This is a genomic window from Microcoleus sp. T3_D1, assembly GCF_036700405.1.
In the GTDB taxonomy this organism is placed as follows: domain Bacteria; phylum Cyanobacteriota; class Cyanobacteriia; order Cyanobacteriales; family Microcoleaceae; genus Microcoleus.
The window spans coordinates 81359-189535 of sequence record NZ_JAUBOV010000002.1 but is presented as its reverse complement, the minus strand read 5'-3'; the positions used below and the strand labels follow the sequence as shown (position 1 = coordinate 189535).

At 45.9% G+C, this 108177-nt stretch carries 90 protein-coding genes and 1 riboswitch; of the genes, 30 read left to right on the top strand and 60 right to left on the bottom strand.

Translation table 11 applies throughout. The annotated features are described in order from the left end of the window. Nucleotides 1–277 precede the first annotated feature (277 nt). The 4 genes from QT992_RS33525 to QT992_RS02580 form a co-directional block, all read right to left on the bottom strand. Nucleotides 278–388 carry a helix-turn-helix domain-containing protein gene (locus QT992_RS33525; RefSeq protein ID WP_445251082.1) on the bottom strand — a complete coding sequence of 37 codons (111 nt, stop codon included), beginning with the start codon at nucleotides 386–388 and terminating at the stop codon, nucleotides 278–280. A gap of 184 nt (nucleotides 389–572) precedes the next feature. Continuing rightward, nucleotides 573–794: a hypothetical protein gene (locus QT992_RS02590; RefSeq protein ID WP_333338074.1), complete on the bottom strand. Its 222-nt coding sequence runs from the start codon at nucleotides 792–794 to the stop codon at nucleotides 573–575. Nucleotides 795–802: 8 nt separating this feature from the next. Beyond that, a complete protein-coding gene (locus tag QT992_RS02585; RefSeq protein WP_333338071.1) occupies nucleotides 803–1447 on the bottom strand; it encodes an IS607 family transposase in 645 nt (214 codons plus the stop codon). Nucleotides 1448–1512: 65 nt separating this feature from the next. Beyond that, complete coding sequence (locus QT992_RS02580) at nucleotides 1513–2091, bottom strand: hypothetical protein (RefSeq protein ID WP_333290287.1); 579 nt, start codon at nucleotides 2089–2091, stop codon at nucleotides 1513–1515. A gap of 565 nt (nucleotides 2092–2656) precedes the next feature. On the opposite strand from QT992_RS02580, the gene QT992_RS02575 reads away from it, so the two are divergent. Then, nucleotides 2657–3562 carry an alpha/beta hydrolase gene (locus tag QT992_RS02575; RefSeq protein ID WP_333313340.1) on the top strand — a complete coding sequence of 302 codons (906 nt, stop codon included), beginning with the start codon at nucleotides 2657–2659 and terminating at the stop codon, nucleotides 3560–3562. Nucleotides 3563–3736: 174 nt separating this feature from the next. Here QT992_RS02575 and QT992_RS02570 read toward each other — a convergent pair whose 3' ends face one another. Continuing rightward, entirely contained in the window at nucleotides 3737–4261 is a 525-nt protein-coding gene (locus QT992_RS02570; RefSeq protein WP_333313339.1) for a DUF4330 domain-containing protein, read from the bottom strand. Nucleotides 4262–4640: 379 nt separating this feature from the next. Between QT992_RS02570 and QT992_RS02565 the strand changes: the two genes are divergently transcribed. Beyond that, nucleotides 4641–5492 (top strand): M48 family metallopeptidase, encoded by an 852-nt coding sequence (locus QT992_RS02565; protein ID WP_333338064.1) that lies wholly within the window; start codon nucleotides 4641–4643, stop codon nucleotides 5490–5492. 318 nt (nucleotides 5493–5810) lie between these two features. Here the strand turns inward: QT992_RS02565 and QT992_RS02560 are convergent, their stop codons facing one another. The 5 genes from QT992_RS02560 to rfbF all read right to left on the bottom strand — a co-directional run bounded on the left by QT992_RS02560 (nucleotide 5811) and on the right by rfbF (nucleotide 10803). Next, nucleotides 5811–6581: a metallophosphoesterase family protein gene (locus QT992_RS02560; RefSeq protein ID WP_333338062.1), complete on the bottom strand. Its 771-nt coding sequence runs from the start codon at nucleotides 6579–6581 to the stop codon at nucleotides 5811–5813. Nucleotides 6582–6910: 329 nt separating this feature from the next. Then, nucleotides 6911–7657, bottom strand: coding sequence for a DUF1995 family protein (locus tag QT992_RS02555; RefSeq protein ID WP_333338060.1), 747 nt, complete (start codon nucleotides 7655–7657; stop codon nucleotides 6911–6913). Nucleotides 7658–7905: 248 nt separating this feature from the next. Next, on the bottom strand, nucleotides 7906–8637 hold the full coding sequence (locus QT992_RS02550; protein WP_333338057.1) for a cyclase family protein: 732 nt from the start codon (nucleotides 8635–8637) through the stop codon (nucleotides 7906–7908). Between the two features lie 139 nt (nucleotides 8638–8776). Beyond that, a complete protein-coding gene (locus QT992_RS02545) occupies nucleotides 8777–9841 on the bottom strand; it encodes an acyl-CoA dehydrogenase family protein (protein ID WP_333338054.1) in 1065 nt (354 codons plus the stop codon). Between the two features lie 185 nt (nucleotides 9842–10026). After that, entirely contained in the window at nucleotides 10027–10803 is a 777-nt protein-coding gene (gene rfbF, locus QT992_RS02540; RefSeq protein ID WP_333338051.1) for a glucose-1-phosphate cytidylyltransferase, read from the bottom strand. Between the two features lie 526 nt (nucleotides 10804–11329). Here rfbF and QT992_RS02535 point away from each other — a divergent pair. Next, the gene (locus tag QT992_RS02535) at nucleotides 11330–11869 is read left to right on the top strand and encodes an RNase A-like domain-containing protein (RefSeq protein WP_333338049.1); all 540 of its coding nucleotides are present in this window, start codon (nucleotides 11330–11332) and stop codon (nucleotides 11867–11869) included. Next, a complete protein-coding gene (locus QT992_RS02530) occupies nucleotides 11866–12165 on the top strand; it encodes a contact-dependent growth inhibition system immunity protein (protein ID WP_333313327.1) in 300 nt (99 codons plus the stop codon). The genes QT992_RS02535 and QT992_RS02530 overlap by 4 nt, the downstream gene beginning before the upstream one ends. Before the next feature lie 125 nt (nucleotides 12166–12290). On the opposite strand, the gene QT992_RS02525 is transcribed toward QT992_RS02530, so the two are convergent. The 3 genes from QT992_RS02525 to QT992_RS02515 all read right to left on the bottom strand — a co-directional run bounded on the left by QT992_RS02525 (nucleotide 12291) and on the right by QT992_RS02515 (nucleotide 19876). Further along, nucleotides 12291–13655 (bottom strand): GH39 family glycosyl hydrolase, encoded by a 1365-nt coding sequence (locus QT992_RS02525; RefSeq protein WP_333338045.1) that lies wholly within the window; start codon nucleotides 13653–13655, stop codon nucleotides 12291–12293. A gap of 36 nt (nucleotides 13656–13691) precedes the next feature. Next, on the bottom strand, nucleotides 13692–17198 hold the full coding sequence (locus QT992_RS02520) for a glycosyltransferase (protein WP_333376464.1): 3507 nt from the start codon (nucleotides 17196–17198) through the stop codon (nucleotides 13692–13694). Nucleotides 17199–17332: 134 nt separating this feature from the next. Next, nucleotides 17333–19876: a glycosyltransferase gene (locus QT992_RS02515; RefSeq protein WP_333376462.1), complete on the bottom strand. Its 2544-nt coding sequence runs from the start codon at nucleotides 19874–19876 to the stop codon at nucleotides 17333–17335. A 160-nt stretch (nucleotides 19877–20036) separates the two neighbouring features. Here QT992_RS02515 and QT992_RS02510 point away from each other — a divergent pair, with 160 nt between their 5' ends. The 3 genes from QT992_RS02510 (at nucleotide 20037) to QT992_RS02500 (ending at nucleotide 29437) form a co-directional block, all read left to right on the top strand. Beyond that, nucleotides 20037–22355 (top strand): tetratricopeptide repeat protein, encoded by a 2319-nt coding sequence (locus tag QT992_RS02510; protein ID WP_333376460.1) that lies wholly within the window; start codon nucleotides 20037–20039, stop codon nucleotides 22353–22355. 182 nt (nucleotides 22356–22537) lie between these two features. After that, nucleotides 22538–23830: an ATP-binding protein gene (locus tag QT992_RS02505; RefSeq protein ID WP_333313320.1), complete on the top strand. Its 1293-nt coding sequence runs from the start codon at nucleotides 22538–22540 to the stop codon at nucleotides 23828–23830. 411 nt (nucleotides 23831–24241) lie between these two features. Then, complete coding sequence (locus QT992_RS02500) at nucleotides 24242–29437, top strand: PAS domain S-box protein (RefSeq protein WP_333338034.1); 5196 nt, start codon at nucleotides 24242–24244, stop codon at nucleotides 29435–29437. A gap of 147 nt (nucleotides 29438–29584) precedes the next feature. Here the strand turns inward: QT992_RS02500 and QT992_RS02495 are convergent, their stop codons facing one another. After that, the gene (locus tag QT992_RS02495; protein ID WP_333376458.1) at nucleotides 29585–30148 is read right to left on the bottom strand and encodes a Uma2 family endonuclease; all 564 of its coding nucleotides are present in this window, start codon (nucleotides 30146–30148) and stop codon (nucleotides 29585–29587) included. A gap of 163 nt (nucleotides 30149–30311) precedes the next feature. On the opposite strand from QT992_RS02495, the gene QT992_RS02490 reads away from it, so the two are divergent. Further along, complete coding sequence (locus tag QT992_RS02490; RefSeq protein WP_333207674.1) at nucleotides 30312–31697, top strand: lipid-A-disaccharide synthase-related protein; 1386 nt, start codon at nucleotides 30312–30314, stop codon at nucleotides 31695–31697. Nucleotides 31698–32157: 460 nt separating this feature from the next. Here QT992_RS02490 and QT992_RS02485 read toward each other — a convergent pair whose 3' ends face one another. After that, nucleotides 32158–32949, bottom strand: coding sequence for a 2-phosphosulfolactate phosphatase family protein (locus QT992_RS02485; RefSeq protein WP_333055691.1), 792 nt, complete (start codon nucleotides 32947–32949; stop codon nucleotides 32158–32160). A gap of 89 nt (nucleotides 32950–33038) precedes the next feature. Between QT992_RS02485 and QT992_RS02480 the strand changes: the two genes are divergently transcribed. Next, nucleotides 33039–33932: an EI24 domain-containing protein gene (locus QT992_RS02480; RefSeq protein ID WP_333260707.1), complete on the top strand. Its 894-nt coding sequence runs from the start codon at nucleotides 33039–33041 to the stop codon at nucleotides 33930–33932. 3 nt (nucleotides 33933–33935) lie between these two features. Here QT992_RS02480 and QT992_RS02475 read toward each other — a convergent pair whose 3' ends face one another. Then, complete coding sequence (locus QT992_RS02475) at nucleotides 33936–34190, bottom strand: hypothetical protein (protein ID WP_333055693.1); 255 nt, start codon at nucleotides 34188–34190, stop codon at nucleotides 33936–33938. A 306-nt stretch (nucleotides 34191–34496) separates the two neighbouring features. Between QT992_RS02475 and QT992_RS02470 the strand changes: the two genes are divergently transcribed. The 3 genes from QT992_RS02470 (at nucleotide 34497) to QT992_RS02460 (ending at nucleotide 38097) form a co-directional block, all read left to right on the top strand. Then, nucleotides 34497–36002: an MBOAT family O-acyltransferase gene (locus tag QT992_RS02470; RefSeq protein WP_333376456.1), complete on the top strand. Its 1506-nt coding sequence runs from the start codon at nucleotides 34497–34499 to the stop codon at nucleotides 36000–36002. Nucleotides 36003–36012: 10 nt separating this feature from the next. Further along, the gene (locus tag QT992_RS02465; protein ID WP_333313307.1) at nucleotides 36013–36969 is read left to right on the top strand and encodes a hypothetical protein; all 957 of its coding nucleotides are present in this window, start codon (nucleotides 36013–36015) and stop codon (nucleotides 36967–36969) included. Nucleotides 36970–37167: 198 nt separating this feature from the next. Next, nucleotides 37168–38097, top strand: a complete 930-nt coding sequence (locus tag QT992_RS02460; protein WP_333313306.1) for a serine/threonine-protein kinase — start codon at nucleotides 37168–37170, stop codon at nucleotides 38095–38097. On the opposite strand, the gene QT992_RS02455 is transcribed toward QT992_RS02460, so the two are convergent. The 4 genes from QT992_RS02455 to QT992_RS02440 form a co-directional block, all read right to left on the bottom strand. Continuing rightward, nucleotides 38091–38717 (bottom strand): J domain-containing protein, encoded by a 627-nt coding sequence (locus tag QT992_RS02455; RefSeq protein WP_333313305.1) that lies wholly within the window; start codon nucleotides 38715–38717, stop codon nucleotides 38091–38093. The genes QT992_RS02460 and QT992_RS02455 overlap by 7 nt on opposite strands. A gap of 45 nt (nucleotides 38718–38762) precedes the next feature. Then, complete coding sequence (locus tag QT992_RS02450) at nucleotides 38763–40277, bottom strand: transposase (RefSeq protein WP_333376453.1); 1515 nt, start codon at nucleotides 40275–40277, stop codon at nucleotides 38763–38765. A 301-nt stretch (nucleotides 40278–40578) separates the two neighbouring features. Further along, complete coding sequence (locus QT992_RS02445) at nucleotides 40579–41172, bottom strand: ATP-dependent Clp protease proteolytic subunit (protein ID WP_333044307.1); 594 nt, start codon at nucleotides 41170–41172, stop codon at nucleotides 40579–40581. Between the two features lie 161 nt (nucleotides 41173–41333). Continuing rightward, nucleotides 41334–41993: an ATP-dependent Clp protease proteolytic subunit gene (locus QT992_RS02440; RefSeq protein ID WP_006632447.1), complete on the bottom strand. Its 660-nt coding sequence runs from the start codon at nucleotides 41991–41993 to the stop codon at nucleotides 41334–41336. Nucleotides 41994–42065: 72 nt separating this feature from the next. Between QT992_RS02440 and QT992_RS02435 the strand changes: the two genes are divergently transcribed. From QT992_RS02435 to thrB, 4 genes are all read left to right on the top strand, one after another. Beyond that, nucleotides 42066–43301 carry a VWA domain-containing protein gene (locus QT992_RS02435; RefSeq protein WP_333338025.1) on the top strand — a complete coding sequence of 412 codons (1236 nt, stop codon included), beginning with the start codon at nucleotides 42066–42068 and terminating at the stop codon, nucleotides 43299–43301. Nucleotides 43302–43523: 222 nt separating this feature from the next. Next, nucleotides 43524–44090, top strand: a complete 567-nt coding sequence (locus tag QT992_RS02430) for a Uma2 family endonuclease (protein ID WP_333338079.1) — start codon at nucleotides 43524–43526, stop codon at nucleotides 44088–44090. Between the two features lie 4 nt (nucleotides 44091–44094). Then, the gene (locus tag QT992_RS02425) at nucleotides 44095–44571 is read left to right on the top strand and encodes a tetratricopeptide repeat protein (RefSeq protein ID WP_333313300.1); all 477 of its coding nucleotides are present in this window, start codon (nucleotides 44095–44097) and stop codon (nucleotides 44569–44571) included. 89 nt (nucleotides 44572–44660) lie between these two features. Next, complete coding sequence (gene thrB, locus QT992_RS02420) at nucleotides 44661–45692, top strand: homoserine kinase (protein ID WP_333338022.1); 1032 nt, start codon at nucleotides 44661–44663, stop codon at nucleotides 45690–45692. A 313-nt stretch (nucleotides 45693–46005) separates the two neighbouring features. Here thrB and QT992_RS02415 read toward each other — a convergent pair whose 3' ends face one another. Next, the gene (locus tag QT992_RS02415) at nucleotides 46006–47277 is read right to left on the bottom strand and encodes an ATP-binding protein (RefSeq protein ID WP_333338019.1); all 1272 of its coding nucleotides are present in this window, start codon (nucleotides 47275–47277) and stop codon (nucleotides 46006–46008) included. A gap of 614 nt (nucleotides 47278–47891) precedes the next feature. Here QT992_RS02415 and QT992_RS02410 point away from each other — a divergent pair. Genes QT992_RS02410 through QT992_RS02400 form a run of 3 tightly spaced genes read left to right on the top strand, consistent with a single transcriptional unit; the run spans nucleotide 47892 to nucleotide 51442 of the window. Continuing rightward, entirely contained in the window at nucleotides 47892–50585 is a 2694-nt protein-coding gene (locus tag QT992_RS02410; protein ID WP_333338076.1) for an endonuclease MutS2, read from the top strand. Nucleotides 50586–50588: 3 nt separating this feature from the next. Then, nucleotides 50589–50819 carry a hypothetical protein gene (locus tag QT992_RS02405; protein ID WP_333338016.1) on the top strand — a complete coding sequence of 77 codons (231 nt, stop codon included), beginning with the start codon at nucleotides 50589–50591 and terminating at the stop codon, nucleotides 50817–50819. 17 nt (nucleotides 50820–50836) lie between these two features. Beyond that, complete coding sequence (locus tag QT992_RS02400; protein ID WP_333165329.1) at nucleotides 50837–51442, top strand: DUF3038 domain-containing protein; 606 nt, start codon at nucleotides 50837–50839, stop codon at nucleotides 51440–51442. A 72-nt stretch (nucleotides 51443–51514) separates the two neighbouring features. Here the strand turns inward: QT992_RS02400 and QT992_RS02395 are convergent, their stop codons facing one another. Next, a complete protein-coding gene (locus tag QT992_RS02395) occupies nucleotides 51515–51679 on the bottom strand; it encodes a hypothetical protein (RefSeq protein WP_333338082.1) in 165 nt (54 codons plus the stop codon). Here QT992_RS02395 and QT992_RS02390 point away from each other — a divergent pair. After that, on the top strand, nucleotides 51627–53222 hold the full coding sequence (locus QT992_RS02390) for a DUF4335 domain-containing protein (protein ID WP_333376451.1): 1596 nt from the start codon (nucleotides 51627–51629) through the stop codon (nucleotides 53220–53222). The two genes, QT992_RS02395 and QT992_RS02390, sit on opposite strands and share 53 nt — an antisense overlap. Before the next feature lie 375 nt (nucleotides 53223–53597). Here the strand turns inward: QT992_RS02390 and QT992_RS02385 are convergent, their stop codons facing one another. The 3 genes from QT992_RS02385 to QT992_RS02375 form a co-directional block, all read right to left on the bottom strand. Beyond that, the gene (locus QT992_RS02385) at nucleotides 53598–53981 is read right to left on the bottom strand and encodes a VanZ family protein (RefSeq protein ID WP_333335254.1); all 384 of its coding nucleotides are present in this window, start codon (nucleotides 53979–53981) and stop codon (nucleotides 53598–53600) included. 122 nt (nucleotides 53982–54103) lie between these two features. Then, entirely contained in the window at nucleotides 54104–55462 is a 1359-nt protein-coding gene (locus QT992_RS02380; protein WP_333335257.1) for a DUF3370 domain-containing protein, read from the bottom strand. A 135-nt stretch (nucleotides 55463–55597) separates the two neighbouring features. Next, nucleotides 55598–56521 (bottom strand): nucleoside hydrolase, encoded by a 924-nt coding sequence (locus tag QT992_RS02375; protein WP_333335260.1) that lies wholly within the window; start codon nucleotides 56519–56521, stop codon nucleotides 55598–55600. A gap of 79 nt (nucleotides 56522–56600) precedes the next feature. Between QT992_RS02375 and QT992_RS02370 the strand changes: the two genes are divergently transcribed. Together QT992_RS02370 and QT992_RS02365 are read left to right on the top strand one after the other, a co-directional pair. Continuing rightward, nucleotides 56601–58562, top strand: coding sequence for a S9 family peptidase (locus tag QT992_RS02370; RefSeq protein ID WP_333335263.1), 1962 nt, complete (start codon nucleotides 56601–56603; stop codon nucleotides 58560–58562). Between the two features lie 212 nt (nucleotides 58563–58774). Further along, nucleotides 58775–58993, top strand: coding sequence for a hypothetical protein (locus QT992_RS02365; protein WP_190741995.1), 219 nt, complete (start codon nucleotides 58775–58777; stop codon nucleotides 58991–58993). 336 nt (nucleotides 58994–59329) lie between these two features. Here QT992_RS02365 and QT992_RS02360 read toward each other — a convergent pair whose 3' ends face one another. The 4 genes from QT992_RS02360 to ntrB form a co-directional block, all read right to left on the bottom strand. Then, nucleotides 59330–60115: a universal stress protein gene (locus QT992_RS02360; RefSeq protein WP_333335266.1), complete on the bottom strand. Its 786-nt coding sequence runs from the start codon at nucleotides 60113–60115 to the stop codon at nucleotides 59330–59332. Nucleotides 60116–60161: 46 nt separating this feature from the next. Continuing rightward, nucleotides 60162–61001 carry a nitrate ABC transporter ATP-binding protein gene (locus QT992_RS02355; protein WP_333335269.1) on the bottom strand — a complete coding sequence of 280 codons (840 nt, stop codon included), beginning with the start codon at nucleotides 60999–61001 and terminating at the stop codon, nucleotides 60162–60164. Between the two features lie 282 nt (nucleotides 61002–61283). Then, nucleotides 61284–62714: an ABC transporter substrate-binding protein gene (locus QT992_RS02350; RefSeq protein WP_333335272.1), complete on the bottom strand. Its 1431-nt coding sequence runs from the start codon at nucleotides 62712–62714 to the stop codon at nucleotides 61284–61286. Between the two features lie 114 nt (nucleotides 62715–62828). Continuing rightward, complete coding sequence (ntrB, locus tag QT992_RS02345; RefSeq protein WP_333335275.1) at nucleotides 62829–63677, bottom strand: nitrate ABC transporter permease; 849 nt, start codon at nucleotides 63675–63677, stop codon at nucleotides 62829–62831. A gap of 99 nt (nucleotides 63678–63776) precedes the next feature. Beyond that, nucleotides 63777–63993, bottom strand: a riboswitch (cyclic di-AMP (ydaO/yuaA leader). A gap of 170 nt (nucleotides 63994–64163) precedes the next feature. On the opposite strand from ntrB, the gene QT992_RS02340 reads away from it, so the two are divergent. Then, nucleotides 64164–65354, top strand: coding sequence for a sensor histidine kinase (locus tag QT992_RS02340; RefSeq protein WP_333313279.1), 1191 nt, complete (start codon nucleotides 64164–64166; stop codon nucleotides 65352–65354). A gap of 121 nt (nucleotides 65355–65475) precedes the next feature. Here QT992_RS02340 and QT992_RS02335 read toward each other — a convergent pair whose 3' ends face one another. Then, nucleotides 65476–66813 (bottom strand): ArsB/NhaD family transporter, encoded by a 1338-nt coding sequence (locus QT992_RS02335; protein WP_333335278.1) that lies wholly within the window; start codon nucleotides 66811–66813, stop codon nucleotides 65476–65478. Nucleotides 66814–67094: 281 nt separating this feature from the next. Here QT992_RS02335 and QT992_RS02330 point away from each other — a divergent pair, with 281 nt between their 5' ends. Then, the gene (locus QT992_RS02330) at nucleotides 67095–68303 is read left to right on the top strand and encodes a HAMP domain-containing sensor histidine kinase (RefSeq protein ID WP_333335281.1); all 1209 of its coding nucleotides are present in this window, start codon (nucleotides 67095–67097) and stop codon (nucleotides 68301–68303) included. A 34-nt stretch (nucleotides 68304–68337) separates the two neighbouring features. Beyond that, nucleotides 68338–70452 carry a magnesium chelatase ATPase subunit D gene (bchD, locus tag QT992_RS02325; RefSeq protein WP_333335284.1) on the top strand — a complete coding sequence of 705 codons (2115 nt, stop codon included), beginning with the start codon at nucleotides 68338–68340 and terminating at the stop codon, nucleotides 70450–70452. A gap of 62 nt (nucleotides 70453–70514) precedes the next feature. Here bchD and QT992_RS02320 read toward each other — a convergent pair whose 3' ends face one another. After that, complete coding sequence (locus QT992_RS02320; protein ID WP_333313273.1) at nucleotides 70515–70838, bottom strand: PEP-CTERM sorting domain-containing protein; 324 nt, start codon at nucleotides 70836–70838, stop codon at nucleotides 70515–70517. Nucleotides 70839–71402: 564 nt separating this feature from the next. Between QT992_RS02320 and QT992_RS02315 the strand changes: the two genes are divergently transcribed. Beyond that, nucleotides 71403–72131 (top strand): Bax inhibitor-1 family protein, encoded by a 729-nt coding sequence (locus tag QT992_RS02315; RefSeq protein WP_333335288.1) that lies wholly within the window; start codon nucleotides 71403–71405, stop codon nucleotides 72129–72131. Nucleotides 72132–72375: 244 nt separating this feature from the next. Next, nucleotides 72376–73959, top strand: a complete 1584-nt coding sequence (locus tag QT992_RS02310; protein WP_333335291.1) for a tetratricopeptide repeat protein — start codon at nucleotides 72376–72378, stop codon at nucleotides 73957–73959. A gap of 268 nt (nucleotides 73960–74227) precedes the next feature. On the opposite strand, the gene QT992_RS02305 is transcribed toward QT992_RS02310, so the two are convergent. Then, a complete protein-coding gene (locus QT992_RS02305) occupies nucleotides 74228–74674 on the bottom strand; it encodes a hypothetical protein (RefSeq protein ID WP_333335294.1) in 447 nt (148 codons plus the stop codon). Further along, the gene (locus tag QT992_RS02300) at nucleotides 74668–74970 is read right to left on the bottom strand and encodes a Uma2 family endonuclease (protein WP_333335297.1); all 303 of its coding nucleotides are present in this window, start codon (nucleotides 74968–74970) and stop codon (nucleotides 74668–74670) included. The genes QT992_RS02305 and QT992_RS02300 overlap by 7 nt, the downstream gene beginning before the upstream one ends. A 260-nt stretch (nucleotides 74971–75230) precedes the next feature. Between QT992_RS02300 and QT992_RS02295 the strand changes: the two genes are divergently transcribed. After that, nucleotides 75231–76247: a PCRF domain-containing protein gene (locus tag QT992_RS02295; protein ID WP_333335451.1), complete on the top strand. Its 1017-nt coding sequence runs from the start codon at nucleotides 75231–75233 to the stop codon at nucleotides 76245–76247. Between the two features lie 148 nt (nucleotides 76248–76395). On the opposite strand, the gene QT992_RS02290 is transcribed toward QT992_RS02295, so the two are convergent. From QT992_RS02290 to QT992_RS02280, 3 genes are all read right to left on the bottom strand, one after another. Beyond that, nucleotides 76396–76950 (bottom strand): hypothetical protein, encoded by a 555-nt coding sequence (locus tag QT992_RS02290; protein WP_333335300.1) that lies wholly within the window; start codon nucleotides 76948–76950, stop codon nucleotides 76396–76398. Nucleotides 76951–77790: 840 nt separating this feature from the next. Continuing rightward, a complete protein-coding gene (locus QT992_RS02285) occupies nucleotides 77791–78735 on the bottom strand; it encodes a sigma-70 family RNA polymerase sigma factor (RefSeq protein WP_333313268.1) in 945 nt (314 codons plus the stop codon). 451 nt (nucleotides 78736–79186) lie between these two features. Beyond that, a complete protein-coding gene (locus QT992_RS02280) occupies nucleotides 79187–79324 on the bottom strand; it encodes a hypothetical protein (protein WP_333313266.1) in 138 nt (45 codons plus the stop codon). A gap of 138 nt (nucleotides 79325–79462) precedes the next feature. Here QT992_RS02280 and prfB point away from each other — a divergent pair. Both prfB and rpsU read left to right on the top strand, forming a co-directional pair. Continuing rightward, nucleotides 79463–80579, top strand: a protein-coding gene (gene prfB, locus QT992_RS02275) for a peptide chain release factor 2 (protein ID WP_333376449.1) whose coding sequence is annotated in 2 segments (ribosomal slippage) — nucleotides 79463–79534 and nucleotides 79536–80579 — 1116 coding nt in all. Because the reading frame shifts where the segments join, the coding sequence is not laid out codon by codon here. A gap of 194 nt (nucleotides 80580–80773) precedes the next feature. After that, entirely contained in the window at nucleotides 80774–80968 is a 195-nt protein-coding gene (rpsU, locus tag QT992_RS02270; protein ID WP_006632476.1) for a 30S ribosomal protein S21, read from the top strand. Nucleotides 80969–80979: 11 nt separating this feature from the next. Here the strand turns inward: rpsU and QT992_RS02265 are convergent, their stop codons facing one another. The 24 genes from QT992_RS02265 to QT992_RS02150 form a co-directional block, all read right to left on the bottom strand. Continuing rightward, complete coding sequence (locus QT992_RS02265) at nucleotides 80980–82443, bottom strand: AtzE family amidohydrolase (RefSeq protein ID WP_333313263.1); 1464 nt, start codon at nucleotides 82441–82443, stop codon at nucleotides 80980–80982. A 24-nt stretch (nucleotides 82444–82467) separates the two neighbouring features. Next, complete coding sequence (locus tag QT992_RS02260) at nucleotides 82468–82644, bottom strand: DUF4089 domain-containing protein (RefSeq protein WP_333313419.1); 177 nt, start codon at nucleotides 82642–82644, stop codon at nucleotides 82468–82470. Between the two features lie 119 nt (nucleotides 82645–82763). After that, nucleotides 82764–83225 carry a KGK domain-containing protein gene (locus QT992_RS02255; protein ID WP_333313261.1) on the bottom strand — a complete coding sequence of 154 codons (462 nt, stop codon included), beginning with the start codon at nucleotides 83223–83225 and terminating at the stop codon, nucleotides 82764–82766. A 97-nt stretch (nucleotides 83226–83322) separates the two neighbouring features. Further along, a complete protein-coding gene (locus tag QT992_RS02250; protein WP_333313259.1) occupies nucleotides 83323–83775 on the bottom strand; it encodes a hypothetical protein in 453 nt (150 codons plus the stop codon). A 173-nt stretch (nucleotides 83776–83948) separates the two neighbouring features. Next, complete coding sequence (locus QT992_RS02245; protein WP_333237027.1) at nucleotides 83949–84095, bottom strand: hypothetical protein; 147 nt, start codon at nucleotides 84093–84095, stop codon at nucleotides 83949–83951. Nucleotides 84096–84114: 19 nt separating this feature from the next. Beyond that, nucleotides 84115–84609: a KGK domain-containing protein gene (locus tag QT992_RS02240; RefSeq protein WP_333313257.1), complete on the bottom strand. Its 495-nt coding sequence runs from the start codon at nucleotides 84607–84609 to the stop codon at nucleotides 84115–84117. 89 nt (nucleotides 84610–84698) lie between these two features. Beyond that, complete coding sequence (codA, locus tag QT992_RS02235) at nucleotides 84699–85967, bottom strand: cytosine deaminase (RefSeq protein ID WP_333313255.1); 1269 nt, start codon at nucleotides 85965–85967, stop codon at nucleotides 84699–84701. Nucleotides 85968–86150: 183 nt separating this feature from the next. Then, nucleotides 86151–86642, bottom strand: a complete 492-nt coding sequence (locus tag QT992_RS02230) for an ureidoglycolate lyase (RefSeq protein ID WP_333313253.1) — start codon at nucleotides 86640–86642, stop codon at nucleotides 86151–86153. A gap of 105 nt (nucleotides 86643–86747) precedes the next feature. Beyond that, nucleotides 86748–88298, bottom strand: coding sequence for a cobyrinate a,c-diamide synthase (locus QT992_RS02225; protein WP_333335309.1), 1551 nt, complete (start codon nucleotides 88296–88298; stop codon nucleotides 86748–86750). 388 nt (nucleotides 88299–88686) lie between these two features. Beyond that, a complete protein-coding gene (opcA, locus tag QT992_RS02220; RefSeq protein WP_333335312.1) occupies nucleotides 88687–90051 on the bottom strand; it encodes a glucose-6-phosphate dehydrogenase assembly protein OpcA in 1365 nt (454 codons plus the stop codon). A 157-nt stretch (nucleotides 90052–90208) separates the two neighbouring features. After that, nucleotides 90209–91738, bottom strand: coding sequence for a glucose-6-phosphate dehydrogenase (zwf, locus tag QT992_RS02215; protein ID WP_333313247.1), 1530 nt, complete (start codon nucleotides 91736–91738; stop codon nucleotides 90209–90211). Then, the gene (locus tag QT992_RS02210) at nucleotides 91739–92545 is read right to left on the bottom strand and encodes a hypothetical protein (RefSeq protein ID WP_333313246.1); all 807 of its coding nucleotides are present in this window, start codon (nucleotides 92543–92545) and stop codon (nucleotides 91739–91741) included. It abuts the gene before it with no gap. A gap of 212 nt (nucleotides 92546–92757) precedes the next feature. Then, entirely contained in the window at nucleotides 92758–93912 is a 1155-nt protein-coding gene (gene tal, locus QT992_RS02205) for a transaldolase (RefSeq protein ID WP_333313244.1), read from the bottom strand. A gap of 207 nt (nucleotides 93913–94119) precedes the next feature. After that, nucleotides 94120–95193 (bottom strand): class 1 fructose-bisphosphatase, encoded by a 1074-nt coding sequence (gene fbp / locus QT992_RS02200; protein WP_333376447.1) that lies wholly within the window; start codon nucleotides 95191–95193, stop codon nucleotides 94120–94122. Between the two features lie 401 nt (nucleotides 95194–95594). Beyond that, nucleotides 95595–96452: a hypothetical protein gene (locus QT992_RS02195; RefSeq protein ID WP_333313241.1), complete on the bottom strand. Its 858-nt coding sequence runs from the start codon at nucleotides 96450–96452 to the stop codon at nucleotides 95595–95597. Between the two features lie 60 nt (nucleotides 96453–96512). Then, the gene (locus tag QT992_RS02190) at nucleotides 96513–97511 is read right to left on the bottom strand and encodes a hypothetical protein (protein WP_333313239.1); all 999 of its coding nucleotides are present in this window, start codon (nucleotides 97509–97511) and stop codon (nucleotides 96513–96515) included. An 88-nt stretch (nucleotides 97512–97599) separates the two neighbouring features. Next, nucleotides 97600–98058, bottom strand: coding sequence for a hypothetical protein (locus tag QT992_RS02185; RefSeq protein WP_333058582.1), 459 nt, complete (start codon nucleotides 98056–98058; stop codon nucleotides 97600–97602). A 23-nt stretch (nucleotides 98059–98081) separates the two neighbouring features. Then, the gene (locus tag QT992_RS02180; RefSeq protein WP_333313238.1) at nucleotides 98082–99302 is read right to left on the bottom strand and encodes a hypothetical protein; all 1221 of its coding nucleotides are present in this window, start codon (nucleotides 99300–99302) and stop codon (nucleotides 98082–98084) included. 528 nt (nucleotides 99303–99830) lie between these two features. Beyond that, on the bottom strand, nucleotides 99831–100454 hold the full coding sequence (locus tag QT992_RS02175) for a hypothetical protein (RefSeq protein ID WP_333313236.1): 624 nt from the start codon (nucleotides 100452–100454) through the stop codon (nucleotides 99831–99833). 77 nt (nucleotides 100455–100531) lie between these two features. After that, nucleotides 100532–101680 carry a hypothetical protein gene (locus QT992_RS02170; RefSeq protein WP_333313234.1) on the bottom strand — a complete coding sequence of 383 codons (1149 nt, stop codon included), beginning with the start codon at nucleotides 101678–101680 and terminating at the stop codon, nucleotides 100532–100534. Nucleotides 101681–102302: 622 nt separating this feature from the next. Further along, nucleotides 102303–102764, bottom strand: coding sequence for a hypothetical protein (locus QT992_RS02165; protein ID WP_333058544.1), 462 nt, complete (start codon nucleotides 102762–102764; stop codon nucleotides 102303–102305). A 150-nt stretch (nucleotides 102765–102914) separates the two neighbouring features. Next, entirely contained in the window at nucleotides 102915–103376 is a 462-nt protein-coding gene (locus tag QT992_RS02160) for a Coagulation factor 5/8 type-like protein (protein WP_333058543.1), read from the bottom strand. A gap of 40 nt (nucleotides 103377–103416) precedes the next feature. After that, the gene (locus QT992_RS02155; protein ID WP_333313233.1) at nucleotides 103417–105672 is read right to left on the bottom strand and encodes a hypothetical protein; all 2256 of its coding nucleotides are present in this window, start codon (nucleotides 105670–105672) and stop codon (nucleotides 103417–103419) included. A 309-nt stretch (nucleotides 105673–105981) separates the two neighbouring features. Further along, a partial coding sequence (locus tag QT992_RS02150; protein ID WP_333376444.1) for a S8 family serine peptidase occupies nucleotides 105982–108177 on the bottom strand: 2196 nt, incomplete at its 5' end.

The following is a 108177-nucleotide window of genomic DNA, read 5'->3' as shown; positions in this document are numbered from 1 at the left end:
TCGCTGCAACACATCTGAATCAATACGGCTGTACCACTCGTTTTCTTTTCTTAACTCAGTAGTTCTCTTACTTTGAATACCCCCAGCGCTATCCCAACACAGACCTAGCTTTTTACTGGTCTTGGTTAATGTTGCAGACATAACGCCATGCTTGACAACCGGACAACTAAGAGGACACACAGCACCAACTTCTAAACGGGTGTCTATTTCGCAATAAGACCCAAAAGCATAGCTCCGAGGCGTTTCAACATTTCTGTTGTTAGTCTCCCAGCCGCGCTCAGCGTTCTCTCAGACAATAATTACGGTGCTTACGCAGTGTTATAAGCCATTGGGCCATGAGCGCGGCTTGCTCTTTGTTCGGTTTTAACTTGTAGTTCCAGCGTTGCATTGTTTTTACCTCCTTGCTATATTGTACACATAAACTGAGTACACATCGTGGAAGTTATGGAAAAAGATAAGAGATTGCATATACGCATCAGTTCTCAAGAAGCTGAAATTCTTGCGCGTTACTGTACAAAGACAATGCGCTCTCAATCAGACGTACTGAGAGGGTTGATTAGGAAACTGGAAAATCAATAAAAAGCCGTCGTAGAACGACGGGGCTTCAGACCCAGTTTTTTGGTGAGAACTTTTTTGACTTCCTTGATCGCGTTCGAGTCCGAAAGCTTGCCCTCACTATAAATCAGGGTTCGCAAGAACCCGAAATTAAACACAACCTGCCTCCATGCTTCGTGTTTTGCCCTCACAGTCGCTTCGTTGTTATTCAATTTTAGCGATCGTTTGACGGCAAACATAGTTAAACTTACTTTGACTTTTTTACTTGATGAGGTATATGGGACTCTGAACAAGGATCTATATCCTCTACAATATTCTTAACTTTTGCTTGATATTTCCGTAATCCGTAGAGGCGGGAAGAAAAGCCGTCGATGATCGACAGTAAATCTTGAGTCAATTCTTCATGCGGTGAAAGGGTTTCGGCGTTGGCGACGATAATCGTTCCGCCATTCCACTGTAGAATTTGCTCGACCAATTCAAATCCAAATCGGCACAGTCGATCTTTGTGAGCCACGTATAGCATCTTGACTTCGCCCTGTATTGCCCATTGTATGATTTGCAGGAATTTGGGACGATTGAAGTTCAGTCCTCCCCCAATCTCTTGAATCGAGTCAGTGATGGACACACCTTGCGCCAAGCAAAATTGTTCCATAGCCTGTGTCTGGCGAAGTAACTCTGGTTTTTGTCCAGCGCATGAGACCCGGCAGTAGACGATAACTCGGTTTGGTGTTTTACCTGTTTTCAGATTTCGCGCGATACTAAGGTGACTGTCTGTATAAAGACGTTGGTTGCCTAGTGTCCTATTGGGGACTAACTTGCCTTCACTTTCCCAACGCCGCAAGGTAGAAGACGAAACTCCAACTAATTTTCCAAATTCTGCCACTTTCCACATAGAAATTCCTCTTAAGGATTAACTATGGATAAGTTTAGCGAACTATTGGGTGATTTAGTTCAAGTCTAAAATCCAAAAATCAAGTCATCGACTACTAGCTGACCGTCAAAAGCGTAAAAAGTAATTCGATGAATATTCGGAGCTTTTACGCGCAGGGGAGCCCTAGGGGCGATCGGAGAATTAGACCCGATCAGATTGGGCGCCGGCATTTCATCCTGAACAATTGGGTTGCCGTCAATATCACAAGCAGATAAAACAGTTCGTCGCGAACTGGTGACAAGTCCTGACACCCAGCGAACTGGATACTTAAAAATTACTTCTATCAGTCCGCTTTTGGGGGCTCCCATTAACACTGTTGCCCCTGAACCGGTGAAAAATGCTGGGTTTGAAGGTTGGATGGCGACGGCATTGCTAAAAGTCACCCCCCAATGTGCAAACTGGTGTTCTACTACTTCAAAGCATTTCAAGTCTTCTAAAGCTACGCGGACGATCGCAGGTACCGTGGCGCGCGATCGCACATCTGACCCTGCGCCCGATCGTTCTGGAGTAGCGACAAAAGACTTTTTGCCGTTTAAATCCATGCTTCGACAGGCTGTGTCAAATTCTGCCAACCCGTCCGATTGAAGACTTTTCGCATCAACCATAAAACCCTCGCGATCCCTTTTTCTGAGCAGTTGCATTTTAGTAGACCTCCCTGAGATTAGTTGTTTCTTGTGTTTTGGAATTGATAACGGCGAGGCCAGTGATTGCCAAACCTGCAATTAGGAATCGAAACCCCATCGCCCGCCCTCCAACAAAGACTTTCGACCTCAAAAGCCACTGCTCCGCAAAATATCGTGATTAATGATTCGTGATTGGCGAGCCTCCGCCAACCTGCCGCCTGCTTGAAAGCGAGTTCTAATACTCCTGCTTTCCGAGCGCCTGCTTTCGGGGTTGGCGAACAGACTCTATTTTGTTGAGGGGTCTTACCCATCATTTTGCTATTATCTCCGATCGGCGGTAGTTTGCAAGGGTAAGGATAACTACACAGCCGAATTGCCCAAATCGCAAAACTTACTTGCTGTCTGTAGTTTCACGCTTCACCTGTACTAAAATAGATTTAAATCATTACTCAATCTTTACAAAAACGCCACCAGCTTTGCAAGTTTTTTAAATAAAGACGGGGCGACGGAAAAGAATCTAAAATATAACAGCGATTAAGGTTAGTTTATGCTTGTACCCCTCGGCTTCGGTCAGCGATCGATAGTTACTTCTCTCGGCAGAATGGTCTACTACACTGCTGAAAAAATGCCTTGGATGGGGTTGCCGACCTCAACTTCGGAAAATAAGCCCAACTTAGTATTTTTTCACGGTTTTGGCGGCGGGTCGAGTGCCTACGAATGGTCGAAAGTTTATCCGGCTTTTGCGACAGAATATCGAATTTTAGCACCGGATTTAATCGGTTGGGGGCGATCGGAACATCCGGCAAGAAATTATCAGGTTGAAGATTATATCACAACTTCGATCGAATTTCTCGAAAAAACTTGCGGTAGTCCGACAGAGGTGATTGCTTCTTCGCTAACAGGGGCGATCGCGATTCGAGCTGCGATCGCACGGCCGGATCTCTTCAAATCCCTAATTTTGACGATACCCAGCGGTTTGTCGGACTTCGGACAAGATTACGGCAGCAGTTTCTTCGCTAAGCTAGTCAACACGCCGATTTTAGACAAATTGCTCTACAGTACCGGAATCGCCACAGACGGCGGCATCCGTAGCTTCCTAGAACAACGCCAATTTGCCGATTCGCGTCGCGTTTACCAAGAAATTGTTGATGCTTACCTCCAATCTGCTTTGGAACCAAATGCAGAATATGCCGCCCTGTCTTTTGTGCGGGGAGATTTGTGCTTTGACTTGTCGCTGTACATCACTCAGCTAACAACGCCGACAGCGATTATTTGGGGAGAAAAATCGCAGTTTACCGGCCCCGATATCGGCCAGCGGTTGGCAAATCTCAACCCCGAAGCAATCAAAGTTTTTCAACCTCTGGAAAACGTAGGTTTGACTCCGCAGTTAGAAATTCCCGCTGTCACGATTGGCTTAATTAGGCAATACTTAAAATTGCTTTCGGAAGGGTAAAGAAGTTCGGCAACGGATTTTGTAACGGATGTAACGGATGTAACGGATGTAACGGATGTAAAGGATAGAAGGAAGAAGGAATATGAATTCCCTCTTCCCCATTAGCAATGACTACTGACTACTGACTACTGACTACTGACTACTGACTACTGACTACTGACTACTGACTACTAATTATTCTTTCACTCGCACGTCGATGACGCTGGCGTTGAAAATGTACTTGTTGCCTTCAAGCTCTAGCGTAGTGCCAATTTTGACTTTCGTATTACCTAAAACCGGGCCATTTTCAGTAAGTTGACCTTTTCCCTCTAAGGTAAACATCATATTTTTGCTGAAAGCTTCTTCTTCTCTGGGGTCGGGGAGAGCTTTCAGAGTGCCGTTGGGCTGAGGAACTGCTAGGGTTCTGGTGAGAGTTTTGGCTGATTTGATGGTAATCTGACCGGAGGGTTGATTGCGGATCACCACATTGATTTTATCACCTGGTTTGAACAAATCTTGAACGTTTGTTCCTTTGAGACCGATCGCAATTGCATCAATCTCTACAGGTTTGATACTGGTGCCGACTTGGGCGACGGAACCGCCAGAAGTGCCGGGAAAGAAGAAGATTCCGACTGCAACTAGCAGTACGATCAGAGCTGCAGCTACGTCTAGAATGCTGAGTTTGCCGAACAGTCGGCCTTGAGAATCTAAAATTTTCATAATCGCCTATTATACTGATAGCGACAGGAGTATGTTTACAAGCTCAGGACTTACGCAGACATCGATGAAAAACAGATGCTGCTATTGCTGAGCTACCGCTGGCAATGACATACTTTATTGATGTGTAAGTCCTGAAGCTAAAAGATATTACCACAACGATCGCCCAAAATCCGCATGACTTGGGCACTTAAAGCATAAGGCAGAAGGCAGTTGAGGGGGGTTGGTTGGCCTGCGGGCCGATCGCCCAGAAGCTGGTGGCGCGGTTAAAAATTGACAAAAAGCTAGAATAGCAACTAATCAGCCTCAAATGGCGTCTGCCTATTTAGTGACTTTTCGAGTTTTTCCTACAATTTTATCTAACTTCTGGCACCTATCACTCATGTTAAAAAATTTTTGGTTGACTTGCCGGCGTACTTGTGGCCGGGGGATTTATCTGTTTCTGTCCCTGATGGTGGCTGCGGGTATCTGGGTGGTTTCCCCGGAACCGACTCAAGCATTTTCTTTGCCTGAACTGATTTTCCGAGGCATTCAAGTGATTCAATTGTCGAATATGTCCGATCGCCAAGAGGTGACTATTGGCAGACAAATTAATCAGCAGTTGACCAGGAGCCAGTTTAAGATTGACCGCGATCGGGACACTACAGAATATATTAACCGTATCGGTCAACGACTCGCTCAAGAAAGCACTCGCCCCAATATTCCTTATACTTTTCAAGTGATTGACGACGACGCGATTAATGCTTTTGCAACTATGGGCGGTTTTGTTTATGTGAATAAAGGCTTGATGACAGCGGCGGACAATGAGGCAGAATTGGCCAGTGTGATCGCCCACGAAATCGCTCACATTAATGCTCGCCACGCGATTCAACAAATGCGTCAAATGGCCATCGCTTCAGGCGTAGCTTCCGCCACTGGGCTCGATCGATCTCAGGCGGTTCAGATTGGGGTAGAATTGGCTTTGCGCCGTCCCCACAGTCGCCAAGCTGAGTATGAAGCCGATCAGTTGGGATTGCAAACGATGGGGCGAGCAGGCTACGCTCAATCTGGGATGGTTGATTTTATGAAAAAGTTGCTCAACAAGCCTTCTCCTCCGAGCATTTTGAGCACTCACCCGGCTACTGCCGATCGTATTGCTGCTATTTCACAGGCTATAGATCCGGATCTTGCTAGCGGTGAAGGTTTGGATAATGAGGATTACAGGCTAGAAATCCGCAGGCTTTTGGGCTCGTAGCAATTTTAAATCAGTCAGACACTCTCTTATTTTCTCTTCTCTTCCCTTCTCTTTTCTTACTTCGCGATCTTCGCGTCTTCGCGGTTCGTTAAAAAATAAATCCAGTTACTAAGGTATGTCAGCAGCAAGTTAATTTCGATTTAATAGATATCACATCTTGCACCATTCTCAATTAGCCTTTTAGGAACAGGCTTTTCGGCCTGTTCCACAAGAAAATCTACTCTTTGTGGAACGGGCCGGAGAGCCCGTTCTTGAGAATCGTGCAAGATATAAGATAGATCGAACTTAAACTGACATACCCTAAAACGAAAACTTGATTTAACACTGCTGTTGAACAATAGAATCGATCGCAGGTTGCGGGGGTGCAATCGGCTGCGGCTTCAATTGCCGGACAACTTCGTCAAACGGCAAAATTCGGACTTGATTGTTAAATACATTTACTTGATAAACTCTGCGGTAGCTGAGGTCAAATCCTGTCAGCCAGCCGCTTTTGGGATGATAAGCACCCGTGTCAATATCCAACCACCCTTCGCCCCTGACTAATTCGCCCGGTCTGACCCCATGAAAGGTAAAGGTGATTGTGTGACCGGTGATAATTAATTTATTGGGAAAATAGGGTTTCGACATGGTGTGAAATTCCCTGCGAATCCAACAGAGTTGTTCGATCGACTGTTCATCGATCGACAGATGGGGGTCAACGCCGGCGTGAACCAGCCAGATGTCCCCTAAATCCAGGTGCGTGGGGAGCGATCGCAGCCACTCTAAGTGTTTGTACGGCATCATCCCTGTCTCTCTGTAGCTGGCTACTGTCGCATCGCCGCCACTGTAGAGCCAAGATTGCCACGCTCGCATATCCATCGGCGTCCCCGACAAAGCCTCCAGCATCAGTTGTTCGTGGTTGCCCAACAGAGTGTGGTAGGGGCTTTGCTGCACAAAATCTAATACCTGAGCGCTTTTGGGGCCACGATCGATTAAGTCTCCCAAAAAATAGACGCGATCGTCCAAGCCGGGGGCAAGTGCCTCTAGCAGGGTCATTAAGCCGTCGTAATGCCCGTGTACGTCCCCGATAACAATGCGCCGATGCTCCATTGTGTTTATCCGCTTCCCTGACTCAAAAGCCCCATCTCTAGCTTATAGCATCTGATTTTGCTGTTATTTGCCTCCCCTCTTTTACGGTGGAGGGGTGTCACCCATTATAGTGCTTTTTATAAAGATTCTGTAAAGCTCGCCAGTACCTGTTGGCGTAGCTACTGGTAGAAACACAGGCAAGCTGTTAATTGTGCTTCTGCAACTGCTGTTACTGAGGCAAAGCTTTGAGTTATTTCACGCTTTAGGGTGCATCAGCGATTAGCCGACGGATTAAGTCGAAAATAATCCTACCTGACACACCGTAAAATACGATCGAGCCTTAACGATTGTTACTGAGTCAAAGCTTTGAGGAATGTCTGGAGTTCTGCCAAAAAACCTTTCTTTTTTAAGGGTTTGGCAGGTGTGGTGGAGTCAGGATCGGCGCTGGGGAGAGAACCGGCTAAAATCCGCTCTAAATCGTCTCCGACTGGTTTTTGGGCGGTTTCAGAAATTAGTTTGTATTCGTCGTTTGTTTCCAGCCACACTTGCCAAGATTGGGGGTAGCAGCGGAATAAAGCAGCAGTGTCTAGGGGTCTGATGTAGTAGCAGGATTCAATTTTGCTGAGGAATCGATCGCGCAATTGGCGGCCCGCATAGCCTATACCTATGGTGGCAACATCTTCGAGGCGCGGGTTGAGTAGAATTACTGGGCGACCTGCAGCAGCTATGTAAAGTTTTTCGACTTGGGCAACTTCTACGGCTGCTGGATTGATCAAAAGGAAAAGTTGATCTTCCGGCGCTATTTTATCTTCAACAGGAGTGCGACTGCTGCCTAAATCAGTTACTTTAAACGGTGTTTCTCCCCAGTCGCGGCGCGCGAGGGCTGCCGCACCGGTGTCTGGAAAAAAGACTTTTACTCCGGGGTAGATTTCCTCAAATTCTGGGAGGAATTGTAGGGTGATAGACTGTGCTTGCAGGGCGATTTCTGGAAATACTAATTCGACTTGCAGTAGAGTTTTGCCGTCCGAGAGGGCAGCGGCGGTGGCAATGCGGGATTGGGCGATCGCCTCGTTGAGATCCTTGGGCAGTTCTGTCATTAATCTTATTGTTTTTACTCGACTTCTCTCAATCTAATTTTACCTGAGATATTGCACCATTCTCAATTACCTGTTTAGGAACGGGCAAGATGCCCGTTCCACAAGAAAATTGACTCTTTGTGGAAAGGGCATCGGGCTTTCCGTTTAGCAACAGGCTTTTCGGCCTGTTCCACAAAAAAAATTGACTCTTTGTGGAACGGGCATCTTGCCCGTTCTTGAGCATAGTACAAGATGTAAGTTTTACCGCCTCAAGCAACAAAAGCTAACACCGACACTGGCGAACCTGAACCTCCCAAAAGGCGCAATATTCCGATAACTAAAGTGATTTTATCCGCAGGTAACAAGTCGAGATTTGCTAGATTTTCCAGCACTATTCGCTGCTTTTCCAATACCAATTTGTTAACCGCAAAACTTTCATCTCGCCCGGTATCGACTCCGTGAGTGTCGGTGCCAATTCCCGCGATAGAGCGTTCTTCTAGCAAAAATTGAGTTGCTGCTTTGCCAAATCCCGGAAAGTGGCAAATTCCGCGATCGTCTCGGTTGAAAAATGCTTTCTCGTCATCCCATTTTTCTTGCCACCCAGTATACAATAAAACTATATTTCCCGGTTCTATAAGTTTGTGCTGCCGTTCCCAAGTCAATATATCATCAATTGTTAAAGTGTAGTCGGGATTGGCAAGACTTTGCTTTCGGATGTCGATCGCAATTGCCGGCACAACGAGCGACTGCGGGGAATAATTATCAATGCTGGCACCTCCTGCATAAAAGCTGTTGGGTGCGTTGATGTGAGTGCCGCTGTGTTCTCCCATTGAGAATTTTCGCAGGAAATACCCGTCTGTTTCTATTTGAGATACTGTGGCAATTTCTGTCGCTGGATCTCCTGGCCAAATGGGAATATTTGGGTGAATTGCATGGGTTAAGTCTACAATTTGGCTGTAGGCGATCGTTTTGAGATTATTGGAGTTTAATTGGTCTGTCATCAGGTAAAATATATCTATTATTTATTAAACACAGTTTCTTCAATTCTAAAATCTAAAATCTAAAATCTAAAATCTAAAATCTAAAATCGATTGACCGTCTGCACTCTCAATCTAAAATCTAAAATCTAAAATCTAAAATCTAAAATTGGATTAGTCGATCGAGCGTTGCTTCCATCACATCCTTTGTTTGCCCGGAAACAGTATACACCAAAGCTTCTCGATAAACTCTCCCGGCCGGGTGTACCGCACCGTTAGCACCACCGCTAGAAACTGCAACTGCAGCGTGCCCGCAACGCACCGCTAAATCAATGGCTTGAGCTCGCAGCGCTAATTGTTCTGTTTTCGAGCTATGTTGAGATTGTGGGAAATTCTGTTTTAGCCGATCGAGCTTTTGCTCTAGTTTTTGGCAAGCCGCCGTTATAAAAGGTGAATTTTTTGCAGCCGCCGCTGCTGCAATTACATCCAATCCGGCTCGAATACAGCCAAAAGTACCCGGAACAAAATTCAGTATATTTTTTGTGTCGTTTTCCGAAATCCAGCCCACAGGTTTAACTGAAATTATTTCCGATTCATCCAGCAACCACTTATCGAGAGTTGCTGTCACAGTATTAGTCGAATTCATGGCGATTAACTGCATGATTTCGCTACAAGCTATTTTACCATGTTCGCGTTCAATATTGGCAAAAGGCACTAAACCGAAAACAGCGCGTTCGTCAGGAAGTACCGCCGCTACAATAAACTTTTGAAACAAGCCAAAACCTGTTACCCAAGGAACTTTTCCTGACAGTAAATAGCCCACTTTTGTGGGAGTTGCGGTGACTGCCGGATTGCCCGATCGCCTTAAATGCGAAAACCCAATACCCAAGCGTAACTCTTTTTGGGCGATCGCGGGCAAGTATCTGCTTTTTAGCATTTCATTGTCGCTGTTGGCAAGCATCGCAGTTGCGCTGTGGTGCTGAGTTTGCAGGAAAGACAAAGCGCCGGAATATCGAGCCGTCAATTCCTGATATTGGTAAAAAATCTCCGGTGCAATTTCGGCACCGCCCCATTTTTGGGGAACTCGCAATGCTAAGAGCGATCGATCTTCCAATCCCGCAACTGCTGTTTTCAGCGCTTCCGAGTCGCTGTCGATAATTTCCGCGTGGGGTAAAACGCACTTTTGCAGGTAAGTTTCTGTGCTGTTGAGAATATCTTGAAAATCCATTTTTTATAATTATTTTATAGCAGATGTAGGGACACGGCACTGCCGTGTCCCTACTTATTTCCTCACATTGTGCACCCTTATCAAGAACAGGCAAGATGCCTGTTCCACAACAAATAAGTTCTCTCTCTTGTGGAACGGGCATCTTGCCCGTTCATAAAAGGCTGACTGAGAAGGCCACAACTAACTTATTTCCACACTTTCCAAGGAGCCTTCCCTTCATCCCAAAGTTCGTTTAAATACTTGTACTCTCGAAAAGTATCCATCGCAAAGAAAAAGCCGTCATGACGGTAAGCCATCAACTGTCCGTCTGCGGCCAAACGCTGCATTGGTTCCTGTTCTAAAATACAATCATCTCCCCCCAAATAGTCAAATACCCGGCGGTTAAATATCATATATCCAACACTGATCCACCCATCGATTTGAGGTTTCTCAGTAAATTGAACTACGCGGCTATCGCTGTCTACCTCCAAAATTCCAAAGCGAGAAATCGGGCGAAAGGTAGTGACAGTTGCCAGCTTCCCGTGAGACTTGTGAAAATCCATCAAGGCGTCAATATCGACATCAGCTACTCCATCGCCGTATGTCACCATGAAATTCTCGCGATCGATATATTTTTCGATCCGTTTTACCCGGCCTCCCGTCATGCTTGCTGCGCCAGTTTCAGCCAGTGTCACCTTAAAATCTTGTTCAAGATGCTCCTCGTGATAAGTGATAATATTTTGGCGTCCCAGACAGATAGTAAAGTCATTGTTCATGGCTTCATAATTGAGGAAATATTCTTTAATCATGTTGCCGCGATAGCCCAAGCACACAATAAAGTCTTGGAAACCGTAGTGTGCATATATCTTCATGATGTGCCAAATAATTGGATGCCCCCCCACCTCAACTAAGGGTTTGGGACGAAATTCTGTTTCTTCTCTGAGACGAGTACCGAGACCACCTGCTAGGATAACTACTTGCATTTTTTCAATTTTTTAAAGATGATCAATTAATTTATCATCAATCATCAGTGATTTAGTCAAAGAATTATTAACTTTTTCTCATAGTGAGTGAAGCTTTGTAAACCACAGAAATCACGAACTATTCTCAATCATCGTAGGGTGCGGGCGGATCGCCCTCTATTTACCTCTATTTATGAATAATCCTAGGGTGCGCGCGGAGAACCATGTATTTAAATATTGCGGGAAATTTCTACTTAACCGTAGGTCGCGCACTGCACACCGTATATTTAAATGCGGCGCGCTATTTCTAACTTATACCAATTTTTTATGAGGTTGCATAGAATCCGATCCCCCCTTAGCTTGCCCCCTACTCCCCCTTAATAAGGGGGGGACAAGATTCTTCTCTTTCGTCCCCCTTATTAAGGGGGATTTAGGGGGATCGAGATATGTGCAACTTCACATTAAATTGGTATTACGAATGGTAGATTAGGAAATAGACAAACAAAGCCAACACCTCTACTAAATATAAGGAAGAGATTCACCAGCAATGAAAACTCAACTCGATCGCCTAAAAAAGTTTTTAGGTATCCTGTGTGCGATCGCCTCAATAATTATATTATTCCAATCGGCTATATCTGATGTTTACGCCACGGTTGTTGCACCGAAAATCTCAACCATACCACAAACCACCGTAGCTTTTGTACCCAACATACCGGGCGGCGGATTAGACTTTCACGAATCAGCCGGAGGACACACTTTAGAGAGACACGTTGGTAAAACAGAAGCACAACTAGCACAGCGACTCGCAAGCGAAACGAGAATTCCTGCCGCATCTTCTTTTACTGATCGTTCCGTCGCCGAAGCGGCTATTGCAGAAGCAATGAACAGAAATCAAAGTGCGATCGACTCTTGGGTGAAAACTCAAGGTAATCGTTATACGATCGACTACAATGCCAACAGAATAATTGGCATTACTGTGCGTCGCCGCACATCCAAAGCAACTTCAACATCTCGCCTGAGAATCGTCCTCCAGCGCAGCGCCAAATTACCTCCCGGATACTTTATTCTCACAGCCTATCCCCAATGATCGATCAATTTCCTCATTTAACCCAATTTTTCAGTTCCTACTTTCACCAAGACTGGCCGTTAGAAGCTGACATTCCCAGTGATGTAGTGAACAACTACCGCAGCAGCGAACCGCCCGCAAGTGTTGAAGCTGCATCGCAAGAACTCAGCAAACTGCTAGAAATGCCGATCGCCCCCGCCGATTTAGAAGCATTCATCCTCGATGAATTAGGGTGTTACTACGACCCACAATCCGAAAATCAAACAGTCCGAGAGTGGTTGGAATCGGTGCAAAAATCTTTGAATAATCCCAGCTAAACTCTACTGACATCAGCTACCGCGCGATCGATAAACCCGTAGGGGCGGGTTCACCACTAGCCTCAAAAAGTACAGATAGGTTAAATAAACCCGCCCCCACCCCGCGATTTCTCTTCAAATCAAGCTCACTTGCTAACCGTCAATAAGTAGCCTTCGTGGACGTTGAAATTAGGGATAACATAAGCCAAGCTGCCGCTACCCACCGAAAAACTTTCTTCTTTAACGGTGACAAGCTTTGGCACGGCTCCTTCTTGATTGTTGGGAATCTTTTCTAACTTTAGAGTTATTTTCTGACCTCTTTGAATACCTAGCTGATCCAAATTGCCGAGGGTTAATGTTACCGTTGTTGCTGAGGAAAAATTGGGATCGAAATAACCTAAAAGTATCTGTGCTTTACCTTCAGGATTTGACTTACTGGCTAAAGCGACAAGGCGATTGTTATTTGACCAACTCCGCACCCGCGAATTAACTCCGTCAGCATAAGCTTTGTAAGCCCACCAAGCAGCTCTCGGCTCAAAAGTATTAGGCGTGACCATCCCACTCAGCGTATTGTTGAAGCAATTGCTAACTTTATTTGGCCCTTGAGTATCCCAACAAGCTCTGCAAGCACCGTCAGCTTTTGCATACTCTAAGTTATACAAATAACCTAATATTTCCCCCGGCTGGTACTGCGCTAAGTTCCCGACAATTTCGTTGACGTAAATTTTTTGCAATTTCAGTTCCTTGTAAGAGGGACTTTGCTGAAAATTGCGTTTAGCCTCAATTACGTGATCGTCAACAAATAAAATCATCGCGTCGTTAAGTTCGTGCCATGAGAGGAAATTAACTTCAAGTTTGTTAGCCTTGCAGTAATCCAAAAAAGCCGCAAGATATTCTTTGCTGTAGTGGCCGAGGCTCGGCCCGCCAATCATTGCTGACGGCCCCAATTCTTCCCGCAAGATTTTGTAAGCTCTTTTGTAAGTTTCAAAGAATTGTTCTCTGCTTCCCTTCCAAAATGGATCTTTCCAATCTGGTTCATTCCATACATCCCAAATAATTTTCTTGCCTTTATTTTGCTGGGCTAACTGTCGGATGAATGCTTCCCACGCGGGGTAGTTTTGATAGGGCCAGCCATTGGGATTGGTACCGTAGCCCCACAAGTCGCTGACTACTAACTGAAACTCGGCTCCGCTGGCGATTATGCGATCGTAGATATCGAGTCTCCCGGCCCGCCAAAGTTTGGGCTGCAAGGGTTTGATCGAGCTATCCGGCGGTTTTGCAGTGTCGATTCCGTGCAGGATGCCGCTCATGGAAATTGTACCGGTGGCTGGCTGTCCAAAATCTACTGTAACGTTCGATCGCAGTTGGGCGATCGCTCTTGGCTGTCCCAAATAGGCTATTAACAGAACAGTGACAATAGCTAAACAAATTGGCAGCAGTTTATTAATACGTGGGAACTTGAATGTAAATTGCATATCTTTTGTTTGGTTGATGTTTTGTGGAATGGGCATTTTTCCCGTTCCTAAGAATGCTGCAAGAACTCAGTTTTAACGAACCGATGAAAACACTTCAAAACCCTGTATTGATTCTATCACTTGTTGCCACGAGCGGGAGTCGATCAGCTCGCTGGTATCGAAATTAACCCCTTTTTCCACAGCAAAAATGCCAAAATTTTTCACCCAATCAAAGATAGTTTCTGTGGTAAAATAAGGCGTGCAGGCCCAAGCAGATTGCAAATTACTCGCCATCTCGGACATATCTCCCCGATCGTAAGCCTCCCAAGCTTTCCACACTAAATAATAGTATTTCAGCAGGCTATCCACTTGCTGTACCTGCTTTTTGAGTTTCGGACTAATAGAGAAACTGTCGCTCTCATCGTCACTTACCAATGCCTGTTCAATTATTTCTCCATATTCCCGAAGCATCCGTTCTTCTTTGAATAGTTCTTGGGCTCGCGCTTTGCACGCTTGTCCTGCAAGTCTGCGCGATTCTGGATTTTCTGCCCATATTTCCACCGTTTCTACTAACTCTTTTACTGTTCCTTCTGGGTCGATTGTAGGATCGGGGAGCAACTTTCCCGTATCTCCCAATTCTTCAGGAATCCCGCTGACTGCTGTGGCAATTACGGGCAATCCTTTCGCCATTGCTTCCATAATTGCTAGCGGCATTCCTTCTGCTTGGGAAGATAAAATAAAGATGTCGCTGGCGTCGAGCCAATCGGCAATATCCCAGCGCTGTCCTAAGAATTTAACCTGTTCTTCTACTCCCAATTTGCTCACAGTTGCTCTTAATTCAGGTTCCAGATTGTCGTGAGTAGTAGACCCCGGCCCAGCCCAAACAAAGTAAATTTGGGGCCAAATTGGACGATTTTTCAATTGGGCGATCGCCTGCAATTGATACTGATATCCTTTAATTGGGGTCAATCTCGCCGCCGTAAAACAAACGACAGCACTTTCGGGGATTCCTTGTTCTTGACGCAGGCGTTGGCGAGTAGAAAGATTTGGCGGCTCAAAATAACTATTTGGTCTGCCATAATAGATTACTTTTCCTCGTTCTAGACGCGCTTTAAATAGACTTTGGAACAAGTTTAAATTTTCGTGGGAAACTGCTACTGCTGCTTTGGCTACAATGTACTGGTAGGCAACTGCATCGAAATAGGGAATTTGATCGCCGCGATCGAAGGTTTCATAATTGCGATTGATATAACCCAGACTGATGATGTACGGTATATTTTGCTCGATCGCAACTTGTTTAGCTGCAAAGTTAGCCATCGGCCAGCCGTCACTAAATATAATTAAATCCGGTCGAGCCTGGGCATAAATCTTTTGAGCATCATCCAAATTGTAAGCTATTCGCAAAAACTCTTTCATCGTGTCGAACTCTAGCCAAATATGTTCGATACCTAGCTGTTTTTGTTCGGTAATTAAAGGGTTAGAAGCTTGACTTTGAACGCTGGTTACTCGGTAGCCATCGGCAGCTAATTTACACATCAGCGAGTGGTTAAACTGAGCCAATCCGCCGACTCCTGAGTCTTCTGTGTACAGGAGTACGTGCTTTGTTGGCGGCCTATAACTCGAACTGGGCTCGGGTTTAAACTGATAAGGATTGTTAGCTGCGATCGCCACTATGTCTTGCCATTCCTGTAAATTGGTTAAGGCATAGGCATCAAAGTTGTAGCCGTACTGTTCTGAAACCCCCTTAAAAGTTTCCAGCCAATTAAAAACAGTTTCAGTGCCTGTCAGATTAGTGTAATACAGAGATTTTTCCAGACATTCGACCATTGCTGGCAAATATCCGTCGCGGTACATCCGCCATGCTATCCATACGAAACACTTGTAACGTTCCGCGCGTTTCAAGTCACGGATGTGCTGAGGTAAGTCTGGCCGAGCAAAAAATTGCTCCATCAAAATTTCGGTATTTTTCATTAATTTGGAGCCGTTAGACATGATATTGCTGTCGTGCTGACGATAGCAGGTTAATATCTCTTTTAACCAAACTGACTTGCAGCCTTTTAAACCTAAACGTAGCACAAAATCTAAATCTTCGGTTGGCGGCAAGCGATGATCGAAACCCCCCAAGCGTTCCCACCACTCTCGCCGCAGCATCATGGCGCTGGGGCGCACTGATTTGTAGAAAACAAAGGCTTCTAAATCTAATTTTGGTTCTTCTTCCCAAGGCTTTACTCCATAGATGCCTTCGTCGTTTTTGCCAACGATAACCCAACCTGTTTGCACCATATCTAATGTGGGGTCAGCGTCAAAGCAAGCTACTTGTTTTTCTAGTTTTTCGGGTAAGAAGAAGTCGTCAGCATCTAAAAAAGCTAAGAATTCCCCTTTGGCTAACTTGCAAGCGCGATTGCGAGCTATTGCGGCTCCTTGATTTTCTTGATAAACATACTGAATTAAATCGAGGTAAGGCTCTAAAACTTGGCGAGTGCTGTCGGTAGAGCCGTCGTCTACGACGATAATTTCCAAGTCTTGGTAAGTTTGATCTATCGCACTTTCGACGGCTTTAGCAATGTAGCACTCGCAGTTATATGCCGGGATAATTACGCTGACTCGCACTGTTTTCTGAGGGAGAATGCTAGACATTAATTTTTTCCATTCGGGTAAGTTTCTTAAAGATTGGATATTTCGGGGAAATCCGTAAGCTTTACAGCACCAACCCAGACGATTTATCCAATCTCCTACGGTTTTTTTAGCAGAGTAAGGAGTATAAGCGAAAGATTTTTGGTAATACTCAACCGCTGACGCCGGATAGCCGGTATAGCACAAGTGCCATGCCATCCATGTCAGTGCTTCGTAGAAAGCAGGATTTTCTAAGTCGCGGATGTGCTGTGGCAAATCGGGTTTATTGAATAAGTTTTGTTTTAATTTAATAAACAGATTTGCTTGTGCGAGCGATTTTTTAATTGACACATTTTTGTCATGCTGGCGATAACATACGGTCACCTGGGGTAGCCAAGCCGATTCGCAGCCTAACAATGCTAAACGCAATACTAAATCGGCATCATCTACGGAATCAAACTCTGAGTTGAATCCCCCTACATTTTCTAACCACTTTCGCGAAAACATCATGGCGCTAGGAAGTACGGGCATCTGTACTATCCATGTTTTTAAGTTTAATGTTGGGAAATATTCCCAACCATTGATATCGGAAACTGTCTCTCCTTGCTCTTTAACAATTCGCCAGCCACTATTAACAATTCCTAGTGATGGCTGAGCGTCAAATAACGCAACTTGTCCAGCTAACTTATCGGACAAGAAAAAGTCATCTTGATCTAAAAAAGCAATTAATTCACCTCGCGATTCCTGAATTCCTCGGTTGCGGGCGGCAGCTACTCCTTGGTTTTCCTGATAAACATAGCGAATTTTGTCAAAATAAGGCTGCAATGCTTGGCGGGTGTCGTCGGTTGAGCCGTCGTCTACGACGAGAATTTCCCAGTTTTTATAGGTTTGGCTGATGACGCTTTCTACCGCTTGCGCGATGTAGCGCTCGCCATTATATGCTGGAATAATTACACTTACTCGCGGTGTCGGATTTGCTATTGACATGAATTTTATCGGCGATCAGGAAGTTCGGCAACGGATTCTGTAACGGATGTAACGGATGTAACGGATGTCAGGCAGAAGGCAGATGCAATTCTACTGTTGAGAGCAATCCGAATGTGAAATGTAAATTTGGTATTTTAGCGTGCATAAAATACAGATTCAATACCCTGTAATTCCTGGACTAATTGTTGCCATTCTGCTGAATTAATTAGAGAATATGTATCTAAATTATGCCCTTTAGCTGAGGAAAAAATGCCAAAATATTCTACCCAGCTTAACAGCGTTTCTGTTGTCAAAAAAGGTGTGTACTTCAAAGATTCTTGAAGCGACTTCTGCATTCCGCTTATATCTTCTTGACAGTAAGCCTGCCAAGCATTCCATACTAAAGAGCTGTAGTGCACCCGGCTTTCTATTTTCGCAATTGACCTCTGCACCTCTTTTTGAGTAACAAATGGATCTGTTTGACGATCGCAAAGTAAAGCTTTTTCGATCGCCTCCATCGACTCTGCCAACATCCGTTCCTCTTTAAACACTTTCTCGGCCCGCTGCTTGCAAGCTTGACCGATTTGATGTCGCAATTCTGAATTCATCGCCCAAGCTTCTACAGTTTTCGCCAATTCCCTCGCGCTTCCCTCTGGATCGGTATTCGGATCGGGCAACAATTTCCCAGTATCGCCAAGCCCTTCAGGAATGCCGCCCACAGCCGTTGCAACTACCGGCAATCCCTTAGCCATCGCTTCCATAACTGCAAGGGAAGGCGCTGCATCTGCTACAGAAGTCAAAATGAATATGTCGCTAGCATCGAGCCAATCTAGGATATCCCAGCGCTGTCCGATCGCCTTCACGCGATCGCTCACCCCTAACTCTTTAATAGTTTCCCTCAATTCTATTTCTACATTGTCAGCGCTTCCCTCACCAGTTCCTGCCCAGACAAAATACAGTTTAGACCACACAGGAGACTGCTGCAACAGCTTGATTGCTTCGATCTGATATCGATGCCCTTTAATCGATGCCAATCGAGCCGATGTGAAACAGACAATCGCATCTTCAGGAATATCTATTTCTTGTCGCCGACGTTGACGAGCCCCAGCATTAGGAGGTGCAAAATATTTGGGAGAACGCCCCAAGTAAATCACTTGTCCTCGCTCTTTTGGCAACTTGAAATGTTGGCACAATACATTCAAATGTTCGTAAGCCCCAACAACCACCGCTCTAGCTTGCAGGCAGTGGTAGAGCACTCCTTCTACATAAGGCACTACATCCCCGCAGGAAAAAGTTGCGTGTTCTGGTATAACTAACCCGATCGCCATCATGTATGGTATTCCCATTTCTATAACTACCTGTTTAGCTGCAAAATTGGAAAATGGCCAACCATCGCTAAAAATAATCATATCCGGTTTATTACTAGCAAAAAGCTCTCGTGCATCCTGAGTATTTCTTAACACCCGCTGTAAATCTTTATGGCCGATAAAATCCAGCCACAAGTGCTCTATACCTAACTCTCGTTCTCGCTCAAGCAAGGGGCTAGAATATTTGGTTTGCACGCAAGTGACTCGATACCCTAACAAGGCTAACTGGCAGAGAATGGCATGATTGTACTGCGCTAATCCTCCCACGCCCGGATCGTCCGTGTTGTAGAGTAAAATGTGCGCTTGCGCTTTTGAAGGCGTGGGAATATAACTCTGTTGAGATTGGGGTGGATTAGTCATCACCATCAAAATTATCTCTTGCCATTGGGCTAACTTACTCAGCGAATAAGCGTCAAAGTTTTCACCATATTCTTCAGAAGCCATCTGAAAACTTTCCAGCCAATTCAAGACTGTTTTTGTGGGCGAAAAAGGCGTATATTGCAATGACTCTTCTAAACACTGGGCCATCTCTGTTAGATGACCGTCGCGATACATCCGCCATGCCAGCCACTTTAAGCATTGATAGCGTTCCGGGTTTTTTAACTGCCGGATTGACTGAGGCAAATCGGGTCGAGCGAAGAATTTTTTAATCACAATTTCTATATTCTTCATTACGCGAAAACCGCTTGACATGAGATTAGAATTGTGCTGGCGATAACAGGTAAGTGTCTCTTCTAACCAAACTGCTTTGCACCCCTTTAAAGCTAAACGCAAGGCAAAGTCTAAATCTTCTGCTAGGGGAAACTGAGAATCGAAACCGCGCAATTTTTCCCACCACTTTCGGCGCAGGATCATTGCACTCGGTCGCACGCATTTATATAGAATAAAGCTTTCTAAATCTAATTTTGACGCTTGCTGCCAAGGCTTGACAGCAGAAATTTCTCGCCCGGTTTCATCGACTATCACCCAACCTGTTTGCACCATATCTAAGGTGGGGTTAGCGTTAAAGCAAGCTAGTTGTTTCTCTAGCTTTGATGGTAGGAAATAGTCATCGGCATCTAGAAATGCCAAAAACTCGCCTTGCGCTAGTTGGCAAGCAATATTTCTGGCGGCTGCTACTCCTTGATTTTCCTGATATATGTAGCGAATTCTGTCAAAATAAGGCTGCAATACTTGCTGCGTGCGATCGCTAGAACCGTCATCTACAACAATAATCTCCAAATCAGTAAAAGTTTGGGACAGCGCGCTCTCCACCGCTTGTACGATGTAGCGAGATCCATTATATACAGGTATAATTACGCTTACTTGCGGTGTTCGAGTAGGTGTTGACATTATTTAGCTCGCTGTTAACCTATGATTATCTAGTTTATATTAATGTCGCGCACATTCAGCATTATTCTGTGTTCGGTAGCTCTACTTACAAAAACTTGAACTTTGGCAAAGTGTAGCATATAATTTTACAGGGAATGATTACTCAAAAGGAAAATAAAAAATGAATTCAGAAACAGTGCAAGTGAATTTGCAGCAGCAGGCAGAAATTTATTTGGCTACAGGGAACTTCGATCGGGCGATCGCACTTTGCCAACAAGTTTTGGCATCTGAACCCAATTCAGCAGAGACTTGCAAGACCTTGGGAAAGGCGCTGCAAGCTCAGGGTAAACTAGAAGACGCAAGGTATTGGTATAAAGTTGCGATCGCCCTGCAACCCGATTTTGCCGAAGCTTTTGCTAACCTCGGCACTGTCTGCGCTACTTTGGAACAGTGGCAAGAGGCGATCGCCTGTTACCAAAAAGCCATCTCCCTGCAACCAAACTTTGCAGGATTTTACCGTAATTTGAGCCGGATATTTACCCAAGTCGGTCAAGCTGAAGAAGCAGCAGACTGTTGGTATCAAGCACTCATGATGGAACCGACAGAGATAGCGGAAGAATATCTCGATTTAGGTAATACTTTGTTGGCGCAAAACAAGCCAGAAAAAGCGCTGACTTGTTACCACCGCACGATTTATTTAAACCCGAGTTTTTGCGAAGCTTACTGCCAATTGGCCGAAGCTGCTAGCGAGCTAAAGCAGTGGGACGAAGCTATTGTTAACTACCGCAAAGCTATTCAACTCCAGCCGGAGATTTCGGATTTTCATTACAAATTAGGCAATGTTTTGCAAGCTAAGGAACTCTGGCGCGAAGCGGAGGCAGCCTACCGAAAAAGTATTGATTTAAATCCAAATTCTTTTTTGTCATACTACAATTTAGGCAGCGTGCTGCTCAATTTAGAAAAATGGCAAGAAGCTGCGATCGCCTACCGCACGGCTGTGGAAATTAACCCGGATTATTCTTGGTCTTACTACAGCATCGGTGCAGCTTGCGATCGATTAGAAGAATGGTCTGAATCCGCCGCAGCTTACCAGCGCGCTACTGAATTAGACCAGAATTTTTTCTCAGCTTTTCACCAGTTAGGGGATGCTCTTGTTAAACTAGAAAAGTGGTCGGAAGCTGAGGCTGCATACGAACGGGCGATCGCACTAAATGCGGATTTATTTTGGTCTCATTATAACTTAGCTTTGACTTTAGTTAAACTTCAAAAGTTTGAAGCCGCAACACTCGCTTATCGGCGGGCGATCGCACTCAATCCAGAATTCTCTTGGACTTACCACAATTTAGGAGCAGCGCTGTTAAAAACCCAACAGTGGAAAGCCGCAGCTACCGCTTACCAACGTGCTATTGAACTTAATCCCACTATTTCTTGGTCTTATTACAATTTAGGCGATGCTTTGAGTGGACATCACGCATGGAACGATGCTGTTTCCGCCTACCTTTTTGCGCTTCAAATCGAGCCGTCCCTCCCGAAAATTTACATAAAGTTAGGTGAGGCTCTAATTAAAAGAACTCCGGTAGATTCAGATGTAGCAACTAGCTACTATCACCACGAAATGCAGCCGCAGCACGCTCCTGAATTTTACTGCGAAATAGCCCAAAATTTTGTTGAGAGCGATCGGCTTAACGAAGCCATTATGTTGTACTTAATGGCCTTAGAAATTCGCCCAAAAGATCCAGAAATATCCCAAAAATTAGAGGATATTTTAGAAAAACAGCGTCAAACAGGGGAATCTACTCTATTATTAGAGTTAGAGGCTAAGGATATTCGCGATCGCTACATTGCCCGAGTAGTCAAAGGCAAGACTTTTGCAGAAGTCGGCGGCTTGTGGGGAACTGTCAACGAAAAAGTATCTGTAGCTAGCAAATATGGTGCAGTTTCTCTGACAATGATTGATGTCAGCCCTGCCTCCTCCCACTGGTGGCAAGATTTTCACGATCGCATGACAAGTTTAAATATTGCTAATTATCACTGTATCAATCAAGATATCACTCAGATTCAGCTTGGAGACATTGGCGAGCCTTACGATGTAGTTCACTGTGCAGGAGTTTTGTACCATCACCCCCATCCGTTGCAGATTTTAGTTGCTTTGCGTCAGATAACTCGCGAGCATTTAATTTTCACTTCAGCTATTACCCAAGAAGTTATAGACAATGAGTTGGGACGCTATGAAATTCCGGCTTCTGGAGTAATGTTTGTTCCCGCTTTGGACGACGCAGAACGAGCTATTTTAACAGCTTATTGGCGGCCATACATCAACAACCACCAACTTATAGGGATAACTGAGAAAGCAGTTTTTGACATGAACGATTTTGCGCCGTGGTGGTGGCTGCCTACAGCTACTGCTTTAGAAGCTATGTGCGAAGTCGCGGGATTTAAAGTTTTAGACAAAGGATTGACTTGGAACAATAATGCTCTGACTCTCCTACTGGGGATTTGAGGATTGGTAAACGAACAATAACAGGACTTGCTTGTACACAAACGGCTAAACACCCAGTTTATGAGCGGGTTCCTCGTTTTCTTTCCCCATATTCCTACTAGAAACCGGGTGTTTTTCGTAATTCTCAAATAAAATAGCTGCAAACCTTTTTTGTGAAGAAAACAGGAACTGGGAAATAATCAATGAACAATCACCAACCTGGGACGCCGTTAGGAAACATTTTAGTAGTAGACGATACACCAGAAAACCTGCGTCTGTTGTCTACAATGTTGACTCAGAGGGGGTACACCCCCCGCTGCGTGATTAACGGAAAAATGGCTTTGAGAGCCTGCAATTCTAATCCACCAGATTTGATTTTGCTCGACATAATGATGCCGGAAATGAACGGCTACGAAGTCTGTCAGCACTTGAAATTAGAACCTAAAACTCGCGAAATACCGGTAATTTTTATCAGCGCTAAAGATGAAGTTTTCGACAAAGTAAACGCATTTGCTGTGGGAGGTGTTGACTATATCAGCAAGCCATTTCAGTTTGAAGAAGTGCTTGCCCGCATCGAAAGTCACCTCAGCCTGCGGAATTTACAAAAGCAGCTAAAAGAACAAAATATGCTGCTGCAAGAAGAAATCACGAGCCGCTTAGCAGTCGAAAAAACTCTTCAGGAAAAAAACCAAATTTTGCAACAAGAAATCAGCACCCGTTGCGCCGTTGAAAAAGCTTTGCAAGAGCAAAATTTGGTACTCCAACAAGAGATATCCCACCGCCAGCGCGCCGAATCGGCTTTATTAAAATCTAACCAAGAATTGGCACGTTCAAATGCAGAACTAGAACAATTTGCTTATGTGGCTTCTCATGACTTGCAAGCGCCTTTAGCAACCATTGCTAGTTACGCTCAACTTTTAGAAAAACGCTACAAAGACCAACTCGACAGCCAAGGTAGTAAGTTTATCGGCAATATCGTTCAGGGCTGCACCAGAATGCAAACTTTAATTGACGATTTACTCGAATATTCGCGCGTTGGCCGGAGTCGGAAACCTTTTCAACTGACAGATTGCAATCATGCAGTCGAGCAAGCACTCGCGAACCTGCAAGGGGCGATCCGTGAGACTAAAGCCCTTGTCACCTACAGCGAATTACCCGCGGTAATGGGGGATATTTCTCAACTCGTACAGCTATTTCAAAATTTAGTCAGCAATGCGATTAAATATCGCCACGATGCACCGCCTGTGGTTCATATTACCGCCTGCAAACACGAGGAAAACTGGTTAATTTCTGTCTCAGATAATGGAATTGGGATTGCTCCGCAGCATCAAAAACGTATCTTTCAAATTTTCCAGCGCTTGCACACTCAAAGAGAATATTCTGGGACAGGTATTGGTTTAGCAATTTGTCAAAAAATTGTGGAAATTCACGGCGGATGTATCTGGGTGGAGTCGGAACCGGAGCAAGGTTCAACTTTTCACTTTACTCTGGCTTAGTCGAGACCTCTTTTCGGCAAAAGGTATAAGCTATAAGGTAGGTAAACCGAAGTAATTTCTATAGTTTAAGTCAAACAATAGACAGTAGAATTTACAAGTTAACACCCTTTTATATGGAAAACAAAATAACTGAATAACTGGGAAAAAATGTGACTATCGGGGTTGGGATAGGGGCTATAGTTGCATGGTTTTTTAAAGTGGTATAAATAACCAGTTCAAATAAAAAAAGTTTTTCGTTGACAGTCGAGTTGGTGCGTGATATAATTGTAATTATTAAACATAATTTTTGTAACGCTTGCTTACCCTCCCCAATCTGACGATCGATGTATGTGTATGGGCAATTGAATGACTGCCCTGAAAATAAAAGGTAAAATTCAAGTTAGTTTAATATTTTCTGGGTGAAAAAATATTATGAAAGCAGTTTTTAACTTAGCTTTGCCTCCTATCTGCTTTAAAGTTCTCTTAGTAGAAGACAACCATCACGAAGCTGAGCTGATTGAAGATTTGCTGTCAGAAATTGGCGGCGCGCAGCGTATAGTGCTGACGAAAGTAGAGCGTCTCAGCGAAGCGCAGCAGCGATTGAATGAAGAAACTTTTGACATAATTTTATTAGACCTTTCACTGCCAGATAGTCTGGGAATCGAGACGGTGGCTCGGGTACAAGAGTACGGGGTAAATGTGCCGATCGTAGTTCTGACCGCCCAAAACGACGAAGAACTTGCCCTGCGGTTGATTTCGGTCGGCGTACAGGATTATTTGGTAAAAAGAAAAATCGACAGCGAACTGTTAATTCGATCGCTCCGTTACGCCATAGAACGGCAGAACAGTCAAGATGCTTTGCGAAAAAGTGAAGAAAAATATCGCTCGGTGGTGGAAAATTCTCTGATCGGCATTGCCATCATTGCTCCAATTATTGACCCCGAAATTCCTCAAAATTGCAACTGGATAGAAGTTAACGATGCCCTGTGCAATTTGCTGGGCTATGAGCGCTACGAACTCGTGCAAAATAATTGGCTAGACTTGACTCATCCAGAGGATTTGGAGGCTAATTGTGAAAATTTTGCTCAGATGTTAGCAGGTAGGATCGACGGTTACATCTCAGACAAAAGGTGGCTCAGAAAAAACGGCGAAATAGTTCACACGCGAGTTTCCCTGCGCTGCATCCGCCGCCTGGACGGGTCGATCGACCGGATGATCGAAGTAGTCTTAGACGTGAGCGATCGCTACCGCTACGAAGCCAAACTGAAAGCGTCAGAAGAATTTTTAAACCACACCATAAATGCTACGCCCGACCCAATTTTTGTCAAAGACGAGCAACACCGCTGGATGATATTAAATGATGCTTTTTGTCAGTTGGTCGGCAAATCGCGGCAAGAACTGATCGGCAAATCCGATTATGACTTTTTCCCCAAATCAGAATCTGCTGTTTTTTGGACAAAAGATGAAGAAGTATTGACAACGGGTGTCTGCTTGGAAACAGAAGAAAAATTCACAGACTCGGCCGGGAAAGAACACATAATTTCTACCAAAAAAAGCGTCTTCCAAATAGCAGACGGAAGTAAAGTAATAGTGGGTACAATTAGAGATTTTACCGAATACAGACAGCAACAAAAAGCCCTGGAACAAAGCGAAGCTCGCTTTCAAAAATTGGTAGCTAACCTGCCGGGAACAATTTATCAATTACGAAGGTCAGCAACTGGAAAAATATCTTTCCCCTACATCTCTTCAGGCAGCCGGCAACTCTACGAATTAGATCCCGAAGCAATAGAGCAAAATGCGGAACTGATTTCCAATGGAATTCACCCCGACGACCTCTTAGATTTAAAATCATCGATCGCAATTTCAGCCACTACGCTGGAACCTTGGCAGCAGCAGTGGCGGCAGACTTTACCATCTGGAAAAGTTAAGTGGCTGCAAGGAGCTGCGAGACCTGAAAGGCTCAATAATGAGAGCAAATCTGGCAGCGAAGGCGATATTCTCTGGGACGGTTTAGTGATGGATATCACTGAATTAAAGCAGGCACAAACAGAGCGCGATCGTTTTTTTACCATCTCCTTAGACTTGCTTTGCATTGTAGGTTTTGACGGGCATTTTAAACGTTTAAACCCAGCTTGGTCAACAGCTTTAGGCTACAGTATTAGTGAATTGTTTGCCAAGCCAATGATCGATTTTGTTCATCCAGACGATCGAAAAGCCACCGCAGCCGAAGGAGCAAAACTAATAGCGGGTAGATCCAGTATCTCCTTTGAAAACCGCTACATCTGCAAAGACGGTTCTTACAAATACTTCCTGTGGACGGCATCGCCATTTAGCGAAGAAGGTTTAATCTACTCAGTCGGTCACGACATTACCTCTCGTAAACAAGCAGAGTCCCAACTCCAGCGACAAGCAGTAGCAATGGCCGCTGCTTATGACGGAATCGCCATTTTTAATAATAATAAACAATGTATTTATTCCAACGACGCTTATCTCAAAATGTACGGCTTGGCTAGCCCTAGCGAACTGTATGGTAAGAAATGGGAAATGCTCTACAGCAAAGCAGAAAATTTATTTTTTGAACTACAAATAATGCCGACGCTCCTGCAAAAAGGGTACTGCAATATAGAAGCTACCGGTCAGCGCCGGGACGGTACTAAGTTCCCTCAAGAATTGTCGCTGACAACGCTTGTCGGTGGCGAAATAATTTCTATAGTCCGCGATATAACTAATAGAAAACAGGTAGAATCAGCCCTGCGAGCGAGCCAGCGGCGCTACCAAACTTTAGCCGAAGCATCGCCAGTTTGCATATTTCACACCGACACCTTGGGAAATTGCCTTTATGTGAATCAACGGTGGAGCGAAATTACGGGATTAAACGCAGAATTAGCAGCAGAAATTGGCTGGATGAATGCCATACATCCCGATGATGTTGATCGGGTGAAAAATGAATGGCATCGAGCAATTATTGAGAAAATTCCTTTTAAATCAGAATACCGCTTTCAGCGTCCAGACGGTCGTGTAATTTGGGTGATAGGTCAGGCAATTGCAGAAATCGGAGACAAGCAGGAAATTAAAGGCTATATCGGCACTATTACTGATATTAGCGATCGCAAACAAGCAGAATTAGATTTGCTGCGAGTTACTCAAGCGGTGGAAAGCACCAGCGATGCGATCGGCATTGCTGACTTGACAGGGCGATCGCTATACCACAATCAAGCCTTTGTTCAACAGTACGGCTACACAGCAGAAGAACTAAACACAGCAGGCGGATTAACAGCAATTTACCCCCAAGCTAAAGTGCTGCTAGAAATGTTTAAAACGATCCGTAAAGGCAAATCTTGGCAAGGCGAACTCAAAATCAACACTAAAAACAACAAACTGGTAACAACTTTATTTCGCGCCGACGGCATTAAAGATGAAACTGGTCATTTAATCGGGTTAGTGGGAGTAATTACCGACATCACCGAACGCAAACAAGCGGAGATGGCACTGCAGCAGCAATTAAGGCGAGAACGGCTGGTAGTTGCCATGCTCGATCGCATTCGCTCCTCCCTAAATTTAGAAGAAGTCCTGACAACTGCTGTCGAACAAGTGCGGCAATTTTTGCAAACAGACCGCACAGTTATTTACCGATTCAATCCCGACTGGAGCGGTCTTGTAGTTGTCGAATCTGTAGCAAAAGATATAAGTTTGCTGCAAAACTTTGACAATTTCGATCCGTGTTTTGGAGAAAAATTTGTTGATGTTTACCAGCAAGGCTATATTCGCGCTATAGAAAATATTTACGCGGAAAATATGAGCGAATGTCACATTAAATTTCTAGAACAATTTGGAGTTAAAGCTAACTTAATAGTGCCGATTTTACAAGCCAGAGAAAGCATTTCCCAGGTCCAGCCGACGGCAGAAAATCAGCTCTGGGGACTCCTGATCGCCCACGATTGCAGCGGCCCCCGTTCCTGGGATTCCTCAGAAATAGAATCCCTCCGGCAATTGTGCGTGCAATTGGCGATCGCGATCCAGCAATCGACGCTATTTCAACAAGCACAAACGGAAATTGTCGATCGCAAACTTGCAGAATCTGCCCTCCAACAAGCTGCATTAGCCGCAGAAAGCGCCAACCGCGCCAAAAGCGAATTTCTTGCCAATATGAGCCACGAACTACGCACGCCTTTAAACGGCGTTTTAGGTTACACTCAAATCCTCAAAACCGACAAAGACTTAAGCTCAGATCACCAAGAAAGTCTCAGCAATATTCAACAGTGCGGTCAACACCTGCTGATGTTAATCGACGATGTTTTAGATCTTTCCAAAATTGAAGCTAGAAAAATGGAACTCTACCCGGAAGAGTTGAATTTTATAAATTTCACGAAAAACATTGCCGATCTCTTTCAGATGCGGGCCGCTCAAAAAGAAATTTTATTCAATTACGAACAAGTCTCTCCCCTGCCTAGCTGCGTTCGTGTCGATCCAAAAAGATTGCGCCAAATTCTCATAAATTTACTCAGCAATGCCGTTAAATTTACTAACAGTGGCGGTGTGACTTTCAAAGTCGGCTATGTCGGCACAGGGGCCTGGAGTCGAGGGCAAGGAGAAAATTATGAGTTCTCGACTTTGAGTTCGGAACTGAAAGAAAATTATATGCGCTTCGCCCACAATGCGATCGCAGCCAAACACGCTTTAAAAATCCGCTTTCAAGTCGAGGATACTGGCACGGGCATAGACCAAAGCAAGTTAGAAGAAATATTTTTGCCTTTCCACCAAGTAGGAGGCAATACATTTGTGGAAGGTACAGGTCTCGGACTCTCGATCAGCCAGAAATTAGCGAAACTAATGGGTGCCGAAATTCGCGTCCACAGCACTTTGGGAAAAGGCAGCACTTTTTGGATAGATTTAGAATTGCCAGCAGCTAAACGGTACTTGGAGGTGTCTCCTTTGCAGGAAAAACGCTGGGTTGTCGGTTTTATGGGCAACAAGCGGAAAGTGCTAATCGTAGATGACAATCAAATGAATCGCGATTTGTTGTGCAGGCTGCTGGGGCGTTTGGGATTTGAGGTTGCAGAGGCCCAAAACGGGCAAGAATGCCTCTGCAAAACAGTTGAATTTCAACCGGATGTGATTTTAATGGACTTGCGGATGCCTGTAATGGATGGCTTAGAAACTGCAAGAAAACTGCGGCAGTTGCCGGAAGTAAAAGATGTTGTGTTAATCGCTATGTCAGCTAGCGTTTTCGAGGCTACGCAGCAAGATAGCATCCTCGCAGGGTACAATGATTTTCTTCCCAAACCGATCGAAGCAAATCACTTTTTGGAACAGTTGCGCCTGCATTTGGGACTACAATGGATTTATGGGGAGTCTTCGGAAAACAAAAAGCGCAAACCTCCCAGTTTGTCACCAGCCTCTGATTTTCCTGCTTATTCTTCTCTGTTACCTGCGGCTTCGGAGTCGTTAGCAAAACTTTTGAAACTCGCAGCTATGGGCGACATTGAAGAAATTTTTGAGGAGAGTGCTAAGCTGGAGAGTTTAGAACCTAATTTACTGCCGTTTGTCTCGAAGCTGCGCCAACTTGCTAAGGGATTTCAGCTCAAACAAATTCGGAATACTTTAAACCAATATATCGATGGTCAGTAGTCAGTAGTCAGTGGTCAGTGGTCAGTAGTCATTAGTTATTGGTTCCAATGCCCAATGCCCAATGCCCAATGCCCAATGCCCAATACAAGTCTGGTACCTCATCTTTCTGAGAAAGGCTATACTCTTCTACTCTAATATTCTGTTGTTTCACTCTAATAGCCAACCAAATAATTCTCCTACTGTCAGTTGCAAATCCCTGGCAAAAGATGGCATGGGCAATAACTGTTCCGGTTCGTCAAACACCTCCGTTGATTGAGTCGGCCGATATACAAAAACCGATCGCTCCTCTGGATCGATTAACCAACCCATTTGAGTTCCGTGCTTGAGACAATGTAAAATATTTTTAGTAACTTTAGTTTGGCTTTGGTCGGGGGAGAGGATTTCAATTGTCCAATCCGGGGCGATCGCAAACACATTGGCCACACCACCATTTTCTTTACGGGGAATGCGCTCCCAAGTGAATACAGTCACGTCTGGAACGATCGCTCGACCGCCAAAAATGCACCGTAGTTCTGGAAATGCTCGCGCCACCTTTTGAGGTTTGAGAGTAGCATTAGCAGCGCTTGTCAACTCGCCTTGAATGACACTATGTTGGCCTTGAGGCATCGGTTTTTGAATGATTTCACCGTCAATGTACTCGCTGGCTGGTTGAGTTTCTGGCAACTTCAGAAACTCTTGGAGTGTCAAAGATTTTGGCAGGGTTTCTACCATCCAATTTTACCTATAAAATAGAGTTTCATCTGCTATTTTACCCAAAAGTCCCGGACTCGTGCGATCGGCGCTCCACTCACTTCAACATCCGGCTCTACCACCTTGCATCCTGGGGCTAATCTTGCTTCTATATATTCAGAGACAGTTTTTGAGAGAGTTGGGATTGAAATTACTTTGCCTCAGTAACGGCCACGGAGAAGACGCGATCGCCCTTCGCATCTTGCAGGAACTGCAACAGCACCCGCATCCGCCAGAATTAGCCGTGTTTCCGCTAGTGGGTGAAGGGCAAGCTTTCGCTCAACTAGAAAACGCCCGCATCATCGGCCCGGTGCAGCGAATGCCTTCGGGCGGCTTTATTTACATGGACAGAAGGGAATTTTTGCGCGATGTCAAAGGCGGCCTGCTGCAGTTGACCATCGCTCAGTTTAAAGCCATCCGCGCTTGGGTGCGAACCCAAAAACAGTCTGGGAATCAAGACGGCGTTATTTTAGCCTGCGGGGATATTGTACCGCTGCTGTTTGCTTGGCTCAGCGGCGCGCCCTATGCCTTTGTCGGTACTGCCAAGTCCGAGTATTATTTGCGGGACGAGGACGGGCCTCTGGCTCGCAAATCCAGGGTAAGCGGTGGGTGGAATTGGTCGCGATCGGTTTATTTGCCTTGGGAGCGCTGGTTGATGACTCGATCGCGCTGTCGAGCCGTTTTTGCCAGGGACGCGCTCACCGCCGAGACCTTACAAAAGCTGGGCATTCCCGCTTACGATCTCGGAAACCCGATGATGGACGGACTCGAACCGGAAAACCCCGCCGGTTTTTACGGCCCTGACGCAGAGTTTCGGGAAATCGAGCGATCGCTCATCATCACCTTACTTCCCGGTTCTAGAGCGCCGGAAGCCTATGCTAATTGGCTGCTAATAGTAGAGGCTGTAGCCGGAATTTTATCGCTGTTTGCCGATCGCAAATTGTTATTTTTCGGAGCCATTTCTCCAGAGTTAAACTTAGAAGCTTTGCGACCTAGTTTAGAATTTTTCGGCTGGCGACAAGACGGGGAAACTAGAACGCAGCGGCCAGAAGCAAGTATTTTGCGACCTCCTGTTTCCAGCGCTCGAGAAATTCGGAAAGAATCTCCTAATTTGCTATTGCCCCTGACATTTGTGCAGAGAAATGCCACGATGATTTTGACTCAGCAAAGTTTTAACGATTGTTTGTACGAAGCCGATTTAGCAATAGCAATGGCCGGAACCGCTACAGAACAATTTGTAGGTTTAGGAAAACCGGCGATCGCCATTCCCGGAAACGGCCCGCAATTTACTTTCGCCTTTGCAGAAGCTCAAAGTCGCCTGTTAGGGCCGTCATTAATTTTAGTCAAACATCCCGCCGAAGTTGCCGGTGCCGTGCAGTCTTTGCTCCGCGACCCCGACAGGTTGCAGCTAATCGCTGAAAATGGCTGGCGCCGCATGGGAGAACCCGGTGCAGCAGCCAGAATTGCCGAGTGTTTAATTCAGCGCTTCGGCGGTGAATTCAGCAATTCTCCATTGCCCGCAATAGACTAGGGACAAAACATTGTTTTGTCCCTACCAAATATCTTTAATTCTACTTTCTTTAAAAAAATCTTGTTCGCTAATATCATGTCCGATGGATCGCCCATAATACATAAGCCAGGGCGGGTTTGTGAGATTGTCCGTTTTTGGCAAATATTATTGGCTCACGGGCCCCTACAGGAATCCGGGTAATCGACCGGACATGATATAACTACTAACTTCCGTTGTCTGTAGTGAGGAATGCAAGTCCTCTGATTTTTATGAGGACTTGCATTCCGATGCTGCAAACCAATTTTATTGTGGTTGTTCGAGTAGGTGTGCAGGGCCGCGCACCTTACTAATAAGCTGTTGCGGCCTTTAAATTGTATGTCAAAAAAAATCAAAGTCTTGTGGGGAGTAGGGGCCCTAGCGTCCCGCCCGCCCTGAATATACAATTTAAATGCGCGACAGCTTACACCACTGGCAGAAAAATTTAATTCGCCGTTTGTTCCGAAGATTGATCCCAGAAATTAGCTTGAGGAATTTTAAAATCCGACTTAACCAAAACTCCCGGTTCTCGCTGCATCGGCAGCACATCTAAAGTATCCGTTTGCGCGCAATATTTTAAATCTTCAATAACACCTAAACCGAGGAGGCGCTGACCGTGACTGGCTCTTTCCAACAATTCGTGCAACCTATCTTGCCAGTGGAGATAAAGAGCAATAGCCCCAAATACTTCATCGTTACCAGCAAAATCGCTCGCAGGAATACCGCTTTCTGCTAGGAGACTTTGGGCGATCGCACCAGCACAAACCGTATCTTCCAACGAATAACTTCCTTCCCAACCAGAACCCACAATCCAAATAGTTTCCGGCCGTTTACTTAACAAAAACTGCACCACAGATTTGCGGTTAATCAAAGCCGCCGTTAACACAGTTGCAGCAGCTTGCACTCGTTCCAGAGCGCGAGTACCATTAGTTGTGCTGATAAAAATTCGCTTCCCACTCACCTTTTCTGGCGTGCAGTCGAGAGGAGAATTCCCCATGTCAAATCCGTCAACTTTCCCGCCGCCGCGCTCTCCAGCGCGAATCCGCTTATCAGCAGGCCATTTTTCGCTGCTTGCCATTAGCTTATCTAAGTCGCTGAAAACTTGGACAGCTTCCGCCCCATTATTCAGGGCCGTTGCCATTGTCGTAGTCGCCCGCAGCACATCAACTGCGATCGCGCAAGCCGGCATTTTGTCGGCTGGCGTAAGTTCCGGGGTATGGTAAATAAAAAGCTTCACTTTTGGGCAACCTGCGATAAATCCTCATCAGTCATAATAATGGAAAATGGATGATAGAAAATAGAGTCGAGTCCTCAAAAGCAGAAAATATGTCAAAACAGTTAAATTCAAACCCCGCCCGCGCCGCCATTACCGCACCAATTGGACTCCTGGCAGGTTTCACCTATCCTTTGCGAGCTTTCACGCTGATTTTGCAAACTCCCAAGCTGTGGACTTATGTATTAGTTCCCGTGGTGCTAAATTTTATAATTGGTATTGGTCTTTATTTAAGCTTGCTATTTCCCAGTTTGGCTGGGATAGATGTTTTAGTTGCCGATTTGTCCGTCCGATTTAATGCTCTAATTGCGAGTTTTCCAGCTTGGCTGAGCTTTCTCGGTGTGTTAACAGTTGCTTTCGGCTGGCTGCTGCGCGTACTCCTAGTGTCAGGACTTTTGCTGATAATTGGATTTTTGTTAGTGCAGTTTGGCGTGATTTTAGGTTCGCCCTGGTACGGCAAACTTTCCGAACAATTGGAACTGCTGCGGAACGGTCAATTGCCCGCAGAAGCACCAATGAATTTGGCGAGTAGTTTTGGGGATATTCAAAGGGCGATCGCCTTTGAACTGCGAAAACTACAAATTTTGTTGAGCGTCGGTATACCCCTGCTGCTGCTAAATTTTATTCCTGGTGTCGGCTCTATTCTTAGCAGTTTTGGTGGCGTAGCTTTGGGCGCGACTATTGTCTGTTTGGACTTTTTAGATGCACCTTTGGAGAGGCGGAGGCGACCTTTTCAGGAGAAGTTGGAGATAATTTGGGCGAGTTTGCCGGCCAGCGGGAGTTTTGGTTTGGTTTGTTTGGGTTTGGTGAGCATTCCGCTGTTGAATTTGTTGGCAATTCCGCTGTGCGTGACGGCGGGAACTTTGTTTTTTTGCGATCGCATTTGGCCGGCCCGCTTTGCTCCCGAAGAAAGAAAGAGCGATCGAGAAACTAACATTACAACTTAAAAACTAGGGAGATGCTTCTTCCTTCGGCTGACTCTGGGAGTTAATCGCCAAAAACGGGCTTAAAAACAGCCAGCTAATGAAGAAAAAGGATGCTGTAAATAGCTGGACAATATCGATCGCCGACAAATATCCGTCAGATAATAGTGCAATACTTCTATCTGTCAGCCCGAATATCCAAGAGAGAATCCCAAACAGCCAAATGCCTTTTTGGAGCATGGGCAAAAATGCTGAAACTTCGGAGTTTTGCTGCTTGTTCATTAATTTAGCCCTTGTTTGCGAAAAGTCTGATTAACCGGGCACCCCAAGGGCTTAAGGATTTTTAGTGTCTCCTCGGATTCCCTTTGTTATCTATATGTTAAGAAATGTTTCCCGAAATGACAACGCGCCCTGGGAGGTATTTCCGCATCTATCTCAAGAGGTAGTCGCAGCGCTCATAAAGAGTGATATTTGCTACACTTTGGTAGGATGCGCGATCGCGATCGGGTTCTGGGCTAGTCTTGCCATTAGTCCCAGGCGGTTGATATAGTGGGTCACAGGCTACGTAAAAGAGCGAAATCACAAATTATGTTATTTAACAGTATTGAATTTTTAGTATTTTTTGCGATTGTTTTCGCCATATATTATTTCCCTCCGTTGCAAAAATTGCAGGTTCCCATCCTGATAATTGCCAGCTTTATTTTTTACAGTTGGAGCGCCCCCGCACTGTTGCTGATCCTGCTACTCTCCATTCTTATCAACGCTACAGTCAGCTTTCAAGTTGCCCGGATTTCTGGCAAGAAACAGCGATTTTTTTGGGCTTTATCGGGAGTCGTTCTCAATGTATTAATTTTGAGCTTGTTTAAATACGCTGGTTTGCTAACTAACTTTGTTACCGATGTTTTTAATATTGCTCGCTCCGAAGGCAGCATTGCTTATTTATTCTTAAAATTGCCTCTGCCTATCGGCATTTCTTTCTACACATTTGAAGGCATAAGTTTAATCGTAGACGTACTGACTCAAAAAAACAAAAGCGAAACCGAAGCAAACGCTTACGTCTCGCCCAACTTCACCCAACACCTGCTAAATACTTCATTTTTTATTAGCTTTTTCCCCAATTTACTGTCAGGCCCGATTTTAAAATCCAAGACTTTTTATCCCCAGATTGTTCCTAAATACTTTAAAGATATTCCTTGGAATTTCATTTTTCGCTCGCTCGTTGTTGGCTACTTCCTAAAAATGGTCATCGCCGACAACTTAAAAGACTATACCTTCTGGATCAGCTTTCCCTACTACCAAGGATTTGGAACTCTTACCAACCTGACACTGCTGTTTGGCTACTCAATACAAATTTTCGCCGATTTTGCCGGTTACTCCTTAATTGCGATCGGTTTTGCAGCCGCTTTGGGCTACAAAATTCCAGACAACTTCGACTTTCCCTACATCTCGCGTTCCCTCTCCGAATTCTGGAGAAGGTGGCACATTTCCCTCTCAACTTGGCTCAGAGATTATCTATACTTTCCCCTCGGCGGAAACCGCAAAGGAAAAATCCGAACTTATGTTAACTTAATGATAGTAATGACTTTAGGAGGATTATGGCATGGCGCTGCTTGGAGTTATGCAGTTTGGGGAATTTATCACGGATTAGGTTTAGCAGTAGAACGCTTTTTTGGGTTCGACAAATCCAAAAACAAATTGCCAGAACCAAATCAAGTAAAAACCAAACCCATCTGGCAGCAATTATTATTGGACAGCCTTAGCGTTTTAGGAATTTTCTCTTTTGTTTCCGTGGGATGGCTGCTTTTCAAACTGCCACGATTTGAAGAAGCGGTTGACTTCGCAGTTACTTTAGTTCGCAACTATAAAGTCAAGCCCGGTTGGAGTCACATTATTCCGACGCTAATTTTTTCGCTACCAGTAGTGATTTATCACATTCCCCATTTTCCCACTTGGCAAAATCGGATGAAACAGGATTCAAATAAAAACGGCCAAAAAGTCTGGAGCCTTTATCAAGATTTAGCTTTAGGAATTATGCTAGCAATGATATTCCTCAACAGTGGCAGCTCGAAACAATTTATTTATTTCCAATTCTAGAAGGTGTTCTATGTTTGTCAAATTCCCGTTGCGACCGATTTTGCGCCCGGTACTAATTTTTCTGTTTATAATGAGTTTTTATCAAGCGCTTGTCAGCGGCGGAGTTTTGCCTGCTTCCGACGGAGTTAGCCTGCTTCAAAATAATATTGTTAAAACTCAAAGGTATGTATATCAGGATAATTCCGATCTAAAAATGGTAATGGTAGGTAGTTCTCTAGCGGCCAACCTTAATGTTGAACACATTGGAGAGGGCGTAAAGAGCATAGCTTTGGGGGGAGGAGCGAGCCAAACAGGTTTAGAAATAGTTAAAAGAAGTAAAAGCAAGCCTCCTATTGTTTTGGTGGAAATTAACGATACTATTGTTCGGAAAATAGATCCAGAATTAATGGATTCTTTGTATCATCCTCTTTTTTATTGGTTACGCCAGTATCTACCGATGATGAGAGAGGAATACCGTCCGATTAGCATTTTTGTGGATTCTTTAAAAAGTCGCTCAAAGCAGAATCTAAAACTGATGACGCGAGAGACACTAGATAGATTAGAAGGTCGATATCTTACTCCCGACTTATCCCAAAAAGCTATCCAAACGGTAGTTGATATTCAAAGTCAACCTTTGTCTGAAAAAGATGCAGAAGCTATAAAAAAAGAAGCTGAGTTTATTAAAAGTCAAATCGCAGAAATCAAAAAAAATACCGGGGCTAAAGTAGTTTTATTTGACATACCGGTTGAGTCGCGAGTTGACGCTGCAATCAGGAGAAAACAAGTCCGAGAATTGGCTAAAAAGCTGTTTCCGTCCGATCGTTTTGAGTGGCTGCCGCCCCCAAAAGATCGAGAATGGCGTACCAATGACGGTGTTCACTTGATCCGCAGCGACGCTAGAGATTTTGCCGAGTTTTTGAGAGATAAATTGCTGGGTACGGTAGCGGCGGGAGCTCTTGACACCGCGCCTAGAAAAGAAAGCTTATAAACAGAGTACAAGCTCAAACTCAAACTTCAACGTGAACCGTACAAATGCGATCGTGCAGGTTCGACTTACTGGGTTTTATGCTAATTTATCAATCAAAGTGATACGACTTCCCCAAAAAAGAATGCAAAAGCAAGCTCTAAACCGATACAGCGTCAGTCATTTCCCATCTAAAATCTAAAATCTAAAATCTAAAATGGTATGATTTACTGCATCAATCCTCAATGCGAACAACGTGAAAATCCTGCTGCTGCTCAAAATTGTCAGGCTTGTGGCACGGATTTGTTAATTGGCGATCGCTATCGTATCCTTAAACCAGTGCGATCGCCCAATCCCGCACGCCCCACAGACATCTTTGAAGTCGAAGACTTGGGAACCGGGGAAAACGAATGGGGAACTGTCAAAATTTTAAAAGTCTTGAAACACACACACAATCCCGATTTAGTTCGCGTGTTCAAGCAAGAAGCGCGAGTTTTGATTTGGCTGGCCGGAAAGGGCTCAGTTCCCCAAGTCGAACCTGACGGTTATTTCCAAATTAAACTCCCCCATAACTTCCAGAAATTGTCTTGTTTGGTGATGGAAAAAATTTGCGGAGAAAACTTGGCAGAATTCTTAACTAAAAAACAGTACGTTTCTCAAAATCTCGCTCTTGATTGGCTGCAACAAATGAGCAATATTTTGCAGGAAATCCACAAATATCATGTAGTGCATCGGGATATTAAGCCATCCAACCTGATGGTTGAAGCCAATGGAAAATTGAGATTAATTGACTTCGGCGCCGCCACAGAAGCAGAGATAGAGACCGCACCCATAGGTTCTGCTGGATACGCCGCACCGGAACAAATTCTAGGTAAAGCAGGCGTGCGATCGGACTTTTTTGCCCTAGGGCGTACTTTTGTACATTTATTAACAGGCATAGAGCCGATCGACTTTCCCGTTAATGGAAAAACTGGTAAAATTAATTGGAGGAACCAGGCTGTAGATATTGACCCGTTACTCCTAGAGTCGATCGACAAATTGATGGAACCGCTACCGGAAAACCGACCTGAAAATACCCAAGTTATTTTAGAAAAATTAAAAATTCACGACGCAGACCCCCTGCAAAAGGGGGACGCAACATCGCTTCAATAAATCTGTTCCAACCTGCGAAAATCCCGCTCAACTTCCGCCCACAAAGCCCGATTGTGAGGGTCAGTTTTCACAGCCTTTTTCAAATAAATTCTCGCCTTATCAACCTGCTTTTCTCCGATCAAATGTCGTCCCCAGCGCTGATAGGCGATCGCCTGCCACTGACGCACCTCCAAATCTTCGGGAACCCGCTGGGCCAAACCCTCAATCAAGGCGATCGCCCGCGGGAACCTCTGATATTTCAGCAACTGCTGCAACTCAAAATAAGCATCTTGCTTTAACTTTTGTTCTACCGCCGACAGATCCGCATGAGATTGAACCGCGGCCTCTTTTCGAGTCACTTTAACTGCCTGCGGTTGAGCTTTCACCCCCCGATCCGGCGGTGTCGAAGTAGGGGGCACAGTTGAATTGGCAACTTTCGACTCCGCAACATCGGGGGGGGCAATTTTCACCAGGAACTTATAAGCCTCCGTAATAGCAATAAACTTATTTTTAGCCTGTTCGTTTCCCGGATTCACATCGGGGTGATACTGTCTCGCTAACTTCCGATAAGAGGCCTTAACTTGCGATAAACTCGCGCCAGACCTCAGTCCTAACTGTCGGTAATAATCTGCAATATCCATCTAGCATGAATGAGCGTTGATAATACCAGTGAACAAACCTGACGGTCAACGGAGTATCGTTAGACTGCAGGCTTCTTTTTCCCTGTTTGCAAGGGCTTTTTTGAGTGACGTAGAACCACCGCCACTTTCGTAATTCAAGCCAATCTTTTTGATAAGCTTGGCTGAATTTTCATCTCTCTCGAGTTCCTCGCCACACTGACAAGAATGCCATCGCTCAGACAATTCTTTAGGCACTTTGTTGAGACAGTTCCAACAATGTTGAGAAGTGCCTTTCGGGTCAACGAATACAACGCTTTTACCTAGTTTACCAGCGACATATTTGATAACAGTAGCAAACTGACCATGAGCAGCATCAAGCATTGATTTGTTTAAGCCACTCTTAGCCGCTTGACCGTTGGGCAAGTAGACCAGATTGCCGTCCTCAATATCAGTCTTAACTTGGGCGCGTCTAGTTAGATTCTTGAGACTCAAGTCTTCCAAAACTAAAACATCACACTTATTGAATAATTTATGTGCAGTCTTGAATTGAAAATCTAATCTTGTTCTAGCTACAAATTGATGAAGTTTGGAAATTTTGTCTTTGATAATTTTCCAAGACTTAGATCCTTTAACTCTTTTAGCTAACCTCGCTTGAAGTTTGGCCAACTTCTCAGAAGACCTTCTCAAAAATCTAGGATTTTCGACTCGTTCGCCATTGGACAAATAGAGATAATTCGTAATTCCCAAATCAATACCGAGACAGTTTTCGGCAGTCGGTTGAATTTCTGCAACCGTTACTGGCACTGTTTTATCTTCTAGCGTTAGGGAAATATACCATCCGTCTGCTTCTCTGATAACCGTTCCCGTCTTAACCTTGAATCCTTTCGGTATTGGTCTGTGGAATGCCATCGGCACTTGACCTATTTTCGCTAGGTCAATACAAATCCTGCTTTGCTCATCTTTGATAATATTCAAATTGTCAAGTTGAGGATAAGTAAACGATTTGTAATAATGAAAACCTTTAAATCTAGGCTTCCCCCTACGGCGGCCATTCTTGTCAAGTATCGTAAAGTTTGAGAAAGAAGTTTCTACCCTGTTGACTACATCCTGTAAGACTTGGGCATCCAACTTTTTGTAATCAGGAAATAGTTTCTTGGTGTTTTTCAAGTCAGCTAACTGTACGGTTTGCCACTGTACATAACCACCATCAATATTTGAGAAAATATCACCCTTTCTTGTTATGGGATTGCCTGCTTCATCTTTTTTCCTGCCATCTCTGGTTTGCACTCTAGTCAGAGGAATATTCTTGTAGATTTCCTCTACTGAGACTATAGAAGCATTCAAAGGACAAGTATTGATGGGTGTTCTGGTAGCTTCCCACCATTTGAATCTCTCGCTCAAACGGTAATTATACTGTCGCCTGCAGAGTTCCAGGTGAGTCGATATCGTCACTGCTTGGGGACGAGTGGGTTTCAGTTTGTACTTGTAGGTTAGCTGCAATGATATCTTCCTTTTTTCGACCTTCCTCAAATATAATGTGTGAATGCTAAAAGCGCAAGACTTGTTAGTAGAAAATCGCATCTTGTAGTGGTGCTACTGTTTCAATGCTTAGAATATACATTGAGAATCAGGATGCTCCCAAAGTATAATGGACTCGCTCCGTACCTCCGACCGCCGCGCCTTTCATCCTCTTGCTGAATTTATTCGGGGTACTGCGATCGCCCGGACGCCTCCAAGATATCTCCGCCTTATACACGCCTTGGACTTCCCGGCTGTTAAGTTAAATATGGCAGAATCCTTAAATGTAAAGATTCTGCCAAAATTTACTGCGAACTAGGTTGTAGTGCGAGGGTTGCCCGCACTACGGTAGCGCAAAAATAACTTACGGACGATCTTCGATCACTCTGTCAATCAAGCCGTATTCTCTGGCTTCCTCAGCGGACATGAAATAGTCGCGATCCATGTCCTTCTCGATTTTCTCGATCGGCTTGCCAGTATTCTTAGCATAGATATTATTGAGTTCGTGGCGCAGCCGCAGAATCTCTTTCGCCTCAATCTGAATATCCGTTGCTTGTCCCCGCGTGCCCCCAGAAGGCTGGTGAATCATGATTCGCGAGTGAGGCAAAGCTAACCGTTTTCCTTTCGCACCGGCAGCTAACAGGAAAGAACCCATCGAAGCAGCCAAGCCCACACAAATCGTCACCACGTCCGATTTAATGTGCTGCATGGTATCAAAAATAGCCATGCCTGCCGACACCATTCCGCCTGGGGAATTGATGTACAAAATAATATCCTTACCTGAATCTTCCGAATCGAGGTAGAGCATCACAGCGATGATTTGATTGGCAATTTCATCGTCAACGTCCCTGCCCAAGAAAATAATCCGTTCCCGGTAGAGGCGATCGTAGATATTAATCCACTGAGTATCATAACCACCCGGCATTTTGTAGGGAACTTTGGGCACACCTATAGGCATAATTCGGAACTCCGTTTAGTTGGTAATTGGCGATCGGGCAATTGGTTATGGTTTATTAGTTATTTGTTACTTGTTATTTCCGGTTTTTGAGTTTTTGGTTATAATGACCCCTAAACCCTAACCAATAACTAATAACTAATAACTAATACCCCCTAACCGAATTAGATGACTCCTGCAGGCAGCGGTTTCGGCAATTCTTCCGAACTTTCAAGAACGCGATCGATCAAACCGTATTCTTTAGCTTCCTGGGGCGTCAGGTACAGCAACCGATCCATATCTTTAGTAATCTTTTCGATTGGTTGGCCTGTACAGCTTGCAAAAATCTCAAGCATCGTTGCTTTATTTGCCAGCACTTCCTTAGCCCGAATTTGAATGTCGCTTGCTTGACCCCGCGTGTAAGCCTTGGGTTGGTGCAACACAATAGAAGCGTGGGGCAAACTCGCTCGAAAGCCTTTTGTACCAGCCGCTAACAGCATCGCAGACATCCCCATTGCCGAGCCGAGGCAAATAGTGTGCACAGGCGGCTTAATGTACCTGATCGTATCGCAGATAGCGAAGGCTTCTGTTTCAAAGCCGACGGGTTCGCCACTGTAACCAGAAGTGCCGGTCGAGTTGATGTAGATTTTGATCGGCTTATCCGGGTCTTCGTACTGCAAGAACAACAGTTCAGCGATAATCAGTTCTGTTACCGCAGGCACCAGAGGCATCCCCAGATAAACGATCCGCTCCTTCAGCAACAGGGATGGCAAATCTGGAGGTGGCGTCCGAGAGTTCCCTTCCCCGTAGTATGGCGATTGCACAGCTTTAATTGGTGTGTTCATATAACCGAAATGTTGCCTGAACTGATGGAGCTATTCTTAAAGAAATACTAACGCAATCTTTAGGTATCCCGCATGAAAGTTAGTTTGCTCCCGGTTTTAAACGACCCTAACCTTGACGCTGCTGCGCCCTCGACCCAGCGCCAGCTAGCGATTTCAGTATCTGCGATGGCAAGCTCGATCGACTCCAGCGTACCCTTAAACCTGTGCCTGATTCTCGACCACAGCGGTTCGATGGGCGGACGCCCCTTGGAAACCGTCAAACAAGCCGCCGGACGCTTGCTAGACAGGTTGAAGCCTGGGGATCGCTTTTGCGCGGTGGCTTTCGACCACAAAGCCAAAGTCCTCGTCCCCAATCAAATTGTGGGAGACCCCAGTAGCATTAAACGGCAAATTGAGCAATTGCGATCGGCCGGCGGCACAGCAATTGATGAGGGCATTAAGTTAGGTATTGAAGAGTTGGGCAAAGGTAAAAAAGAAGCTATATCTCAGGCATTTCTGCTGACTGACGGCGAAAACGAACACGGCGACGACAGCCGGTGTTTGAAGTTGGCTAAATTGGCGGCCGACTACAACATGACTTTAAATTCTCTGGGATTTGGCGATAACTGGAACCAGGATATTCTGGAAAAGATTGCTGATGCAGGCGGCGGTGCTCTGGCTCACATTCAGCGTCCTGAAGATGCGGTTGACGAGTTTGGCAAACTGTTTAGCCGCGTCCAAGGTGTAGGTTTGACTAATGCTTATTTGCTATTTTCCCTAATGCCAAAAGTGCGGTTAGCCGAACTCAAACCGATCGCCCAAGTTGCCCCGGATACGATCGAATTACCGGTACAGCAAGAGGGCGATCGCTTTATGGTGCGCCTGGGAGATTTAATGAAGGATATAGAGCGAGTAGTTTTGGCTAATATTTATATTGGACAGTTGCCCGAAGGTACACAGGCGATCGGGCAATTGCAAATTCGCTACGACGATCCGAGTGTCGGCCAAGGTTTGCTTTCCGATCCTGTTGCACTTTCCGCTAATGTCGTGAAAGTTTATCAGCCGGCACTTAACCCAATGGTGCAGCAGCACATTTTAGCTTTGGCTAAATACCGCCAAACTCAACTGGCCGAAACTAGATTGCAACAGGGCGATCGAGCCGGCGCGGCGACAATGCTGCAAACTGCAGCTAAAACTGCTCTGCAAATGGGCGATAAAAGTGCCGCAACTGTGCTGCAAACTTCTGCTACTCGTTTGCAGTCTGGCGAACAATTGAGTGAAGCCGATCGCAAGAAAACTCGGATTGCTTCTAAAACTATTTTGAAGTAATCGCGCGATTTGAAATTTTCAATAATTTTAAATTGGGCGATCGGACAATTTGGCGATGCGAAATCGCCCCTACAAAAACGAAACCCGCGCCCAGGCGGGTTTCAATATTCTGAGTCTCGCCTGCAAAAAGCGAGAGTCAGTGTAGCCCGATTGTGTCAAGCCGTGGAGCGACAAGAAGCTCGATCGTTTAGAATGTTTGTATCACCTATCAAGACTGCTTGTATGAGCCAGACAATATCTGATAAAGTACGCTGGACTACCGCCGATTTAGAACTATTGCCCGATAACGGCGATCGTTACGAAATTATTGATGGGGAGCTATTGATGACATGGGCGGCACACTGGAATCATCAAGAAGTTTGTGCTAATATCTGCATGGAGTTAAAAACTTGGTCACTAAAAACAGGATTAGGAGAATCAGTAATTAGTCCAGGGGTTATTTTTACCGATGTAGATTGTGTTATTCCTGATGTGGTTTGGATTAGCAACCAACGCTTGGCTATCTTGCTAGACGAAGCAGGCCATTTAACCGCCGCACCCGAGTTAATTGTTGAAGTATTATCCCCCGGTGCAGACAATGAAAGACGGGATAGAGATTTGAAACTCAGACTCTATTCGGTACGAGGAGTGCAGGAATACTGGATTGTGAATTGGCGGTTGCAGCAAATAGAAGTTTATCGCAGGGAACAAGCAAGTTTAAGGCTCATTGCTACGCTGTTGAACGCTGATGAATTGACCTCGCCTTTGTTACCTGGTTTTAGTTGCTCTGTCGCTCGAATTTTTGCTTAGATTTATGAAACACTTTTACCCGGCGATCGGCATTTTAGGATTTGTTACCGTTTTGGGTGGCATATCCCCTGCCATTCCAGCAGAGTCAGCGCCAATACTCATCGTTCAAAATCCTGCTGAAGATTTATTCAATAGTGCTTTAGCCAAATCAGAGGCGGGAGACATTCAAGGGGCGATAGCCGATTACACCGAAGCTATTCGCCTCAACCCCAACTACGCCAAAGCCCACAACAAACGCGGCATCATCCACGGCCGCAATCTCAAAGATTATCCAGCAGCAAAAGCAGATTTCGATCGCGCAATTGAAATTAACCCCAACTACGGCGACGCCTACTACAACCGCGCCAGAGTCCGCGAGTTCTTAGAAGACAAAGACGGGGCGATCGCAGATTATCAGAAAGCAGCGGAAATTTATCAAAAAGACGGCAATACCAACGATTATCAAGATGCCATACAGCATCTTCAAATGCTGCAAGAATAAATGGCTTTTGAAAACATAGTATAATACCTGCGATCTGCGTTCATCCGCATTCATCGGCGGTTAAACATTCCAAATTAACTATTCAAAAAATGCCCGAAACTTCCACCGTTACCGTTACTGTACCCGCTACAACCGCCAATTTAGGCCCCGGCTTTGACTGCATCGGCGCCGCTTTAAGCCTCTACAACCGCTTCCAATTCTCCCGACTCGAACCCTCAGCAACAGAGAAACTAAAAATTACCGTTACAGGCAAAGAAGCCGCCAAAGTCAAGACAGATGACAGCAATCTCGCTTATCTAGCCTTTGTCAAGTTATACGATCGCCTGAACCAATCGCCGCCCTCTGTAGCCATACATATAGATATGCAAGTGCCGCTGGCTAGAGGTTTAGGAAGTTCCGCCACAGCTATTATCGGTGGGTTAGTCGGTGCAAATGAATTAGCCGGAAAGCCTTTGAGTCAGGTGGAAGTGATGCAATTGGCGATCGAACTTGAGGGACATCCCGACAACGTTGTCCCCGCTTTATTGGGAGGATGTCGCCTCGCTGCTAGCAATGCACCCCCCCAACCCCCCCTTAGTAAGGGGGGGCTAAGAGAACAACTTCCCCTTACCGAACCGGGGCTAACAGAATCACCCCCCCTTAGCAAGGGGGGGCAGGGGGGGGGTTCTTGGGAAATTTGCGATATTCCCTGGCATCCGAATGTTGTGCCGGTGGTAGCCATCCCCGATTTTGAACTTTCTACAGCCGAAGCCCGCAAAGTTTTGCCTGCAGATTACAGCAAGGCTGATGCGATTTTTAATGCTGCACACCTCGGTTTGCTGGTGCGGGCTTTGGAAACTGGCAATGAAAACTGGCTGCGCTGCGCCCTCCAAGACAAAATTCACCAGCCTTACCGGCAATCTCTGATTCGGGGATATGAAGCGGTGCAACAAGCTGCCCTGAATGCAGGGGCTTGTGGGATGGTAATTAGCGGTGCGGGGCCGACGCTTTTGGCTTTAACGGATGTTACTAATGCTGATGCGGTTGAGAAAGCGATGGCGGCTGCTTGGGGGGAATTTGGGGTAAAGGCTGAGGTGCGTGCGATCGGCCTCGATACTCAAGGCGCGCAAGTCTCCCTTTAATTATTCCACTCCTAGACACACAAGATCTACATAACCGTGTTTTGTAGGGGCAATCCCCCGTGGTTGCCCCTATCCATAGGATTGTTGCGTAAGTCCACCAACGCCTGTTTTATTACCGGATTAAAAATTGTTTTCGGCGACTATTCAAATCTCTTGAATATTAACTAAAGTCTCTTTTTGATAACTTCTGCCCTTCCATCTATAAAATTTTATATTAAAAAAATGCAGTCATTGTAGGGGCGGATTCACCATAATCTCAGGCTACAACCAACAATCTCAAAAATCCGCCCCCACCCACGGTAAATACTGTTAATTAACTGTGACGCAGCGGAAGCTCTATCTGAATTTTAGTGCCTTTACCCGGTTCGGAAAAACACTTGAACTCTCCTTTGTGCTGCTCTACAATTATCCGATAGCTGAGAGCAAGTCCCGATGATATGGGTGGTTCCGCAGGTTTTGCTCCCAAAAATGGATCGGAAATTTGGGCTGTGATATCTTTGCTATGTGCGATGTCGTTATCAGCAATCTCAATCGAAATTCGCTGAGCATCGACTACCTGAGTGGTAATCAAAATCACGGGCTTAAATTTGATTGATTCCAACTCCTCTAACTCTTGAGCCGACTCTTCCAAAGCATCGATCGCGTGATTGATGATATTCAGAAAAGCTTGATTGAGCAGACCTGCATAACACTCAATCTGTGGCAAATTGCCGAATTGTTTCATCACCTTGATGTCTCGCCTTCCCTCGCGAGCCGGCAAGCGGTGCTGCAACAACAACAGAGTATTTTCTAAACCGTCGGAAACATCAAATAACTGCCAGCCCGATCGATCGCTGCGGGAAAAATCCTGTAGCGACAAAATTATTTGGCGGATGCGATCGCTCCCGGTACGCATGGAACTCACAATTTTCAATGAATCGTCGAGTACGAATTCCACATCCATATCTTGCTGCTTTTGCAGAATTTCCGCTCCGGGATTGACTAGCTCTTTTTGATACAATCGCAGCAGTTCAATTAAATCGGTTGCGTAGCTTTGGACGTGAGTTAGATTGCTGTAAATAAAAGTAATTGGGTTGTTAATTTCGTGGGCGATCCCAGACACTAATTCGCCCAAACTAGACATTTTTTCAGTTTGCAGCATTCGATCGCGCGACAGATCCAATTCTTGCTGGGTTAACTCCAACCGCCCCCTCAACTCGTGCGATTTCTTAGACGCGCGCACCCGCGCCAATAATTCCTGCTTAACTATCGGTTTAAACAGAAAATCGTCAAAGGGCGCATCCAATTCTTGAACTTCATCAAATTGCTCCGGTGTTGTCAGCAGAATAAAATAGGCTGCCGCCAATTCTCGTGAAGCGAAGCTATCCCGTAGGGAATCGGCTTTCACCAGCCGGCACACCTCCAAAAAGTTGATTTGAGGTGAAGTCCCGTCGCAAATTATCGCATCGGGGGACAATTCCTTCGCCAAGTCTAAACCCTCTTGGTCGTCGGTAACGACTCTCACCTGATGTCCCTCTTGGCTGAGTAACTCTTGGACAACTTGAAAAGTCACAGTATCCGCGACGATCGCCAGAATCTTTGCCATACTTCTATCATCTCCACAAATTACTTTTTAGGATACAACCGCCAGAAGTGCGCTGACAGATTTAAAATTCCAAAATAGTTCAATTACATCAAAAAACAGCCCATACCCGCTCCCTCAAAACCAAAAATAGCTTATACCATTTTAGATTTTATATTTTAGAGTAAAAAATTGGTAATGACCGAAAACATCCAGGATACCCGCCACGTGATTCATCCGTAGAGAAATTAGAAACGTGTATCCGAGAAACTTGCCCCCCGAATTTATCTCGCGCAAGTCAATGCTTCAATTCTTTAATCTAAAATCTAAAATCTAAAATCTAAAATCGATTGACTTACTGTATAATAGTTGGGAGCTTGCCTAAAGTTGCATATTTTTTGGGAAATGGTATCACGAGAAGGTATAATTTTAGACGGGTAATGCAAAAATGCCAATTTTCTCCTTCGTAATAATGTTACATCAGAGCTTTCGGCAGAAAGACTGCGGAGGGCGATCGCAGATACTTTCTCAAATTGCGCCAGGAAACAATAAAAAACTTTAAAATTAATTAATAGTATCGTTAAATTCACCTTCTCGGTCAGCGCCTGGGAATGCCAATTACCAACACCACCTCAACTTTGATTCAAGCCGAAACACTAGAACTATTAGAATGGCCGCGCCTGTGTCAGCACTTGGCTACCTTCGCGGCCACCAAACTCGGCGTCGCCGCCGCCCTTGACCTCGCAATCCCGGCAACTCAAGCTCAAACAGCCGAACTCCTCGCCCAAACTCAGGAAACTTATCAGTTAGAGAGCCGCGCTGGCGGTGCTTTGAGTTTTGAAGGAATCCAAGACATCGGCACTTCCCTGCAGCGAGCCGAACTCCAAGGTTTGCTCAGCGGCGAAGAATTGCTGGCAATTGCTACTACCCTCGCCGGAGCAAGGCAATTGCGCCGGATAATTGACTCTCAGGCAGATGTCCCGACGCTCAAAGAACTGGCAGCCCAATTGCGGACTTATCCCGAACTAGAGCAAGAAATCCATCGCTGTATAGACGATCGCGCTCAAGTAGCAGACAGAGCCACTCCTAAATTAGCAGGAATTAGAGTCCAAATGCGACAGTTGCGCGATCGCATTTATCAAATATTGCAGGGGATTTTGCAGCGCCAATCCAACGCCGTACAAGAACAGCTAATTACCCAAAGAAGCGGACGCTTTGTCATTCCCGTCAAAGCTCCCCAAAAAGATGCCATACCGGGCATCGTTCATGACTCCTCGGCCAGCGGCGCGACTCTTTACGTAGAGCCCCACAGCACAGTCAATCTTAACAACCAAATGCGGCAGTTGCTCCGGCAAGAACAAGCCGAAGAAGAAGCAGTCCGCCGCGCCCTCACGGAGCAAGTCGCAGCAGTAAAACCCGATTTAGACAGATTGGTGGTTGTAGTTACAACTTTAGATTTAGCGGCCGCTAAAGCGCGTTATAGTTATTGGTTGCAAGCAAATCCGCCGAAATTTATCGAATTGGGAGAGCCAGAATTAGCACCAAAAAATCCCGAAACAGAAGATGAGGAAAAAGAAGATGAGGAAAACTCAGAAAACAGTCAATTATTAATTCGCAACCTGCGATCGCAAATTACCCTGCGCCAGTTGCGCCATCCGTTATTAGTTTGGCAGCAACAGCACGAGCAAGGCTTTCCAGTCGTGCCGGTCGATTTAACGATCGGGCCGCACATCCGCGTCGTCGCCATCACAGGCCCCAACACAGGCGGCAAAACTGTCACCCTCAAAACCTTGGGCTTGGCAGCTTTAATGGCGAAAGCAGGAATGTTTGTTGCTGCCCGCGAACCCGTAGAATTGCCTTGGTTCGACAATATTTTGGCCGATATTGGTGACGAACAATCTTTGCAGCAAAGTTTGTCTACTTTCTCCGGCCATATCCGCCGCATCAGCCGCATTTTAGAAGTTTTACAAAATAAATCGCAGGCTGAAGGGGAAGAAAATTCAAACCTTCCAATTACTAATTTCCAACAGCAAGACGAAGAAGTCACAGATACACAGAACACTATTTCTGCTCTCCCAATCCTCAAACCTAAATTACAAATTCCCCAACCCCAAATCCCAATTACCCCTTCCCAATTACCAATTCCCAAATCTTTAGTTTTGTTAGACGAAGTAGGAGCGGGTACAGACCCCTCAGAAGGCAGTGCATTGGCGATCGCCCTGTTGCAATACCTCGCCCAACATTCCCTATTAACAGTTGCAACTACCCACTTTGGCGAACTCAAAGCCCTCAAATATCAAGACTCCCGCTTTGAAAATGCCTCAGTAGAATTTGACGACAATTCCATGCAGCCAACCTATCGCTTGCTGTGGGGAATTCCCGGACGTTCCAACGCCCTCACCATTGCCAAAAGACTCGGTTTGCTAGCATCCATAGTCGAAGAAGCTCAAACCTATGTCGGGGGAGCCTCTCAAGATGTCAATCAAGTGATTGCCGGCCTCGAAGCACAGCGCCGGAAACAGGAAACTAAGGCCAGAGAAGCAACTCAACTGCTACACCAAACCGAAAAATTGCACAGAGAAGTTTCTCAAAAAGCAGCCGCTTTGCAAGAGCGGGAGCGAGAACTAAAAATAGCTCAGGAAGTGGCAGTAAATGAGGCGATAGGGTCGGCAAAATCAGAAATTGCTCAAATCATTCGTCGCTTGCAGTCGGGCAACCAGACGGCTCAAAATGCCCAACAAGCGACAGAAACCTTAAATCAAATTTCCCAAAAACACCTGCCCTCTCGACAGCAACCGGCTAAACCCAAACCGAGTTTTATGCCGAAAGTGGGCGATCGCATCCGCATTCCCAGCTTGGGTCAAACCGCCGAAGTGCTCAGCGGCCCCGACGCTAACGAAGAGTTGAGCGTTCGGTTTGGGATTATGAAAATGACTGTCAAACTAGGAGAAATTGAATCCCTCGACGGTCAAAAACCGGAAACTAAAGCTCAATTAGCCAAGGTTGCAGCCCAAGCACAAGCACTCGCTACGGCGAAAGCTAAGCAAGCAGCGGCGGAAGCTCCAAAACCCAATCCCGAAATTGCTATTCGCACTGCTAATAATTCGATCGACCTACGGGGTGCGAGAGTCTCAGACGCAGAAATCGAAATAGACAGAGCTCTTTCCAAAGCCGTGGAATACGGAGTGCTGTGGATAATTCATGGCAAAGGTACGGGACAGTTGCGGCGCGGCGTTCACGAGTTCCTCGCGAATCACCCGCAGGTTTCCCGCTTTGAGTTGGCTAGTCAAAAAGAAGGGGGTGGAGGTGTGACGATCGCTTATTTACATTGATTTGTGGCAGCCGGTGGCGTAGGATGGTTAGGGGTAAAAATATCTGGGTTTTGCGGATTGCGATCGATCGAACTTGAAACCGCAACTTTTAACCCGCAACTCCGTCCAGCAGTTAGGATTGCCGGAATCAAAGCAACGAGCTATGGAGACAAATTAACAGATGTGCTGTTGCCCACAGGCCGCAAAGCTTTCATCACTGCATACTGTTTGATATCCTGCCTCAACCTGTCTTAATTTCCCGTGCTGAAGCCATGCGCTCGACCGTAAAGCCCTCCGCTCCCACAAACGAAACGGGCCAATCTCCCAACTGGGAAGAATTGACCCAAAAAGCACCAGAACCTACCCAGTTGGACAACATTAAAGCCCAACTGGATTTGGTGCTGTTAGCCCTAGAAGCACTGGCAGAAATTGGCTCAGAGGCGATGCTCAAGGTAGCAGCCGAACTGAATTTAGAGCCAATGGTAGCCGATCGGGTAGCTTTGTGGCGGCTGCGCCAATCTAACCCGCTGCGGAAAGGCCACGGAGGGCGCAAAAAACTCGATGTGGAGGAAGCTCGATCGCTCGTTTTGATAAGCTGTCATTTGGCAAAACAGCACCAAGCTTTAATCCGCCGCGCTGTTGCTTTGCTCGAACAAATGGCAGAGCAAAACCGCGAACCTCACACAATCGCTTTGTTGGGAGATTATATTGACAGGTTCAGCAACACTTATGGCTCGCGCATGGAAGATGCAGAAAATTTATCGGCCCGAGAGTTGACTGATTTGGCCCTCAAACTCCTGATCGATTTGCTGTTTTACAGCAGTCCCGGCGGCCACCGCCGCCTCTGGCTGGCACTTCTAGATCGCGCTAAGAATTAAGCTAAGCATAATGGGAACGAGAATCACAAACATCGGGAACAGGCAAGATGCCTGTTCCACCAGAAAATTTATTTATTGTGGAACAGGCATCTTGCCTGTTGCTAAAACAGCTTGTTGAGAATGCTGCCAAATATCAGATAAAACATAGTTATTCCCTCTTCCTTCTTCCTTCTTCCTTCCTGCTATGGTTCTCAAACGGTACACGCCCCCCACTTGCACGCTGGAAATTACAGCCAAAAGTTCGCCTCTATCTCGGTGGGCGGGCCAACCAGTGTTTAAATCTTTAAGTTTTGAGCTGCGACTCGACGACCCCAGGCTGCCAGATACCGAACACGTTACTCTCAGGGGCGATCGAATTCAACTCGAAACCCTCCACGAAGCTGTTAGCAACTACGTCCAAAACTTGCTCGGCGAATCCCGCGATTGGGAAAGCAACCTCAACTCTCAAACCGATCGTACCGCAGCAGGCCCAGACTCGCCAGAAGTCGGCCGTAATGCCGTTATATTCGATCGAGCCGTCAACACTTCCGAACTAGCAACCTGGGCCCCGAACACTGCCTACCTTCCGGTTCCCCCCCGCTTAGAGTCCCGCGGCTTGCTCGCCCACAACTTGTTTTTAGGCTCTTTGAGCGCTGCAGAATCCGGGCCAGTAGTTCCCTTGAGCACCCTGCAACTGTTTGACTTGGCCACCGCACTAGATGACTGCGCCGCCGAAGTGATGGCGCTTCCCAACCTCAACAGCGAACCCCGACGGCCACTGTCCTCACCCTGGCTCAAGGTGGCAGCAATGCTGGTCGCCAGCGCCGGTCTGACGACAGGAATTCTCAAAATGCTCGATCGAACCGCCACCTCCCCGCAAACCGCCACAGCCCCCGCCACAGCCCCCGCCAATCCACAATTGAACACCGCTCCAGGAAACCCCCAGCTAGCTGCCGGCGTTTCCCCCAGTCCAGTTCCCGCCCTACCCACACCCCCAGCACCAACACCCGCAGCCACACCCGGTTTACCGCCCCTGCCGCCCCCGCCCATCAACACCGCCGCCTCTCCCAGCCCCAGCTTGCCCCCCATCGCCCTCGCGCCAACTCCCCCCACCAACAGACCCAGCCCCATCCAGCAGCCACCCCTGCTATTTCCCGCCAACGGCAGCGCAGCCAGCGCCCCACAGAGCGCCCCAGCTTTCCCTCAAGGGCAAACAATCACTATTCCCGCCCCCGAAGAACCCTCCATTTCCGCCCCCCAAGCACCCGCACCAGTACCCTACGTGCTGCCCCCACTACCGCCTAGACTGGCTCCCGCCGTACCGCCCCCCCTGCCTCCATCCCTGTCTGCTTCCCGATTTCCCGTTCCCCCGCCGCAACCCTTCCCCCGCCCCATCGAGCCGATTGTCCCCCCCGCCAGTACCGAACTCCCAGCCCTTGAGGATGCTCAACCGCCTGCGGAGTCTGAGGACAACAACCAGGTGGCGGCTAGCAAAAAAAACCACACTTTATTTGATACAATTCCTCAAGTTTCAGAAGCTAGAACTTACTTTGAGGAACGCTGGAAGCCTCCTGAAGGAATGGAACAAACTTTGGAATACAGCGTGCTGATCGATGAAAATGGGTCAGTTGAAAGTATTGTGCCGATGGGAAAAGCAGCAGCAGATTATATCGAGCAAATTAATATGCCATTAGCCGGCGAGCCGTTTGTTTCTGCCGTTTCCAATGGAAAAAACCCGAAAATTCGAGTTGTTTTGAGACCGAACGGTCGAGTACAAACCTTTTTGGAAGAGAGTGATTAAACGCTATCAAACACATTGCCGAGATGGGAAATCCCGGTTAATTGCTAATCTTAAACAAGTTCAAAAACCATCAATTTTTAACGGCGACAGCAGCAGCCAGCCTATTGACATTTGCTCCAGTTTGTGCTACCCATATCTCTTGACCCGTGCGGGCAGAGTCACCAGTAAAAAAAGTTGCTGACACTCGTCAACCGATGTGCATTGCACACCCTACAAACTTCCTTATTCCTTCTGCCTTCTGCCTTCTATATCATCAATAGACCTCTTGCAAAAATAATTAGGACGGGCTCTCCGGCCCGTCCCACAAAAAATAACTCTTGTGGGACGGCCATCTTGCCCGTCCCATCAATTGATGAAAGGATTTTTGCAAGAGGTCTAATGCCCTGTTTTTCTCTCCCAAACTTCTCCAATCCAATAAAAAATTGCAATCCCGCCAAAACTAAATAAAAAATCTTCAATACTAGCAGTACGATTGGGTAAAATCGCTTGCAGCATTTCTTCCGCAGCAGTGAAAATAGTAAAAATTGCGGGGCCGAAAGGAATTGAATAATTAAACAAATTCATATTTTTTTTGCCACTTGCTCTATGGCACAGAAAAGATGCTATTCCGTACAAAATAAAGTGGCCGAGTTTGTCATAAGGCGGATGAGCGAGAGGAAAGTTGACTAATTTCCCCGTACCTGCTAAAAGCATAATACTGAGAAGAATTAAAACGTACACAAAACAAGCAACTATCCAGAATTTTTTTGATAAGTTCATCTTTTTTTTGTCGATACCGACTAGACACAAACCAAGTCCGCGCAACGCCAAACTCGTCTCAAATCTGCTTAATTACCTATTGTATGTGTAGGCGTCTGCCTAGCAGTACCTGCCGCTCAAATTTAATTTGTTTTCACTGTCAAAACTTGCGGCGGCGACGCATCGGGCGGATAAATAAAATCCACTTCTACAAGTCGCTTTTCTCCCGATTTCATCTCTAGTTTTACCAAAGGTTCCCCCTGCTGTCCCCGCCGCTGGACTAAATGCACGTAGCGAGTTTGAGGCACTTTACTGTCATCAGTATACCGCACTCGAACCGTCCCCCTAAAAAAAGTTTGAGGTGCCGGAGGTTGTAAAAAACTAAGTCCTCCTGAAGTTAATTTGTCTGTCTTAATCGGAGTTTGAATCGCGACTGTTACAGTTTGATTTTTGCTGGTAGAATTGTACAGCGGCAAGCTGAGACTGTATTGAATTCCGTAATTGCCGTGGGCGCGGTATGCTGTATCTGGGTAGCGGACTAGCATTCTCGCACTTTGCACTTGATTTGTACCCAGCATTCCGCGCGGGAGGCTGCTTAATGGGTAGGAAAATGCTGTTCCGGGTTGGGGAATGGCTAGGTTTGATGTGGCGGGATTGTCTGAGATAAGTGCTCGCCATTCTGAACCTAATGCTACACCGGCAACTCGGCCGTAAATTAGTTGACCTTCGGTGATTTCTGGTGGTGTGGGAGTTCGATCGCGCGGCCCGGCTATATTACCATTGTCTAATAAGTTTTGCCATTCTGCTAAATTGGGCGATCGCTCGTTTCCCTGTCCGTTTTCCTCTGGGTCAAGTCGGGCAAACATCGCCAGACTGGCAACATAGACTATACCATCGCTCCGCAACCGCATCAAGGTCGATCGACCGTTTAGCGGCGGTACCAATTCCCGCACCGGTATCGGATGATTCATCAACAGTTGGCTTTTTCCTGGTGGAATAATTAACTGCGGCTCAAAGTCAGACTGTCTCCTTCCTCTGAGAATATCATTCACAGCGCGACTTCCCGGCCCTGCGTAAATATTACTGTTTGAATTATCGACTTGCGGCGGCAATTCAATAAAAGGTGCATCGGGTTGACTGAGATAACTTGCAGCTTGCAATATATCTAATGTTACAGGTTTATTACCCGGATTGTAAACAATTACTCCTTGATACAATGTTCGCAAATCTTCAGGCGAAGGTGCGCGGGCTATGTGGTGGGCAAATATGTCGAAACGTCCTTGAAACGGAAAGTTTAAATGTGCCGCCGGAAATCTTTTACCATCCGGGGGAAATGTCGAAAGCAAAATTCCTTCTTGCAGCACTAATTCGGGGCTGTTGCTGTTAAATACTGGTATGTTGTCTAACTGTCCGGGGAGTGGTCGCACTTCTTGGATTTGGAGGATTTCTTGAGGTGCGGGAGGGGTTTGGGCTAAGGGGATGATTGATATAATTGGCAGCATTTTTGAGAGGAGTTTTTTTTACCGCAGAGGGCGCAGAGGGCGCAGAGGAAGAGAGGGAAGAGAAGAGGAGGTAAATATTTGTGTCTGGGGGGTTTGTACGGAGATTTTGCTCGATTGTAGCAGATATTGTGATTTTTACCTCGCCCACTGTTGTAATATGTAATTGTAAAATTTTGCGGTGTCTACTTTATCCATTGCTTGAATTTTTCGTCCTCCTTTTTTAACTTGTGTGCGTCCTTGGCTGATGCCTTCGGTAATAATTTCTGTTTCCCATTCTCGCAGTTGGTAATATTCGGAGTGCGCTAAATAAGCGGTTGCCAAAATGTCCCAAAAATAGTAATCTTGAGATATTGCTAGGGCATAACACTGTCCTGCTAAGTCGGAAATTGGATATTTGCGCTGTTTTGCTAAGAGATTGGAAAATTCGACTGTCAGCGGTACATTATTTGTGATGTCTAAAGGACACATGACAACGGGAATTTGGGTTTGCCAAATTCTCTCGATTGCTATCGGGTCCCAGTAAGCATTCCATTCCGCCGACATATCTTGTCCGGGTTCCATATCTTTGCTAACATTGCCGATAACATTGAGGGCGCCTCCCATCCAGACAATTTCTTTAATTTTGCTTTCAATTTCTGGCGCGATATCTAAAGCTTGCGCTACTGTTGTTAACGGCCCCGTTACCATTAATGTGACTGGTACGGCTGCATCCCGCAAAACTCGCACCATAAAGTTTTGTCCGGGTTCTGATATTAACGGCGTGTCAATGGTTCCTTTTTCATTTAGAATGGGAAGTCGATCGACTGCAAAGGAATCTCGCCGAAATAACACCGGAAATGGATTCAGTCCCCGCACGGTACTCGCCGCCACCGGAACTTCTGAACGCCCCATCAAATCGAGGATTTTGCGCGTTGCACTCACCGCCGGTTGAATGTAGCAGTCCGCAGGAGTTACAATTACTCCCAGAGTTTCGACTTCCTCCATTGTCATCAGCAACACGACTGACAGATAGTCGTCAACTGCACCGTCGTGATCCATTAGTACGAGTTTTTTGGACATTTTGCTTCCCCGGTGACTGAATTAGTGTAAAGTACAAATATTAATTTTTTTGTGCGAGAAACACAACTGGCTCAACTATATGAATACAGTATCACCTTACGGCTCTTGGAAATCACCTATTTCTTCCGATTTAATTGTTTCTGGAACTGTCGGGCTCGGACAAATTGCTATTGACGGCGATGATATTTATTGGGTTGAGGGAAGACCTTCGGAAGCGGGAAGAAGCGTCCTCGTGCGGCGCACTCCTGACGGTACAATCAACGACGTGACACCGCATCCTTATAATGTTCGCACTCGCGTTCACGAATACGGCGGCGCTTCCTTTGCAGTTGCTGGCGGTGTTGTCTATTTTTCTCATTTTGCTGACCAACGTATTTATTCTCAAACATTAGATTCTCAACCCGAACCTCTGACTCCTGCTGTTAATTCTCGCTATGCAGATGCGATAGTTGACAAACAACGCAATCGCCTGATTTGCGTGCGCGAAGACAATACAGGTGAGGGCGAACCTGTCAATACTATTGTTACCATTAATTTAGATAACGGCGAAGATATTCAAATCTTAACTCAGGGCAATGATTTTTATGCTTCCCCTCGTTTAAGTCCAGACGGTTCTCTACTTTCCTGGATTTGTTGGAACCATCCAAATATGCCGTGGGATGGCACAGAATTGTGGGTAGGAGAAATTAAGGCTGACGGTTCTTTAGGTGAAAAATACTTGGTTGCTGGCGGGGTTGAGGAGTCAATTTTTCAACCGGAATGGTCGCCCGATGGAGTTTTGTATTTTGTTTCTGACAAGTCTAACTGGTGGAATTTCTACCGCTGGCAATCTAGAACCCCCCTCAATCCCCCCTTGGTAAGGGGGGAAGCAGAGATAGAAACCAGCTTGTGCGAAATGGCGGCTGAATTCGGACTTCCTCAGTGGGTTTTTGGAATGTCTACTTATGCCGTTGTCTCGGAAAGCAAAATTATTTGCACCTACACTCAGCAAGGGCTGTGGTATTTAGCGAGTCTTGATTTAACGACTAAGCAGTTGACAACAATTGACACGCCTTACACTGATATTTCGTCGGTCAAAGCGCGGGGAGAAACTGTTGTTTTTCTGGCAGGTTCGCCGACTGAATCTACTGCTATTGTACAACTCAATTTAGCAACAAGTCAACGGTCAATCTTGCGCCAGTCGAGCAATTTAAGCATCAATCCGGGTTATCTTTCTGTACCGGAACCTATCGAGTTTCCCACGGAAAACAATTTGACTGCTTTCGGTTTCTTCTATCCCCCGAAAAATCAAGATTTCGCAGCGCCTGCGGGTGAAAAACCGCCGCTTGTTGTTAAAAGTCACGGCGGCCCAACTGCTGCTACTTCTAGTAGCATGAATTTGAAAATTCAATATTGGACGAGTCGCGGTTTTGCCGTGCTCGATGTTAATTATGGTGGCAGCACTGGTTACGGCCGAGAATACAGAAAAAGACTGCAAGATAGTTGGGGAATTGTCGATGTTGACGACTGCGCTAACGGTGCTAAATATTTAGCTCAAAAGGGTTTAGTTGATGGCGAAAAAATGGCGATCGCCGGAGGCAGTGCAGGGGGGTACACCACTCTGTGCGCTCTTACTTTCCGCGATGTGTTTAAGGCCGGTGCGAGCTATTATGGAGTTAGCGATTTGGAAGCTTTGGCAACAGATACTCACAAATTTGAAGCGCGCTATCTGGATGGATTGATTGGGCCTTATCCTGAAAGAAAAGATTTGTATGTACATCGTTCGCCGATTCATTCCGCCGAACGTTTATCTTGTCCCGTTATCTTTTTTCAAGGATTAGAAGATAAAGTGGTTCCGCCTAATCAAGCGGAAATGATGGTAGAGATATTGAAAGCTAAAGGTTTGCCGGTTGCTTATGTTGCTTATGAAGGGGAACAGCACGGTTTTCGCCGCGCTGAAAATATCAAAAGAACTCTTGACGGCGAATTCTATTTCTATTCGCGGGTGTTTAAGTTTGAGTTAGCTGAACCTGTGGAGGAATTGGTGATTTTCAATCTTTAGAAAACATTAAGTTTGCAGTTGCTCGGTATTCCCTAAAAAGCAACTGCAACCTTAGCATAATTAGCCAATTTTCAATGTGATTTACTTCACAAATTTTGCTGTTGACTATCACATCGTTAAAGGCAATACAGCTATAAATTTTTATAGTGCGATCGCCTTTTGTTGCCGCAGAAACGCCCGATCGCGATCGTCGAGTTAGAGAATCAATTACTATGCAAACTCCTGTCCACCTGATTCCATCTGCTTTGGGCGAGCTGTTTGCCGAAGTGAATCAAAATGGCTACATTACTCTAGCCGATAGGTACGGTTTGATGGCTGCTATTTTTGACGAAAATTTGACTGAGGAAGACAAACGCTCGATCGATCGCCTGCTGCGCTCTGTGTGTCGAGGAAAGATAAAATTAGTTAACGAATTGTCTACGATCAGGTAAGTGCCGATAATTTTCCTTGACGATAATTTTAACAATCCCCACCATCAAAAAAGTCCTAATTGTCTCGGAATTGGGACTTCGATCGAGGAAACTATTTTTAATTTTTCATCGATATAGAACTTACGCAAAAAAAGGTTGGGCGCGCTAATTATAGTCGTAGGGAATGAGAATTAAATAACTTAGAATTTTGATGGTTCTTGTGGGATGGGCGTCCCGCCCGTCCAGAAAGGGCGGGCGGGACGCCCAACCCGCAAACTTGTGTAAATTATTTAATTCGCGATCCTACGGTGCGCTGCACCTTACATAATTAGATTCTGGCCCAACGAGTGAACAATTTTAACGTGCAGGTATAGTTGTCGCCAACTGTAACTTGCTCAAACTTTCTTCAGGCTGAAAATCCATCTGATAGCTGAGTGCCGAAGGAATACCGAGCACGCAGCAGGGAAAATTATTCCCTAGTTCCCTAACCAGCCGATGGTTGCCAGAATCGCAGCCCAAGAACAGTAAATTTGCTGATTCTAATTCAACCACATTTCTCAGTTCTGTAGCAACCCGCCCGATTCGCAAATGAGCTTTGAATAAACCGCGCCATTCCTCAGCCAAACAGCGCGCTTGCCACAGCAACTTATCTGCTACTTCGTACTCATTCTTTGGACCAAAAATTTCTCGAAAATAATGCGGATCGATCCAAGTTTTTTGCTGGGATATCGATGGGATTTCTGTTGGGAAAGCGAGCGCAGGCGCTGCACAATTAAGGGTGAAGGTTTCCTCTAATTCCCAGAGTTTTGGCGTGTTAGCCAAGGAATTTCCCACCGCAAAATTGCCAGTATCTTCGCCGTAAATGTTGGGCGATTCGTCGATGACGTAGACGACTTGGACCGTGACTTCTTTAGTTGTTACTAAACGAGTTTGATGCGCCATCCAAAGAGTAATGTCCAGAGCAGTTTGACTTTTGGGAGAACTGTTGTAACCGACAATAAAATTGATACTTTTTGCCTGTTTTGTAGCTTTTGATTTCTTAGAACTCTGCACTTGTGGCTCTGGCAGCAACACCATTTCTTCTGCTAAATTTTGGTATCCCAATGCACTTTCAAAACGCGCTAACATTGTTTTGAGATTCACAGGCTTGACCTCTCTTAAGTGAATTGTTTTGTCGGTTCGTCGGGCGTTATTCGTCTTGGGTAAAGTAGCGATCGAGAAAATTCAAAGCATAGTTGCGGAGTTCGTAATACTCCTGGGATTCCCGCAACTCTTGGCGATCGCGCGGGCGCGCAAACGGCACTGACAAAATTTCACCTATCGTCGCAGCCGGGCCGTTTGTCATCAGTACAATGCGATCGGACATATAGATAGCTTCATCCACATCGTGAGTAATCATCATTGCAGCTTGTCTGTGATTTTCCCAGATGTCCAGCACCTGTTTCTGCAACTTGCCGCGAGTCAGAGCATCCAGCGCTCCAAACGGTTCGTCCATTAATAACATTTTCGGTCGAATCGCCAAAGCTCGCGCAATCCCAACCCGCTGTTTCATGCCCCCTGAAATTTCGTCTGGATATTTATCGGCTGCTGCATTTAAGTTTACCATTGCTAGGTGTTCGTTGACAAGACTAATCTTCTCAGAACGGCTAAGACTTCGCAAAACTTCATCAACGGCCAGCCGAATATTTTCCCGCACCGTCAGCCAAGGCAGCAATCCGTAGTGCTGGAATACCATCATGCGATCGGCTCCCGGTTTCCGAATTTCTTTTCCTTCCAGTGTCACTATTCCGTCGCTCTGTTTTTCCAAACCCGCCACTATTTTTAGCAGCGTTGATTTGCCACAGCCAGAATGACCGATTACTGAAATAAATTCGTTTTCTCCAATACTTAAATTGATATTTTCGAGAACGCTAAATTCTGTACCGTCACCATTTTTGTAAGACTTGAACAAATTCTCTATTTCCAGAAATAGACGATCGCTCTTGACCGAACTTTCGGTACTGGTAGAAGTAGAAGTGTATTGGCTCACGGTATTCTCCTAAAAAGTAGTAAAGTGTTAAGGGAATTTTCTTGCTCTTGCCTAAATCCTAAAATTGGGCAGTCGGTTTCAACTGAAATGTTGCACCATTCTCAATAAGCTTTTTATGAACAGGCTTTTCGGCCTGTTCCACAAAGAGTGAATTTTCTTGTGGAACAGGCAAGATGCCTGTTCCTGAGAATGGTGCAATATCTCAGTTTCAACCGACTTTAGCTATTAGCCAGGGAATTTATTCCCTGGCGGGACATTAGGAAAAGCGCAACATCTCAAACATTAAGACTGAAAAAAAGACTGAGGGCGGTTGGCTCGAATTTCAAAACTATTCAAATAGCCCACCGGATCGCTTGGATCAAATGCCTTTTTATCAATAAAAAGTTCTGCAGGTTCCACTTGGTAATCCTCCTGGGGACAATCGATCGCCATTTCGGCAACAATCTTGCGGTAAAGGTCGGTTTTCCAAGCTTTTTTAGCTAATTCCTCAGCATTTTTTGGAACTTCTTTAATCTGTCCCCAGCGAGCGGCTTGAGTCATCAACCAAATACTCTGAGACTGCCACATAAATGTTGAATGATTTCCCGGTATTTGAGGCAAATTCTTAGGAATGTCATAGAAAATAGTTGCATCTTCCGATTGTATGGTGCGGTCTTTTTCGTCAAAACCTCCATAGTTGTAGTCGCCAACTATTGCCGGTCGCGTAAATTTGTCGATCGCCCCTTTTTTCGGTTTCGCCCCCGTAAACGATCGCTCAGTCAGCAGCGCCGATATTTCACTGCGATTTTCCGGCCGGCTGCAATACTGACAAGCTTCCACCATTGCCTTAACCAGCGAGTAATAAGTCTTCGGATTTTCCTCAATGAATGATTCCATTACTCCCAAAAGGCGATCGGGATGTCCCAGCCAAACTTCCTTGCCTTGCACGAAGGTAAAACCCACTCCCAAATTGCCTTGAATTGCCCGCGTATTCCAAGGTTCGGCCACCATGTAAGCCTGCATGGCACCAATCCTGATATTAGTTACCATCTGCGGCGGCGGCACAATAATTACCCGAAATTCTTTGAACGGATCGACACCCGCAGCCGCCGATATGTAGCGGACAAAGTATTCGTAAATCGCAGAACTCAGAACCACTGCCCAAACTCTTTTTTCCGACGGCTGACTGTCAAAAAAGGCTCGAAATTGTTTGCCAAATTCTTCCAAATTGCCGTTGTATTCGTGCCACGGGCGCAAACCAGAATCCCACATAGCTTTGTTCATCGTCATGGCGTTGCCGTGGCGGTGAATTGTCATTGCCGCGCACAGGGGTGCGTGCCGCGCTCCTTCGGCGCCAACTCGGGCGTTTGTGACTGCGCCGGATACGACTGGGGAGGCGTCGAGGCGGCCGAAGATTACGCCGTCGCGGGAGGTTGCCCAGCTTGCTTCGCGGTTGAGTGTGACGTTTAAACCGTATTTGCGGAAAAAGCCTTTTTTCCAGGCGATCGCAAATGGTGCACAATCGTTAACCGGCACGTATCCTACGGTTAAATTTGGTTTTTCTAAGGTTCGGGAATCGACAACCGGCTTTACGGCTGAGGCTTCTTCTGTGAGTCCTTTTGCCGATCGATCCGCGCTAATTCCACAACCAGATAAAGCCATTCCCGCCGCCGCCATTCCGATTCCTTGCAAAAACTCTCGGCGGTTCCCTTCATTGGAAAACTTGTCACTCATATTTAATTCTCGATCGCTAATAGCTAAATGTCCGTCATCAAAAGCCCTGAGCTTTTAGCTAATGACTAATGACTAATGACTAATGACTAATGACTAATGACTAATGACTAATGACTAATGATTAATGACTGCTCGATGCGTTACCAATTCCTGAATTTTGTCAACAGCAGCGTCGAGCAACAATCCAGTTAAGCCAATTACAAACACCGCTAAAAATACCGAACTCAGATTCAAACGGCTCCACTCATCCCAGACAAAAAAGCCAATTCCCACACCGCCTGTCAGCATTTCCACCGCCACAATCACCAGCCAAGCAATCCCCAAACTAATCCGCAAACCTGTAAAAATGTATGGCAAACTCGCCGGCCAAATTATCTTGGTAATCCGCCTCCATCGCGGCATTTCCAAAACTTGCGCCACATCCAGATAATCCTTGGAAACGCTAGAAACTCCCAAAGCTGTGTTGATAATTGTCGGCCACAAGGAGGTAATGAATATGACAAAAATTGCCGACGGCTCTGCTAAATTAAAAATCGATAAAGCTATGGGCAGCCAAGCTAGCGGCGACACCGGTTTGAAGATTTGAATCAGCGGATTGAGCGCCATCATTGCCGGTTTCGACATCCCGATCAGAAATCCCACAGGAATCGCCACTGCTGCACCCAGCAAAAATCCCACCAACACCCGTCGCAAACTCGCTAGCAGCAGCCAGCCAATGCCTAAATCTCCAGGCCCGCGCCGATAAAATGGATGGAATATGTAATCTAAATTAGCGATTAACGCCTGATAGGGAGTGGGAATTAAATCGCTGTTGAAGCTGGCAACAATCCACCACAAGCCCAGAATTCCCAAAAAACCCGCAGCAGGCAACAAAACAGCATCTCGGATGACAACGGGTTTTACACGCTTCCACGTTGCAACTCCTGCAAGTACGATCGCAGATAAATTAAGCTGTATGAACATTTCAATCTCCTTCAGAGTCAGGGCAGGTACAAGAATCTTGAACAATACCAACCTGAGACACTGACGAAGCCAAACTATCTTGTTCAGAAATTTGGCTTTTCAGTCTCTTCTCAATGCCTGCGAAGTTAGCTGACGGGCTAGGACTGAGAGATGTCCTTCTCTACATAATTAAAGGTTAAAAATTACACTCACTCAAACTGGGAAATTTTTAACTTTGCTTTTTAATTTTGTAGAAATTAGCCCCGAAAATTGGTTCCTCCGCTCCAGCCACACGCTTGGTTCGATTGCGCGGTGCTCGATTAGGCTTGACTTTTTAAGCCAATTTCAATTAAGGTATCACGAGCATTTCATTTTGTCAATAGGTCTTTAGGAGTAGCTCTTGGCGATCGCAAAGCTCAAAAGTTGATAGAAAATTCAAAAAGTTAATTAATTAAACTCACCTAGAGAGATAAAATGCGATCGCCCACTTCTTTCTCTACTTGAGCCATGAGAGACTTTAGCCTCGCGCTGCAAGATCGAATCGACATAATTATACAAAACTGGATCGAAGCTGTACGATCCGACGACCAACTCGAAACCGCTAAGGAACTCACCTACAATGGCGTGCGCGACAGCGTTCCACTGGTACTGCAAGCGATCGTAACCATGCTTTCCCAATCCCAAGAGAGCGACATTCGCACACTCGTAGAAAAAAGTTTAGAACACGGAACTCTCAGGGCAAAACAAGGCTACGATGCCGAAGAAATTGCGCGGGAATACCGCTTGCTGCGCTGGGTAATTTTCGAGGCTTTAGAGCCAGAATTGTTAAAAGCCTCTGCCGCCGAAGTCAGCAGAGCTTACCGCTTAATTGACACGGCCCTCGACGAAGTAATTGCTAAATGTTTCCAAACCTTTACCCAGGAAAGATTCCAAGAACTAAAGGATTTGCAAAACCAACTGCAACTTACAAATCAAGAACTGACTCGCTTAGTTCGCGCCAATCAAGAGAACTTATCTCACTTAGCTCACGAATTAAAAACTCCCCTCACCTCTATTATCGGGTACTCAGATTTATTTTTGCGCCAGCAACAAAACTATTCCGAAATTAAAGGTGCTGTTCCCAATATAGGACATATTGATAGAGTCCTCAACAGCGGCCGACTGTTGCTGAGATTGATCAACGATACTCTGGAAATTTCGCGGTACGAAGCCGGACAAATAAAGTTACAGCTAGCGCCAATCAGACTGCCAGATGTACTCGCCACTGTTGTTGAAATAATCGAGCCTTTAGCGAAAGCCAAAGGTTTAGAGATAGCTGTTGAGTGCCATCTCTCAGACGATCGAGTGGTGACAGATTGCTTGCGCTTGCAGCAAATTATCACAAACTTAACCAGCAACGCCATTCGCTACACCACAGCCGGTACTGTTAAAATAAAAAGCGAACTTTTGCCAGAGAAATATTGGACAGTAACTGTCTCAGATACAGGAATTGGCATTCCTCCTGAAGACTGCGATCGGATTTTTCAACCCTATTTTAGAGCCGACAACTCCCTGAGTTCTGGCATTCCTGACAGTACCGGCTTAGGGCTAGCAATTGTCGCTCGATTAGTCAAGCTCTTGCAAGGTAAAATCGAATTAGTTTCTCAAGTAGGAGTTGGCTCCTCCTTCACTGTAATTTTCCCCTTAGAATTGGAATGATTTTAGATGCTTTAGTATTACCAACCAATTTTTCTTCCCTCTTTCCTCTGACTTCTTCCCTCTTCCTGAAATCCGTTACATCCGTTACATCCGCCCTTGCGAATCCGTTGCCGAACTTCCTTCAAATCAGAAACCGAATAGTTACATAAACAGCCGCAGCCACCAATTGCACGGCCATCACAGGAAGCCCGTAACGCAGAAAAGTTTGAAAAGAAATCCGGCGTCCGTGCTGTTCAGAAATTCCCGCCGCCACTATATTAGAAGAAGCTCCTACCAAAGTGCCATTTCCGCCTAAAGTTGCTCCATACATCATCGCATAAAACAGGGGCAGCACAGCAGGTGGAAACTGCCCTGCAAAATCCGGCGCCAGCACTTCTGCCGGTGCAAGCCCGACATTGACAACATACTGTTTTAGCAGCGGCACCATCGCCACTACCAGCGGAATATTTGGCACCACGCTCGACATCAAACCCACAAAAAATAACAAAACTAAAGAACCCAGAAAAATATTTTTACCCAAAATCACTGCTAATATTCCAGATATACTGGCGATGACTCCGGTTTTTTCCAAACCGCCAATCAGCACAAAGATAGACATAAAAAATAGCAGCGTGCTCCAATCTAAATCCCGCAAAATATTATTAACAGAATCAATTTGGGAATGGTGAGCTAAAAGCATTGCCAAAGCAGCCCCCAACAAAGCAACGGCTGCCGGTGAAATAGGCACGGGCAGAGACTCTCCTATTACAAAAAATGTCAGCACGAAAGCTATAATTAAGCCGCCTACTACTAAAACTCGCGGGTGATTGATTTTTGGGTGGGGCAAATGTTCCAAATCGTCTAAGTTCTTGTGCCAAATTTCGCGGAACAGCCAAGGCAACATAACTACTATCACTCCTACTGCGATCGCCCCGCCCAAACTTAACTTTAGCAGGTAATCTGCAAAACTCATGTTAATAGCATCGCCGACAATGAATGTCGCCGGATCGCCCACGATTGTCAGCAGTCCCGAACTGTTAGCCACAAATACCATTAAAATCAGTAACGGCACAAAATCTACACCGACTTCTTCTGCCATTGGCGGAATTAATGGTGCTAGCAGCATGACTGTCGTGGCATTGGGCAAAACTGCACAAATTGGCGTAGTAATTGCGACAATACCCAGCAAGAGATTTTTGCCTTTGCCTTTCGCCAAAAGCACCATTTGAGTTGCCAAGTATTCAAATACTTTGGTAGGCTCAAAGGCTCTCACCATTACCATGACTCCGAAAAATAAGCCTAGCGTGGCGTGACTTCGACCGATATATTCGATCGCGTTGTTTAACGTCATCACGTGGGTAAAAACCAGAATCACTGCTCCCAGAAATGCCGCAACTGTGAGGTGTATCCATTCTGTAATTATTAAGAAAATTACACATATAAATGTTGTTGCAGCAATCACAGCTTGTACGTTTTCCATTTATTCCCCTGAACAATTTAATACTTAAAATTAAAAACTATTCGTGTGAGGCAATTTACTACTTTATGGCTCTTCTGTCAATAGGTTGAAGGGCTGATTATCGTAGCAACACGCTGGGATCGACCCCTAGAGAGAGATCCGGCACAGGGAAAAAATCACCTCAAAACTACTTCTTTTGGCAGGGTCGCGATCGCCCGAAGTTTGGTATGGCGATCGGGCGATCCCTCAACTACAATGAAGCATAGGCAATCTCTGCCAAACTCAACCCCCACGCAGACATCATGGACTACAGCCAAGTGCTCGCCGACAAAACCGATACTATCGTCAAAAACTGGATTGAAGCAGTTCGTCAGGATCGGAAAATTGAAACCGCTGACGCCTTACCGCACTCAGCAATCGAAAATCACATACCTCACCTGCTGGCGGCGATGGTCACAGTGCTTTCCCAATATCAAAACAGCGAAATAAAACTAATAATTGAAGCCAGTTTAGATCACGGATTTCTCAGAGCCGAACAAGGCTACGACGCCGCAGAAGTAGCCCGCGAATACCATTTATTGCGTCAAGTAATATTCTCCCACTTAGAAGCCGAATTGCTAGCAGGAAGCGTCGCAGACGTATTCAGAGCTTTTCGGCTGATAGATGCCGTACTAGACGAAGCAATTGCCCAGTGTTTCAATAGCTACGTCGATCAGAGGATGCGGGAACTTCACCAAATCCAAACTCAGTTAACACTCACCAATCAAGAGCTCAATCGCCTCGTCAGCGTCAATCAAGAAAACGTCTACCATTTAGCTCACGAACTCAAAACTCCTCTCAACTCGATTATTGGTTATTCCGAACTGTTTTTGCGCCAAGAAAAATGGCAATCTGAAATCAAAGATACCCTCCCCGGCATCGAACACATCGAGCGAGTATTACGCAACGGCAGACACTTGCTTCGCATGATCAATGACACACTAGAACTTTCTCGTGCCAATGCCGGAAAAATTAAACTTAACCTGCGGCCAACTAATGTACAATCTGTAATTAACACCGTAGTAGAAATGATGCAGCCAATTGCTGATGCTAAAGGACTCAAGCTAGCTGTTACCAGCGACGATGCCCCAAGACAAGTAATCGCCGACGGACAGCGGCTGCAACAAATTCTGATCAACCTGGTGAGCAATGCCATTCGCTATACAGAATCAGGTAGCATTGAATTAAGTTGCCGCCCTGCTGGAGAAGGAAATTGGGCGATCGCAATTACAGATACCGGCATTGGCATCGCTCCCGAAGATACAAAGCGCATCTTTGACCCCTTCTTTCAAGCAGGAGAAGCCGGCAAACAGCTCTTTCCCACCGAAAGCACAGGCCTGGGATTAGCAATAGTATCGCGGCTCGTCTCGCTGCTGCAAGGCAAAATCGAGCTAGTATCAGAAATAGGAGTTGGCTCAACTTTTACCGTGATTCTGCCCCAAGAAGTTAAAGTCCTCCAAGAAGTAAGCTAAACATTAAGTTCAAATTTTTACATCCGAAAATCCTATGCCCGCAGCCAACAGACGCCCTTCCACCACAGCCTTTCCCCTCACCGCCGTAGTCGGGCAAGAAGCAATCAAATTAGCCCTGCTGTTAGCAGCAGTCGATCCCGGATTGGGAGGAGTTGCGATCGCAGGCCGCCGGGGCACAGCAAAATCAGTAATGGCCCGCGCCTTGCACTCCTTACTGCCACCCATTGAAATTGTTAAAGATTCTTTTTGCAACGCCGAACCTAATGAAATTATTGCCGAACAAGCATCAGGCTTGTTACCAGAAAATGGCGGGCAAGATGCCCACACCACCGATACTAATTCCTTAACTACTGAAATAATTCCCACACCATTCATTCAAATTCCTTTGGGTGTCACCGAAGACCGACTCTTAGGTTCAGTGGATGTCGAACAATCAGTGAAATTCGGTCAAACCGTATTTCAACCCGGACTCTTAGCCCAAGCCAATCGAGGCGTACTTTATGTTGACGAAATCAACCTCCTTGATGACAATATTTCCAACCAATTGCTAACAGTATTAACCGAAGGGCGCAACCAAATAGAGCGCGAAGGCATTAGCTTTCAACACCCCTGCAAACCTCTATTTATCGCCACCTACAACCCCGAAGAAGGGCCGCTGAGAGAACATTTGCTCGATCGCATCGCGATCGTACTTTCAGCCGACGCAGCACTCGAACTAGAAGAAAGAGTCTATGCAGTAGAACAAGCTTTATCCTACTCCAGCTCCCCCCAAGACTTTCTCAATCAATACAGCGAAGACACCGACAACCTCAAAACCCAAATCATCCTAGCCAGAGAATGGCTCAAAGATGTCAGCATTAAACGCGAACAAATTGCCTACCTAGTAGAAGAAGCCATCCGGGGTGGCGTTCAAGGACACCGCGCCGAAATATTCGCAGTCCGCGTCGCCAAAGCCGCCGCCGCCATCGAAGGACGCACAGAAGTTAACGCCGAAGACCTGCGCCGCGCCGTAGAATTAGTCATCGTACCCCGCGCCACCATCATCCAAACTCCCCCAGACGAAAACTCTCCTCCTCCTCCCCCCCCACCGCCTCCCCAAAAGCAGTCAGAACAAGAACAAGACGAACCAGAAAACGAGCAAGAAGACGAAGAAGACCAAGAGGATGAAGACAACCCGGAACCTGAAGAAGAACCAGAAAAAGATACCATTCCCGAAGAATTTCTCTTCGACCCAGAAGGAGTAATTCTCGACCCCAGCGTGCTTTTCTTCGCCCAAGCCGCCAGCCGCCAAGGCAAATCGGGCAGCCGCAGCACCATTTTCTCCGAAGATAGAGGCCGTTACGTCAAGCCGGTATTGCCCAAAGGCCCCGTCCGCCGCATCGCCGTTGACGCCACCCTCAGAGCCGCCGCACCCTACCAAAAAGCCCGCCGCGACAGGAATTCTAACCCCCCCCAACCCCCCCTTAGTAACGGGGGGCAAGGGGGGGTTGAGCGCCGTGTATTTGTGGAACAGGGAGACATTCGGGCGAAGCGCTTGGCCAGAAAAGCTGGAGCTTTAGTCGTATTTGTCGTCGATGCCTCCGGTTCGATGGCCCTCAACCGAATGCAGTCGGCCAAAGGTGCAGTCATGCAGCTACTCACAGAAGCTTATCAAAGCCGCGACCAAGTTGCTCTCATTCCCTTTCGCGGGGAACAAGCAGAAGTGCTGCTACCGCCGACTCGCTCGATAGCCTTGGCCCGCAAGCGTTTGGAACGGTTGCCCTGCGGCGGCGGTTCCCCGCTGGCCCACGGTTTGACTCAAGCAGTGCGGGTGGGAGTCAACGCGCGGCAGTCTGGAGATATCGGTCAAGTTGCGATTGTCGCTATTACTGACGGACGCGGTAATATTCCTTTGGCTCGTTCTTTGGGCGAACCGATTGTAGATGGAGAAAAGCCTGATATTAAAAAGGAATTGTTAGAAATTGCTGCCAAAATTCGTGGGTTGGGAATGCAGTTGCTGGTGATTGATACCGAGAGCAAGTTTATTTCGACTGGCTTTGCGAAGGAATTGGCCAAGACTTCTGGAGGGAAATACTATCACTTGCCGAAAGCTACCGAACAGTCGATCGCAGCTATGACTAAAAATGCTCTGCGCGACGCGATCGGCTAAAATCCTGATATCCGCATTTATCTGCGGTTAAAAATCCTAAAATTAGACTTTTTGCCAAAAGTCTAATTTTTAACTCTCACTCTCCGGCGAGTCAGCGCCAGCGAACCCGCAACTAAACCCAACCCTACCACCGCCGAAGGCTCAGGAATTCTTGCGGGGAGAGGCACCGGCTTTCCCGGTCCCCGGCTCGGGATTCCAGAATTTCTGTTGGTGAATTGCTCGGTATTCTTAGCCAGCAGCAAATTTTCTGAACCCTGCCCTGAAGTAGCGGTATAAACGGCTCGGAAATTAGCTGCAACGGCAGCTTGACCGCCGGAAATAACGGAGGCAGCCAATAAAATTCCGGCTGTAGGTGGCAATAATTTGCGATCAAAAAATGTGGGCATGGGACATTACCTATTTAGCAGTTTGTCGATAGCACTCGATCTATTCATTAATTTTCCGGGTATCCTCTGTCTAAGCTACCTTAGCCATTAACGGAACCGATTTTAGATTTTAGATTTTAGATTTTAGATTGTAGATTTTAGATTTTAAATTTTAGATTATTGAAGTTTCTGGCCCCTAGTTTCAACTAAGTCGCAAATCAAAAACCTAAAATCAACTCTGGCCCCTGTCTCTAGCATATACTCCTTAATCCCCAATCGTAAATCCCCAATCCAAAATTGATTTACATCCGCTATCTGCGATCTGATAGACTTTAACCTGGCCCCTGGCCGCCGATAGCGCCGGCCCTTTAAACTCAATTATAGCTTTGCCGCGACGCGCAACGGTGCGAGACAGCGACACGACACATACCTGTACGCAGTCGATTATAAACAATCGATCCCTGCTTTGGAGTGATTTCACCCCCGTTCTTTATCAAATCTTTAAACTCTTTCAGGTTTTGCAAACAAACTGTAAAGCTGTCAAAATAGAGATAGCAATTCTCAGCCAAAATTAGGTAAATCCTCGTGAGTAACACTAGCAATTTCCGCGAAGCCGTGCGCGAGGCCAAAAACCACGCGCTAGTAGGCCCCAACGTCATCTCCAACGCTCTCCCCTTCGTGGGCGGCGGACTTGTCTTAACTGCTGTCGGCACCTACGGGGGCCTCGGAGTGATTCGTAACTATCCCGGGATCTTCTTTCCCACATTCATCGCCGCGATCGTCGTAGAATTAATTCTATTCTTCGTCGCTCGCGCCGCCGCCGAACAAGGCAACAAAAATACCGCTTTGCCCCTGCTGGCAACCTACAGCCTGCTTTCCGGTTACACCCTCAGCGGGTTGGTGTCTGTAGCCCTCAGAAGCCAAGGCGTCGGCATCTCCGGCATCGCTTTTGCTGCACTCGGATGCGGCATTACCTTTATCGCCGCCCGCCAAATTGGCTCCAACCTTTCTGAACAAGACGGCATGGCCCTCACCAAAACTATCAGTTTAGGTGTCATTGCTTTGTTAGTCGTCGTTGGCGGTCAGTTTCTGCTCGCTCTATTTGGCGTCTACACCCCAACTTGGTTGGAAATTGGCATTTCTGGCATCGGCGTGTTTATATTTGCCGGCGCTGCGATCGTCGATTTTTACATATTACCCCGCACCTACCGCGACGACCAGTATCTGCCCGCCGCTCTGTCGATGTACTTGACCTACATCAACTTGTTCATCTTTATTCTGCGCCTGCTGATTGCTCTCAACGGCCGCGATTAATTGAAACTGTAGCTTAAAAAAAACCGCGGCCCGATCGACATCGGGCCGCGGTTTTTGATTAAGATTGGGAATCAAGATAGTCGTCATCTCGTCCTCTGTCCCTCATTTAAAAAACTTATATCATGTCCGCCGGCGACAGACATGAAGTATAATATTACTTTTTAATCACTCTATCAAAGGTCTTGTTATCTAATTCTGTCGATCGCGATTTCAATATTAATCACAAATTAATTGGAGAAAACTCATGTACTTAAAATATGAAGATATCAGGAGAGTCAGCGTAGAAATTACTTCCAGGTGCAATGCAGCTTGTCCCCAGTGTCCCCGCACCGGCAACCCGATTTTGCCGGGGGCGGAATTAAAGATGGAGGATATTGAGAGAATTTTTCCACAAGAGTTTTGCTCTCAGTTGGATTTGGTGTATATGTGCGGCAACTACGGCGATGCTATGACTAGCAATACCACAATTCCCGCGATCGAATATTTGCACCGCATGGGAGTTCCTCAAATCTGCCTGTACACCAACGGTAGCGGACGCAATCCAGACTGGTGGCAAGCCCTGGCAAAGGCGATGACAGGAGAATACGATCGCGTAATTTTTAGTATCGACGGGTTGGCAGATACTAACAGCATCTACCGCCAAAATACCAACTGGGACAGGATAATGCAGTCGGTTAATGCCTTTATCCAAGCTGGCGGAAAGGCTGTATGGCACTACTTGATTTTTGAACACAACCAGCACCAAGTAGAAGCAGCGCGGGATTTAGCCCAACAACTAGGCTTTGTCGAGTTTGTACCGAAAGCTACCTCTCGTTTTGTGGCGAAAGAGATTTATGAGAAAGAGTCCGCCAATCAACAGCCTCAGAAGCGAGAAAACTCTCAGGTAGAGGCGTCTAGCGATCGCGCCAACCAACCAGCAACAACTAATGCGTCAGCCCCTCAAAATCAAACACAGACCGCTGTTGGGTTGCACAAACAAGCTGAGGACTGTTTGAGACAAGGACAGCTCTCAGAGGCGATCGCAGCCAGCCAACAAGCCCTGAAAATTCAACCTAATTTTGCAGCCGCCTGGAAAACTTTGGGCAATGCTGTTCAAGGTTTGGGGAAGATGCAAGCAGCAGCAGACTGTTACGCAAAGGCACTTAAAATTCAGCCTGATTTTCCAGAAGTTTATGCTAATGTCGGCAGTCTTTATGCTCAACAGCAACAGTGGCAGCCAGCTAGTGCTTATTACCAAAAGGCGATCGAGCTTAAGCCCAATTTTGCCGGAGCTTATCGCAATTTAGCTAAAGTGTTGACACAGTTGGGGCAACCAGAAAAAGCAAATTATGCTTGGTATCAAGCTATAGCTATCGAAACATCTCAAGCACCAGAACCAACTCCTTCTGTCCCATCACAGCCAGCCAGCGAAGAACTTCAACCCCCATCATTGGAACAATATAAAAATCCACAGGGAGACCAATTTATCCAAGCTGTAGAAAAATTTGGTAGCCTAAACAATTACTACCGGAATGTAGAAATTAGCTGTCAAACTCAAGCCAGCAAAGAGATTTTCATCAGTTTTGAAGCGGAACTCTGGCCTTGCTGTTGGGTAAGCCATACTAAATACGCTGTTTATAACCACACTTACAGACCGCAAATGCTGGCTTTAATTGAAAAGTACGGAAATGGTTTTAATTCTCTCAGAACTCAATCGGTGAAAGATGCGATCGCCAGAGATTGGTTTCGCGAAGACCTCACAAAAAGTTTTTCCTGTTCTAAAAGGTTGGACGTATGCGCTCACGAATGCGGTAAAACTTTCAATTCAACAGGTTCGCAGTATATATAAGAAGTCAGTTGACTGTTGACTGTTGACTGTTGACAGTTGACAGTTGACAGTTGACAGTTGACAGCAGGGCTGTTTCATTCTCTTGTAGGGGCAATCCCACGCCCGGTTGCCCCGATATCTGAAACCCCTACCCGCTCGTCTATCGGCTGGGCGGGCACGGGGGCACCGCCCCTACAAAACCCTGGTTTTTCTGAGAATGAAACAGCCCTGCAGTTGACAGTTGTCACAAGAAAGAAGGAAGAATGCGGTCAAGCGATCGAATTTCCTGTCACGATTCAGGCAGGTTATCGGGATCGATCCCCTGCGATCGCAAATACTCAGCTAGGCGATCGGCTCGCTGTTGTAGACCCTCAGCTCGCTGTCGTTCTACTCTCAACTGTTCGCGCATCTGCCCCGTCGCTACATCCGGCAGGGGATAGATATTTCCTGACTCGTCGTACCAAACCAAAATTTCTTGCTCGATGCCCCCAATAACTTGCCCAGAGCGCCCCATGCCCAGTCCCACTTCAGGCATCCAATAGGGTTCGCCAATCTGCTGCCGGTACTGCCCGTCAATCAGCTTGTACACTTCAAACGGTTGATGCCGATCGCGCCGCCAAAATTCGGGGTTGTAAATAATGTAGTACAAAACCCCTAACCCGGCATAAATCGACATCTTCTCGTCGTACTCTCCACCGGGTTTGTGAGACACCATTTCCAATGCTACGATCAGCACAACCTCGTTTTCTTCCCAGACAGCATAGCTGCGGCGAGATTTGCCTCCTTTTCGGCGCTCCACCCCCAAACTGAGGAACCCGTCGGAACAGGCACTTTGGGACTGATTCCTGTAGTGTGATACACTGCCATATCCACCCCAAAGTACCAATCCATGCGAGCCGACCAAATACCGGTCAGGACAAACAACAATAGGTTGGGTAGCAGATTCTGGTCTTCGTTATCCACAGGCGTATCGTCCGAACAGGGCAGGTCTTCGGTGGACGGCAAGCTTAATTTGAGTTCTGGGGAAATCATGGCAGTTAACTTCCATCGAGATCGTTAACCTGATTTTAGATTATAACAACTTTTTTTTAATTTTTAATGCGGTAAAATTTTCAATTCAACTGGTTCGCAGGATATCTAATTACGAAGAAACAATAACATTTTGTTGAAATATCCTAATTTCAGCTATAATTTGTAAAAGAATTCAAAACCATGAGGACTAACCGTGGAAATTCTACACATCAAACACAACATCGAAACATTGTCCGATCGCCTAACGGGTCTACAAGACTATCTTTAGCTCAGCATTAACCGCCGAGAGCCAAAAGTTACAACAGCTAGCACCACAGCCGAAATCGGGCAACAGCATCAACACAGGCGAACGGCTACTCCAAGAACTAGACGCACTCCAATCCTACCAGGCCAAACTCAACCAGTGCCAAACAATTTTGGCAGATGCTACAGCAGCACTGGAGTTACTCGAATTTCAAGCAGACGAGGAATTAGAGCAAGAACTTCAAACTAATTTAGCTCAACTCAACTGCTCTCTCGAAGAGTGTGAATTAGAGCAATCCTTGAGCGGGCCTTGCGACAAAAATGGAGCCTACCTGATAATTAATAATGCAGCAATAGATGACCTAGATGCTCAAGACTGGGCAGATATGTTGCTGAAAATGTATGTTGGCTGGGTACGGAACCGAGGCTATGGAGTTATGTTAGTTGAAATTTCGCCATCGACAGATAGAGGAATTAATTCTGCAACTTTGGCAATAGACGGACGTTACGCTTACGGCTATCTAAAGTCAGAAACCGGAGTGCACCAACTGAAACGTAAATCGCCTTTTAATATTACCAGAAAGCTGCGGACTCCAGCGACGGTCGAAGTTGTGCCAATGTATGTGGAACTGGAGATTCCACAGCAGGATTTAGAAATAATCTTGCCTCCTCGCAACCTGAATTGTAACAGAGTCGAAAGTTGGGTGAGGATTGTGCATATTCCTACTGGTATTTCTGCAATATCTAATCAGGAGGGGAGTCAATTGCAAAATAGAGAAAGGGCTTTGGCGGTTCTCACCAGCAAACTGTTTGCTATTATGCAAAGACAAGGAGTTCAACAGCTTGCAGACATTCAGGGCGAGATCCTAAAAACAGTCCTTAACCAACCAATTCGGGAATATCAATTGGCCAGCGACAGCGCGAACCAGGGCAAAGTTTTGGATCTGCGTACAGGAATCCAAACAACAGCCGTCGCCGAGGTACTCGACGGCAAAATTCTCTTTGATACCAGTTTGTGGGTTCATTGGTACTGATGTGTATGTCACTTAAGACAATAATTTTATTCTTTGGCATTTGGATTTGTCTCTTGATAACTGGCTAAAAAAAATCTTGTATGTCTGGTTTTTTCGTAGTTTAACCATACATACAAGATCGGGAAATCCGACTGAAATTGCTGCGTTTTTAGGAACGAGTAATCCGATAGCGAAGTGTGTAATCCCAGGTGGACCAATTAATGCCATCTTTTTTCTTCATTACCCAGGAGCGCTCTTCCCTGGAGGATCCTGTGGCGGAAATTTCTAGTTCGGTAGTATCCAGCAAGTCATCTTTGTCCAAATTAGCGAATAGGCCTACCGCCTTTGTAGCTGCTGCAAGAACGGTTCCCGCAATGGCTCCTTGTGGACCACCGGCCGCTGCTACAGCAGTTGAAACAGCACTGGAAATCTGTGTAATTGTTTCGCCGTACTTATTAGCCCAGTCTTTTGCAACATCTTCGTCGTAAGCCTTGATTCCGCCTTTGACGGTTTGTCCTGCGGGGATATCGCCTTCAAATAAAACGGTGTCCTCTGGACGGAAGGTTTTGGTTTGCTTGTCATTAATTTTGATAGGGCGCGTCGCAATTACTTTTGTGACTTCCCCGCCTACCAAAGCACCGAGGAGATAAAAATCGTCAGCACCGGCTATATCTTCAGTATATCGGCAAAAAACATCCACTAATTCAATTTTGATCTTCGGCATCTTTTTCTCTCACTCTTGTGTTTAGTTTTGTGCTGAAAAGGGCATTTAATTAATTAGCATTTCAATGCTTTGTTCGTGCCCTTTCCATCTATAAGACGATCTCAAATCGCCATTTATGAATTTTTGAGGTAGAGGAGTTTTTGCCTTAACTGAATGCACGCATAAAACTAGATGCAAGAAAGAGAGACTTTTCGGACTGTATCAGTCCTGGACTTTTAATATCTCAGCCATCAATGCACGATTTTTCTCAGAAACCGGGTTTTTTGCGTCCAAGACTATATATAGCGGTTCGATCGCGTTGTGAGGTATGCGGGCGAATCCGCGAGCCCATGCCCCTGTGCCCGTCAGCGCACCTCATGTTACTGAGACAAAGGCTATATGTTGCAACTTTTTCAGTGTCTCCCCGTCAAAGCTAAAACGAACCCATGACAAAACCAACCATCAGGTAACTGAGGCTGAAGTTGCGTTCCCTACGAAGAGACGCTACAGTTTTTGTTGAATTGCCTGAAAAAATTGCCAGCAGCATCCGTATCGCCATTGTCCAAATGCTAAGAGCGTTCAGGAAAATGCGATCGCAACTTCTTCACTAACTTTGTGAAATATGCGCCTTTGTACTCAGCTACTTTAGTCCTGGACGCATGGGGGTCCAGAAACCGGGTTTTTTTACGAGTGTACTTCCTTACAGCCCGCACCCAAGGTAAAAAACCCGGTTTCTAAGCATCGCGCCGTGCGTCGAGGATTGTACTTTTTAGATGGAAAAGAGCCGCCGCTATCCATCCACAGCCACCAGCACCGATGGGAATCTAGTCGATCGAGCTTGCTGAAAACCGACAAAATTTTTTATTGAGTTTTTATTAAAACCTGTGTTAGCTGCCAAACACACAGCGTCGCCTTAAACCGCCGACAAGCATTTTGCTTTACTTCTAATTGCCCGTCGGATTGAGCCGAAATTATCGCAGACTCTATCTGCGGCTCGGATAGTGCAGGCTCTTGCGGTTCCGCACCGGCAACTATAGCTACTTCTTGTATCTTTTCAGATAATATAACAGTCTCGATCGCAATGGGTTCAACTCGCACCGTCTTGGTGGACTCCTCCCCTTTTGGAGACTCCACCGTCTTTTGGGACTTTTTCCCTTTTGGAGACTCAACCCTCTTTTTCGACTCTTCCCCTTTTGGAGACTCCTCTCCATCAGTAGAATCATCCCCGATCCAATATCCCTTTAACTCAAGACGCAGAATGGCCCGCGCCTGGGAGATCCGTTTGCAGACATTCTGGTAGGAAATATCTTGCTGTTGGGCAATCTCTTGATAAGAGAGTTCTTGATAAAAGTGAAGCATAAAAGTCTCGCGCATCTTAGGCGATAAGTTATCGATAGCGCGCCGAATCACCATCTTTTTCTCGTCTTTCTCCAGAGCGCCCAGGGGCGTATCATGCACAGAAACCAGTTCTATTTCCTCGACTGAGGCGATCGCTTCTATATTCTCAACTCTTTTCGCTGCTCGATCGCGCGAGCGATGAATATCTATGCAGAGATTGCGAGTCAGTCGAGTCAGCCAAGCCTTAAAATTGGTAATTTCTCCCGCCGCATACTTTTGCGCCTTTTCCCAAGCTTTGAGCATCGCCCGACTGAGCGCATCTTCAGCATCGGTTGGGTTATTGTTCATCCATTTGAGACAGCAACGATAAATATCGTTTTGATTCTGCTGCCAAAGCGACCAAAAAACAGTGCCGATATCTTCCTGGCGATCGCGTGAAAACACAGATCCTTGACAATTTAAGTTCATACCCCTACCAACTTGATAGCATCATGGAAATTAGGAATTATTCAAGGGCTTTTCCCTTGTTTGATGCACCGTGATGGGAGATTTTGTAGATAATTTTGAGATCGGGAAAAGGGCGATAGCAATTCTTGCAGTCAAAAACAGCGCACGCTACGCCAACGCTTAATCTCCAACCAGAGCCTTCTATAGCAATCCTTGCAGGAGTCGTAAATTTTTTACCCCACCCCAACCCTCCCCGTTCTAGGGGAGAAAGCAAGAAATTCACACATGATGCGAGGATTGCTATAGGTTCGCTCAAGGTATGGCAAAACCCAACAGATAAGCTCAAGAGGGCATTTTATTGATTGCCACCTGAATTCCTGTTTCTGCCCTTCCCTTCTATAAGACGATTCCCAAGGGCAATTTCTGAATTTTTCGAGGGAGGGAATTTTTTGCCCGATCGGCATCGCTTGGGTTATTGTCGATCGACTTGAGACAGCCACGGTAAATACGAGCTCGATCCGGCTCCCATAACTGCCAAAACACCCTCGCTTAGATATTCCGGGCGATCGCCCCACCGTGAAAACCTAGCTCCTAACGCATCTAAATTCATACCCATCTGCCCGACTCAACAAATTTTCTGCTCCAAAATATACGCTACGAATGAAGCAAAATCTGGATTTTTGTCTTCACAGACGGCCGATATCGATCTAAAATAAACAAGACACCCCACAACGCCGGAGAACTCACAGTGGAAGTTCTAGACATCAAACACAATATCGAAACATTGTCCGATCGACTGGGTACAACCCAGGACTATCTTTGACATCCCCGCACTCACAGCCAAAATTCAAGACTTAGAGCAAATCTGCGCCCAACCAGCATTTTGGGACGACCAAGATCGAGCTCAAGAAACCCTCCAAGAACTTAATGACTTCAAATCTCATTTAGACCAATATCGCGGCTGGCAAACGAGCTTGGAAGATGCTAAAGCTATTTTAGAACTGCTGGAATTAGAAGCCGACGAGTCCCTGTTCCAAGAAGCCTCATCGAGTCTTTCTCAGTTAACCCGCGAACTCGACCAGTGGGAACTGCAACAATTACTATCGGGGCCCTACGACGAAGGCGGCGCCGTTTTGACAATTAACGCCGGGGCCGGCGGCACAGATGCTCAAGATTGGGCCGAAATGCTGCTGCGGATGTACACCCGCTGGGGGGAAAGTCAAGGTTACAAAGTACATTTAATGGAAATTTCCGAGGGAGAGGAAGCAGGTGTTAAATCGGCTTCTTTGGAAATTGTCGGCCGTTACGCTTACGGTTATATGCGATCGGAAAAAGGCACTCACCGCTTGGTCAGAATTTCGCCTTTTAATGCTAACGACAAGCGTCAAACCAGTTTTGCAGGCGTCGAAGTGATGCCAATTCTCGATCGATCCGTCAAGTTGGACATTCCCGAAAAAGATTTGGAAATCACGACTTCCCGCGCTGGCGGCAAGGGCGGGCAAAATGTTAACAAGGTAGAAACTGCTGTACGCATCGTTCACATTCCTACCGGTTTGGCCGTGCGCTGCACTGAAGAACGCAGTCAGTTGCAAAATAAAGAAAAAGCTCTGGCATTACTCAAGGCTAGACTGTTGGTCGTTGCTAAGGAACAACGGGCTTCGGAAATTGCCGAGATTCGCGGCGACATGGTAGAGGCAGCTTGGGGCAACCAAATTCGCAATTATGTTTTTCACCCATACCAAATGGTCAAGGATTTGCGTACTGGAGTGGAAACAACCGCCATCGCAGATGTGATGAACGGCGAATTAGAGCCGTTTATTCAAGCTTACCTGCGACAGGAAAATCAGTTGGTCAGTAGTCAGTAGTCAATTGACAGTAGTCAGTAGTCAGTAGTCAATGAGGACTTCAGTCCGCAAAAAAGCAGGACTTGCATTCCTCACTACGAACCAATTTTCTGGTATGATTTTTGGGTTTTGGTCGATCGCGCGACCTTCAACAGGTCGCGCGGCCAAAAACCTTGATATGATAAAACTTGATCTACCGAACAAAAGGAGAAATAATGACCCAAGTTGTAATAGGCGAAAATGAAGGGATTGAGTCAGCCCTGCGACGGTTTAAGCGACAAGTTTCTAAAGCGGGTATTTTCCCCGACATGAGAAAGCACCGCCACTTTGAAACCCCGTTGGAAAAGCAGAAGCGCAAAGCTATTGCCAGAAGGACTAAGAGACGCTTCCACCGCAATAACAAGCCCTAGAATTATTAGCACTAAATTGATTCGGCAGATATAATGCCTTGCGATTCTAGTACCGCAGCGACTCGGAGAATCACCGCTTCGCTGTAGGGAGCACCAATAATTTGTACCCCCAAGGGCAAAGCGCCGGGCCGCTGTACGGGCACGCAAAGAACGGGCAAGCCAATAAACGATAGGGGTTGGGTGAACAGTCCGAGATTGGGACGCACTAAGATTTCTTGTCCGGCTATTACCATTTTCTCGACGCCAATTTCAGGGGCAGCTATCGGGGTGGCGGGTGCGAGGATGATGTCTGTTTGTTGGAATATTTCGCGAATTCGATCGCGGTACCACTGTCTGAATCTCTGGGCTTGCAAGTACCAAGTCGCAGGGATCAGGGTTCCCGCTAAAAAGCGATCGCGCGTGGCAGGATCGAAGTCTTGAGGGCGCGATCGCAAATTATCTAAATGCAAGTTTCCCCCCTCGCAGGCGGTAATGATAAATGCCGCAGCCCGGGCGCGATCGGATTCCGGTATGCTGACAGTTGCAAGCCCCCCTATTTTTGGGGGGTTTGTTGTTTTTTCTGTGCTAATACCACAATCCAAGACATTTGTCAAGGCTTTAGCAACTATTTCTACAGCATCCATTGCTTCCGGTTCGGCCCCTGTGGCGAAATACCCCTCAGCAACAGCAATTCGCAATCCTTCAATGCCTTGATTTAACTGCGGCGAACAAAGTTCTGGCGGGCGTTGAGTGCAAACTGGGTCACGAGAATCAGGGCCTTGCAGGATATCGTACAGCAGCGCCATATCTCCGATCGATCGCCCAAACGGCCCCACACAATCCAAACTACCCGAAAATAAATAAGCGCCAGCCCTGGACAAACGGCCGTAAGTAGGCTTAAACCCAAAGACACCGCACAAAGCAGCCGGTACGCGGATGGAACCGTTAGTATCAGAACCGAGAGTGATGGGTACAAAACCGGCGGCGACTGCTGCTGCGGAACCGCCGCTGGAACCGCCGGCGATGCGCGTAGTATCGCGGGGATTGCGAGTCGGGCCGTAGTGACTGTTTTCCGTGACGAAACCGTAGGCGTACTCATCCATGTTGAGAGTACCTACGAGCACAGCCCCGGCTTGTTTTAGTCGGGCGACCACCGCCGCGTCCTGGGTAGCCGGAGGATTGTCAGCGTTGATTTTTGACCCAGCTAGAGTGGTAATTCCGGCGATATCGAACAGGTTTTTGACAGCGAAGGGAACGCCTGCTAAAGGGCCTGGGTTTTGGTTATTTGCGATCAAATTATCTATATTTTCGGCTGCTGCGAGTGCGCTTGATGCAGTGATGGCAGTAAAGCAATTAAAAGCTTTATCCTTAACAGCAATCCGTTCCAAAGCAGCACTTACCGCCTCTGTAGCCGTAACCCTACCACATTTAACAGCCGCTGCCGTAGCAACCGCATCAGCCTTATCTAAAAAACATCTGCGTTCATCTGCGTTCATCTGCCCTCATCTGCGGTTAAAAATTTAAGGTTCAAACACTGGCGCGACTTCTACTTCTTGAGGTAAAGGGAATTCAGTAACGAGTCGGGCGATCGCAGCTATTCTCTCGAAGTTTACCACAACGCCTGGACGATGTTCCGGGTCTAAGGGTAAGTTTATCAGTTCGGCCGTGCGATCGACATATTCTTCTATATTTATCATTAGTCCATCCCAAACAACATCAGCGTTCATCCGCGTACATCTGCCCTCATCTGCGGTTGAAAATCTAAGGTTCAGATATAGGTGCGATCGATTATTGTATTGTAATCGCGATCGGGCTGTCAGTTATTATTGCTCAGTTTTTTGTATTCCTCGGATTGTCTGATATCATCTAAAGGAGATTTTGGCTCTAGTGGTTCATCAGGACAAAACTTTATACATACCTGTGTTTGACCCAACTGTAAATCTTCCTTAACTTCGATTTTAATCTTTCCTTTTTGCCAACCCTTAGAACCGATTTTGAGAACTTGACAATCGATTCCTTCGTTAGGGGACTTCCAGTTTATTTCCGATCCATAAATTATTATTTTTTCGTTAACTCGCAGCTCGTTCATACACTCAATTATCTGCTTGTTACCACCTTGGTTATTAGATCCTACTACATAAGTTTCAAGTATCTTACTAAACTTGCTGGCGGTTAAGTTTTTAAACCTACGCACCAGAAAAGTAGCTTCATCGAATAACAAAACATCATCATCACCGACTGTCTCATAGTTATTATTAGATTTAATTTCATCGTTCATTTTTTTTTACAAAATTCTGCTGCTTCCTATTTGATACCATTTGAAGGTATTTGAGTCAAGGTGGTAAAGAAACAATTTGCGATCGCACTTTTCCCACTCAAACACTGACAGTTTCTCGCAACTTCTCAACGGCAACATCCAGCGGAGGCAAAGCAAAATCCTCAGCATCCATCAATTCCTTAACCTTCTCAAAAATCTCAACCTCCGCCTCTTCCTGATCCGTCAGCTTATCATAAAAATAAGGGTCAGTAAACCACTGCTCAAAAGCAAACCTTAACACCCCATTCGGGTCAAGCATAAACTGCCAATACTTAGAAACTCGGTTATCAACTACTTCAAACAGCGGTGCGGGAGTCTGTATGGGATAATAGCTGTAATTATCATCACAAATATAGTACCAAACTATTCCCTGCGACGAGCGGATTGCATAAACAACATATTCCTTGCCAACAGTCAACGGCAATTCAACCTTTTTAGTATAACCTCTTGCCGGATCGATATAATTTTCCGGGAGAACTGCCCCAGTATTAGCAATACAGCGAACAATCATAACTTATCTACCTATAAATTCTTAGGTGCTATTTTAGGATATTGTCGTTTAAACTTTAATTCAACTTGTTGCAAAATTTTTGCATTTTCAAACCAGTGTACTTGTACGGAAGCTCCGTTAATTGTAACAGCCTGAATGCTAGTCATCTTATACCAATCTTCAGGATTGCCTCCCTAGAGAGCAACCAGTCTGGAAACATCCCCTAACATATCGTCAGGCCCGCCCTGAATAGCTCTACAATTACCAGACTTAGCATCTTGCAGCAGCAGTTGCTCTGGCAAATTTCTCGGACTCTCATCGGGAATAGCACCTCGATCCATAGTTTAGCAGTTTCAGATGTCAGTTGTTATTAGCGAGTTTTTTATACTCCTCAGATTGGCGGATGTCATCTAGAATAGATTCCGGTTCGGCAAGTTCATCAGGACAAAATTCACAATCTATTTTGATGTTCACATGATAAGGCGTACAATTTAAAGATGCTTTTATTCTAAGCTTACCTTTTTGCCAACTTGGGGAACCGATTTTTAGAAGTTGGCAAGCCATGCCTTCTGGAGGAAAAATCCATTGACCTTTATCCACTTGTAGAGTTAGCCCGCCTATCGAACAATCAAAAAGCGACTTATAAACCATTAATTGCCCAGTATTGGGTATTTTTTCTTCAAGATTTTTAGCAAGCTTCTGCCTCATTAATTCTTTAAATCTTTCAACTGTAAAAGTATCTTTATCAATCATCAAAATATCTGTATCGCACTCTAGGTCTTGAAACTTAGCGTTCATATTTCTTTGTGTGAATAAATTATCTAAAAATATATCATCTCTCATGATATTAGTCAATGCTGCTTTTTAAGCTAGATCCATTTTGATTTTATATCGCGAAGACGGTTGTTGTTTGCACAGCGCCCAATTTAAAAAAAGTTGCGACTTCAGAGTACGAGAAAAGTTGTTTTCGCTGGTACTGTTTCCGCCAGCAACTTACCCCGCGAAATCACATACAGAACTGCAGCGCGCCTCCTAATAGCATCATAACAATCATCAGCATCCAACACAATCAAATTTGCAAGTTTCCCCGCATCTATCCCATAATTATCATCTCCCAGATTGAGAGTTTTAGCACCGTTGACTGTCACCATATTAAAACAAGCTGCAATCTCAGCCATTCCCGTCATCTGACAAACATGAACCGCCATATGAGCGACATCCAACATATTTCCCGTACCTAAACTATACCAAGGATCTTGCACGCAGTCGTGGCCAAAACTCACATTCAATCCCTGCTGCCACAACTCCTTAACTCGCGTCACCCCACGGCGTTTGGGATAAGTATCAGCGCGGCCTTGCAGGGTAATATTAATTAAAGGATTGGCAATAAAATTAATTCCCGATTTTGCCAAACTTCCCATCAGCTTAAAAGCATAAGCATTGTTATAAGAACCGAAGGCAGTCGTGTGGCTTGCAGTCACCCGCGAACCCGCCCCGCTTCTAATCGCACAAGCCGCTACAACCTCCAAAAACCTCGACTGTTCATCATCGATTTCATCGCAGTGAACATCTATTAATCTATTGTATTTTTCCGCAAGTTCAAAAATTCGCTCAACCGACTTCACCCCATCTTCCCGCGTCAACTCATAATGCGGAATCCCGCCCACAGCATCCGCACCCATATCCAGAGATTTCTCTAAAAGTTTGTCATTTTCTGGACTTCCGTAAATCCCGTCTTGGGGAAAAGCCACAACTTGCAGAGTCATCCAATCTTTGACTTGTTCACGAACTTCCAAAAGTCCTTGCAAAGCTGTCAGCGTCGGTTCGCTAACATCAGCGTGACTCCTGACAAACAAAATCCCTTGAGACGCTTGCAGCCTTAAAGTTTCTACAGCCCGTTTTTTGACATCATCCAGAGTTAAACTTTGCTTGCGTTCCCCCCAGATGTGAATTCCCTCGAACAAAGTGCCGCTTTGATTCCATCGCGGTTCCCCCGCAGTCAAAGCAGAATCGAGATGAATGTGCGACTCCACAAAAGGAGGACTAACTAATTTGCCTTGAATGTCGATTTCGCGTTCCCCAAGTTCTGAGATGTGCGACGAAACGGCTACTATTTGCTCATCCTCGATAGCAATATCAACCGTTGGGCGATGATCGTCCGCACCTAACAAACGACATTCGCGCAGAACAATGCTATACTTTTGCTCAGGCATGACAATTGCACTTATTTTAACACTTGTAAACTTTATCCTTCCTAGTTGCGATTGGGCCTAGTGAGACAAAAAGAATTCCCCAATCACTTGCGAACCCCCTCCTTCTCCTCCTCTGCGTCCTCTGCGCCCTCTGCGGTTAAAAAATCTTACTCAAAAAACCAACCTATAACCATAATCACCAAATCAGACAATCTCAAACTCCAGATAGTGATTTTTCACAAAATCAAAAGTAAAATGGTCAACCACATTAGTATCGCTCAATTCCAGATTGTAAAAATCAACAAAATCCGCATCAAAATACGGCCCAGCGTGCCAAGTCCCCACATCTAACTTAATAAAACAATTGCCCGGAATCCGAAAAGCAACAACATCATCTAAACTCGGTTTATCACTATCCCCAGGAGGCGCAACCGCCATCAACCAATCCTTCCCATCCAAAGAACCCAAACACTGAGTACATTCAACGTGCCGCGTAATTTTGCGAAACTTGCGGCCTTCCTTCTGGAGCCGCATAATGTAAAATCTAGGAACACCATTTTGCAAATTTAACTGAGCATCCTCAGCATCGAAACACTTGCCATCAACAGCCGCAAAGATAACTTGACCGTAACTCCGAAAATTCTCCGGTGTCACCCATTGTGCGGACAACTGCTTAGTCGAAATTGATTCGCTCATAAATCCCAACACCCCTAGCTTGATCCGTCATCAACATTCTAATACAGTAACTCCTCAACACCTCTCTCTTCTCTTCTCTGTGTCCTCTGTGTCCTCTGCGGTTAATTAAATAAAAAAATCTAGTTCGCTTTCTCGATCGCCCAAAACACCCTTACAATTAAAATCAGCACACTGCTGCAAAAAACGAGCCGGAATATCAGGCCGAGCACCCCAATGCAAATGCAAATAAGAAGCGTGCACCTGACAAACTCCCCAACCTTCAGCAACCGCCTCAACTTCCCCCCGCTTCCCATACCTCCAACTGTGATAAACTGGATTACTCGGTTCAACAGTTAAATGCGATCGATGAAACTCATGTCCCCAAACCTCATCAAAAGCAGTTAACACCGAACTATCCCTCACCGCAACAGCTTCTCGGTATCCCAGCGTCAAACGCTTTCCCATCGCAGCAGCAGTTTTCAACACTCCCACCCCAGGCCAAGAATTGCCATCGAAGTCTACAATAGAATCGCACAAATACATCAAACCGCCGCACTCCGCATAAGTTGGCATTCCCGCAAAAATAGCACTTCTTACCGCATCCCGAATTAAAACATTACCGCTCAATTTTTGAGCAAACACTTCAGGAAAACCACCACCAAAATATAAGCCTTGCACATTGTCAGGAAAAACCGAGTCATCAAGGGGACTCCAAAATACCAACTGGGCACCCAACTCTTCCAACAAATCAAGATTGTCCTGATAGTAAAAATTAAAAGCCCGATCGCGCGCAACTGCAATCCTCACTCCAAATTGTTTTCCCAAACAGTTGACAACATCATCTTTTTGAGTTATAATTCCCGAAGGGAGACTGTGCCTAGCCAAAAGTTGCTCAGACCCCTCACCCCCCTCATTTCGAGTTGCAGCCAACAAAGGCAAAAGTTGCTCCCAGTCAAAACTAACAGCAGCCAAATCAGCCAGTTTATCGATCGCAGCATGAAGATTCGGCAACTCCTCAGCAGGAATCAGCCCCAAATGTCGATCGGGAATAGTAACAGCCTCATCCCTACGCAAAACACCCAAAATCGGTAAATTGAGCGGTTTGAGAGCATCTTGAAGCAGTTCCAAATGTCGATCGCTCGCCACCCGATTCAGCACCACACCGGCAAATTTAAGGTCAGGGTTAAAAGAACGAAAACCGTGGGCGATCGCAGCCACAGAACCAGAGAGCCTGCTGCAATCTATCACAAACAATACCGGCAAATTCAGCAAATAAGCAACATGAGCCGTAGAAGCAAAGGAAAAATCATAATTACCTTCTTCTTTTCGATAATTAATCCGTGTATCCGTCTCAAAATCCGTGTCGTGGCTTCGTGATTCCTGATTCCTTCGACTCACTCCATCAAATAAACCCATTACCCCTTCAACTAAGGCATAATCGACATCTGGAATCTGACGAGAAAAACACTTTTTCACATAAGATTCAGACGTTAATACCGGGTCTAAATTCCGACAGGGGCGACCAGTGACAAAAGCATGAAACATCGGGTCAATGTAATCCGGGCCTACCTTAAAAGATTGAACATTCAAGCCGCGACGGATTAAATAAGCTAAAAGGGCGATCGTTACAGTAGTTTTTCCCGCCCCGCTGCGTTCGCCAGCAATTACTAAACTCATAGTTCTAGTTAGTTAAAATAAATAATAGATAAGATTGCCAAAGTCGCTTTCCAATCAGGAAATAATCTGCGTTAATCTGTGTTAATCTGCCTTGCATCTGCGGTGTCTGTATCAATCAAAGATTTATGCAATCTTTCCTCATAAAAATAGACAGTTGATAAAGTTATGAGTATTGCTCTCGAACCGCTCAAATAATAACTATTTAACGAACCGCGAAGACGCCAAGAGCGCGAAGGAAGAAAAGAGAAGAATAAAAGTAGGGCAGACATTGCCTGCCCCACTGAATATTAACTCAATCCGTCTAGCTTATTTTTTTCTCCTTTCTCCTGATTCCATCCATCCGTTACATCCGTTACATCCGTTACACCATCCGTTGCCGAACTTCTTTTTACCCCTTAGCCAACTTCAGCATTTGAGCCGTCACTGCCAAACTTTCTTCGTAAAGCACATCTCGGCCCCAACTCTGCAAGTGCTGGCCCAGCAACTGTTCCGTCACCTGATCGAACAGAGGACTCACCTGGTTAAACCGATCGGTTTGAGCGCCGCCCTTTGTTTCCATCCGCATACAGCCACCCGCTTCCGAACACAGAACTGTACCGCAGTCAGCCTTTTCGTTTGTAGAATTCAAACGCACAGCAATCAAATCGCCCGCGATATCGCCCGTATCAGCAGTAGGAATAGCAGCCAACTCGGCTTCGACAACCCGTTCGTCGGGTCCCGCGAATTTAATTCGCTTGATTTGGTAATCGCCCTCTTCCTGTTTGAAAGCAACCGGACGCCACTGAAGCCTGCTCGCCAGCCAACCCAAATACATCAGCGCTTGCGTAGAATTGTCCTGTTCGTAATCGATCGTCACCCGATCGATTTCCCGAATCGCAGCGCGACGTTCCGGCGCGTCAAAAGCCTCAGCAGCCAACTCTTGCCACGCGGCCAGCCGGCGCCAATTCAGATCCGCGATCGGAATTCCCTCCTCGATCAGACTTTGCATCAACAGCAATTCGGCTTCACACTCAGCAAAGCTGCTAGAGTCAACAATCACAGAACTGCTAACTGCCGCCAGCCGCTGGAACAAACCTCGATCGGCATCGGGATTCGCTTTCCACCACAGCAGCGTCGGCAAATCAGCGATAGTCAACGCCGTCACGATGCCGCTCACCCGTTCCAAAGCAGCTTCCGTACCCCGGAGCGTAATATACTCGCAGCAGATCAGATTGCCAGTGGTGCGCTTGTGAACCGGACAATAAGCAGCCACTTGAGCCTGTACGCCCGTATCTTCCCCCGCCGTCGGACACAGAGCAATAATCCGGCAGGGATTGGCAGCCACGATCGCGTCAGCCACGCCCGAACCCCCGGAACCCAAACCACTCGATCCCATCTCCTCGCCTGTGGAATTTTTGCGAGCCACTTCTTCCCGCAAAGTCGCCAGCAATTCAGCGTTAGGTTTGCCAGTTCTCGGCAGCCCGTAAGCTTTTTGAGCCGCCCTGATGCTAGATGCCGTCATCGGCCCGGTAATACCGTCCACTGGCCCGTCGTAAAACCCCAGATCCGCCAATAACTGCTGAGTTTCTTCCGGTTCGTAGACTACAAAAGTAAACGTTGTTGCCCTAGTAGCGATCGGAAAATCGCCCTTCGACCCCGATTCTCTGTAACTTTCCCAAATTTGACTCAATTCGGCCTCTATTTGGTCGATCGACACATCTTTAGGACTTTGTAGCGAAACCAGAGGCGGAGCTTTCATCGGTGTCATCGTCATAAATCTTTTCTCCTTTCTAAGTTTTTAGTCATCAGTGATTGGTCATTAGTTCAGTAGTCCTGGAGATCCCAAAATTTTAGACCCTAGTTTAAGCTCTCAGATTCATCTGTGCAGTAAATCTAAAATCTAAAATCTAAAATCTAAAATCGACTGACTCTTAAAGTCTTCGCCACTTGCGACCGTCTCTGTTAATTAGCAGTTCTGCTTCCGCAGGTTCCCAAGTACCCGCTTCGTATTTAGGAACCAAATCTGGGTCGGTGGAGGATTCCCAATCCATCAGCGCCGGCGTTACCACCCGCCAAGCTTCTTCCACTTCATCAGAACGGGTAAACAAAGTTTGGTCGCCCAGCATACAGTCAATTAACAGGCGATCGTAAGCATCCGAAGATGTCACCCCAAAAGAAGAACCGTAACTGAAATCCATATCCACCGTCCGCGTCCGCAAATCCGGCCCCGGCATTTTCGCCTCGAACCTCAGCGAAATCCCCTCGTTCGGATGCACGCGCATAGTCAAAACGTTAGGAGTAGTTTGTTGGGCCGCAGACTGAAAGATTAGCAGCGGAACTTCGCGGAACTGAATCGCAATTTCGCTAACTTTTTTCGGCAACCGTTTGCCGGTTCGCAGGTAGAAAGGCACTCCCTGCCAGCGCCAGTTGTCAATCATAAACTTCATCGCCACAAAAGTTGGCGTTGTCGAGTTGGGAGCAACCCCCGGTTCATCGTGATATCCCGGCACGGGTTTGCCCTTCATCCAACCTGCGGAATATTGACCCCGAATCGCTGAGAACTCCAAGTTATGCAAATCTGCCAAGCGAGTTGCTTGCAGAACTTTCATCTTTTCGGTGCGGATGCTGTCAGCGTCGAGCGAGTTCGGCGGTTCCATCGCCGTCAGACAGAAAATCTGCATCAAGTGGTTTTGCAGCATATCCCGCAACGCCCCAGAGGATTCGTAGTAACCCGCCCGGTCTTCTACCCCTACTGTTTCTGCAACTGTAATTTGTACGTGATCGACAAATTGCCGATTCCACAGCGGTTCAAAAATCGCGTTAGCAAACCGGAACACCATTAAATTCTGAACAGTTTCTTTACCCAAATAGTGGTCTATCCGGTAAACTTGCTGTTCTTGGCAAACCTTCTGCACGACTCGGTTGAGAGCTTTTGCCGAACTCAAGTCGCGGCCGAAGGGTTTTTCAATTACCAAGCGGTTTTTTACTGGATCGGCCAGCATTTGAGCCGCGCCCAGTTGCCTAATTGCTTCTGGGAAAAAGTTCGGGGAAACCGACAGATAAAATATGTGATTGCCGCGAGTTCTCCTTTCTTCGTCGAGTTCCGCTAAGAAAGCTTTGAGTTTTTCATAGCTTTCCGGGTTGTCAATGTCGCCCGGACAGTAGTACAAACCTTTAGCGAAATCTTGCCAAAATTCTTCATTGCCAATGCCGCCGCCAAATTCTTCAATGCCTTCCCGCATTTGCTCGCGGAAGTAATCGTGACTCCAAGGGCGTCGGGCTACTCCCACGACTGTAGTTTCCGGTGGCAAGCGTCGATCGCGCTTCATCTGATAAATTGCAGGTACCAGTTTGCGCTGGGTCAGATCCCCAGAAGCTCCGAAGATTACCAGAATTTGTGGTTCCGGCACTCGTTCTTTTCGCAAACCGACGCGCAGTGGGTTTTCAAGTAGCGTTACCATTTATTTTCCTTTTTCTAGAGCTGTTAGTCTTGCTAATACACCATGATAGTTTGCGGTCATTTCTGCTAGTTGCTGGGTGAGAGAGTTAATTTGCCCTTCATACTCAGCTTTCATTTCGGCCCTGACTTCCTCCCGGATTTTTATCCTCTCAGCAGCCAGTCGCACTTCCCAATCTCGATCGCGCTGTCGCAGTTCAGCTTTCAACTGCCTGTTTTCGGCTCGAAGTTGCTCCATTTCCAAAGCCACAGCAGCAGCGCGACGATCCCTGTCTCTGTTTTGCTGTCGGATTTGCTCTCTGAGCCGCTGATTGTCCGATCGCAACTTCTCCAATTCTGAAGCACCATCTTTATGAGTTCTCCCGCTTCCGTCTGAAGGAAATCGTTCCTCAACCAAGCGCTTAACGGCTGCACCAGTTGGAATGCCGTTGGGTGATGACTCTACCGCCTCTTGCCAGATTTGGATTTGTAATTCTGGGGAGAGTTTGGTCAAAGGACGAACTTGATTTTCCTTTCTAGGCAAAATGTGCGCAATTGCGCACAAATTTTCCATCACTAAGGCTGCCTCAATAAATTGATAGGCTGTCCGTCTGGCTATGTTCCACTTTTCTAAACAATAAGTCTCAAAGGTCTTGTGGGTTTCCCGGTACAGTTTCTGTACCAGAATTTCGTTAAGGGCTTTGCCGACTTCGTAAAAAGTCTTAAGTCCTTGTTCTACGATCAATTCCAGTTCTTGAAGCCTCGCCCGTTCGGCGACATCAAGTTGGTCGGTTGCATACTCGCTCTCTAGTAGGGTATTGGTACTTTGCATAGCAATTCCTCAGCGGTGGGAGATGGAGAATTGGAGTTGGAGTTCTGGCGAGAGTCGTGCTAGAGGACGGACTAGATTTTTTTTTCTAGGAAAAATGTGCGCAATTGCGCACATTTTTCCTAGAGAGGATTTAAAACTCAGCACTCAAGAGCCAAAACAATTATCTATTCCGACTCCTAAATGCTTCTGCCTTCAAGGATACAGATATCTGCCTAAGCGACGGGTGACAACTTCTGCACTTTCTCTTGCAAGGAATCCATCAGGGATTGGAACGGGGTGACGAATTTATCAATCCCGTCCAAGAGCAAGTCTGCCATCACTTGGTCCAAGTTGATGTCAATGTCGGGATCTTTGAGACTTTCGATCAGCGTGTAAGCTTCTGCAACGTTGTTCTCAATCCGGGGTGCGACATCGCAGTGATCGAAACAAGCTTCAACGGTGTTCGGCGGCAAAGTGTTAACGGTGTCGGGGCCGATTAGTTCATCGACGTACATGACATCGCTGTAGTTGGGGTTTTTGGTGCTGGTGGAAGCCCACAGTAAGCGCTGCACTTTGGCTCCCTTGGCCGCTAAAGCTTGCCAGCGATCGCTCGCTACGATCTCTTTATACTTCTGGTAAGCTATCTTCGCATTGGCGATCGCAACTTTCCCTTTCACCGCTTCCAGTTTAGCTTTTGTGGAAATATCTGTGACATTTTTGAGTTTCTCGTCAATCTTGCCATCGACATTGATGTCGATCCGGCTCAAGAAGAAACTGGCAACAGAAGCAATATTGCTCACATCCAAACCTTTAGCCACCCGCGCTTCCAAACCACGAATGTAAGCCCAGAAGGTTTCGACGTAGCTGTCAACCGAGAACAGTAAAGTCACGTTAACGTTAATGCCTTCGCTGATGACTCGCTCGACTGCGGGCAAACCTTCAGCGGTTCCCGGAATCTTAATCATCACGTTTTCTTTGCCGAGGGCTTGGTAATAGCGTATGGCTTCGCTAATCGTGCTTTCTGTATCGTTGGCGATCGTCGGTGGCACTTCAATGCTAATGTAGCCGTCCAAACCCTTCGACTCTGCGTAAACTGGGGCGAAGATGTCGCAAGCGTTGCGGATATCTTCAAATACCAGAGATTCGTAAATCTCCATTACAGATTTACCCGCCCGGATGCCCGCTTCGATATCCGCGTCGTAAATCACATTACCCGCGATCGCTTTCTCAAAAATAGCCGGATTAGATGTAATCCCGCGCAGTCCCCGACTTTCAATCATCTGTTTTAGTTCGCCGGACTCGATCAGATCGCGAGTCAAATTGTCCATCCAGATACTTTGGCCAATTTCTTTGATTTCTAACAGGTGATTCGTTGGCGTTGTTGTCATTACTGTAACTCCTACAATTTGATAGCTGTTTATTGGGACTTGGAAATTGGAAATTGAAAATTGAAAAGTGGTAATTGAAAATTGGCAATGGGGAATTGGTAATTGGGAGTCGAAAGTTATAAGTTAAAACCCTCTTCCTTCTTCCTGACATCCGTTACATCCGTTACATCCGTTACATCCGTTACACAATCCGTTGCCGAACTTCCTTCACCCTTGGACTGTTCTAGGATTGCGCGATCGATCTTGAATAAAAGACTCCACCATCGCTACATTTTCTTTACTGCCGACAATCAAGGGCGATCGCTCGTGCAGTTTGGTCGGCACAACGTCTAAGATATCTTGAGTCCCCGTACTGGCGCGCCCGCCGGCTTGCTCCATCAAAAACGCCAAAGGAGCCGATTCGTAGAGCAAACGCAATTTGCCCTCCGGTTGTTTGACCGTTCCGGGGTACAAAAACACGCCTCCCTGGAATAAAATCCGGTGGAAATCTCCCACCAAAGCCCCGCCGTACCGGGCGGTGTAGCCTTCGCTGCGGTGTACGTAGCGAATGTAGTCCCTCAAAGATTCCTCCCACTGCCAGAAGTTGCCTTCATTAACGCTGTAAATCGGGCCGCGATCGGGAACCTTAATGTTTTCGTTAGCTAGAATAAACTCGCCCAAACTCGGATCGAGGGTAAAAGAATGAACGCCCTGACCGATCGAATAAACCAGCATGGTACTGGGGCCGTAGAGTACATAACCAGCGGCAATTTGTTTGTGTCCATGTTGCAGCAAGTCGGAAGCAGAGCCATCTGCATCGTCCCCCTCTTGCTTGCGGATGCTGAATATGGAGCCTACATTGAGATTGATGTCAAGATTGGAAGAACCGTCTATGGGGTCGTAGAGCAGACTGTAACGCCCGATCGGACAATTTTCGGGAATGTAGTAGGGTTTTTCCATTTCCTCGGAAGCCAAACGGCAGACAAGTCCGCTTTGCTGGAAGACCGAGATAAACACTTCATTCGCATAGATATCCATCTTTTTGACGGATTCTCCCTGCACGTTCGTAGCCCCTGTAAAGCCTAAAGCATCTTCCATTAACCCGGCTCTGCTGAGCCGCCTCGCGATCAGCTTAGCCGCCAGCCCGATGCGATTCATCAGGGCACTGAGATCCTGAGCATCTGCTGAAAAGCTGTGAAGTTGCTGGAGTACGTGACGAGATAGGGTTGTGCAATCGCGGTCTAAGGATTGTACCTGATCTATCGGGCCCAGGCGGGTTTCCCCTGTCGGCGCGTTTACCATGATTTTGATGTCCTCCCTGTCTTGCGGCTTGCTAGTTGGGGATTTTCAGGTGCAAGGCGTTTGCCCCTGAATCGGCTTTTAGGTCGATCGTCCCCCAACTTCTATCTTAGGAAGGGTTTTGCGATCGGGCGTCGAACTTTAGGTGAATTTTAGATCCCCATCGAAAATTGAGGAGTTTGATCGACTGTTGAGTGGGAAATTGTATTCAAAATCACTAAATTTTTTATCTATATCGAAATTGGGGTCGTCTGGGGCGATCGCAGTCAATCGCCCGTCATACAAAAGTTTGATCGCCCGCAGAATCAATCGCCGATCGCCCGAAATAGAAAATCACCTAAAAACGGACGATCGACTCAAAGGAAATTGTACGGGCGATGTGCGATCGTTAATCTACCGTCTTATCAGGAGTGGTGGCTTCCGTCAATTGCACTCTCATCTAAAGTAGAAAAGTCAAGTAATGATGGAACATCAAAACAGGGTAGTTCAACTTGCAAATACTTATCTCCACACAGATTTTCTGGGTTACCACCTCTATACAGAATCCGAGCTTGAGCCTGCGCCCACGTTACCACTTCGGAACGTTCCGTGTCATTGAGTCTAGAGGCAATTGTTTGCAAAGCTTTCAGCGTCAGCGCTCGATCGATTACCCCAGATAGGATCGTTGCTTCAAAACAATGTTCCATATATTCTTCGGGGATCTGCTCGTAGTCCGGGGGCGGGGCGACGCGCATCAAATGCTGGTCGATCTCCTTTCTGCGATCGAAATTTACCAGTTCAGCAATAAGAGGCAATATTGGTACTAAGACGGCGGGTGGAGGAACTTTTCGATGATATCGACGGGAATTTGGCGAAAGATAGGCACCCCTAAGAGTTTTTTCCCACTCTCTCATCGCTCTGTCGGCTTCAGGACAGCATACGTGAAACCTGGCCCATTTCTCTAAATCAATTGCCACATTCCGTCCCATCTGCTGTGCTAGCAGCGACAACGCCTTCGTGACTACCTGCCGTACCAGTTCGCCTCGCTCCCCGTGTGTGCCTGTCCAATCTCTCAGGCGATAGCGAGTCTGATGCTCAATAAAAGCCTGGGTATAAATGGACTCCCAGATGGACGGTTGCTCTAATAGAGCATTTGGCAATCCCAGCAGCGGTAGGAAAGGAGCAGCCCACGGTAGAGTTGGTAAAGATAAAGCTTTCAAGTAATCCCTGCTTTCCCTATCTTTCCAAGATAATTTAAGTTCCAAACAGTTTTGTTTTGTCATAAATGATAGTGTTTGTCACGGCTTAAAACGTAACTCTAACCCCAGAAGCTTTGCAATTATTTATAATCCGATCAGAACAGCTCCTCCTACCGTCGCTCCTACCCATAACATACCGTCTATTACCTCTGCGCCAAGCTCAATTGCCCGTGCCAGCAAGCTACTGGGGTTTCTGCGATCGGGCTGTTCAGGAGGTGGTTGTTCTGAATAGTGCTGTGCTTCAATATACTGCTTCTCCAGGTTGTAATTAAACGGATCGTTGTCATCATCACAATCCTTATTGTCTTGAAACTCCTTGATCAATGCTTCTAACCTTTTTTGATCTTTTATGTATTTGTCTTTGTGTCCGTCCCAAGAACCGGGATCGCTAGTCACAGTAGTCCGACGACCCGATAAGGGAGGAATTCGCGGGACGGGAGGATCGGTAATTTCACGACGCCGATTATAAAGATCCTGATCGTCTAAACGCAAATCGTCGTAGCGTTTTTTCAACTCTTTACCAAGAGCTACAATTTCCTGTAAAAGTTTATAGCATGGATCGTCGTCATACGGATTACCTCCACCAGACGGATTATTGGCTACATCATCATTCCCACTTCCACCCGAAGCAGAATCAGAGCCACTACTACCAAAGACATCTTTAAACTGAGGCTCCTTAAAAATCACAGTCGGTAATTGCCAAATATCATCACTCGGCTTCGGAGGCTTCTGTAAATCCGGTGGCACCTGTTGTTTCGGCGCCTTATTCAACCGCGGCGCTTCCTCAAATTCCGGCAAATTATTCGTCTGGGTCTGTGTTCCTTCTGGGTCAAATGACCCCCTCGTTACCTCCGATTCACCCGGCGCATACTCCCCATCCTTCCAACTATATTTCGACCAACTTTCACTCCAATCATTTCGACCATCATCCCATACTGTCCCGCTCCGAGTCCAACTCCAACTGCTGCCACTACTCGTCGAGACATCTCTTTTAGTCACCGATTCATAGTCGTAACCGCTGACAGTTTCCGTCCAACTGTAACCTCCCTTAAAATAAGACTTGCTGTAACTCTCACTCCACATCGATCGCGCTGGCAAATACGGTAAATTAATCGCATTATTGCTACGTAAAGATTAATTTAGGAGTTGCGATCGCTTTCGTTCCGATTTTTTACCGACGTGCAACTGCTTCCAGAACTGTCAGAGTCCAATTGCAATCTTCTGGGGAAATCACAACCACCTTAAAACCATACTTTTTACCCTCTAATTTTACCCCTTCAGAATCATCCACATGCAAGTCAATACCAAACGCTCGCGGATTTTTGCTGGGCAAGGAATCGCCTGGATAGCGATGCAGATGAGCTCTATGGATATTTTGATTGATGACCCCTGCTACTTGAATGCCGTAGCAACGCAACCACAGGCGTACAGAGCAAGGGGAACGGTAGGAAGTTGTATAAATCCATATTTCGTGTCCCCATGTTTTCAATTCCTGCATCAATGCGCGTGTTCCCAGTCGCAATGGTTCGTTAATCCAAGGTTTGAGGAAAAATGGTACTCGATTGGGTTCCCACGGGGCTTCTTTCCGAGCGCAAATTAGAGTGTCATCAAGGTCAAATGAAATCCGCATATTTTTACACAGTATTGCGTGGTCTACTTCGTCATTCTATAAGTTTTGTTTACGTATTCCGGAGAGAATTCAGTCCATCTCCCCTGTTCTAGTAAACGCTGTACATATTGTGGATTGCCAGTTTCTTCATACAACTTGAGGGCAGCAGCCATTCTATGATTTCCCTCTGAGATAATATAACGGTTTCCTTGCCTGAAACCAGCGATAGGAGGAATAGCTTCTCCGTTGACCATTGATTGAATCAGTCCAGGAACCTGCTGGAACTTACTATCTAAAAGGGTTGGCTGTGCGGATTCCAAAATAATACCAGGAGGGGCGTTTAGATCGAGTGGGAATTTTAGAACCTGCATAGCTGTAGTACCTCCTCGTAATGAACGCAATAAACGAGCTGCGAGTTTAAGCGTCCAAATTACCGTAAGGACTCCTACTTCCTTAAGGACATTATTGAAGTCATTAGCAGCAGCACGTAACCCTTGTTCATCTTTCGCTTGCCATGCTTTGAAGAAGAAGCTACCTAAGCTGTATCCTGCGGAAAAACCACAGAGTAGAATCAGCATAGCATCAATCGCTTGACCTACACCTGGTATAGCTTGCAAAGCTGCAAAAGCAAGCCCTACAGCAATTAATGCAGCCAAGAATTGTGGGTCATCCACGAGTTGCTGAAAAGCAGCTTTAGCATCTCCCACAAGTAACCCCGGTACCAGTTGAATAGCAGCCTTTAACTTCTGAATAAACGTCATGTTACTGACATCAGGTTGTCCACCAATACCCCCAGCACCGGCGAACCAATTATCTGGAGCATTCTCTATTTCTCGTGGAGGAGTAACAGTACGAAGCGGTGGTGTCCAAATATCATCACTTGGCTTCGGAGGCTTCTGAAGGTCAATCGGCACCTCCCCCTTCGGCGCCTTATTCAACCGCGGCGCTTCCCCAAATTCCGGCAAATTATTCGTATGCGTCCCCGTCCCTTCCGGGTGAAATGACCCCCCCGTCACCTCATATTCACCCGGCAAATACTCCCCATCTTTCCAACTAGACTTCGACCAACTTTCACTCCAACTATTGGGACCATCATCATACTCAGTCCCACTGCGAGTCCAACTCCAACTGCTACCATTACTCGTCGAGACATCTCTTTTAGTCACCGATTCATAGTCGTAACCGCTCACAGTTTCCGTCCAACTGTAACCTCCCTTAAAATAAGACTTGCTGTAACTCTCACTCCAGCTAGAATACTTGGACACCGAACTAGCTACGCCGTTACTATCGTAACTGCTTTCACTCGACCATTTCTCGTAACTAGAACTACGATTTTCTGTTCTTTGGCCATCTTTATAAGTTGTAACTGTCTGTGAATTTCTCGTGGTTGAGGTGTCGCTACTGCTAGATGAAGTGGAATTGTTGCCCGAGGTGCTGCTGTTACTTTTGCTAGCGGTTATTGTCGATTCCTCGCTGGTACTTTGAGTAGTATAAGTATCAGCCTTATACTCGCTCTCCCACTGCAGTTGATTTTCCTAATAGTTTTCAGTTGCGTTTTTGGAACTGGGTTTCCCCGCACTGTTGCTGCTGGAATAATTTGACTCGCTGACTGATGTTTGATAATTTTATTGTAGAGTTTTGATTGCCCGAAACAGAAAATTACCTCAAAACTGGCGATCTACTCAAAGGGAATTTGACCCTATGTACGAGTCGCAATCTCAAAAAGTACGATCGCTCACTAATTCTCATTAATTTAGATAAAGTTTGAGGAAAAAAGATATCCACTTAAGTTCTTACGGGGTCTCTTTATTTTCTATATTTTTTTGTCTGAGTGCTTGTACGTAGACATACAAACCAGGACGAGCCAGCTCTTTTCCATCTGAGAGGACATACCCAATATCTAGGCGAGCATCTGACCAAATAATTGCTAATGTCTGCTTGCTCGCTTCACACGAAATTAGAGGATGAAGCTCTGTCAGGCGTTGATACATTATACTCGCGCTCGCAAGTCGCTCATCTCTTCTGCCCGTACTCTGAGCTGTTTCTACTGCTAAGTCAAAAGACTTTTGTTGGATATCTCGTATTTCCAGCTCTACTTGAGAAGTTGTATGTAAGTTAGTCAGAGCTTGGTTATCGACTGGGATTTGAGGAATAGGGCATGGATTCTGAGGATGTGCAACCTCTGGGATAGCTTCTATTGGCCTCATTTCCAATTCATTAGCTTTTACTGGCTTTGTCTCCAATTCAGTTGATTGAGTTGATTGGCACGCACAAATTGATACCATTATCAGTGTTAGACCTAACTTCCAAATATGATATTTAGCTGCTTGGAAAAAACTATGACTCTCGTTTATTAAAAATGTTTTAAAAATTATCTCTGTGTAATGGCTATTGTTGTCTTTGTATAACGATCCCATATTCCGATCTGCTCCTTTGTTGTCAAATTTTAGCTGCCACTGCTTCAGGTGATCTATCTGGAGTGAAAAATGCTCAATTAAAACGGTATTAAACGAATTGCTTCATCAAATTTCCGTTGCTCTATAAGTTGTAGAAAAGTATCAAATAACTTAAACCCAGCAGCTCGATCGAATTCTGTAGCAAGCAAGCCGGGATTGTTGAAGTAGACTTCCTTTAGTGTCCGCGAGCCAAGCAACCGCTCTAGACTAACAACTACTCTTACTTGATCTTTATACCCTCCTGCATCATCCCAAGGGCGTCCCGAAGCCCGGACTGCTTGCATAGCAAGACGTTGAGTAAGACCTTCCATAAGATTTGGGCCCAATGTAGTAGTTAAATTTCGATGTTGATTGATGTGCAACATTTCATGAACCATTGTTTTTAGTATCGTCATATCGTCTGTATTCAAATCAGAATTGATGAATAGCCTACCATTAGTTACGAGACCATACAAATTGCCGTATTGCTGTTTAGCTTTTCCTGATGGCCAATTATTTGCTCTATCCATTGCATCCAGAATGCCTTTACTGTCAGTCACCTGTAGTACACCAGGCTGAATCAATTTATCAGCATCCTCACCATAAAATACCCGCAGTATGGATAGTGCTGATCTCCATATAGCCTCAAATCTGCTAATCGTACTAGGGCTACTTGCATTAAGATAGCCATCTCCATTAATCACCTTCTGAGACTTAAGCTCTTTGTAAATATCAGTTGGCAGCCAGAAAGTCTTGTCTTCAGAAGCATTTTTAGATGCAGCATCTTTAAAAATCACAGTCGGCAACTGCCAAATATCATCAATCGGCTTCGGAGGCTTCATCAAATCCGGTGGCACATCTTGTTTCGGCGCCTTATTCAACCGCGGCGCTTCCCCAAATTCCGGCAAATTATTCGTCTGGGTCTGTGTTCCTTCTGGGTCAAATGACCCCCTCGTTACCTCCGATTCACTCGGCGCATACTTGCCATCTTCCCAACTAGACTTCGACCAACTTTCACTCCAACTATTCCTTCCATCATCCCATACTGTCCCGCTGCGAGTCCAACTCCAACTGCTGCCATTACTCGTCGAGACACCCCCTTTCGTCACCGATTCCGAGTCGTAACCGCTCACAGTCTCCGTCCAACTGTAACCTCCCTTAAAGTAAGACTTGCTGTAACTCTCACTCCAGCTAGAATACTTGGACACCGAACTAGCTACGCCGTTACTATCGTAAGTGCTTTCGCTCGACCATTTCTCGTAACTCGAACTGCCATTTTCTGTTTTTTGGCCATCTTTATAAGTTGTAACTGTCTGTGAATTTCTCGTGGTTGAGGTGTCGCTACTGTTAGATGAGGTGGAATTGTTGCCCGAGGTGCTGCTGTTACTTTTGCTAGCGGTTATAGTCGATTCGTCGCTGTTGCTTTGAGTAGTATAAGTATCAGCCTTATACTCGCTCTCCCACTGAGCATGATTTTCTGAATAATTTTCTTGCTCGGAATTAGAACTAACTTTACCCGAACTGTTGCTGCTCGAAGAGTTCGACTTGCTGACAGAATAAGTATCTCGATTGTGGCTGCTAGTTGACGGCCCGTTTGTGTAGTTTTGGGTATCATTGGTCTGAGTTACCGAGTAATTATTACCTCGATTGTTTTGCCAATATGATGGGCCGTTGCTGCCCGAAGTTTCCAGAGACTGATTGACGGTATATGTGTCTCTGTTGCTGGTATTTTTTGACTTGCCGTCATCGTAACTGCTGTTAGAGTTACTTTACTATTTGGTTCTGAATAAACATCCAATAACTCATCGAGATTTACTGAGGTTTTTATCATCAAATACCCAAATGCAAAATAAAGAATTCACCCTCAATTACCTGATTAGCATAATTGAGCAAAATCCGCAGTTTTTCAAGGAGCAAGTCTCGCTCAACTTCGATAGTGTAAACTTTGGGTGGAGTTGAAACCTTTCTGTCATTTTTTATAATTATCCCCCCATCAAGCTGAAATCTCTCAGGAGCTTTTGAAAATAAGCGATACCATGAATCGATTACGTGATAAAACATTTCCCCATCTTCTTGGTGAATAATTGTAATACCGTAAAGCGATAATCCCTTTGTTTTCTTTTTATAGGGAAGTGAAAGATGAGTACACGGTATCCACATTAAGGTATCATTCATGTACCGCATTATGTCATCGTGGATACTAACTTCAAACTCCTTTTCATAATAATTCATGCACTTTGCATAACTGACTTCTCCTTCTCTTAAGCAAAAAAATCTATGTTCTAGCGCCATATTTCAACAACCCTATTTATTCTCTTAACACTTAATTCAATCAGCGGCCAGACCAAACTTCTCCAATCGTAACTGCTGTTAGAGTTACTTTACTATTTGGTTCTGAATAAACATCCAATAACTCATCGAGATTTACTGAGATTTTTATCATCAAATACCCAAATGCAAAATAAAGAATTCACCCTCAATTACCTGATTAGCATAATTGAGTAAAATCCGAAGCTTTTCAAGGAGCAAGTCTCGCTCAACTTCGATAGTGTGAACTTTTGGTGGACTAGAAACCGTTCTGTCAGCTTCTATAATTATTCCTCCATCAAGCTGAAATTTCTCAGGAGCTTTTGAAAATAAGCGATACCATGACTCGATCACATGATAAAACATTTCAACACCTTCTTGATTAATAATTGTATCACCGTAAAGCATTAATCCGTGAGCCTTCCTTCTATGTCTAACTGAAAGATGAGTACATGGTATCCACATTAGGGTATCATTCATGTAGCGCATTACATCATCGTGGATACTGACTTCAAACTTAATTTTGAAGTATTTCATGTACTCTGCATAACTCACTTCTCCTTCTCTTAAGCAGAAAAATCTATGTTCTAGCGCCATATTTCAACAACCCTCTTTATTCTCTTAACACTTGATTCAATCAGCGGCGAGGCCAAACTTTTCCAAAAAATATTATACCATATTCTCCTTGACCTAAATCTACTAAATCTATGTATCTATCTCCCAGTTCGTACCTAGAAACATTTGAGGTAGCTCCACTTATTCGGCGTATTTCGGTTCTATTATTATTCAGAACTACTTGTTTAAACTTCTCTGCTAGGTCAATATATTCCTGCACATTCGCTGCCTCTACTTCCGTACCATGATCCCTAAAATGGTTTTTTACAGAATTTTCTGCTGTAGTGGAACCACCTTGATGCCATGAACGAGTATCGATATACTCATACGCTGGATTCAAAAATTCTTCCAAGTCCCCTTCTGGAACATCATCCCAAGGATTATGACCGGAATTACTTTGAAGAACCTGAACAATCAGATTAGATAGATCCTGAGCGCTAACTCCCACTAAGCTGATCCCATGTGCTAGCGCTCCCAATCCTGCAGCAACCAGTGCGGGGTTTCCAGTTAAACCACCTCCAATACTACCACCAGTTCCCAACAAAATTTCCGCTATTCCTTGCAAAATTCCGATTAAATCAGCAGCACCTCTTCCTAACTGAGCTGCTTTACTCTTTTGTAAGAGTTTTTCCAGTTTGTCTCGTGCTTGTGCTCCTCCTGGTATCAGAAGGTCAGTGAAAGGTTGAAGTAAAGCCCCATTATTCTTGAGATAGTAGTAAAGAAGTGCGCCTAAAAATTCTAGAACAGCTTGCTTGCCTTGTTGAGATAGCTCTAACAACCTTTGGATAAATCTACGCAATTTTGCCAAAAATTTGTCCCAAGGGCTTTCGTTTTTAGGGCTACTTGCATTAAAATAGCCATCTCCATTAATCACTTTCTGAGACGTAAGCTCTTTGTAAATATCAGTTGGGAGCCAAAAAGTCTTATCTTCTGAAGCATTTTTAGATGCACCATCTTTAAAAATCACAGTCGGCAACTGCCAAATATCATCACTCGGCTTCGGAGGCTTCACTAAATCCGGTGGCACCTGTTGTTTCGGCGCCTTATTCAACCGCGGCGCTTCCCCAAATGAGGGCAAATTATTCGTCTGGGTCTGTGTTCCTTCTGGGTCAAATGACCCCCTCGTTACCTCATATTCACCCGGCAAATACTCCCCATCCTTCCAACTAGACTTCGACCAACTTTCACTCCAACTATTCCTCCCATCATCATACTCAGTCCCGCTGCGAGTCCAACTCCAACTGCTACCATTACTCGTCGAAACACCCCCTTTAGTCACCGATTCTGAGTCGTAACCGCTCACAGTTTCCGTCCAACTGTAACCTCCCTTAAAATAAGACTTGCTGTAACTTGAACTCCAGCTAGAATACTTGGACACCGAACTAGCTACGCCGTTACTATCGTAACTGCTTTCACTCGACCATTTCTCGTAAGTCGAACTGCCATTTTCAGTTCTTTGGCCATCTTTATAAGTTGTGACTGTCTGTGAATTCCAAGTACGGGAGGTGTCGCTACTGTTAGACGAGGTGTAATTACTGCCCGAGGTGCTGCTGTTATTTTTAGTAGCTGTTATTGTCGATTCATCGCTGGTACTTTGAGTAGTATAAGTATCAGCCTTATACTCGCTCTCCCACTGAGCATGATTTTCTGAATAATTTTCAAGCTCGGAATTATAACTAACTTTCCCCTCACTGTTGCTGCTGGAAGAATTCGACTTACTAAGAGAATAAGTATCCCGATTGTGGCTGCTAGTTGACGGCCCGTTTTTGTAATTTTGCGTGTCATTCCCTTGACTTACAGAATAATTGTTATTGCGGTTGTTGTGCCAGTATGAGGGGCCGTTGCTGCTGTTGGTTTCTTGAGATTGATTGACGGTGTAAGTGGATTGATTGCTGGTATTTTTTGACTGACCGTCATCGTAACTGCTGTGATAATTACTATTGGCTTCTGAATAAGTATCGCGGCTGTTGCTGCCGACTGTTTTGCCGTCAGTTGTAGTGTTGTCCCAAGTTGAATTGATTACTGAATAGTTGTCGCTGCTGTTGCCATTTTTGTAAAAACCGCTGCTACTGCTACTCTCATAATTCGAGCGATTTACTTGGCTTTCTTCCCCGCTGTGAGTGTTTAGAGAACTATTACCATTGCTGCTATTCGTCCAATCGGCTTTGCCTTGAATTTGAGTTGAACTGTTGTTGAGAGAACTTCCGGTGCTGCTAGTATAGTGAGTGTTTGAAGTTGATTTTGAACCCCAATCGTCTTGGCGGTTGCCGTTATTCATTGCATAGTCGGTTCCGTATTGACTGTCTGATTGGGAAAAACTGTTTCGGTAACTGTCGGCAGTGGTGTTTGTAGTTTGTTCGGGACTGGTATAATTGCTAGAAGAGCGGGATTTTTGAAGATATGAGCTTTGGTCGTTGCGAGTGCCTTCGTATTTAACTCGGCTGTAGTTTTGCTGCGATTGATTTTTGTTTCCTACTGAGTTTTGGGAAAAGTTTTTGCTGGTGTAGGTAGCAGCATTTGTGCTGGAATCGCTGGTGTATTCGTTAAAAGAGTTGCCCTTGCTGTTGGTTTGGACGGCGTTTTGATCTCAGCTTGATTCTGTGTTTGATAAGTTGCTATTGGTGTAAGAGTTAGTGGTGCTTGTGCCGTTGGAACTACTGGTAGAGGTAGTTGTATATGGCGCTACTTCTGTGGTATAGGAGCTGGTGCCAGAGTTGTAGTCTCCGGTTGAGGTGCTGGTAGTCTTTGGTGTGCCTGGGGCGTTGGTTGCGGTCGGTCTTTCTGAGGGTTTGGCTGTACTATTCGGAGAGTTACTGACATTTGCAGCGGCATTAATTAGGGTTTTTGTCAATTGTTTGGTGGCTGCTAATACTGGTATTGTGGGGATTGTTTCGGTGGCGGTAGCAATTGCTAATTGGGGATTTAAGATTCCGTATCCTGTTCTTTCGTCCCATCCGGGTACGTCGATGTCGCTGGCAGTTTTTAGGAGGATGTTTTTGATTTGTTGGCGGTTCAGTGATGGGTTGGTTTCCCACATTTTGGAGATGGTGTTTGTGACGAAGGCTGCTGCTATTGATGTGCCTTGTTTTGTTTCGGTTGTTGATGATTCTGCTGTTTTTTGAGTGTTTGTTGGTGCTAAGATATCTAGCCCTTCTCCGTAGCTGGAATAGGCGGCTCGATTGTTGTTAAAGGATGCGCCGACGGTGATGATGTTGTCGAATTCTGTGGAGGCTTGTCCGAGGGCTGATGCGAGATCCCCTTCGTTGCCAGTGGCTGCTACAATCAGGATGTTGTTGTCCTGAGCGTATTTAAGTGCTGATTTTTCTTCTGGTGTGAGTTGGTGGCGTGTGGTTTGGGTGCCGTCGGGATTGATTTGGGTTAAGTCGAAGCTGAGGTTGACGACGGCATTGGGTTGTTTTGCAGCAATGGCTGCGTCTACAAATTCTATCAGGGATTGCTGCCAGTTGCCGCTGCCAGTTGCTCGTCCTAACCAAATCGGAGTCGATTTTTTGGTGGCGTTTTGATTGTTGGAGTGGCTGATAATTTCTAAAATTGTGTCGCCGTGTTGGTTTCCTTGGTTTGGTTGGAGTAGGGGATTGTTGTCGCCCTCGATTAAGTCTTTGCCGAGGATGATTTGGCTGTAGTTGATGTTGGGATTGTTGGTTGTGAAGCCGGTGTCGATGATTCCGATTAGCGGTTTGGTTGGTTGGGGAGAATCGGCAGTTGTTTCTGTGAAGCTGTCTGTTTTTGCAACAGTGTATTCGTTGTTGTTTGTTTCCGAGTTGCTGGGGCTGGCTGGGATGGTAGTTTGAGAGGTTTCTGGCTGATTGTTTGCGGGCGTAGGGGTTGCTGTTTCGGAAATGATGGCTGTTTGTGCGGATTCTGAGGTTTCAGCTTCCCCGTCGCCGCCATTTATCAACTCGAAATCTGCTGTGTTTTCGATATCGGTTGGCAGATAATTTTGACTGATGGGAGTGAAGGGAAGACGAGTTGGGTTGTTTGAGTCGGTATCTTCGTTAGCGTTGATGTATTCTAACTCTGAGGTTTCGGAGTTTTCGCTTAATTCTGCCGCCGCCCTGATGCGGTTGAGATTTTCCCACAGCAGGGCAATTTCTTCGTCGGAAAGTGGCCCAAAAGTTTCATTGCTTTCGCTGGCTGTTGCGAGGCTGTCGATAAGAGTTGGGGAGATGTTTTCAATTTCCCCGGTGAGAATGTCTGTGGATTCTGCGGGTATTGCGGGTATTCCTGGTTTGTCGAGTTGGAAAAAGACGGGTGTTTCGATTTTGTCACCTGTGATGAAGTCGATTGAGTTGACAACTACGATCGCTGGTTGAGTGTTTTCTGAGATTGTTGGGATTGTGTTTTCGGAAACTTGCGGGTTTTGAGTTTCTGTCGTTGGGGAGTTTTCGGGTTTTGTTTCAGTAGAATTTGGATCTGAATTGGGAGTTTCGGAAATTGTCGAATTTTTGGTTTCTGTCGCAGAGGAATTTTCCGTTTTTGGATCGGCAGAATTCGGATCGGAATTGGGATTTTCAGAAACAGTCGGATTTTCAGTTTCTGTCGCAGAGGAATTTTCCGTTTTTATCTCAGCAGGATTTGGATCTGAATTGGGATTTTCAGAAACAGTCGGATTTTTGGTTTCTACTGCGGGAGAATCTGTTTTTGGATCGGCAGGATTTGGATCTGAATTGGGAATTTCGGAAATTGTCGGATTTTTGGTTTCTACTGCGGGAGAATCTGTTTTTGGATCGGCAGGATTTGGATCTGAATTGGGAATTTCGGA

Bases quoted from the DNA above. Each gene is read 5' to 3' on its own strand.
- zwf (WP_333313247.1), bottom strand. From the start codon at position 91,738: ATGGTAACGCTACTTGAAAACCCACTGCGCGTCGGTTTGCGAAAAGAA.
- QT992_RS02165 (WP_333058544.1), bottom strand. From the start codon at position 102,764: ATGGCGCTAGAACATAGATTTTTTTGCTTAAGAGAAGGAGAAGTCAGT.
- QT992_RS02350 (WP_333335272.1), bottom strand. From the start codon at position 62,714: ATGAGTGACAAGTTTTCCAATGAAGGGAACCGCCGAGAGTTTTTGCAA.
- QT992_RS02590 (WP_333338074.1), bottom strand. From the start codon at position 794: ATGTTTGCCGTCAAACGATCGCTAAAATTGAATAACAACGAAGCGACT.
- QT992_RS02415 (WP_333338019.1), bottom strand. From the start codon at position 47,277: ATGGCAAAGATTCTGGCGATCGTCGCGGATACTGTGACTTTTCAAGTT.
- QT992_RS02575 (WP_333313340.1), top strand. From the start codon at position 2,657: ATGCTTGTACCCCTCGGCTTCGGTCAGCGATCGATAGTTACTTCTCTC.
- QT992_RS02255 (WP_333313261.1), bottom strand. From the start codon at position 83,225: ATGAACGATGAAATTAAATCTAATAATAACTATGAGACAGTCGGTGAT.
- QT992_RS02195 (WP_333313241.1), bottom strand. From the start codon at position 96,452: ATGACAAAACAAAACTGTTTGGAACTTAAATTATCTTGGAAAGATAGG.
- QT992_RS02510 (WP_333376460.1), top strand. From the start codon at position 20,037: ATGAATTCAGAAACAGTGCAAGTGAATTTGCAGCAGCAGGCAGAAATT.
- QT992_RS02525 (WP_333338045.1), bottom strand. From the start codon at position 13,655: ATGCCCATTCCACAAAACATCAACCAAACAAAAGATATGCAATTTACA.
- rpsU (WP_006632476.1), top strand. From the start codon at position 80,774: ATGACCCAAGTTGTAATAGGCGAAAATGAAGGGATTGAGTCAGCCCTG.
- QT992_RS02340 (WP_333313279.1), top strand. From the start codon at position 64,164: ATGAGAGACTTTAGCCTCGCGCTGCAAGATCGAATCGACATAATTATA.
- QT992_RS02555 (WP_333338060.1), bottom strand. From the start codon at position 7,657: ATGACAGAACTGCCCAAGGATCTCAACGAGGCGATCGCCCAATCCCGC.
- QT992_RS02500 (WP_333338034.1), top strand. From the start codon at position 24,242: ATGAAAGCAGTTTTTAACTTAGCTTTGCCTCCTATCTGCTTTAAAGTT.
- bchD (WP_333335284.1), top strand. From the start codon at position 68,338: ATGCCCGCAGCCAACAGACGCCCTTCCACCACAGCCTTTCCCCTCACC.
- QT992_RS02225 (WP_333335309.1), bottom strand. From the start codon at position 88,298: ATGAGTTTAGTAATTGCTGGCGAACGCAGCGGGGCGGGAAAAACTACT.
- QT992_RS02335 (WP_333335278.1), bottom strand. From the start codon at position 66,813: ATGGAAAACGTACAAGCTGTGATTGCTGCAACAACATTTATATGTGTA.
- QT992_RS02400 (WP_333165329.1), top strand. From the start codon at position 50,837: ATGCGCTCGACCGTAAAGCCCTCCGCTCCCACAAACGAAACGGGCCAA.
- QT992_RS02585 (WP_333338071.1), bottom strand. From the start codon at position 1,447: ATGTGGAAAGTGGCAGAATTTGGAAAATTAGTTGGAGTTTCGTCTTCT.
- thrB (WP_333338022.1), top strand. From the start codon at position 44,661: ATGCCCGAAACTTCCACCGTTACCGTTACTGTACCCGCTACAACCGCC.
- QT992_RS02530 (WP_333313327.1), top strand. From the start codon at position 11,866: ATGATCGATCAATTTCCTCATTTAACCCAATTTTTCAGTTCCTACTTT.
- QT992_RS02425 (WP_333313300.1), top strand. From the start codon at position 44,095: ATGAAACACTTTTACCCGGCGATCGGCATTTTAGGATTTGTTACCGTT.
- QT992_RS02430 (WP_333338079.1), top strand. From the start codon at position 43,524: ATGAGCCAGACAATATCTGATAAAGTACGCTGGACTACCGCCGATTTA.
- QT992_RS02160 (WP_333058543.1), bottom strand. From the start codon at position 103,376: ATGGCGCTAGAACATAGATTTTTCTGCTTAAGAGAAGGAGAAGTGAGT.
- QT992_RS02260 (WP_333313419.1), bottom strand. From the start codon at position 82,644: ATGATAAATATAGAAGAATATGTCGATCGCACGGCCGAACTGATAAAC.
- QT992_RS02495 (WP_333376458.1), bottom strand. From the start codon at position 30,148: ATGGTAGAAACCCTGCCAAAATCTTTGACACTCCAAGAGTTTCTGAAG.
- QT992_RS02435 (WP_333338025.1), top strand. From the start codon at position 42,066: ATGAAAGTTAGTTTGCTCCCGGTTTTAAACGACCCTAACCTTGACGCT.
- QT992_RS02505 (WP_333313320.1), top strand. From the start codon at position 22,538: ATGAACAATCACCAACCTGGGACGCCGTTAGGAAACATTTTAGTAGTA.
- QT992_RS02290 (WP_333335300.1), bottom strand. From the start codon at position 76,950: ATGCCGAAGATCAAAATTGAATTAGTGGATGTTTTTTGCCGATATACT.
- QT992_RS33525 (WP_445251082.1), bottom strand. From the start codon at position 388: ATGCAACGCTGGAACTACAAGTTAAAACCGAACAAAGAGCAAGCCGCG.
- QT992_RS02155 (WP_333313233.1), bottom strand. From the start codon at position 105,672: ATGAATAACGGCAACCGCCAAGACGATTGGGGTTCAAAATCAACTTCA.
- fbp (WP_333376447.1), bottom strand. From the start codon at position 95,193: ATGGTAAACGCGCCGACAGGGGAAACCCGCCTGGGCCCGATAGATCAG.
- QT992_RS02185 (WP_333058582.1), bottom strand. From the start codon at position 98,058: ATGCGGATTTCATTTGACCTTGATGACACTCTAATTTGCGCTCGGAAA.
- QT992_RS02565 (WP_333338064.1), top strand. From the start codon at position 4,641: ATGTTAAAAAATTTTTGGTTGACTTGCCGGCGTACTTGTGGCCGGGGG.
- ntrB (WP_333335275.1), bottom strand. From the start codon at position 63,677: ATGTTCATACAGCTTAATTTATCTGCGATCGTACTTGCAGGAGTTGCA.
- QT992_RS02245 (WP_333237027.1), bottom strand. From the start codon at position 84,095: ATGGATCGAGGTGCTATTCCCGATGAGAGTCCGAGAAATTTGCCAGAG.
- QT992_RS02440 (WP_006632447.1), bottom strand. From the start codon at position 41,993: ATGAACACACCAATTAAAGCTGTGCAATCGCCATACTACGGGGAAGGG.
- QT992_RS02285 (WP_333313268.1), bottom strand. From the start codon at position 78,735: ATGAACTTAAATTGTCAAGGATCTGTGTTTTCACGCGATCGCCAGGAA.
- QT992_RS02570 (WP_333313339.1), bottom strand. From the start codon at position 4,261: ATGAAAATTTTAGATTCTCAAGGCCGACTGTTCGGCAAACTCAGCATT.
- QT992_RS02365 (WP_190741995.1), top strand. From the start codon at position 58,775: ATGCAAACTCCTGTCCACCTGATTCCATCTGCTTTGGGCGAGCTGTTT.
- QT992_RS02300 (WP_333335297.1), bottom strand. From the start codon at position 74,970: ATGATTTCCCCAGAACTCAAATTAAGCTTGCCGTCCACCGAAGACCTG.
- QT992_RS02450 (WP_333376453.1), bottom strand. From the start codon at position 40,277: ATGCGATTTTCTACTAACAAGTCTTGCGCTTTTAGCATTCACACATTA.
- QT992_RS02470 (WP_333376456.1), top strand. From the start codon at position 34,497: ATGTTATTTAACAGTATTGAATTTTTAGTATTTTTTGCGATTGTTTTC.
- codA (WP_333313255.1), bottom strand. From the start codon at position 85,967: ATGCCTGAGCAAAAGTATAGCATTGTTCTGCGCGAATGTCGTTTGTTA.
- rfbF (WP_333338051.1), bottom strand. From the start codon at position 10,803: ATGCAAGTAGTTATCCTAGCAGGTGGTCTCGGTACTCGTCTCAGAGAA.
- QT992_RS02385 (WP_333335254.1), bottom strand. From the start codon at position 53,981: ATGAACTTATCAAAAAAATTCTGGATAGTTGCTTGTTTTGTGTACGTT.
- QT992_RS02380 (WP_333335257.1), bottom strand. From the start codon at position 55,462: ATGCTGCCAATTATATCAATCATCCCCTTAGCCCAAACCCCTCCCGCA.
- QT992_RS02320 (WP_333313273.1), bottom strand. From the start codon at position 70,838: ATGCCCACATTTTTTGATCGCAAATTATTGCCACCTACAGCCGGAATT.
- QT992_RS02545 (WP_333338054.1), bottom strand. From the start codon at position 9,841: ATGGATTTTCAAGATATTCTCAACAGCACAGAAACTTACCTGCAAAAG.
- QT992_RS02580 (WP_333290287.1), bottom strand. From the start codon at position 2,091: ATGGTTGATGCGAAAAGTCTTCAATCGGACGGGTTGGCAGAATTTGAC.
- QT992_RS02370 (WP_333335263.1), top strand. From the start codon at position 56,601: ATGAATACAGTATCACCTTACGGCTCTTGGAAATCACCTATTTCTTCC.
- opcA (WP_333335312.1), bottom strand. From the start codon at position 90,051: ATGACGATGACACCGATGAAAGCTCCGCCTCTGGTTTCGCTACAAAGT.
- QT992_RS02480 (WP_333260707.1), top strand. From the start codon at position 33,039: ATGTCAAAACAGTTAAATTCAAACCCCGCCCGCGCCGCCATTACCGCA.
- QT992_RS02250 (WP_333313259.1), bottom strand. From the start codon at position 83,775: ATGATTGTTCGCTGTATTGCTAATACTGGGGCAGTTCTCCCGGAAAAT.
- QT992_RS02465 (WP_333313307.1), top strand. From the start codon at position 36,013: ATGTTTGTCAAATTCCCGTTGCGACCGATTTTGCGCCCGGTACTAATT.
- QT992_RS02550 (WP_333338057.1), bottom strand. From the start codon at position 8,637: ATGACAGACCAATTAAACTCCAATAATCTCAAAACGATCGCCTACAGC.
- QT992_RS02515 (WP_333376462.1), bottom strand. From the start codon at position 19,876: ATGTCAACACCTACTCGAACACCGCAAGTAAGCGTAATTATACCTGTA.
- QT992_RS02390 (WP_333376451.1), top strand. From the start codon at position 51,627: ATGGTTCTCAAACGGTACACGCCCCCCACTTGCACGCTGGAAATTACA.
- QT992_RS02460 (WP_333313306.1), top strand. From the start codon at position 37,168: ATGATTTACTGCATCAATCCTCAATGCGAACAACGTGAAAATCCTGCT.
- QT992_RS02375 (WP_333335260.1), bottom strand. From the start codon at position 56,521: ATGTCCAAAAAACTCGTACTAATGGATCACGACGGTGCAGTTGACGAC.
- QT992_RS02210 (WP_333313246.1), bottom strand. From the start codon at position 92,545: ATGCAAAGTACCAATACCCTACTAGAGAGCGAGTATGCAACCGACCAA.
- QT992_RS02560 (WP_333338062.1), bottom strand. From the start codon at position 6,581: ATGGAGCATCGGCGCATTGTTATCGGGGACGTACACGGGCATTACGAC.
- QT992_RS02190 (WP_333313239.1), bottom strand. From the start codon at position 97,511: ATGTGGAGTGAGAGTTACAGCAAGTCTTATTTTAAGGGAGGTTACAGT.
- QT992_RS02310 (WP_333335291.1), top strand. From the start codon at position 72,376: ATGTACTTAAAATATGAAGATATCAGGAGAGTCAGCGTAGAAATTACT.
- QT992_RS02520 (WP_333376464.1), bottom strand. From the start codon at position 17,198: ATGTCAATAGCAAATCCGACACCGCGAGTAAGTGTAATTATTCCAGCA.
- QT992_RS02445 (WP_333044307.1), bottom strand. From the start codon at position 41,172: ATGCCTATAGGTGTGCCCAAAGTTCCCTACAAAATGCCGGGTGGTTAT.
- QT992_RS02280 (WP_333313266.1), bottom strand. From the start codon at position 79,324: ATGAATTTAGATGCGTTAGGAGCTAGGTTTTCACGGTGGGGCGATCGC.
- QT992_RS02475 (WP_333055693.1), bottom strand. From the start codon at position 34,190: ATGAACAAGCAGCAAAACTCCGAAGTTTCAGCATTTTTGCCCATGCTC.
- QT992_RS02330 (WP_333335281.1), top strand. From the start codon at position 67,095: ATGGACTACAGCCAAGTGCTCGCCGACAAAACCGATACTATCGTCAAA.
- QT992_RS02230 (WP_333313253.1), bottom strand. From the start codon at position 86,642: ATGAGCGAATCAATTTCGACTAAGCAGTTGTCCGCACAATGGGTGACA.
- QT992_RS02535 (WP_333338049.1), top strand. From the start codon at position 11,330: ATGAAAACTCAACTCGATCGCCTAAAAAAGTTTTTAGGTATCCTGTGT.
- QT992_RS02455 (WP_333313305.1), bottom strand. From the start codon at position 38,717: ATGGATATTGCAGATTATTACCGACAGTTAGGACTGAGGTCTGGCGCG.
- QT992_RS02175 (WP_333313236.1), bottom strand. From the start codon at position 100,454: ATGGGATCGTTATACAAAGACAACAATAGCCATTACACAGAGATAATT.
- tal (WP_333313244.1), bottom strand. From the start codon at position 93,912: ATGACAACAACGCCAACGAATCACCTGTTAGAAATCAAAGAAATTGGC.
- QT992_RS02265 (WP_333313263.1), bottom strand. From the start codon at position 82,443: ATGAACGCAGATGAACGCAGATGTTTTTTAGATAAGGCTGATGCGGTT.